The 115,343-nt window shown below is 44.3% G+C and carries 105 protein-coding genes and 1 pseudogene (1 of these 106 only partly in view); 45 read left to right on the forward strand and 61 right to left on the reverse strand.

What is annotated here, in order from left to right; translation table 11 throughout:
• The first annotated feature begins 31 nt into the window (after positions 1 to 31).
• The 3 genes from flgA (at position 32) to sps_RS00570 (ending at position 1,645) form a co-directional block, all read left to right on the forward strand.
• The gene (flgA, locus tag sps_RS00560; RefSeq protein WP_077750694.1) at positions 32 to 778 is read left to right on the forward strand and encodes a flagellar basal body P-ring formation chaperone FlgA; all 747 of its coding nucleotides are present in this window, start codon (positions 32 to 34) and stop codon (positions 776 to 778) included.
• A 122-nt stretch (positions 779 to 900) separates the two neighbouring features.
• Positions 901 to 1,185, forward strand: coding sequence for a flagellar biosynthesis anti-sigma factor FlgM (gene flgM, locus sps_RS00565; RefSeq protein WP_077750695.1), 285 nt, complete (start codon positions 901 to 903; stop codon positions 1,183 to 1,185).
• A 13-nt stretch (positions 1,186 to 1,198) separates the two neighbouring features.
• The gene (locus sps_RS00570) at positions 1,199 to 1,645 is read left to right on the forward strand and encodes a flagellar protein FlgN (RefSeq protein ID WP_077750696.1); all 447 of its coding nucleotides are present in this window, start codon (positions 1,199 to 1,201) and stop codon (positions 1,643 to 1,645) included.
• 24 nt (positions 1,646 to 1,669) lie between these two features.
• Here the strand turns inward: sps_RS00570 and sps_RS00575 are convergent, their stop codons facing one another.
• The 8 genes from sps_RS00575 to sps_RS00610 all read right to left on the reverse strand — a co-directional run bounded on the left by sps_RS00575 (position 1,670) and on the right by sps_RS00610 (position 9,649).
• Positions 1,670 to 2,086: a flagellar FliJ family protein gene (locus sps_RS00575; protein ID WP_077750697.1), complete on the reverse strand. Its 417-nt coding sequence runs from the start codon at positions 2,084 to 2,086 to the stop codon at positions 1,670 to 1,672.
• Positions 2,086 to 3,420 (reverse strand): flagellar protein export ATPase FliI, encoded by a 1,335-nt coding sequence (gene fliI, locus sps_RS00580; RefSeq protein WP_077750698.1) that lies wholly within the window; start codon positions 3,418 to 3,420, stop codon positions 2,086 to 2,088. The genes sps_RS00575 and fliI overlap by 1 nt, the downstream gene beginning before the upstream one ends.
• Positions 3,413 to 4,204: a flagellar assembly protein FliH gene (fliH, locus tag sps_RS00585; RefSeq protein ID WP_077750699.1), complete on the reverse strand. Its 792-nt coding sequence runs from the start codon at positions 4,202 to 4,204 to the stop codon at positions 3,413 to 3,415. The genes fliI and fliH overlap by 8 nt, the downstream gene beginning before the upstream one ends.
• Positions 4,205 to 4,271: 67 nt before the next feature.
• On the reverse strand, positions 4,272 to 5,258 hold the full coding sequence (locus sps_RS00590) for a flagellar motor switch protein FliG (RefSeq protein ID WP_237158082.1): 987 nt from the start codon (positions 5,256 to 5,258) through the stop codon (positions 4,272 to 4,274).
• A gap of 86 nt (positions 5,259 to 5,344) precedes the next feature.
• Positions 5,345 to 7,057: a flagellar basal-body MS-ring/collar protein FliF gene (gene fliF / locus sps_RS00595; RefSeq protein ID WP_077750701.1), complete on the reverse strand. Its 1,713-nt coding sequence runs from the start codon at positions 7,055 to 7,057 to the stop codon at positions 5,345 to 5,347.
• A 90-nt stretch (positions 7,058 to 7,147) separates the two neighbouring features.
• Positions 7,148 to 7,486 carry a flagellar hook-basal body complex protein FliE gene (fliE, locus tag sps_RS00600; RefSeq protein WP_077750702.1) on the reverse strand — a complete coding sequence of 113 codons (339 nt, stop codon included), beginning with the start codon at positions 7,484 to 7,486 and terminating at the stop codon, positions 7,148 to 7,150.
• Between the two features lie 38 nt (positions 7,487 to 7,524).
• A complete protein-coding gene (locus sps_RS00605; protein WP_077750703.1) occupies positions 7,525 to 8,826 on the reverse strand; it encodes a sigma-54 interaction domain-containing protein in 1,302 nt (433 codons plus the stop codon).
• Positions 8,816 to 9,649, reverse strand: a complete 834-nt coding sequence (locus sps_RS00610) for a MotY family protein (protein ID WP_237157968.1) — start codon at positions 9,647 to 9,649, stop codon at positions 8,816 to 8,818. Before sps_RS00610 ends, sps_RS00605 begins: the two co-directional genes overlap by 11 nt.
• A gap of 718 nt (positions 9,650 to 10,367) precedes the next feature.
• Here sps_RS00610 and sps_RS00615 point away from each other — a divergent pair.
• The 8 genes from sps_RS00615 to flhA all read left to right on the forward strand — a co-directional run bounded on the left by sps_RS00615 (position 10,368) and on the right by flhA (position 16,894).
• A complete protein-coding gene (locus tag sps_RS00615) occupies positions 10,368 to 11,246 on the forward strand; it encodes a FliM/FliN family flagellar motor switch protein (RefSeq protein WP_077750705.1) in 879 nt (292 codons plus the stop codon).
• Positions 11,247 to 11,325: 79 nt separating this feature from the next.
• The gene (gene fliN / locus sps_RS00620) at positions 11,326 to 11,682 is read left to right on the forward strand and encodes a flagellar motor switch protein FliN (RefSeq protein WP_077750706.1); all 357 of its coding nucleotides are present in this window, start codon (positions 11,326 to 11,328) and stop codon (positions 11,680 to 11,682) included.
• A 1-nt stretch (position 11,683) separates the two neighbouring features.
• Positions 11,684 to 12,412: a flagellar type III secretion system pore protein FliP gene (gene fliP / locus sps_RS00625; protein ID WP_077755502.1), complete on the forward strand. Its 729-nt coding sequence runs from the start codon at positions 11,684 to 11,686 to the stop codon at positions 12,410 to 12,412.
• A 59-nt stretch (positions 12,413 to 12,471) separates the two neighbouring features.
• On the forward strand, positions 12,472 to 12,615 hold the full coding sequence (locus sps_RS28415; protein ID WP_169915631.1) for a hypothetical protein: 144 nt from the start codon (positions 12,472 to 12,474) through the stop codon (positions 12,613 to 12,615).
• A gap of 4 nt (positions 12,616 to 12,619) precedes the next feature.
• Entirely contained in the window at positions 12,620 to 12,889 is a 270-nt protein-coding gene (locus tag sps_RS00630) for a flagellar biosynthetic protein FliQ (RefSeq protein ID WP_077750707.1), read from the forward strand.
• Positions 12,890 to 12,891: 2 nt separating this feature from the next.
• The gene (fliR, locus tag sps_RS00635) at positions 12,892 to 13,671 is read left to right on the forward strand and encodes a flagellar biosynthetic protein FliR (RefSeq protein WP_077750708.1); all 780 of its coding nucleotides are present in this window, start codon (positions 12,892 to 12,894) and stop codon (positions 13,669 to 13,671) included.
• Positions 13,668 to 14,801, forward strand: coding sequence for a flagellar biosynthesis protein FlhB (gene flhB, locus sps_RS00640; protein ID WP_077750709.1), 1,134 nt, complete (start codon positions 13,668 to 13,670; stop codon positions 14,799 to 14,801). The genes fliR and flhB overlap by 4 nt, the downstream gene beginning before the upstream one ends.
• 11 nt (positions 14,802 to 14,812) lie before the next feature.
• Positions 14,813 to 16,894, forward strand: coding sequence for a flagellar biosynthesis protein FlhA (gene flhA, locus sps_RS00645; RefSeq protein WP_077750710.1), 2,082 nt, complete (start codon positions 14,813 to 14,815; stop codon positions 16,892 to 16,894).
• 89 nt (positions 16,895 to 16,983) lie between these two features.
• Here flhA and sps_RS00650 read toward each other — a convergent pair whose 3' ends face one another.
• From sps_RS00650 to sps_RS00680, 7 genes are all read right to left on the reverse strand, one after another.
• The gene (locus sps_RS00650; protein WP_077755503.1) at positions 16,984 to 17,979 is read right to left on the reverse strand and encodes an alpha/beta fold hydrolase; all 996 of its coding nucleotides are present in this window, start codon (positions 17,977 to 17,979) and stop codon (positions 16,984 to 16,986) included.
• Positions 17,980 to 18,097: 118 nt separating this feature from the next.
• Complete coding sequence (locus sps_RS00655) at positions 18,098 to 19,909, reverse strand: DUF885 domain-containing protein (protein ID WP_077750711.1); 1,812 nt, start codon at positions 19,907 to 19,909, stop codon at positions 18,098 to 18,100.
• Between the two features lie 180 nt (positions 19,910 to 20,089).
• Positions 20,090 to 21,466: an oxygen-independent coproporphyrinogen III oxidase gene (hemN, locus tag sps_RS00660; protein WP_077750712.1), complete on the reverse strand. Its 1,377-nt coding sequence runs from the start codon at positions 21,464 to 21,466 to the stop codon at positions 20,090 to 20,092.
• Between the two features lie 229 nt (positions 21,467 to 21,695).
• The gene (locus sps_RS00665; RefSeq protein WP_077750713.1) at positions 21,696 to 22,163 is read right to left on the reverse strand and encodes a DUF2489 domain-containing protein; all 468 of its coding nucleotides are present in this window, start codon (positions 22,161 to 22,163) and stop codon (positions 21,696 to 21,698) included.
• 61 nt (positions 22,164 to 22,224) lie between these two features.
• Positions 22,225 to 22,770: a Der GTPase-activating protein YihI gene (gene yihI / locus sps_RS00670; protein ID WP_077750714.1), complete on the reverse strand. Its 546-nt coding sequence runs from the start codon at positions 22,768 to 22,770 to the stop codon at positions 22,225 to 22,227.
• 48 nt (positions 22,771 to 22,818) lie between these two features.
• Positions 22,819 to 23,496, reverse strand: coding sequence for a methyltransferase domain-containing protein (locus sps_RS00675; RefSeq protein WP_077750715.1), 678 nt, complete (start codon positions 23,494 to 23,496; stop codon positions 22,819 to 22,821).
• Positions 23,497 to 24,238: 742 nt separating this feature from the next.
• Complete coding sequence (locus sps_RS00680; protein WP_077750716.1) at positions 24,239 to 24,859, reverse strand: c-type cytochrome; 621 nt, start codon at positions 24,857 to 24,859, stop codon at positions 24,239 to 24,241.
• 169 nt (positions 24,860 to 25,028) lie between these two features.
• Here sps_RS00680 and yihA point away from each other — a divergent pair, with 169 nt between their 5' ends.
• The gene (yihA, locus tag sps_RS00685) at positions 25,029 to 25,724 is read left to right on the forward strand and encodes a ribosome biogenesis GTP-binding protein YihA/YsxC (protein ID WP_077750717.1); all 696 of its coding nucleotides are present in this window, start codon (positions 25,029 to 25,031) and stop codon (positions 25,722 to 25,724) included.
• 760 nt (positions 25,725 to 26,484) lie between these two features.
• Here yihA and polA read toward each other — a convergent pair.
• Positions 26,485 to 29,238 carry a DNA polymerase I gene (polA, locus tag sps_RS00690; RefSeq protein ID WP_077750718.1) on the reverse strand — a complete coding sequence of 918 codons (2,754 nt, stop codon included), beginning with the start codon at positions 29,236 to 29,238 and terminating at the stop codon, positions 26,485 to 26,487.
• Between the two features lie 436 nt (positions 29,239 to 29,674).
• Between polA and elbB the strand changes: the two genes are divergently transcribed.
• A complete protein-coding gene (gene elbB, locus sps_RS00695) occupies positions 29,675 to 30,328 on the forward strand; it encodes an isoprenoid biosynthesis glyoxalase ElbB (protein ID WP_077750719.1) in 654 nt (217 codons plus the stop codon).
• Between the two features lie 35 nt (positions 30,329 to 30,363).
• Here elbB and glpG read toward each other — a convergent pair whose 3' ends face one another.
• The 5 genes from glpG to sps_RS00720 all read right to left on the reverse strand — a co-directional run bounded on the left by glpG (position 30,364) and on the right by sps_RS00720 (position 34,780).
• A complete protein-coding gene (gene glpG / locus sps_RS00700) occupies positions 30,364 to 31,203 on the reverse strand; it encodes a rhomboid family intramembrane serine protease GlpG (protein WP_077750720.1) in 840 nt (279 codons plus the stop codon).
• Between the two features lie 18 nt (positions 31,204 to 31,221).
• Positions 31,222 to 31,530 (reverse strand): thiosulfate sulfurtransferase GlpE, encoded by a 309-nt coding sequence (gene glpE, locus sps_RS00705; protein ID WP_077750721.1) that lies wholly within the window; start codon positions 31,528 to 31,530, stop codon positions 31,222 to 31,224.
• 87 nt (positions 31,531 to 31,617) lie between these two features.
• On the reverse strand, positions 31,618 to 32,643 hold the full coding sequence (gene tdh / locus sps_RS00710) for an L-threonine 3-dehydrogenase (protein WP_077750722.1): 1,026 nt from the start codon (positions 32,641 to 32,643) through the stop codon (positions 31,618 to 31,620).
• Positions 32,644 to 33,837, reverse strand: a complete 1,194-nt coding sequence (locus sps_RS00715; protein WP_077750723.1) for a glycine C-acetyltransferase — start codon at positions 33,835 to 33,837, stop codon at positions 32,644 to 32,646.
• Between the two features lie 286 nt (positions 33,838 to 34,123).
• A complete protein-coding gene (locus sps_RS00720; RefSeq protein WP_077750724.1) occupies positions 34,124 to 34,780 on the reverse strand; it encodes a TetR/AcrR family transcriptional regulator in 657 nt (218 codons plus the stop codon).
• 332 nt (positions 34,781 to 35,112) lie between these two features.
• Here sps_RS00720 and waaA point away from each other — a divergent pair, with 332 nt between their 5' ends.
• Positions 35,113 to 36,399, forward strand: a complete 1,287-nt coding sequence (waaA, locus tag sps_RS00725; RefSeq protein WP_077750725.1) for a lipid IV(A) 3-deoxy-D-manno-octulosonic acid transferase — start codon at positions 35,113 to 35,115, stop codon at positions 36,397 to 36,399.
• Between the two features lie 83 nt (positions 36,400 to 36,482).
• On the opposite strand, the gene sps_RS00730 is transcribed toward waaA, so the two are convergent.
• The 5 genes from sps_RS00730 to sps_RS00750 form a co-directional block, all read right to left on the reverse strand.
• Complete coding sequence (locus sps_RS00730) at positions 36,483 to 37,226, reverse strand: 3-deoxy-D-manno-octulosonic acid kinase (protein ID WP_077755504.1); 744 nt, start codon at positions 37,224 to 37,226, stop codon at positions 36,483 to 36,485.
• 121 nt (positions 37,227 to 37,347) lie between these two features.
• Positions 37,348 to 38,214 carry a dTDP-4-dehydrorhamnose reductase gene (rfbD, locus tag sps_RS00735; protein ID WP_077750726.1) on the reverse strand — a complete coding sequence of 289 codons (867 nt, stop codon included), beginning with the start codon at positions 38,212 to 38,214 and terminating at the stop codon, positions 37,348 to 37,350.
• Complete coding sequence (rfbB, locus tag sps_RS00740) at positions 38,211 to 39,281, reverse strand: dTDP-glucose 4,6-dehydratase (protein ID WP_077750727.1); 1,071 nt, start codon at positions 39,279 to 39,281, stop codon at positions 38,211 to 38,213. The genes rfbD and rfbB overlap by 4 nt, the downstream gene beginning before the upstream one ends.
• 2 nt (positions 39,282 to 39,283) lie before the next feature.
• On the reverse strand, positions 39,284 to 39,829 hold the full coding sequence (rfbC, locus tag sps_RS00745) for a dTDP-4-dehydrorhamnose 3,5-epimerase (protein WP_077755505.1): 546 nt from the start codon (positions 39,827 to 39,829) through the stop codon (positions 39,284 to 39,286).
• Between the two features lie 44 nt (positions 39,830 to 39,873).
• Positions 39,874 to 40,674, reverse strand: coding sequence for a glycosyltransferase family 2 protein (locus tag sps_RS00750; protein ID WP_077750728.1), 801 nt, complete (start codon positions 40,672 to 40,674; stop codon positions 39,874 to 39,876).
• A 260-nt stretch (positions 40,675 to 40,934) separates the two neighbouring features.
• Here sps_RS00750 and sps_RS00755 point away from each other — a divergent pair, with 260 nt between their 5' ends.
• Complete coding sequence (locus sps_RS00755) at positions 40,935 to 41,990, forward strand: glycosyltransferase family 9 protein (protein WP_077750729.1); 1,056 nt, start codon at positions 40,935 to 40,937, stop codon at positions 41,988 to 41,990.
• Here the strand turns inward: sps_RS00755 and sps_RS00760 are convergent.
• Both sps_RS00760 and sps_RS29180 read right to left on the reverse strand, forming a co-directional pair.
• Complete coding sequence (locus sps_RS00760; RefSeq protein WP_077750730.1) at positions 41,970 to 42,497, reverse strand: hypothetical protein; 528 nt, start codon at positions 42,495 to 42,497, stop codon at positions 41,970 to 41,972. The two genes, sps_RS00755 and sps_RS00760, sit on opposite strands and share 21 nt — an antisense overlap.
• A complete protein-coding gene (locus sps_RS29180) occupies positions 42,446 to 43,159 on the reverse strand; it encodes a hypothetical protein (protein ID WP_077750731.1) in 714 nt (237 codons plus the stop codon). Before sps_RS29180 ends, sps_RS00760 begins: the two co-directional genes overlap by 52 nt.
• A 311-nt stretch (positions 43,160 to 43,470) precedes the next feature.
• On the opposite strand from sps_RS29180, the gene sps_RS00770 reads away from it, so the two are divergent.
• Together sps_RS00770 and sps_RS00775 are read left to right on the forward strand one after the other, a co-directional pair.
• The gene (locus sps_RS00770; RefSeq protein ID WP_237157970.1) at positions 43,471 to 44,472 is read left to right on the forward strand and encodes a hypothetical protein; all 1,002 of its coding nucleotides are present in this window, start codon (positions 43,471 to 43,473) and stop codon (positions 44,470 to 44,472) included.
• Positions 44,473 to 44,581: 109 nt separating this feature from the next.
• Complete coding sequence (locus tag sps_RS00775; RefSeq protein ID WP_077750733.1) at positions 44,582 to 45,331, forward strand: glycosyltransferase family 25 protein; 750 nt, start codon at positions 44,582 to 44,584, stop codon at positions 45,329 to 45,331.
• 95 nt (positions 45,332 to 45,426) lie between these two features.
• On the opposite strand, the gene sps_RS00780 is transcribed toward sps_RS00775, so the two are convergent.
• Together sps_RS00780 and sps_RS00785 are read right to left on the reverse strand one after the other, a co-directional pair.
• The gene (locus sps_RS00780; protein WP_077750734.1) at positions 45,427 to 46,275 is read right to left on the reverse strand and encodes a glycosyltransferase; all 849 of its coding nucleotides are present in this window, start codon (positions 46,273 to 46,275) and stop codon (positions 45,427 to 45,429) included.
• A gap of 13 nt (positions 46,276 to 46,288) precedes the next feature.
• A complete protein-coding gene (locus tag sps_RS00785) occupies positions 46,289 to 47,404 on the reverse strand; it encodes a glycosyltransferase family 9 protein (RefSeq protein WP_077750735.1) in 1,116 nt (371 codons plus the stop codon).
• A 222-nt stretch (positions 47,405 to 47,626) separates the two neighbouring features.
• Between sps_RS00785 and sps_RS00790 the strand changes: the two genes are divergently transcribed.
• Both sps_RS00790 and sps_RS00795 read left to right on the forward strand, forming a co-directional pair.
• Positions 47,627 to 48,697 carry a CDP-glycerol glycerophosphotransferase family protein gene (locus sps_RS00790; RefSeq protein WP_077750736.1) on the forward strand — a complete coding sequence of 357 codons (1,071 nt, stop codon included), beginning with the start codon at positions 47,627 to 47,629 and terminating at the stop codon, positions 48,695 to 48,697.
• Positions 48,694 to 49,086, forward strand: a complete 393-nt coding sequence (locus sps_RS00795; protein ID WP_077750737.1) for an FAD synthase family protein — start codon at positions 48,694 to 48,696, stop codon at positions 49,084 to 49,086. The genes sps_RS00790 and sps_RS00795 overlap by 4 nt, the downstream gene beginning before the upstream one ends.
• Positions 49,087 to 49,139: 53 nt before the next feature.
• Here sps_RS00795 and rfaD read toward each other — a convergent pair whose 3' ends face one another.
• Positions 49,140 to 50,093, reverse strand: a complete 954-nt coding sequence (rfaD, locus tag sps_RS00800) for an ADP-glyceromanno-heptose 6-epimerase (RefSeq protein WP_077750738.1) — start codon at positions 50,091 to 50,093, stop codon at positions 49,140 to 49,142.
• A gap of 484 nt (positions 50,094 to 50,577) precedes the next feature.
• On the opposite strand from rfaD, the gene hldE reads away from it, so the two are divergent.
• Genes hldE through sps_RS00815 form a run of 3 tightly spaced genes read left to right on the forward strand, consistent with a single transcriptional unit; the run spans position 50,578 to position 53,993 of the window.
• The gene (gene hldE, locus sps_RS00805) at positions 50,578 to 52,008 is read left to right on the forward strand and encodes a bifunctional D-glycero-beta-D-manno-heptose-7-phosphate kinase/D-glycero-beta-D-manno-heptose 1-phosphate adenylyltransferase HldE (RefSeq protein WP_077750739.1); all 1,431 of its coding nucleotides are present in this window, start codon (positions 50,578 to 50,580) and stop codon (positions 52,006 to 52,008) included.
• Between the two features lie 5 nt (positions 52,009 to 52,013).
• On the forward strand, positions 52,014 to 52,496 hold the full coding sequence (coaD, locus tag sps_RS00810) for a pantetheine-phosphate adenylyltransferase (RefSeq protein ID WP_077750740.1): 483 nt from the start codon (positions 52,014 to 52,016) through the stop codon (positions 52,494 to 52,496).
• A 3-nt stretch (positions 52,497 to 52,499) separates the two neighbouring features.
• Positions 52,500 to 53,993, forward strand: coding sequence for a capsule assembly Wzi family protein (locus tag sps_RS00815; RefSeq protein WP_077750741.1), 1,494 nt, complete (start codon positions 52,500 to 52,502; stop codon positions 53,991 to 53,993).
• Between the two features lie 148 nt (positions 53,994 to 54,141).
• On the opposite strand, the gene mutM is transcribed toward sps_RS00815, so the two are convergent.
• The 8 genes from mutM to sps_RS00855 form a co-directional block, all read right to left on the reverse strand.
• Entirely contained in the window at positions 54,142 to 54,957 is an 816-nt protein-coding gene (mutM, locus tag sps_RS00820; RefSeq protein ID WP_077750742.1) for a bifunctional DNA-formamidopyrimidine glycosylase/DNA-(apurinic or apyrimidinic site) lyase, read from the reverse strand.
• Between the two features lie 50 nt (positions 54,958 to 55,007).
• Positions 55,008 to 55,475, reverse strand: a complete 468-nt coding sequence (locus sps_RS00825) for a hypothetical protein (protein WP_077750743.1) — start codon at positions 55,473 to 55,475, stop codon at positions 55,008 to 55,010.
• A 141-nt stretch (positions 55,476 to 55,616) separates the two neighbouring features.
• A complete protein-coding gene (gene moaA / locus sps_RS00830; protein ID WP_077750744.1) occupies positions 55,617 to 56,603 on the reverse strand; it encodes a GTP 3',8-cyclase MoaA in 987 nt (328 codons plus the stop codon).
• A 75-nt stretch (positions 56,604 to 56,678) separates the two neighbouring features.
• Positions 56,679 to 58,478 carry a bifunctional molybdopterin-guanine dinucleotide biosynthesis adaptor protein MobB/molybdopterin molybdotransferase MoeA gene (locus tag sps_RS00835; RefSeq protein WP_077750745.1) on the reverse strand — a complete coding sequence of 600 codons (1,800 nt, stop codon included), beginning with the start codon at positions 58,476 to 58,478 and terminating at the stop codon, positions 56,679 to 56,681.
• Between the two features lie 14 nt (positions 58,479 to 58,492).
• Entirely contained in the window at positions 58,493 to 59,083 is a 591-nt protein-coding gene (gene mobA / locus sps_RS00840; RefSeq protein WP_077750746.1) for a molybdenum cofactor guanylyltransferase MobA, read from the reverse strand.
• Positions 59,067 to 59,786 carry an energy-coupling factor ABC transporter ATP-binding protein gene (locus sps_RS00845; RefSeq protein WP_077750747.1) on the reverse strand — a complete coding sequence of 240 codons (720 nt, stop codon included), beginning with the start codon at positions 59,784 to 59,786 and terminating at the stop codon, positions 59,067 to 59,069. Before sps_RS00845 ends, mobA begins: the two co-directional genes overlap by 17 nt.
• A 3-nt stretch (positions 59,787 to 59,789) precedes the next feature.
• Positions 59,790 to 60,497 (reverse strand): ABC transporter permease, encoded by a 708-nt coding sequence (locus sps_RS00850; protein WP_077750748.1) that lies wholly within the window; start codon positions 60,495 to 60,497, stop codon positions 59,790 to 59,792.
• A 94-nt stretch (positions 60,498 to 60,591) separates the two neighbouring features.
• The gene (locus sps_RS00855; protein WP_077750749.1) at positions 60,592 to 61,404 is read right to left on the reverse strand and encodes an ABC transporter substrate-binding protein; all 813 of its coding nucleotides are present in this window, start codon (positions 61,402 to 61,404) and stop codon (positions 60,592 to 60,594) included.
• Between the two features lie 270 nt (positions 61,405 to 61,674).
• Here sps_RS00855 and sps_RS00860 point away from each other — a divergent pair, with 270 nt between their 5' ends.
• Positions 61,675 to 63,057 carry a sigma-54-dependent transcriptional regulator gene (locus sps_RS00860; RefSeq protein ID WP_077750750.1) on the forward strand — a complete coding sequence of 461 codons (1,383 nt, stop codon included), beginning with the start codon at positions 61,675 to 61,677 and terminating at the stop codon, positions 63,055 to 63,057.
• Between the two features lies 1 nt (position 63,058).
• Complete coding sequence (locus tag sps_RS00865) at positions 63,059 to 65,176, forward strand: sensor histidine kinase (RefSeq protein WP_077750751.1); 2,118 nt, start codon at positions 63,059 to 63,061, stop codon at positions 65,174 to 65,176.
• 1,329 nt (positions 65,177 to 66,505) lie between these two features.
• On the opposite strand, the gene sps_RS00870 is transcribed toward sps_RS00865, so the two are convergent.
• A complete protein-coding gene (locus sps_RS00870; RefSeq protein WP_077750752.1) occupies positions 66,506 to 67,147 on the reverse strand; it encodes a 7-cyano-7-deazaguanine/7-aminomethyl-7-deazaguanine transporter in 642 nt (213 codons plus the stop codon).
• 317 nt (positions 67,148 to 67,464) lie between these two features.
• Here sps_RS00870 and sps_RS00875 point away from each other — a divergent pair, with 317 nt between their 5' ends.
• Positions 67,465 to 68,208, forward strand: a complete 744-nt coding sequence (locus sps_RS00875) for a substrate-binding periplasmic protein (RefSeq protein WP_077750753.1) — start codon at positions 67,465 to 67,467, stop codon at positions 68,206 to 68,208.
• Positions 68,209 to 68,252: 44 nt separating this feature from the next.
• Here the strand turns inward: sps_RS00875 and sps_RS00880 are convergent, their stop codons facing one another.
• The gene (locus sps_RS00880) at positions 68,253 to 69,611 is read right to left on the reverse strand and encodes an isochorismate synthase (protein WP_077750754.1); all 1,359 of its coding nucleotides are present in this window, start codon (positions 69,609 to 69,611) and stop codon (positions 68,253 to 68,255) included.
• A 486-nt stretch (positions 69,612 to 70,097) separates the two neighbouring features.
• Between sps_RS00880 and sps_RS00885 the strand changes: the two genes are divergently transcribed.
• Together sps_RS00885 and sps_RS00890 are read left to right on the forward strand one after the other, a co-directional pair.
• Positions 70,098 to 71,276 carry an HD-GYP domain-containing protein gene (locus sps_RS00885; protein WP_077750755.1) on the forward strand — a complete coding sequence of 393 codons (1,179 nt, stop codon included), beginning with the start codon at positions 70,098 to 70,100 and terminating at the stop codon, positions 71,274 to 71,276.
• 90 nt (positions 71,277 to 71,366) lie between these two features.
• Complete coding sequence (locus sps_RS00890) at positions 71,367 to 72,008, forward strand: paraquat-inducible protein A (protein WP_149027198.1); 642 nt, start codon at positions 71,367 to 71,369, stop codon at positions 72,006 to 72,008.
• Positions 72,009 to 72,449: 441 nt separating this feature from the next.
• Here sps_RS00890 and sps_RS00895 read toward each other — a convergent pair whose 3' ends face one another.
• The 4 genes from sps_RS00895 to sps_RS00910 all read right to left on the reverse strand — a co-directional run bounded on the left by sps_RS00895 (position 72,450) and on the right by sps_RS00910 (position 76,658).
• Entirely contained in the window at positions 72,450 to 73,406 is a 957-nt protein-coding gene (locus tag sps_RS00895; RefSeq protein ID WP_077750757.1) for a YeiH family protein, read from the reverse strand.
• A gap of 223 nt (positions 73,407 to 73,629) precedes the next feature.
• A complete protein-coding gene (gene gorA, locus sps_RS00900) occupies positions 73,630 to 74,985 on the reverse strand; it encodes a glutathione-disulfide reductase (protein ID WP_077750758.1) in 1,356 nt (451 codons plus the stop codon).
• A 146-nt stretch (positions 74,986 to 75,131) separates the two neighbouring features.
• Positions 75,132 to 75,662, reverse strand: a complete 531-nt coding sequence (locus tag sps_RS00905) for a hypothetical protein (RefSeq protein WP_077750759.1) — start codon at positions 75,660 to 75,662, stop codon at positions 75,132 to 75,134.
• 219 nt (positions 75,663 to 75,881) lie between these two features.
• Positions 75,882 to 76,658: a hypothetical protein gene (locus tag sps_RS00910; protein ID WP_077750760.1), complete on the reverse strand. Its 777-nt coding sequence runs from the start codon at positions 76,656 to 76,658 to the stop codon at positions 75,882 to 75,884.
• 271 nt (positions 76,659 to 76,929) lie between these two features.
• Here sps_RS00910 and prlC point away from each other — a divergent pair, with 271 nt between their 5' ends.
• Positions 76,930 to 78,972, forward strand: coding sequence for an oligopeptidase A (gene prlC / locus sps_RS00915; RefSeq protein WP_077750761.1), 2,043 nt, complete (start codon positions 76,930 to 76,932; stop codon positions 78,970 to 78,972).
• Between the two features lie 109 nt (positions 78,973 to 79,081).
• Here the strand turns inward: prlC and sps_RS00920 are convergent, their stop codons facing one another.
• Complete coding sequence (locus sps_RS00920) at positions 79,082 to 79,519, reverse strand: hypothetical protein (protein WP_077750762.1); 438 nt, start codon at positions 79,517 to 79,519, stop codon at positions 79,082 to 79,084.
• Between the two features lie 201 nt (positions 79,520 to 79,720).
• Here sps_RS00920 and sps_RS00925 point away from each other — a divergent pair, with 201 nt between their 5' ends.
• Entirely contained in the window at positions 79,721 to 80,251 is a 531-nt protein-coding gene (locus sps_RS00925; protein WP_077750763.1) for a thioesterase family protein, read from the forward strand.
• A 45-nt stretch (positions 80,252 to 80,296) separates the two neighbouring features.
• Here sps_RS00925 and sps_RS00930 read toward each other — a convergent pair whose 3' ends face one another.
• Both sps_RS00930 and sps_RS00935 read right to left on the reverse strand, forming a co-directional pair.
• A complete protein-coding gene (locus tag sps_RS00930) occupies positions 80,297 to 80,947 on the reverse strand; it encodes a glutathione S-transferase family protein (RefSeq protein WP_077750764.1) in 651 nt (216 codons plus the stop codon).
• Between the two features lie 87 nt (positions 80,948 to 81,034).
• The gene (locus sps_RS00935) at positions 81,035 to 81,949 is read right to left on the reverse strand and encodes a LysR family transcriptional regulator (protein WP_077750765.1); all 915 of its coding nucleotides are present in this window, start codon (positions 81,947 to 81,949) and stop codon (positions 81,035 to 81,037) included.
• Between the two features lie 216 nt (positions 81,950 to 82,165).
• Here sps_RS00935 and sps_RS00940 point away from each other — a divergent pair, with 216 nt between their 5' ends.
• Positions 82,166 to 82,864, forward strand: a complete 699-nt coding sequence (locus tag sps_RS00940) for a DNA-3-methyladenine glycosylase I (protein WP_077750766.1) — start codon at positions 82,166 to 82,168, stop codon at positions 82,862 to 82,864.
• A 55-nt stretch (positions 82,865 to 82,919) separates the two neighbouring features.
• Here the strand turns inward: sps_RS00940 and sps_RS00945 are convergent, their stop codons facing one another.
• The gene (locus tag sps_RS00945; protein ID WP_077750767.1) at positions 82,920 to 83,324 is read right to left on the reverse strand and encodes a hypothetical protein; all 405 of its coding nucleotides are present in this window, start codon (positions 83,322 to 83,324) and stop codon (positions 82,920 to 82,922) included.
• A gap of 9 nt (positions 83,325 to 83,333) precedes the next feature.
• Complete coding sequence (locus sps_RS00950; RefSeq protein WP_077750768.1) at positions 83,334 to 84,674, reverse strand: MFS transporter; 1,341 nt, start codon at positions 84,672 to 84,674, stop codon at positions 83,334 to 83,336.
• A 325-nt stretch (positions 84,675 to 84,999) separates the two neighbouring features.
• On the opposite strand from sps_RS00950, the gene sps_RS00955 reads away from it, so the two are divergent.
• Positions 85,000 to 85,902, forward strand: coding sequence for a LysR family transcriptional regulator (locus sps_RS00955; RefSeq protein ID WP_077750769.1), 903 nt, complete (start codon positions 85,000 to 85,002; stop codon positions 85,900 to 85,902).
• Positions 85,903 to 86,093: 191 nt separating this feature from the next.
• Here sps_RS00955 and sps_RS00960 read toward each other — a convergent pair whose 3' ends face one another.
• Positions 86,094 to 86,852 (reverse strand): TorF family putative porin, encoded by a 759-nt coding sequence (locus sps_RS00960; protein ID WP_418346759.1) that lies wholly within the window; start codon positions 86,850 to 86,852, stop codon positions 86,094 to 86,096.
• 444 nt (positions 86,853 to 87,296) lie between these two features.
• Between sps_RS00960 and sps_RS00965 the strand changes: the two genes are divergently transcribed.
• The 3 genes from sps_RS00965 to sps_RS00975 all read left to right on the forward strand — a co-directional run bounded on the left by sps_RS00965 (position 87,297) and on the right by sps_RS00975 (position 92,169).
• Positions 87,297 to 88,472 (forward strand): efflux RND transporter periplasmic adaptor subunit, encoded by a 1,176-nt coding sequence (locus tag sps_RS00965; protein ID WP_077750770.1) that lies wholly within the window; start codon positions 87,297 to 87,299, stop codon positions 88,470 to 88,472.
• A gap of 14 nt (positions 88,473 to 88,486) precedes the next feature.
• Positions 88,487 to 91,630 carry an efflux RND transporter permease subunit gene (locus sps_RS00970; RefSeq protein WP_077750771.1) on the forward strand — a complete coding sequence of 1,048 codons (3,144 nt, stop codon included), beginning with the start codon at positions 88,487 to 88,489 and terminating at the stop codon, positions 91,628 to 91,630.
• A gap of 329 nt (positions 91,631 to 91,959) precedes the next feature.
• The gene (locus tag sps_RS00975) at positions 91,960 to 92,169 is read left to right on the forward strand and encodes a hypothetical protein (protein WP_077750772.1); all 210 of its coding nucleotides are present in this window, start codon (positions 91,960 to 91,962) and stop codon (positions 92,167 to 92,169) included.
• A gap of 365 nt (positions 92,170 to 92,534) precedes the next feature.
• On the opposite strand, the gene sps_RS00980 is transcribed toward sps_RS00975, so the two are convergent.
• Together sps_RS00980 and sps_RS00985 are read right to left on the reverse strand one after the other, a co-directional pair.
• Positions 92,535 to 94,121 (reverse strand): AbgT family transporter, encoded by a 1,587-nt coding sequence (locus sps_RS00980; RefSeq protein ID WP_179948404.1) that lies wholly within the window; start codon positions 94,119 to 94,121, stop codon positions 92,535 to 92,537.
• A gap of 221 nt (positions 94,122 to 94,342) precedes the next feature.
• Positions 94,343 to 95,545 carry a helix-turn-helix domain-containing protein gene (locus sps_RS00985; protein ID WP_077750774.1) on the reverse strand — a complete coding sequence of 401 codons (1,203 nt, stop codon included), beginning with the start codon at positions 95,543 to 95,545 and terminating at the stop codon, positions 94,343 to 94,345.
• A gap of 263 nt (positions 95,546 to 95,808) precedes the next feature.
• Between sps_RS00985 and sps_RS00990 the strand changes: the two genes are divergently transcribed.
• The 4 genes from sps_RS00990 (at position 95,809) to sps_RS01005 (ending at position 101,752) form a co-directional block, all read left to right on the forward strand.
• Positions 95,809 to 98,190 carry an acylase gene (locus tag sps_RS00990; protein ID WP_077750775.1) on the forward strand — a complete coding sequence of 794 codons (2,382 nt, stop codon included), beginning with the start codon at positions 95,809 to 95,811 and terminating at the stop codon, positions 98,188 to 98,190.
• Between the two features lie 930 nt (positions 98,191 to 99,120).
• Entirely contained in the window at positions 99,121 to 99,690 is a 570-nt protein-coding gene (locus sps_RS00995) for a LemA family protein (protein ID WP_077750776.1), read from the forward strand.
• A gap of 58 nt (positions 99,691 to 99,748) precedes the next feature.
• On the forward strand, positions 99,749 to 100,759 hold the full coding sequence (locus sps_RS01000; RefSeq protein ID WP_077750777.1) for a DUF3137 domain-containing protein: 1,011 nt from the start codon (positions 99,749 to 99,751) through the stop codon (positions 100,757 to 100,759).
• Positions 100,760 to 101,752, forward strand: a complete 993-nt coding sequence (locus sps_RS01005; RefSeq protein ID WP_418346704.1) for a lytic transglycosylase domain-containing protein — start codon at positions 100,760 to 100,762, stop codon at positions 101,750 to 101,752. It abuts the gene before it with no gap.
• On the opposite strand, the gene sps_RS01010 is transcribed toward sps_RS01005, so the two are convergent.
• Positions 101,749 to 103,182 (reverse strand): MATE family efflux transporter, encoded by a 1,434-nt coding sequence (locus sps_RS01010; RefSeq protein WP_077750778.1) that lies wholly within the window; start codon positions 103,180 to 103,182, stop codon positions 101,749 to 101,751. The genes sps_RS01005 and sps_RS01010 overlap by 4 nt on opposite strands.
• A 159-nt stretch (positions 103,183 to 103,341) precedes the next feature.
• Between sps_RS01010 and sps_RS01015 the strand changes: the two genes are divergently transcribed.
• Entirely contained in the window at positions 103,342 to 104,238 is an 897-nt protein-coding gene (locus sps_RS01015; RefSeq protein WP_077750779.1) for a LysR family transcriptional regulator, read from the forward strand.
• Between the two features lie 45 nt (positions 104,239 to 104,283).
• Positions 104,284 to 104,661 (forward strand): nuclear transport factor 2 family protein, encoded by a 378-nt coding sequence (locus sps_RS01020; RefSeq protein ID WP_077750780.1) that lies wholly within the window; start codon positions 104,284 to 104,286, stop codon positions 104,659 to 104,661.
• An 82-nt stretch (positions 104,662 to 104,743) separates the two neighbouring features.
• Here the strand turns inward: sps_RS01020 and sps_RS01025 are convergent, their stop codons facing one another.
• Positions 104,744 to 105,586 (reverse strand): 23S rRNA (adenine(2030)-N(6))-methyltransferase RlmJ, encoded by an 843-nt coding sequence (locus sps_RS01025; protein ID WP_077750781.1) that lies wholly within the window; start codon positions 105,584 to 105,586, stop codon positions 104,744 to 104,746.
• Between the two features lie 694 nt (positions 105,587 to 106,280).
• Between sps_RS01025 and sps_RS01030 the strand changes: the two genes are divergently transcribed.
• From sps_RS01030 to sps_RS01040, 4 genes and pseudogenes are all read left to right on the forward strand, one after another.
• The gene (locus sps_RS01030; RefSeq protein ID WP_077750782.1) at positions 106,281 to 107,057 is read left to right on the forward strand and encodes a class I SAM-dependent methyltransferase; all 777 of its coding nucleotides are present in this window, start codon (positions 106,281 to 106,283) and stop codon (positions 107,055 to 107,057) included.
• 67 nt (positions 107,058 to 107,124) lie between these two features.
• A pseudogene (locus sps_RS27940) lies at positions 107,125 to 107,220 on the forward strand (class I SAM-dependent methyltransferase); the annotation flags it as partial.
• 275 nt (positions 107,221 to 107,495) lie between these two features.
• Positions 107,496 to 107,879: a DUF4260 domain-containing protein gene (locus tag sps_RS01035; protein ID WP_077750783.1), complete on the forward strand. Its 384-nt coding sequence runs from the start codon at positions 107,496 to 107,498 to the stop codon at positions 107,877 to 107,879.
• Positions 107,880 to 108,432: 553 nt separating this feature from the next.
• Positions 108,433 to 109,167: a helix-turn-helix transcriptional regulator gene (locus sps_RS01040; protein WP_077750784.1), complete on the forward strand. Its 735-nt coding sequence runs from the start codon at positions 108,433 to 108,435 to the stop codon at positions 109,165 to 109,167.
• Positions 109,168 to 109,266: 99 nt separating this feature from the next.
• Here sps_RS01040 and sps_RS01045 read toward each other — a convergent pair whose 3' ends face one another.
• Positions 109,267 to 110,217: a hypothetical protein gene (locus sps_RS01045; protein ID WP_149027199.1), complete on the reverse strand. Its 951-nt coding sequence runs from the start codon at positions 110,215 to 110,217 to the stop codon at positions 109,267 to 109,269.
• 370 nt (positions 110,218 to 110,587) lie between these two features.
• Here sps_RS01045 and sps_RS01050 point away from each other — a divergent pair, with 370 nt between their 5' ends.
• Positions 110,588 to 111,175 carry an acyl-homoserine-lactone synthase gene (locus tag sps_RS01050; protein ID WP_077750786.1) on the forward strand — a complete coding sequence of 196 codons (588 nt, stop codon included), beginning with the start codon at positions 110,588 to 110,590 and terminating at the stop codon, positions 111,173 to 111,175.
• 38 nt (positions 111,176 to 111,213) lie between these two features.
• Here sps_RS01050 and sps_RS01055 read toward each other — a convergent pair whose 3' ends face one another.
• The 5 genes in view from sps_RS01055 to sps_RS01075 are tightly spaced (at most 19 nt apart) and all read right to left on the reverse strand, a layout consistent with a single transcriptional unit that may run on beyond the window.
• Positions 111,214 to 112,044 (reverse strand): 4'-phosphopantetheinyl transferase family protein, encoded by an 831-nt coding sequence (locus sps_RS01055; RefSeq protein WP_169915640.1) that lies wholly within the window; start codon positions 112,042 to 112,044, stop codon positions 111,214 to 111,216.
• Positions 112,045 to 112,063: 19 nt separating this feature from the next.
• Positions 112,064 to 112,834, reverse strand: coding sequence for a thioesterase II family protein (locus tag sps_RS01060; protein ID WP_169915642.1), 771 nt, complete (start codon positions 112,832 to 112,834; stop codon positions 112,064 to 112,066).
• A gap of 15 nt (positions 112,835 to 112,849) precedes the next feature.
• Positions 112,850 to 113,965, reverse strand: a complete 1,116-nt coding sequence (locus tag sps_RS01065) for an alpha/beta fold hydrolase (protein ID WP_077750789.1) — start codon at positions 113,963 to 113,965, stop codon at positions 112,850 to 112,852.
• Positions 113,962 to 115,179 (reverse strand): FAD-dependent monooxygenase, encoded by a 1,218-nt coding sequence (locus sps_RS01070; RefSeq protein ID WP_077750790.1) that lies wholly within the window; start codon positions 115,177 to 115,179, stop codon positions 113,962 to 113,964. Before sps_RS01070 ends, sps_RS01065 begins: the two co-directional genes overlap by 4 nt.
• Before the next feature lie 10 nt (positions 115,180 to 115,189).
• Positions 115,190 to 115,343, reverse strand: the end of a protein-coding gene (locus tag sps_RS01075; RefSeq protein ID WP_077750791.1) for a 2-oxo acid dehydrogenase subunit E2. The gene runs 614 nt beyond the window's last position; the window shows 154 of its 768 coding nt (coding positions 615–768); the start codon falls outside the window, past its right edge; its stop codon occupies positions 115,190 to 115,192.

Genomic DNA, 115,343 nt, shown 5'->3' on the forward strand with positions numbered 1-115,343 from the left:
ACGTGCCAATTATGTTTGTTGAGGTTTTTTAATGGCTTGCAGTTGTTTTTATAAGTGGAACGGAACTCTTCTTTCCTGTTTGTTTATCTTGTTGTCGTCTCTGCTTCCGCTATCTTTGTCACTGGGAAGTGTCTTATCGGTCAATGAACAAATCGAGGCTGAATTTACTCAGCTGATTGCCCGGGAGCTTAAGCAGTGGCAGCAGCAGAGTGGAGTGAAAAGCCTGCATCATGAAGTTGCTATTAGGGTGCCTTCCGGAGCGGCAAATTTAGAGGTTTGTTCTGACGCTTTGACGATAGATGGAGCTACTGGGCTTGCTTTTGGCAATATTCAGAGACGTATTGAATGTCGTCCCCAAGGTTGGTCTATGTTTGTACGTGCCAATGTCAAGGTAAGGGTTTCGATCCCTGTTGCTAACCGAGCGATGAAGCGGGGTGAATTGGTGAGTAGGAGTGATCTGGATTGGCTGTCGATCACCCTTCGTTCCTCTGACAGAAATCTAGCGACTCGACTCGATGAGATAGTTGGTCGGCAGGTGATCCGAGGTCTGCGTCGTCACAAGGCGATACAAGTTCAAAGTCTTAGTGCACCACAGTGGGTAAATATTGGGGATAAGGTCATTATCGAGGCTCGAAGCGATGGTTTCTATGCCAACATGAAGGGGGAAGCTCTGGAGTCTGGTGGAGAGGGGCAGGCGATTAGGGTAAAAAACTTAAGTTCTGGCAAGGTCATCACCGCTTATCCAACCGCCAAAGGCCGGGTGGCGACGCAGTTTTAATATTCAATGCTATAGCTGCTATAAAGTCTGCCTTATTTATGAGTATTTGCTTCTTGTTTTTTTAGTCTAGATGCTTTTGGGTCGCTTTAAGGGAGTAACGACCATTACTTTCGGTGAAACAGATGGAAATTCAAAAGATAAACAGTGCTATCAGCACTGAAATTAGTACTAAGAAGGATCAGGTACTGCCCCTGGTGAAGCAAGATAACCCAGAGAAATCGATACAAGCTGAACATAAAGTTGTCAGTGATGATTGGCAATTACTGGCAGGCTCTCAATTGGAACTTGAGATACTTGAAGACGTTGATCAGGCAAGAATTGATGAAATTCGTCAATCATTAAAATCGGGGACATTTAAGCTAGATCTGGATGCGATCTCTGAGGCTATGTTGCAGCAGCACGGTTAAAGCGGGTCTGTTTATGAGTTCTAAAAGAGAGATACTTCAAATACTTGTTCGTGGTATTCGACAGGATATCGAAGGCTATAAGCAGCTAAAGAGCTTGCTCAATCGGCAACGTGAGCTAATGCAGCGACGAGATAATGATGGCCTTAAGCATCATAATCAACATCAGACTCGGCTCTGTGATGAGCTAATGGTGAAAGCTAAAAAACGCAGTGATGCACTAAATCAGTTAGGCTTTAGTGAAGATGCTAATGGTATGAAGAAGCTGATCGATAAGCTACCTAAACAAAGTTCACTGCAGGTTAACTTGCTATGGGAGAATTTGTTAGCGCTGGTCAAAGAAAGCCAGCAGGCCAATGAAGCGAATGGTAAATTATTGGTGTCTCAACAGACTGTGATCAATAATCTGCTGAGTCGCGATACCGAGAAAAATGTCGATTACGGTGCTAGTAAGGGATTATAGGGAGCGTTAGCTTAATTCTTCCTGCTATCCCTGGTTTTGATATCTCGATGAGAGATCATCTAACTGCTTTTGTTCCTGAGCATCGATAGCTTTACGTTGCTCCGATTTACGCTGCTCATAGAGCCAGGATAATCCCTTTTGGCGTCCGAGTTGCCTTCGCCATAGCCCATCCATTCGCTGATGTTCCCGTTGTAGCAGCACCTCTTGCTTATCGAGCTTGTTCTGTAAAGGCTTCAACGTGGAGAGCAAGTTAGCATTATTTTGCAGTAACAGAGGATTAACTCTATGGCTGCTACTGCCATGATATTCATTGAGCATGTTATCGATAGCCTGACGCTGCTTGTGATTCTCTGTAACCCTAGTTTGGGCATCGGCTCTTTGGTTACCCAGTCGGCCGAGCTTTTTTTCTTCTTGCTGACAGAGTATTAATAGTTGCTTCATTAGTCCGCCTTAATAAGGTTGATGAGTTGCTCGAGTTCATTCAGGCTCTGAGTCAATTCAGATTTTTGCTCTATCTCTTGCTGTAGAAACTCAGCCATTTGAGGGTAAGCGTTAACGGCCTGATCCATTTTAGGGTCATGTCCTGCCTGATAACCGCCCAGTGGAAGTAATTCTCTGACGTCGTTATAGCGGCTATTGAGTTGCTTAAATGTATGCCCCCAACTGATCACTTGCTTGGTACTAACTTGTTTAGCTAATCGACTCACCGAGCTGGCAATATCTATGGCGGGGAAGTGACCCTGTTCGGCCAGCTTTCGGCTCAGTACGATATGGCCATCTAAGATAGCTCGAGCAGAGTCGGCGATAGGATCTTGCTGATCATCACCTTCGGTTAATACTGTGTAGAAGGCCGTTAACGTTCCAGTAGGGTGTTTGCCATTACCGGCAAGCTCCACAAGGCTTGGAAGCTGAGCAAATGCCGAGGGTGGATAGCCTTTAGTGGCTGGTGGTTCTCCTAGGCTGAGTGCTATCTCACGTTGTGCCTGGGCAAAGCGGGTCAACGAGTCAACCAGTAGTAGTACCTGTTTACCTTGATCCCGAAAGGCGGCGGCTATGTGGTGGCTAAGACGCATGGCTCTTAAGCGCATTAACGGGGTGGTATCGGCTGGAGCGGCAATCACAACCGCTCGACGACGGCCCTCTTCACCCAGAGATTCTTCGATAAACTCCCTGACTTCACGACCGCGTTCGCCGATTAGGGCTACCACGACCACGTCGGCTTCGGTGAAGCGTGTCATCATGCCAAGCAAGACACTCTTACCTACGCCAGAACCCGCAAAAAGGCCTAAGCGCTGGCCGCGTCCTATGGGCAGTAGAGCATTGATGGCACGAATACCGACATCTAAAGGCTCTCGAATCGGCTTTCGTTGCAGAGGGTTAATAGCGCGATTTGATGGCGTAACTGTTTGGGTGTTATTGAGCTTGCCGAGATGATCTAAAGGCTGACCTAAACCATCGATCACACGACCTAATAAGGCACTTCCAACCGGGATTTGAGCTTGTTCTGCTACAGGCATCACCCGTGAACCCGGCATTAAGCCTGATGTGTGTTCTATTGGCATCAAGCAAAGGGTTTCTTTGTTAAATCCCACGACTTCGGCTTCTACCAAACGTCCATCGCGGCACTCAATATTACACCTGTCTCCCATGCCTAATTGGCAGCCAACGGCTTCTAATAGCAAACCGTTCACTCGTGTTAGGCGGCCATATACTTGTGCTACCGGAATAGTTGGCCAGTCGAGGATCTCGGCGCTATTGGGTTGGGTATTAAGCATTCTCAAGCTCAATTTCAGGCATGCTTTCCGTTGAAGCTAACCCTTGTGATTGCTGGCTATCACTGGAATTAGTATCAGATGTGTAAAGTTTAGCCTCTACCTGATCCATGCAGGCATTTAGGCGAGTTTCAACTGATGCGTCAGCATCTGACTTGTCACTGACAATACGGCAGCCTCCGGGGGAAATACTTGTGTCTTCAACCAGGGTCCAATCTTGAATCTTGTCTGCTGCCAGTTCTCGTAAGCGTTCGACTGCAGTTGGTTCCAGGTGAATCTTTATCTCGGAGCGAGTATCGGGTAGCGAGGCAACCGTTTCTTCGACCAGAGATAATATCTGCTGTGGCTGCAGTGTAAGTTCACAACGAATGACCTGCTGTGCTACACGGCGTACCAAATCTAATATAAGCTGCTGTTGAGCATTTACCTGACTGAGGTGGCCATCTTCCAATAAAGACTTGAGTGCACCAAGAGGAGCAAGAAGACTGTTGAATTGGTCATCTATGGCCTCTTTTCCTTTCAGTTGGCCTTCTATTCGTCCCTGGCTAAAGCCACTCGCGTGGCCGCTTCGACGTCCCTCCTCGGAACCCGATTCGAATCCCTCCTGATGACCCTTAGAGAGGCCATCATCGTAGCCTTTATCAAAGGCGGCTTGGTAATCCTGCCATCCAGGCTCACCATTGTTCTTTGCTGTTTGATCGGGTATTAGAGGGCTAAATCTGTGGCGCCTAGCGAGATCACTTTTCAAGCGCCATTTAGGGTCAACACTTTTTTGTATAGATTTCATTACTCAACCACCTGTTCTTCGAAGTGCTGGGGCTCTATGATTATGAGGTTATTGCTAGTTATTTTCATCACTCTACGACTTGCTCCTCGAACAACTGCAACTCAATTTCACCGTCATCCATCATCTGTTTAGCCAGTTCCATTATCTCTTTACGAGCTGTAATTGCTTGGCTAAGAGGTACAGCGCCGATAGCATCAACTTGTGTCTCAATTGCTGATGACATACGTTTCGGTAGGGCATCCAGTAGTGTGGTTTTAAGCTCAGTCTCTATGCCTTTGAGTGCAAGAGCTAGCATTTCTGGTGGAACAATTGCCATGATCTCCTGCAACGTCTCAGGCTTTTGTCGGCCAAGAATGATGAAGTCGAACATGTTATCGGCCACATTACTGGCTAACTGTCTGTCATGAAGCTTGATCATCTCCATCAACTGCTCCCGATCGCCTTCATAGCGATTAAGGATATCGGCAACCTGGCGGATACCGGCGACTTGAGTGTGGCTTTTCTCCATAGCAATTAACATACAGCGCTCGACCAGCTGTCTGAGCTCATCGACGACATCTCTATCTAATTCGCCCAATTTGGCGATACGCACCAGAACCTCATCTTGGCCAGCTTCAGGTAAGCTAAGTAACACTTGGGCTGCGCTTTCAGGTGGTAATAACCCGAGTAGTACGGCCTGAAGTTGGCTGTGTTCATTGGTGATCTCTCTGGCGAGTAGCTGAGGATCTACCCATTCGAGACGCTTAACTAATGTCTTAATCTCGTCACCATAGATACTATCGATCAAACTTTTTGCTACCCGATCACCGAGTGCAAGATCTAGTGTTTTTTGTAGATATGATCGAGAAGCACGGGCGATGCCGGATTGCTCCTGATAACGCATAAAGAAGCGACCCAATACTGCCTCGGCTTCTTGCTGAGTGATACTCGATAGACGCGCCATTTTATGACTTAAGTGTTGAACATCGTTTCTGTCCAGATGGGACATTACTTGAGCGGCACCTTTCTCACCCATACTCAGCAGCAACATGGCAGCCTGCTCCAGATTGTCCATTTTTATTCCAAGTTCACTCTTGTTCACAGTCTCTATCCTGTCAGTTAATCTGTTATTACACCAAGCTATCGATCTCTGGTTTGTCGCTATTTGTCGTTCTCGTTGTCGCCGATCCAATGGGCTATCACTTCTGCGACTCGCGCCGGTTCCTGATTCGCGAGTAAGCTAAGGTGTTCCATCTTCACCGTTAGCGGAGATTCTGGTGGTGGTAAACCTTGATTGCTGATCCAGTCACTGTTTGACATGTCTCTATCCAGTCCCATCAACTGATCGGCTAGGGCTTGAGAGTCACTAGCTTGTTCCTTATTCGCTAGCTGACTATGAGATGGTGAGTCTAACTCTGGGATACTTGTGGCATCATCTTGCTGAGTCTTAGGTTCGGCTGTTCGAGTTAGGTGAGACACAAGTGGTCTCAATACAAACAGAATTAATCCAAAGCCGAGTAGGCCGCCGATAAAGTATCTTAGATAGGCTTGATAGCCTTCGGTTTGCCACCAAGGCACAGGCTCAAATACTGCTATTTGTACTGGGGCAAAGTCGAAGCTATTGATACTGAACTGATCGCCTCTCATCGCTGTAAAACCAATGGCGTCTTGCACCATAGCCTCAAGCTGAGAAAGCTGAGCCTCACTCCAGCCATTTTCGCCGGCGGCTTGGGTATTCAATAAAACAGAGACTGAGAGGTTTTCTAGCTGCATCTGTTGAAAACGCGTGTGTCTGACCGAGCGGCCAACTTCAAATTGGCGACTCTCTTGTTGGTTTAGATTACGGCGACCGTTTTCGTCACCCTCGGCATTAGCTGTGGGGGCTTGATTACTCAAGGCTCCTGGAATTCCCATGGCCATGCTTGAATTGGTCTCGTTTGTGCTCTGTTTTTCTTGTGAGACTACTGTTTGTGGATCCAGAGATTCGCGGGTTTCTTCGACTTGATTAAAGTTAACTTTAGCCGAAATTTGAACTTGAAAATTTTCCTGGCCCAGCACTGGAGTAAGCATGCTTGATGCGCGGCTGATAAGACTCTGTTCCAGCTCTTGGGTATATTTAAGCTGCCTGTCTCTTGCCTGAGTGATGTCTTGATTCATGGCAAGACCTGAACTGAGGTGGTTGCCTTCCTGATCAACGATTTGAACATGTTCTGGTGTCATGCCTGTGACACTTGCTGCGATTAAGTTAGCTATCGCTTCTATCTGGTTAGGTTGGATATTACTACCAGCATAAAGGTCTAACATCACAGAGGCTGACGGTAGTTCAGGCTGCTGACGGATGAACAGGGTGCGCTTAGGAATGGCTAGATGTACCCGAGCCGTCCGAACCGGTTTGAGTGCCATAATTGTTCTGGATAGTTCACCTTCAAGACTATGGCGATACTTAGCTTGCTCCATAAATTGGCTGGTGCCTATGCTTGAATTATCCAACGACTCCATGCCAGATGGTACTCTTGCTTTCACACCTCTGGCTGCTAACACCATACGTGCCTTTCCTAGCTTATCTTCTTGTACTAAGACGAGTCCGGTGTTTGCCTCTAGTCGATATTTTATGCCTTCAGCTTCGAGAACTTCGATAATTTCAGAGGTTTCAACTTTCTCCTGATGACCATAGAGTGGGCGATATCCTTGACTGGCAGTCCAAAGAAGTAGCACGATGACACAAGCAACAACACTGGCAAGTATTGCCAGAATCAGTACTTGCTTGTCGCCGTTGTTAAACTGTTGCCATTTACTTCTTGCCGTCGAGAGTAAGTCACTCTTCTCTGACACATCTGTAATAGCGGGGCTCGGTTGAGCTAAAGTTGTAGACATTGTTTAATCCTTACAAAAAATCGCATAGGCTTGCGGCTTTTCTAAAACTGATAAACGGGTTGATTCATTATGAATTGATCAACTTAGACGTTAGAGGGGCATTTTCATTACTTCATCAAAGGCCTGAACTAATCGATTTCGGATCTGAATCATGGTTGAAAACGAAAGACTTGCCTTTTGAGATGCGACCATAGCGCCGACTAAGTCATCACTTTCGCCACTATCGACCGCCCTCATTAAAGCTGATGATGCATTTTGATCTGTATTTACCGCCGCGACCTTACTCTCCATTAACTCGGTGAAGGAGGGGGCTTGTATGCCTAAATCTCTCGGGTTTTGAGGGATTTTTATGGCTCCTTTAGCCATCTCAGTGTGAATACTTAGGGTATTCATCATAGATTGAGGGCTGATAATGGTTGAGTTTTGCATCTGTATTTCCTATCTAAAACAAATTTATGAATTGATATTTAGGCTGCTTTACCTAGGGCTAGATCTATATCTATGCCCTCTTCTCGCATTTGCGCTAGTTTGTATCTCAAGGCACGGGTCGTCATACCTAGAGAGTCGGCACTCTGAATTCGGTGACCATTAAACTTTCTGAGGGTGTCCAGAATGTACTGAAACTCAGCTTGGCGTTTAGAGGCTTTTAACCCTTGCTCACTCAGCTCTTTTTGTCCGCAGTTGAGGGAGGAGTCTGCTTCAATACCGAGTTCTGCAGCTTGAAGTGCCTGACCTCTTCTCATTACTAATGCTCGTTGAATGGTGTTTTCCAACTCCCTCACATTTCCAGGCCAGTTATGAGAAGTGAGGCGTTGCTTAGCTGGTTCGCTGAAATAACACTGTTGATCACCTGCAAGGTGCTTGTACCTTTGTAAAAAATGCGCTGCTAATGGAAGAATGTCTGCGCGCCTGTCTCTTAATGGCGTAATTTTTAAGGGTAAAACATCGAGTCGATAAAACAGATCTTCTCTGAAACTGCCAGACTTAACCGCTTTTTTTAGATTTTTATTGGTTGAGGCTATGACTCGGATATTTAGCTTAATCGACTTATGCCCCCCCAGTCGCTCGACCTCCCTTTCTTGTAATACTCTAAGAAGCTTAGCTTGTAGCACTGCAGGCATCTCTCCAATCTCATCGAGTAGCAGGGTGCCGCCATTGGCCAGTTCAAACTTGCCAGGTTGATCGCAAGTAGCTCCGGTAAAAGCTCCCTTGTTATGACCGAAAAGAATCGACTCTAAGATGCTCTCAGGAATAGCTGCACAATTGACCGCGATAAAAGGTTTATCGGCTCGGGCAGAGTGGCGATGAATATAGCGGGCTAATGGCTCCTTGCCTGTGCCACTCTCTCCTGTGAGTAATACTGTCGCTTCAGTTGTCGCTGCTCTGTGAGCTAACATCATGAGTTGACGACTCACAGGTGATGCGACTATCAGTTCTGAATCCGGTTGTTCAAGGCGCCTTAACCTCTGTGCAAGTGCACAAACTTGTGCTATTTCCAGAGGAAGTAACAAGTAGTCTTGAACGCCATGCTGCATTGCTGTGGTTGCAAGCTCTGTCTGTTCTGGATCGAGTAGTGCCACCTGATTTCTAGCAGGATGTTGAGCTAGCTTTATGATGGCTTCTTCTGTTGTACAGTTTGAAATATTTATCATAGACAGCCAGAGGGATTTATCATCCGGTTGCCAAAGGTCGAAACCTTGATATTTCAACTGCGACAGCTCACTCGCTGATAGAGAGGTATCTACGAGCCTTATTTGATTAAGAACCATATTCAACTCCAGCAGTTCTTTTTGTAGCGATCTTGTTGGGGCGCTTTATTAAACGGATCATTACGCGGCGATTAGCGTCTCTGCCATCTTGAGTCTTGTTAGATACTTTTGGTTCCCTGGCACCGTGATGCCTGACTTGGATTAATCCTTTTGGCAAGCCCAGCTCCACTAACCTAGCAGCAACCTCATCGGCTCTCTCTTTACTTAGCACTAAATTTGCTAAGTGCTCTCCGTTATTATCTGCATGGGCATCGACTAACACTTGAGTGATTGAGCTGTCAGCTTTCACATATTGAGTGATCGCGTCGAGATCGGTTTCGTGAGCCATTGTGATTTGACTCGAACCTGAGCTGAAAAGCAGCTCGACACTACGAACATAAGAGAAAGGTTTAGGTAAAAGTTGATGGCGACAAAGTCTAAATTGGTTGGCTACTTGGCCAGTGTTTACCGGACTACTACTGACCAAATATGACGCTGTTTCACGGCCGTCGATAATCGCCTGCCAGGCAAAGCCTTGTTCGAGCGCCTCTAGAAAAGGGTTGATACTGGTATTACTGGTGGCCTTATTACCATGCCATATCAATTGTGTTTCGCCGAGCGCAGTGTGGCTTTTTTTCCAGGCGGGTGGGGTGATCTTAATTGAGCTTTGGGTTTGGTTGAGTGTCAGCCAGTCAGCCGTTAGCTCTAATCTGAGCGTTTCACCTGGAAGCGCTTCCATCTTCATACTACCGAAGCCAGTTATTTTATGCTCTATCTGGCAGCTAAACTGGTCACCATTAAACGTCCATATGGCTTGTTCAAACGGTGTTTGGTAGCGAGTCATATTAGCTGCTGCTGTATTAGAGAGGCTTGTACTAATAAACAGCGAAAAGATTAATATATGAGCTGATGCTTTCAATGTTTTATTTCTCATTTGTTTTTAGAATATAAAACTACAAAGTAACTAACTGTATAAAATATTATCTTTACAGTGGGTAGTTTATTATCAGACTTGTTTTCGGAGTGTAATTAAACATTAATTAATGAATATGTAAAATGTTTTCTCATTAATTTATTTATTTTGTGAGAATAAGCTAGTTGAACTAATTTAATTCAGCTATTATCTTTTTCGAAATTAGAAATGGTATTAGAATATATCCCTTGGTTGATGCTTTAACACGCTATTTATTACTGTGTTGATAAGTTTTGATACAAGGGTATATAATGTAACATCTCTGCATCTTGCTGTTTTTATTGTGTTTTTGCCTTATTTTGATTTCTTTGATGAACTTTGAAAATAAATTAAAAATTAAATAAAAAACAATTAAAGTTATTGGTGCTTTGTGTCGACTTAATAGCTTATTTTATTTTTACATATCGAACTGCACTTATATTAAGTTAGTGTTCGTGTATTTACATTTGTTAATTACAAAACTTAAAATAGCGCCATAAATATGTCGATAGTCATTTTTTAGTTGCGTCATTAATATGGCAGTAGTCATTTTATTTGTTTGTCATATTAATTGATTAATAGACTTACTTAATTACTTGGTTGGGTTTTAATGAAAACAACAGCGAAAGCAAATTTACTGAAGTTGAGTCAGTGTGAGAAAGTAAGGCCAGTGGCGTTAATCCAAGAAAAGCTTGCTAGAAGTCGGTTACTGGTTCAGGTTGAGTCGTGCCAACGTTTAGTGCTAGATGCTGCAAATGGTGTGTTAAATCCAATTATCCGCCAAGGTCATCATGGGTTAACCAATATAACTTTGACCGATGATCAGCCGATAGAGCCAGAAGGAAAACATGCATGGTTTCGTCTTAGTTATCATAGATCCCTACTTGCCTGGTGGCGTATCGACAGATGCACGTTAGATCAACTTGCAAGCGCATATTATGGCAGTACTTCTAGTCCGTTGAAATCTCCTTTAAGAGCACCTAGTCAGTCTGAGTTTAGGCTGGCCAGAAAGCTTATGCTTGCCGCACTGAAAATGCTACCCACTGTTGAGCTAGATGAAGAGGCTTTAGAGCTTGAGCTAGTTGCTAATAATACACCTATTCAAGCGCCAGTAAATTGGGCGCTTAAGTTTCCTGAAGAGTATATGGCACCTCCTATGCTGTTCTGTATGACAGAACACTTGCTAGGCTTGATGTCTGAGCAACCCAGCCAATATCAAGCCACTTCCGATCTGTCAGAAAAGCTAGCGTATCGACTAAAACAGATCCCTTTAAGAGTGCTACTTGAGCTAGGGCGACAAAATACTCCGGTTACTTCCCTCAGTGGTCTCAAACCTGGAGACATTTTGCCTATGAAACTTCATTCCAGATGTCCTGTAACCGTAGGGAAAAGACCGCTTTTTTACGCTGCGATTCATACCCATGAAGGCCAAATGGTTGCCAAGTTAACCCAAGATATATTTCAGCAAGATGATATGAAAACTGTTTAATTTCATTGTGATGCAATGATTTATTTGAATGTATGTGAATTTTTTAAGCTATTGAATAATAAATTTTTAGGAGCTAACTGTGTCAGAACAAACTTTGCTACAAGATGAAGACTTTCTACTTGATGATAATTTATTCGCTGATGAGGACGTTGAGCAGGAGGCCGTTAAAGCTAAGCCTGTAAAAGATATCTCATTTTTTCAGCAGTTACCTGTTCAAGTCACGTTGGAGTTGGCCAGCGCTGAGATGTCATTAGGTGAATTAACTCGTATGGGAGAGGGGGACGTTGTAGCACTGGATCGTATGGTTGGTGAGCCGTTAGATATTCGTGTTAACGGTGCGCTACTAGGGCGGGGCGAAGTCGTTGAGGTTAATGGGCGCTATGGTGTGAGATTGCTAGAGGTAGAGGCGATCAGTCTAACCGGAGCGAATGACTGATATGTGTCGAGTCCTGTTGCTCATCTTATGTCTGTTTGCCCCTAATGTGTTTGCCAATGAAGGTTTAACCTTATTTACGTTCAATGATGGTGATCAATCTCAGTCTGTGAATATCAAGCTTGAGATATTGGCATTAATGACAGTGCTGAGCTTTCTGCCTGCACTGCTGATGATGATGACAAGTTTTACCCGAATCATAGTCGTATTAGCTATTTTACGTCAGGCGTTAGGCTTGCAGCAGAGTCCCCCTAATAAGGTACTTATAGGGATCACTCTGGTGTTGACCATATTTATTATGAGGCCTGTAGGGCAAGATATTTATGATCAAGCTTATCTACCCTATGACCAGGGCGCGATTGAGCTCAATGAGGCTGTTTCTATTGGTGAAGGGCCCCTCAGGAAATTTATGCTGGCTCAAACCAGGGAGACAGATCTCGAGCAGATGTTGAAAATAGCCGATGAGCCAGTGACCTTGACCGCCGATGAGGTGCCTTTCTTTGTGCTGATGCCGGCATTTGTATTGAGTGAGCTGAAGACCGCATTTCAAATAGGTTTTTTACTCTTTCTGCCTTTTTTGGTGATCGATCTCGTCGTGGCCAGTGTCTTGATGTCTATGGGAATGATGATGTTATCGCCGTTAATTATCTCCTTGCCATTTAAGTTGATGGTATTTGTGCTGGTTGATGGTTGGTCTATGACAGTCGGTACCTTAGTGGCGAGCTTTGGTTAGTGCTGTCACTGGCAGAACCAAAGATTATTTGAGCTAGTTATTAACCTAATTAGGTGAACATGATGGAAATTTTGCGAGAGATAGAAAAAGAGTTGAGCCTAGGTGACATGATCTATTTTCTGCTGTGTCTTGGGGTTTGTGGAATTGTCTTGTTCAATGGCTGGGAGTCATTACTTAGCTTGTTAGCATCGGGTCTAAGGTAGATTTATGGACGTAAATGAGCTGACTTCGATGTTCGCCGATGCCATATTTCTTGTGGTTTCTATGGTGGGTGTACTCGTCGTGCCTAGTCTGTTAGTTGGCCTATTAATCGCTGTATTTCAAGCGGCAACTCAGGTGAATGAGCAGACGTTAAGTTTTCTTCCCAGACTGGTTCTCACCTTGTTGATGGTGTTGTTTTCGGGTCCCTGGCTGTTACAACAGATCTCTGATCTCTTTAATCGTCTGTTTATGACGATCCCCCATATTATTGGGTAACTATGCTCTCACTTACTTCAGTTCAAATCAGTGCATTTATAGGAACATTCTGGTGGCCATTTTGTCGAATAATGGGTGCCTTTATTGTAATGCCATTCTTGAGTAGCAGTTATATCCCGCCTATGGTGAGAGTACTATTGGCTGTGCTTATCTCTGCCTTGTTATCACCTATGTTGCCTCCTGTGCCAGCTGTGGATGCTATTTCTATTGGAGCACTATTTCTTGCTATAGAGCAGCTGTTAATCGGCTTCATGTTAGCGCTATTTACATATATTTTGATCCATGTAATGACTCTGTTTGGTGCCATGATGTCGATGCAGATGGGCTTGGCAATGGCGATTATGAATGATCCTGCAAATGGCAGCTCAAATCCTATATTAAGCCAATGGTTTCTCCTCTATGGCACCTTGTTGTTTCTTGCCCTTGATGGTCATTTAGTTGCAATTGGTATTATCGTCGATAGCTTTAGATTATGGCCAATCGGCACTGGTATTTTTGATTTGCCCTTGATGGGATTAGTTGGCCGGTTCGCCTGGTTATTCGCGTCGGCATTTATGTTAGCAATTCCCGCAATACTGGCCATGTTGATGGTTAACCTCACCTTTGGTGTATTGAGCCGCGCCGCACCATCTTTGAACGTTTTCGCTCTCGGTTTCCCTATGTCCATGTTGATGGGCCTGTTATGTGTGTTCTTCTCGTTTAGTGGCTTGCCTAGTCGATACAGTGATCTTTGTCTGGAAGCTTTATCTGCCATGTATCAGTTCATCGGGGGGATCACATGAGTAAAAAAAATACCGGGCAGAGTAAAACTGAGAAGGCGACACCGCAGAAATTAAAGAAAGCCAGAGAGGAGGGCCAAGTTCCGCGCTCTAAAGATCTGGCCTCTACGGCGCTTATTATCGGCTGTTCTATGATGTTATTTCTGAGTGCCGATTGGTTTGCTGCTCGTGTTTCTCAATTGGCGCGGTTTAATATGTCTATCACTAAAGAGGAGTTAGATCGCCCAGGTATGATGCTAGAGCACCTTGGTACGACTCTGGTAGAGATGCTCAATATTCTTGGCCCCTTGTTCATTATGGTGGCAATTATTGCCATGGTTGCAGGTGCTATGCCTGGTGGACCGGTATTTAGCTTTAAGAATGCCCATTTTAAGTACAGTCGTATCGATCCCATTGCCGGTATTGGCCGTATGTGTTCAGTGAAATCTCTGGTTGAGTTGGTTAAGTCTATTCTCAAGATCACCCTGCTTATTGGCATCATGTTTATTTTCTTAGAAAATAATTTACAAGTATTACTCACCTATAACCAACTTCCTATCGACGAAGCGGTGAGCAAGGGCATCAATATGCTGGCGCTTGGGATCTTGTATTTGGGTCTTGGCCTGCTGGTTATCACGTTTATCGATGTGCCATATCAATATTGGCATCATCATAATGAGCTTAAGATGTCGAGGCAGGATGTTAAGGATGAGCAAAAACAACAGGATGGGAAACCTGAGGTCAAGGCTAAAATCCGTCAATTACAGCAACGCATGGGACGATCTAGAGCAGAAATTGCTATCCCACAGTCCGATGTCTTGTTGGTTAATCCGACACATTATGCCGTTGCACTCAAATATGATGTTGAAAAGGCCGATGCACCTTATGTATTGACCAAGGGAACAGATGAAGTCGCCCTCTATATGCGACAAATTGCCAAGCAGCATGATATTGAGGTGATCGAGCTCCCACCACTCACCCGTGCTATCTACTATTCGACGAAAGTTGAGCAACAGATCCCCGCCGCACTTTTTATCGCTATAGCCCATGTATTGAGCTACGTACTGCAGATAAAAGCGGCCAGAGATGGTAAGAAGAAACGCCCAGATCCGTTACCAAACTTTTTTATTCCGAAACACTTAAGACACGATTAAAGGTACTTTCCATGAATTGGTTATCTCGAACATTTGCAGGAAATCGTAGCTATATAGGTATACCTATCATGCTACTGACTATTCTTGCTATGGTGATCCTTCCGCTGCCGCCCTGGTTGTTGGATATTCTCTTTACTTTCAACATAGTCCTGTCTGTGATGGTCTTGTTGGTTGCGGTATCAATAAGGCGGCCGTTGGAGTTCTCTGTTTTTCCGACAGTCTTGCTGCTTGCTACCTTGATGAGACTGACATTGAATGTCGCTTCCACTCGAGTCGTGCTGATTGAGGGGCATCAAGGGGGAGACGCTGCAGGTAGAGTGATCCAGGCCTTCGGTGAAGTGGTCATTGACGGCAATTATGTGGTCGGTGCGGTGATTTTCTTAATCTTGATGATCATAAACTTTGTGGTGATCACTAAAGGTGGTGAGCGCATCTCTGAGGTATCAGCTCGCTTTACCTTAGATGCCTTACCCGGTAAGCAAATGGCTATTGATGCCGATCTTAATGCTGGGGTGTTAAGCCAAGATCAGGCGAGACTTCGTCGTCAGGAAGTTGCCAGAGAGGCAGATTTTTACGGCTCTATGGATGGTGCCTCTAAGTTTGTTCGTGGTGATGCTATTGCCGGAATATTGATCTTAGTGATCAATATTTTGGGCGGTATTGCCATCGGTATGTTTATGCATGACTTAAGTGCAGGTGATGCCTTTAAGACTTATGCCTTGTTGGCGATTGGTGATGGATTGGTCGCTCAGATCCCATCTTTGTTGCTCGCTACCGCCGCAGCGATAATCGTGACTCGAGTTTCAGATGCTGAAGAGATGCCGGCTCAGCTCAGTAAGCAGCTATTGGCGAATCCTAAGACCTTGGCCACAGCATCTGTGATCATGGTCATTTTTGGTATTGTGCCTGGCATGCCAGCCTTGGTGTTTCTTCCATTTGCTGCTGTTTTAGGTTTTTCCGCCTGGAAACTGAGCCAGCGAGTAGAGGTTAGGCCTGAAGAAAAGATTGAAGAGAAACTTGAAAAGAGTCTATCAGAGCCATCATTGCCAAGCTGGGAAGCATTGCCTTTTACCGATCTCATTGAGGTGAGGCTTGGCTATCGTTTGGTACACCTTGTCGAGCGCAGCAAGGGAGCCGAGCTGCAGAAACGCTTAACAGGCATTCGGCGGACCTTGTCCGAGCAAGCTGGATTCTTGTTATCTGAGGTGCGTGTTCGGGATAATTTAGCCTTGGCACCTAATGCTTATCAAATTAATTTAATGGGTAACCCGGTGATCACCGCTGAATTAGAGCCCGAAAAGTTGATGGCAATTAAGAGTGGGCCTGTTTTCGGTGATGTCGATGGCATTATTACAAAAGAGCCCGCTTATCAGATGGATGCCCTTTGGATAGAGCCGGATACTAAGGCTAAAGCCTTGAATTTAGGCTATTCTGTCGTCGATAACGCCACTGTAATAGCGACCCATGTGAGTAAACTTATTCGTGAGTCTCTACCGGAGATGTTACAACACGATGATGTGATAGCACTGAGTGATCGCTTGGCTAAGCAGTCACCTAAATTGGCGGAATCACTCTCTACGGCGTTGACACCGATTTTACAGTTGAAAGTGTATCGACTCTTGCTCAAAGAGCAGGTATCCCTCAAAGATATTCGCACCATAGCCACGACTCTGCTCGATTGCAGTGAGGAAAGTAAAGATCCTGTGTTACTCGCTGCCGACGTACGCTGTGCGCTTCGTAGTAGCATATTGCACACTATTGCTGGTTCGTCGCAGCAGTTGAACGTCTTGACTCTGGCGCCTGAATTGGAACAGACCTTGCTCACGGCGCTTAATCAATCACAACAGCAGGGCAAGGTGTCACTGGACAGTTTCCCGGTGGAACCTCAGCTGCTTGCTCAACTACAGCAGAAGATGCCTCAGTTGCTGGCACAAGCCAAAGAGCAAGGTCACAGTCCTATGTTGCTCGTCTCGCCGCAGCTAAGGCCAATTCTGGCGCGATACGCCTTGGCCTTTGCCCGAGGGCTGCATGTCTTGTCATATAACGAGATCCCTGAGAGTCGTGAGTTGATGGTGGCAGGGCAGTTGGGCTAGCTTTGACTGCAAAGCATATGCTGGATACGTCCAGTTAGAACAAAGGGAGCCTAGCTCCCTTTTTTAATGCTGGTTGTGAGTGCTTGATTTTAGCCCGTGTGGTGTGAGGCTAAGAACTTAAGTAGTTTTTCTATGGCAAAGTTGCGACTTTCATCTTGCTCCATAAAGATTTCATGACGAGCATTGGGAATATTGATCAGTTCGCACAAGCCTCCTACACCATGATACTGAGCAAAGTTATCGACAACCGTGTCCTCATCAGCCTGAAGAATCAAAATTGGCGTCTTAGTTTCTTTGGCTGCTTTTACCGTTTTGGCACCGGCGTCGATAGATTCGACTAGCCAATGGTTGGTTGGCGAGCCAAGTTGTAGCTCTGGATGTTGCTGATAAAGCTTGCGGTAATCTTCATAACGCGCCTGGCTCTTAGTCAGATCATTCTTGGCGAACTCATCGCCGTGGTAGTCCTTACCACCCAATATATAGTTAGGCTCTTCACCCTGTTTGGTGTCTAACAGGTTTGCCAGCCAACGGATAAAACCTTTGCTTATGGGAAGTTTTATGCCGTACATGGGGGCTGAGAAAACGGCCGCCGTGAAAGTATTGGGATGCTTGTCAATATACAGAGTACCGATAGCACCGCCCATGGAGTGACCCACCAGAAAAACTTCTCGATACTGTCTAGGCGTCACCACTGTGTCGACAAATAAAGCAAAATCATCGACGTAGGTACTAAATTTATCGATATGTCCGTGATGGGGGTTGGCTGTGGTACGAGTCGATAAGCCCTGGCCGCGATGATCCAGTGCGAAAATACTGTAGCCTTGATTATAGAGGTCGAAGATAAGCTCTTTATATTTAAGATAAGACTCGATTCGCCCGCTGCTGATCACTATGGCTCGTTCACTGTCTGGGTGCTCAATATACATGTAGGCGAGAGAGATATTGTCATCAGTTTTTACTTCTGACTCTGTCACTCTACCCCAGAAAGCTTGCTGTTCATGGGTATTAAGTATCTGCTCAGAGGAGAGCGGCTTAGCTTGAAGGTTAACTTGATTATTCATTTGTGATTCGACGGCTATCGACATGATATCTACTGGGCTTATGTATGCTACTTGCCAGTGTAGCATAGAGTAAAAAGCCGCCGTGAATCACGAGTACCACTCTTAGGAGACCCAGATACTGGATACTCGTGATTTTGTTGGCTTAGTTATCTATTTTCTCTTTTTCTGAGGAGATAAAGTCAGCGACTTGTTGCTCCAGTACTGACATAGGCACAGAACCATTTTCTAAGAGGGCATCGTGAAAGGCTCTGATATCAAACTTTTCACCTAGTTCCTTTTCAGCCTGAGCACGCAGGCGTTTGATAGTAAGTTCGCCAATCTTGTATGACAGGGCTTGGCCTGGCCATGAGATGTAGCGGTCTATCTCTGTAGTGACGTTATGCATGGACAGAGCCGTGTTACTGGCCATAAAGTCCAGTGCCTGCTGTCGGCTCCAACCTTTCGCGTGCATGCCTGTGTCTACGACCAGACGAGCCGCACGCCACATTTCATAGGTCAGGCGACCAAAGTTACTGTAGGGGTCTTGATAAAAACCAGCCTCTAAACCCAGATACTCGGAGTAGAGTCCCCAGCCTTCACCAAAGGCCGAGATATAGCTATAACGGCGGAAGTTCGGCAGCTTGGTTAACTCTTTATTGAGCGAGATTTGTAGGTGATGACCGGGTACCGCTTCGTGTAAGGTCAGGGCCTCAAGTTCATAGAGAGGACGTTTATCTAAGGCGTAAGTGTTGACCCAGTAATAACCTGGTTCATCGTCTCGGTTAGAACCTGAGTAACGTCCTGTGGTGTATTTAGGTGCTATCTCGGCCGGGACGGCTTGAATGCCATATGGGGTTCTGGGCAACTTACCAAAGTATTTTGGTAGCATGGCATCAGCCTTCTTGGCGATAAAGGCCGCTTCCTTGAGTAATTCTTCGGCTGTTTTAGGATAGAACTGAGGATCGGTACGCAAAAAGTGTAAGAAGTCGGCGAAACTGCCCTCGAAACCGAGATCGTCGATAATGGTCTGCATTTCTGCTCGGATACGTTTTACTTCTTTGAGGCCGAGTTGGTGAACTTCATCGGATGTCATGTCGAGAGTGGTGTAGTAACGGACACGGTTTTCATAGAAGGCGACGCCATCGGGTAGGCTGGCACTGGCAATATCTTTGCGGGCTCCGGGAATGTATTCCTTGGTCATGAAATCATAAAACGCTTGATAAAGTGGCAGCACCTGCTGCTCTATGATTTTGCGGCCTTGCGCTGTCAACTCGTCTTTCTGAGCCTGACTAAAATGTTTTGGATAGTGAGTAAAAGGCTTGAAGTAGCCACTGTCTTCCACTGGAACCATAAAGGCGCTGATGCTGTCTTCGAAACCATCTAGGGTGACTCTTGGTGGTGTGATCCCTGAGTCTAATCCTTGCTTTAGCCAATAGGTCTGCTGAGCGAAGTACTTGGGTAGGTTTGATAACTTGGTAATATAGTGTTCGTAGTCTTGCTCAGTTGTGAATCTAGCCTTGGCAATAGAGGCGATATAAGCATGGAAACCACTCTCGGCTGTGATGGGAAGGTAGTGATCTTTATATTTATAGAGATCGATGCTGTTCTGTAGCTGATCTTGGAGGATCTGGGCATTGATCTTGTCCTCTTTCGAGAGGGTATCTCTGTTTAATCCCTTTAATGTGTTGAGCAGAGTTTGCTTACGGTTATTAATGTTATCTAATTTTTCCGGTGATAAGTCGGCTAGCTTACCCGCTGCGCTGGCATCACCTTCGGAAAATGCCAGTGAAGGACTGCTATCGAGTTGAATTTTCCAGTCGGCCTCAATAATTGATTTAAGCTTTAAATCACTCACTCCCGTTGTTAGTAGGCTTTCAGTAGATGTCGTAGACTGAGTGTGTTCTGTGGAGATAGCATTGATTTGGCAAGCGCTGAGAGAAATGGCGAGTAAACCGGAAAGCAAAAGCTTACGCATTACAGAGACCTTATTATTAATTATTATGCCTTGATTATGCCTCAGACTCGTTATCGAACGAAACTGTATACAAAAAAAGTTACAAAATATATACAGAATAAGGGAACAAAAAAGCCGACTAATTGCCGGCTTCTAAACAGATGATTTCTAGAGAGCCATTGAAACAGCTCTCATTGTCAATTAAATCACCCTTGAAAATTGCTGCTGGCGAGCCTTCTCTCTGTAATAGACATCGAAACAGATACAGATATTACGGATTAACAATCGGCCTGTTGGGCTGATGGTGATCTTTCTGTCTGTGATGTCGACGAGCTTGTCGTCGATGAAGGTTTGTAGCAGCATTAAATCTTCGGCGAAGTAGTCTTCGAAGTTAATCCCTAGTTTCTCATCGATCTGTACCATGTCTAAGTCGAAGTGACAGATAAGCTGTTTAATCACCACGCGGCGAATTTCATCGTCACGGTTTAGGCCACAACCTTTCCATAACGCATGACCATTAGCATCGATAGACTCGAAGTAAGGACGGATATCTTTCTGGTTCTGGGCATAGCAGTCGCCTATCTGGCTAATTGAAGACACACCTAAGCCTAATAGGTCACATTCTTCCTGGGTGGTATAGCCTTGGAAGTTTCTGTGGAGTCTGCCTTCGTTTTGCAAGATAGATAGTTCATCATCTGGCTTAGCGAAGTGATCCATACCGATATATTGGTAACCGGCACCAGTTAAGGTTTCAATTGTCTGATGTAGCATATCTAGTTTCTGTTGTGGTGAGGCTAGATCTTCATCTTTAATCTTACGTTGAGCCGCGAATCGAGAAGGCAGGTGAGCATAGTTAAAGACAGAAAGACGGTCCGGGTCCAGATCTAAGACTCGCTGCATGGTTTCTGCAAAGGTTGCTGGTGTCTGATGAGGCAGACCATAGATAAGGTCTATGTTGGTTGATACGAAGCCCAGCTCTTTGGCTTTTGCCATAAGATCGAAGATGAACTGCTCATCTTGCTCACGGTTGACGGCAATCTGTACCTTCTTGTTGAAATCCTGAACGCCGATAGAGATGCGGTTAAATCCGGCCTCTTTAAGCGTATCTAACATGGTGAGTTCAATTTCACGGGGATCGACTTCAATGGAGTACTCGCCAACTTCGGCGATATTGAAATTGGCCTTGATCAGCTCAGATAGCTTAAGGATTTGATCCGGACGCAGGAAGGTCGGGGTTCCACCGCCCCAATGGATCTGAGTGACGAGATAGTTCTTAAACAGAGGTGCACGTTTGATAATTTCTGCAGCCAGATACTCTAGGTACTGATCTGCTTTATGCTGGTGGCGAGTGATGACCTTATTACAGCCACAGTAATAACAAAGCTTGGCGCAATATGGAATATGTATATAGAGAGAAAGCTTATCACTCTTACTGTTCTTAATCGAAGTCAGCAGTTTGTCTTCGGTGAAGGAGTCATCGAATTCCAGCGCCGTCGGGTAAGAAGTATAACGGGGGCCGCTGTAATTATATTTTTCGATCATTGACTGATCCCAACTAATTTGGGTGGGCTGCTTCAAGGCGTGTCCTCCAGAGTAATAGTTAAGCAATATGTAAAGTATGCATGGTAATGGGTGAAATAACCTTGATCCATGTTGTATAAATTGAAGCTGAATAATTAATTTCAGGTGGGGAATATCCACGAAAGAGGGCGTTTGTCTGCGCTCTTATGAAATTTGGTGCACAGACTCACGGGATAGGACTATTTATACTTATGTAGGCTTTGCTTAGTAGGAGATTTTAACCGAGTTAATGTAGTGGACTTGGAGTAAAACTGGTTAGTTGTTTCGCTTCTTCAAGAATATCGGCTTCGAGTTCGGCTTCGGATCGCATGCGGGCAAAATCCAGCTTCATGCGTTGTTGCTTCTCCAGCTTTTTTCGTTGAGCCATGATGGGGTGGTCTTGGATCACCTCAAAATGTTTGAAAATAGCCGGATATTGAGGTTCTACTTGTTCTGATATAGATAAAATACTGAAAAGTTTAGCTATTCTCATTACGCCTTCTGAAAGTTCGCAGCGTTCTTCTAACATTGCTGTCGCAATGTAGCGGATGCTGTTCAAGTGCTCGTCTAGGCGTGCTTGGTTTATGTCTTTTAATTCTTGCTGATGCTTCTTTCTTTGGATGCTCTGCTTACGAAGCTTAAGCAACAAGACTGTGGCGTAGCCTGTAAGGGCGGTAATGATAATAAAAGCAATGGCTATAAGCGCAGTTGTCATGTCATGCCCTGTCGGTATAGAGGGCACCTAAATAGGTGCCGTTTCAATAGAGAACTAAGCGTTAATCTTTTTTCTGGTAGTCTTTTAACAGGTCTGCACCGGATTCAAACTTGTCCAACAAGTCGTCATCACTCACCGCAGCTGTAGACTGAACAACCTGGTCAAGATCATCTTCCTCTGTGATACCTAAGCGCTCCATGAGTGCTTCTATCTGATTCAGTGTTTTATTGAGCCACTTCTGATCGTCTTGGCTTAGATCTTTACCCTCTTCGAGCATATCGAGTAGTTGGTTTAGTCTTGGATCTTCTTCGAGCTTAAATAGTTTCTGCTCATCGGTCAGTTTTGGACCTTGCTCTTTCTTAGGGGCGATCACTTGGACCTGGCTTGGAAGATCAAGTTTTATTGCCTTCTTGCTGCCATGTCGTGGATCTTTCCTACTGGCTGCCGAACCATCTTTGCCACCGACAATATTTGAATTGTGACGGCTACCTGCCTTGTTTCCTGACTTTTTCTTTTTGCCTTCAAGAACACGCTCACTCTTCTTGGTTCTTGGAGATAACTTAGGCGCATTTTCATTGGCTTTACGGGTTTTCTTAGAGTGTGACATGGCTTTTCTCAATAACTGGTAATACAAATTTAGATATAAATGCGCTGATTACAGATCAATAAGCGAACTTTGGCCGCGTTTTATATCAGATCCTGATGGTTTTTGCACCAAGATGAGATCATTTGCTGCGAATAATAGCTTAAAACCTGCCTGCTCGGCTAGAAACTCGAAGGTGACAGCCTGATAAAAGCTGACATGAGTCAGGTTGTTCTTGTGATGCCACCTTTCGAAAGCGTGGATTTCGGTGAGTAATTTAGTATTTATTGCCAGCCAAGCTCCTGGTTTTAAAAGCTTACATAGCAGTGACCACTCCTTGAATGGGGAGCGGAAATGCTCGAATACCCGATAACAGCAAATAAAGTCATATTCTTGTTTGAGTAGGCTGTGGTCGGGGGAAAAGTAAGGATCATACTGGCGTAAATCATGTCCCTGAGCTTTGATTGTATCGAGTGTCTGATTGTCAGCTAATCGGCCAAAGTTAAGTCCGGTTAATGCTTGATCGGTTTCTTGGGCGATCTGCTGTATTAGGCTGAGTAAAAACTGCTTTAGGGGCTTTTGGTATTTGCTGGCGCTTAGTTGGTACCTTTGTCTCTCTACTTGAGGTGGGAGGTGAGAGTTTGCATCGGAGAATACCAAGTGACAGTGATGACAGGTGTAGATACTGCGTTTTCTGTCTTGATAAAATAGTGAGGTATGTTCGTTGTGACAAAGAGGGCATCTAAGCATATAGGTATGAATCTACTCACTATGGACAGAATAGTAATATTTGCCATAAAAAAAGGCGACAGTACGACTGTCGCCTTCAAAAAGTGTCAAAGACACCAATTCTTATTTCAAGTATCCGTACTTGCTATGCGACTTTCCCGGTCAATTTCCATCTTTTTTTAGTCTGCTTTCCATGCATGCTTATGTAGTTATTGGTCTTCCAGACGCTTTCTTAATATTCCTGAGTCTTCCTGACCACAGCTTCCGTAGATGGTCTTCATGACACATCACAATCCTATCGTCATCTTTGACGCCTAATGTAACCATCCATGTTAAGGTTTACTGTTGGTTTAGTGCTAGTGTTCTAAAACTGATACTAGGTATCGGCGGAACAACTTTCTCTAAACCTGCTAAGGGAGTGCTATTACAGCTAAATGGCCTTCCTAACCAAGTTCCTTACACAAATTATTCTGACCTGGACTTCAATCGAAATCACGACTCTTGTTATTTTTAGTGAGTGGTCTTAATTATATTATTGTTATTTAAAGTATTTATTCTTATATCTTAAATTTTCACTAAATACCGAAAACTGTAAGTTATTATTTAATATTTTATACAAACAGATGGGTTCATCTCGGTACGGGCTTAATTAAACCTAAATCTGTGATCACTGTCAAGTATGTTTTTGCGGTTAGTTTACGTAAAGGTAAACGTGATGATGTTAAAAAAGGTGGAGTGACCACCTTTTTTAACATGCTTAAAGTTACTTAAGGCTTGATATATATTTAGATAATGCTTCGATATCATCGCTGTTAAGTTTGTTAGCGATGTCTTGCATCATGCCATTTAAGTCGTTGTTACGATTTGTATCGCTAAACTTGTTAAGCTGTATTTTGAGGTAGTTGGCATGCTGACCACCGATATCAGGGAAACCTGCTAGCTCAGTACCCGCACCTTCAGGACCGTGACATGCGATACAAGCGGTAATTCCGCGAGTCACGTCGCCACCCTTGTAGAGTTGCTCGCCTAGAGCCGGTATATCTTTTACTTCGACTACAGCTTTAGTCTGTGAAGAGTAGTATGCAGCGACATCTTCGATATCTTGGTCGCTGAGCATGAGAGCCATACCACCCATGATAGGATCGTTACGACCCTCTTTACCGCCTGTTTTAGCCGCACTACGGAAATCATGTAGCTGCTTAATCAGGTAGGTAGCTTGCTGTCCAGCAAGTTTTGGGTACATGTCTATCATGCTGTTACCATCAACACCGTGACAGGCAGAACAAACAATTGCTTTAGTTTTTCCCGCTTCAGCATTGCCTTCAGCCATTGCTGGTGAAGAGATACAGGCTAAGACTGATAGCGCAAGAGCTAACTTTTTCATGGCGTTCCAACTTATTGTTAAATTTTTTTGTCCTGAGCTTACTAGCTGAGCCCGCAAGCGTGATAAAATACTACTTATGTGATCGGGGTAATATTTTACACGAAATTGTGAAAATGTAAGCAACTCTTCGATATTTATAGTGCAAAACCTAATATTTTTGGAGTCAGTAGTGACTGAATCTCGTATTGATTTTCGTAAAGCCAAGTTTTTAATCAGTGCCCCCGATATCGCACACCTTGATGAGTACTTACCTGGAGATGCTGGAATCGAAATAGCCTTTGCAGGGCGTTCGAACGCGGGTAAGTCTAGCGCCTTGAACCTTCTTACAGATCAAAAGAGTCTGGCACGAACCAGTAAGACACCGGGAAGAACTCAATTAATCAATGTGTTTGAATTGGATGAACATCGCAGGCTAGTTGATTTGCCTGGTTACGGTTTCGCTCAAGTGCCACTTGCCCTCAAGAAGAAATGGCAGAAAGCACTGGGTGAATACTTACAGGAGCGTAAATGTCTAGGTGGTATGGTGGTCTTGATGGATATCAGGCATCCATTGAAAGATCTCGATATGCAGATGATCGAATGGGCCGTCGAGAGTGAAATTCCTGTGCTAGCCCTGTTAACTAAAGCCGACAAGATGAAGCAGAGTGAGCGTATGAAGATGGTCAATGAAGTCAGAAAGCATCTGGGTGATTTTGATGATCGGGTTAAGGTGGAGCCATTCTCTTCACTTAAGGGTATAGGTAAGGCCAAGGTTTTAGGTATTTTAGATACTTGGTGTCACCCTCAATGGTTGGTTGATGCATTAGCCGAAGATGAAGTTAATGAATCCGAGGACGAAAGTCCTGCTACTGATTCTGCAATTTAGGATTAAAGCTTACTTTTAAGCCGAAAATCATCAATGAAATAGCGTCTTCCATTTTTATTTTGGTAGGCGTTTTTTTTGGATGTTTTTCTACTGGGAGAGTATTGGTAAGTTGAAAATTAGGCAAAAAAATAGCCGACGGAATAACCATCGGCCCAATTAGCTCTTTTGGGGAGAAGCTAAATTCAACAAGACTCAAGCGTCATTAAGATAGACTCAATGACTCTTAATAACGACAGCATAGCGCGAATCTAATCGGATTTAAAGTAAATGCTCTAAAATTTATTTTGGGCGAAAAAAAGCCCCAGCAAAATACATTGCTGAGGCGCCATAATTTGGCTGTCCATTTAAAAAATGAACTAAAAAGGTTTGAAAGATAGAACATCTTAACCTCTGTACCCTACGCAGGGGATAATACCCCATTGGACGTTATTAGGAAAACAGTTTTTTATAAAAGGCATCAATAATGTGACCTATATCTAACGTTTTCGTAGTGAAAATGTTATTTTATGATCCATAATTATCATTATATTGATTGAAATTGAATCGCTTAGGGGGCTGGGCGTGATAATTCATCATATACTGATCTTTTATCAACATTTCGTGTATTTACTTGAGTGAATTTAGTTGGTTTACTGTTTTTCAAGGCGGACACTCGTTCTTTTTAGTCATGGGACGATGAAAAGATGAGGAGTAGAAAGTAAAAAGCCTTCGATTTATATCAAAGGCTTCCTAGAGAGGGGGTTAATGATGCCAACAAGGACTAATGAGCCTGTTCCCAGTTATCACCTATTCCAGCTTCTGCAAGGAGTTCGACATCCAGGCTGACCGCATCGGCCATTAGCTGACAAATTTTCTCCTGCATTTCAACCGCCTTATCGCTGTCGACTTCGAACACGAGTTCATCGTGCACTTGCATGATCATGTCGATCTCACCTTGAGTCTCGGTAGCAATCCAATGGGCTATGTTGATCATGGCCTTCTTGATGATATCGGCGGCAGTGCCTTGCATAGGCGCATTAATCGCTGCTCGCTCAGCTGCCTGGCGTCTCATGGCATTCCTATCTTTAATCGCTGGTAGATATAGCCTGCGACCATAGAGCGTCGAGACGTAACCAAGATCTGCCGCTTCTGCGCGAGTCTCTTCCATATACTTGAGCACACCCGGGTAACGTTTAAAGTAAGTGTCGATATACTTTTGAGCCTCAGGGCGAGGAATATCTAATTGCTTAGCGAGGCCAAATGCTGACATGCCATAAATGAGTCCGAAGTTTACCGCTTTGGCGCGACGGCGTTGTTCCGTAGTGACTTCATCGAAGTCCACATCGAATACTTCGGCTGCGGTTGCCCTGTGAATATCTTTACCGGCGGCGAAAGCTGTGAGTAATCCCTTATCTTGAGACAAGTGAGCCATGATGCGCAATTCGATTTGTGAGTAATCTGCTGCGAGTACCTTCTTGCCTTCACGTGCGATGAATGCGTGACGGATTCTGCGACCCTCTTCCGTACGAATTGGGATGTTTTGCAGGTTAGGCTCGCTGGAAGAGAGACGCCCAGTAGCCGCATTGGCCTGATGATAACTCGTGTGCACTCGGCCACTCTGAGCATTGACCATGAGGGGTAACTTGTCAGTGTAGGTGCTCTTTAGCTTAGCTAAGCTTCTGTGTTGGAGTATGATCTTGGGTAGCGGATAATCTAAGGCTAATTCGACTAATACTTCTTCGGCAGTGGAGGGGGCACCTTTAGGTGTCTTCTTAATAATGGGATAGCCCAATTTCTCGAAAAATAGTGCTTGAAGCTGCTTAGGTGAACTTAAATTGAATTTCTCATCGGCGATTTCGAAAGCTTGTTGCTCTAACTCATCTATGCTTCTGGCGAGCTCTTCACTCTGTTGCCCTAGCATCATGCTATCTATTAAAACGCCTCTGCGCTCAATATCTGACAGTATTTGAATGAGTGGCAGCTCAATATCGGTAAATACCGAAGCCAGTTCCGGCTCTTTCTCTAATCTTGGCCATAAATGATGATGCAATCTGAGGGTAATATCGGCGTCTTCGGCTGCGTAAGGAGCCGCGGTTTCTAGGTCGATTTGATTGAAGGTCAGCTGTTTGACACCTTTGCCTGCAACCTCTTCGAAGCTGATATTTTTGTGACCTAGGTATTTAAGTGCCAGATCATCCATGTTGTGCTTAGATGCGACTGAATTGAAGACATAGGACTCGAGCATAGTATCGAAGGCTATGCCTTGCAGCTTAATGCCCACATTGGCAAAAATACTGATGTCGTATTTAAGATTTTGTCCTACTTTTTTTAGCTCGGGATTTTCCAGTAGAGGCTTGAGTTTTGCTAAGGCTTCAGCTTGATCCAGTTGTTCTGGTGCATCTAAATAGTCGTGGGCTAATGGAAGATAGGCTGCCTTGCCCGCTTCTATTGCGAAGGAGATACCGACTAATTTGGCTTCCATATAGTTGAGACTGGTGGTCTCAGTGTCTATGGCGATGAGCTCTGCATTGGCGAGTTTATCTATCCAAAGATCCAATTCTTCATGGGTATATATAGTGGTGTATTCGGTTTTTATATCTTGCTTAGAAGTTTCTTCATCGGCTGTATCTTCACCTTTACTCGAGCCAGATTTATTATCGAGTACTTCGGCCAACCAACGTTTAAATTCCATTTCACCGAAACATTTTATCATTTCATCTCGGTCTGCCGGCTTGATATTGAGCTCTTGCCAGTCTTGTTCGAGTTCGACATCTAACTTAATCGTTGCCAGCTCATAGGATAACTTGAGTATATCGCCGTGCTCGGCAAGCTTAGCCGGCATGGTCTTAGCGCCTCTGAAGCCTAGTTCAGGCATCTTTTCCGGAGCGGCTAGGATCTTATCTATGCCGCCAGCACCGGTTAGCATGGCTACGGCTGTTTTCTCGCCTACACCAGGAAGCCCGGGAATATTATCGGCCTTGTCACCCTGTAGGGCTAATAAGTCGATAATGAGCTCGGGTCCGACACCAAATTTTTCGGTGACTTCCTCCGGTCCCATGATGGTATTGGTCATTGTGTTGATCAGCGTGACATTCTCATCGACGAGCTGGGCCATATCTTTATCGCCAGTACTGATAAGTACGGCTCTGCCCTCTTTACTCGCTTGGGTTGAGATTGTGCCGATAACATCGTCCGCCTCGACTCCGGAAATACATACCAGAGGCAATCCCATAGCACGTATTATTCTATGGAGAGGTTCTATCTGAGTGCGAAGATCATCTGGCATAGGCGGCCTCTGGGCCTTGTAATCTTCGTACATGTCGTTACGGAAGGTTTTACCTTTCGCATCGAAAACTACCGCCATTTGAGTCGGTTCATACTGGTTGAGCAGGCTGCGTAACATGTTAATTACGCCATAAACAGCGCCGGTGGCTTCACCCTTAGAATTGGTAAGATGTGGTGGTGCATAATAGGCACGATAAAGATAGGAGGAGCCATCTACTAGAACTAACGGATTTTCGGCAATTTTAGGCATAATTTAGGTTTCGATTTAGGTTTCGATTTAGGTTTCGAGAGCTGTGAATGGCTCTGATTTTGAGTGCATTTTTGATATTGACGCTAGCATGCCACAGAAGGGGAATTTCAGCCACGGCAAATAACACACGACCTGTGGATAAGTCTGTGAGTTAAACTTTTAATCTGTTGAGGAACTTGCTAATACGGTAAAAACGATAGGGTTGTAACCTGTTGATTTTAAGGTGAAACCAAAAAAAGTGTGAACTAGACATTAGTTTCTTGAAAATCATCCTAATTTGTGGACTTAATTATTTCTCTGTCTTTCGAGACTCAACTCTTGGCTAAATATTCAGCGCTTGGTAAAGTCGATGCACTAACTTAGCACGAAAAATAATCGGATCAAGGGCTTTGTTGTATTCCTGTTAAAATAAAAAGATATATGGAGATTAGTTTTAATGAAAAAAATAGCAGTCTTATTGAGTGGCTCCGGTGTATTCGATGGTAGTGAGATACATGAATCTGTTTTAACTATGTTAGCGCTTTCAAAGCTGGGCGTGGAGTACCAGTGTTTTGCGCCTAATATTTTACAGATGCATGTGGTTAATCATCTAACTGGTGAGGTGGAAACTAACCAGAGTAGAAATGTTTTAGTGGAATCTGCTCGTATCGCCAGAGGCGAAATAAAGGCGACCGAAGAGCTTGAACTTAGTGAGTTTGATGCCTTGATCATACCAGGAGGCTTTGGGGCCGCAAAAAATTTATGCAACTTTGCTACTAATGGTAGTGATTGCGTTATTGCCCCGGAAGTCACAAATTTTATTAATCAATTTGCCGATAGTAAGCAGCCGGTTGGTTTTATCTGTATCGCACCGGTAATGATACCCCTCTTATACGGCGAGGGCGCCATAGGCACTATAGGCAATGACAGCGAGACTGCCCAAGCCTTTAACTTGATGGGAGGCGTGCATCAGGAAGCTGTAGTTCAGGATATAATAGTCGATGAGGTCAATAAGGTGGTGAGTACTCCAGCTTATATGCTGGCGGGTAATATCGTCGAAGCGAGTATTGGTATCGAGAAGCTAGTGAAGAAAGTGATAGAGATGGTATAAGGCTCTAGATCCTAGGGACTAGAACCTAGGATCTGCTAACTGTTTATTCTTTTACTATCAATCCAGCCTTGCCCCAGTCCGACGAGTAAGCCGCCGACATGTGCACCATTGGCGATTGAGAGACCGAACATATCGGTAAATCCAAACACTAACCAGATAAGCAGGAAGCCCATGTAGGCCGGGGGCAAGCCGATACCTAATTCCGGGCGTCTAGTGCCCATGATCCAGGTGTAACCGACAACGGCGTAAACTACACCGGATAAACCCCCGAAGTTTGGCCCACCGACGAAGTACTGGATGATATTAGGCAAGGTTCCCGCAACTATGAGTAGAGTGAGTAGCGGAGTCAGGCCTAATTTATTCTCTATTTTTCCTCCCAGAGACCACCACCAGAGCAAGTTAAAAATAATATGCAAGGCGGAGAAGTGCAGTAGACTTGGGGTAAATACTCGCCAAAACTCACTCAGGCTAGATCCGGGAACGGCATTAAAAAATGACAGGTATTGGTATATCGGCTCGGCAAAGCCCAGGTTAAACCCTGCAAACACTAAGATGCAGATGAAAATGATGCCCAAGGTTAATGGGCCTGCACCAGTAATAAATTGTGTGACCAGTTGCAGAGAGGGGGAACCGTAGTCTAGTTTCAGCTTGCTATCACCATTATCCCAAGAAGCCTGCAAATATTTAGGATCGTGAGGGTTGTGGATAAATCGTTCAAATTCTTGTCTGGCACGAATACTGTGGTGGTCGTTGAGCACACAAACACTGACGCCCTGTTCAGTAGGCAAGATCTTACACTCAATCTTCTCGCCTTTAAGGTAATCGATCAGCGCTTGAGCCGCTCGCTCATTGGGGAGCCTACCTATTTCTACCATAGCGTATCCTTTATTGGTTTATGCGTGAGCTTCGTGCCAAGCTTGATAGCCGCCATCTAGACTATAAACATCATCGAACCCTTGCTCGCCTAAGTATTGAGCCGCCCCTTGGCTGCTGATTCCATGATAACAGACAACAATAAGAGGTTGATCCATATCTGCTTCTGCTACAAAACTAGCGAGGTTTTCGTTATTGAGATTGACTGAGCCTTCTACATGACCCGATGCAAAGCTGGCTGCATCGCGAATATCTACGATCTGAATATCTGCATTACTCTCAGAGAGCTGAATCAATTGATTGACGCTAAAATGTTGGAAGTTAGACATAGAACCTTACAGCAAAAAATGAGGATATAGATTAATTGTGCGATAAGGGGCCGCAATAGTACAGCCCCTTAGCACTATGACAAGAAGTTAATCCCAGCTGAGGATAACTTTACCTGATTGGCCCGAACGCATGGCGTCGAAGCCTTGCTGAAAGTCATCGACTTTGTAGTGATGGGTAATGATAGGTGAGATATCCAGACCCGATTGGATCAGGCTCGCCATCTTGTACCAGGTTTCGAACATTTCACGACCGTAGATGCCTTTGATGATCAATCCCTTGAAGATAATCTTGCTCCAATCGATGGCCATGTCATCGCCTGGAATACCTAGCATGGCGACTTTTCCGCCATGATTCATGGTATCTAGCATAGAGTGGAATGCACTCGGTACACCAGACATCTCCAGTCCGACATCGAAGCCTTCTGTCATACCAAGTTCAGCCATGACATCTTCCAGCTTCTCTTTAGCTACATTGACCGTACGAGTCGCGCCCATCTTCATTGCTAGCTCGAGTCTGTATTCGTTTACGTCGGTGATCACCACATGGCGAGCACCAACATGACGACATACTGCGGCGGCCATAATACCTATAGGACCCGCTCCGGTGATCAATACATCTTCACCGACTAAGTCGAAAGAGAGTGCGGTATGGACGGCATTGCCGAAAGGATCGAAGATAGAAGCAAGATCGTCTGAGATATCATCGGGGATTTTAAACGCGTTAAATGCTGGTATAACTAGATATTCTGCGAAAGCACCATCACGATGAACACCGACACCTGAAGTGTTACGGCATAGGTGAGTTCGACCCGCACGGCAGTTACGACAGTGGCCACAGGTGATGTGTCCTTCACCTGAGACGCGATCGCCAATGGTAAAACCACGGACTTCCTGGCCTATTTCGACTATTTCGCCCACATACTCATGTCCAACAATCATAGGTACCGGAATGGTATTTTGCGACCAGGTATCCCAGTTGTAGATATGTACGTCGGTACCGCAGATGGCTGTCTTGCGGATCTTGATCAATAGATCGTTATGCCCCAGCTTTGGTTTAGGTGCATCGACCATCCAGATGCCTTGCTCAGGCTTTAACTTGCTTAATGCTTTCATTTAAATAATACCCATCTCTTTAGCGATGCGAGTAAATGACTCGATAGCCTTATCTAATTGCTCTTTAGTATGAGCTGCAGACATTTGAGTGCGGATACGTGCCTGTCCCTTAGGAACTACAGGGAAAGAAAATCCAACCACATAGATGTTCTCTTCGAGTAGACGATTAGCGAAGTCACCAGCCAGTTTAGCATCACCAATCATTACTGGAATGATTGCGTGATCGGCGCCGCCTAAGTTAAAGCCGGCTTCAGTCATTTTTTCTCGGAAATAACGGCTATTTTCCCAAACTGCTTCACGCAGTGCCTGACCTGATTTTAGCATCTCGAGCACATGGATAGAGGCGGTGACAATAGAAGGAGCTAAAGAGTTAGAGAATAGGTATGGGCGTGAACGCTGGCGTAACCAGTCTACGACCTCTTTCTTCGCCGCAGTGAATCCACCTGACGCACCACCGAGTGCCTTACCTAAGGTGCCCGTGATAATGTCTACGCGGCCCATTACTTCACAGTATTCGTGAGTTCCTCGGCCATTTTGACCGATAAAGCCGACGGCGTGGGAGTCGTCGACCATGACTAGTGCGCCATATTGATCGGCAAGGTCACATACACCTTTAAGGTTGGCGATAACGCCATCCATAGAGAACACACCATCTGTGGCGATCAATATGTTACGTGCACCTGCTTCTTTAGCTGCCTTAAGCTGCTCTTCGAGGGCTGCCATGTCGTTGTTGGCGTAACGGAAACGTTTCGCTTTACAAAGACGCACACCGTCGATAATCGATGCGTGGTTCAGGGCGTCAGAGATGATGGCATCTTCCGCACTAAGCAAGGTCTCAAATAGACCTGCGTTGGCATCGAAACAAGATGAATAAAGAATGGTGTCTTCCATGCCCAAAAATTCGCTGAGGCTAGCCTCAAGTTTCTTGTGTATGTCTTGGGTGCCACAGATAAATCTGACCGAAGCCATACCGAAACCATGATCGTTTAAACCGCCTTGCGCAGCCTTGATCAGTTCAGGGTGATTTGCTAAACCAAGGTAGTTATTTGCACAGAAGTTCATTACTTCTGCATCATTAACCCGGATTTCGGTCTGCTGAGGAGAGACTATTATGCGCTCGCTCTTATATAAGCCTTCGGCTTTCACTTCAGCAAGTTGTTGATTGATCTGGTCGTAGAATGAGGTCGTTGCCACCTGAATTCTCCTTAATTAGCATTATTTTGAGTATTGGAGTGGCGGCATTTTAACCTTAAAGCTGCTCGCCCTACAGCCTTTTTTTTACCCGTGATAGCAAGATGAATTAGTTTAGGGCTAGTGATGTTTTCACATCAACAAAACTAATCCGTAACAAATGAAGGGAGTCTGGCTGTTATATCTATTTAAGCTGTGATTGTAGAAGGGATTGAAAAGCTAAGATGGCGTTATTGTGATTAACATTTTGGAGAGAAATAGCGCCGACAATGAGTCGGCGATATGCGTTTTAGGCTAGTTCTTCGACTGGAGATTGGGCTAATTCTTGGTAATGCTGCTCGAGTCTGACAAATGTTGAGCGTGAATTTGGTGTCGAATAGGCCTTAGATAACATCAATATTCTCAGCAGTCCTTCGTAGAGTGAAGATTTAGTGATTTTTATATCTGGAGAATGGGTCTGTTTGTAACTGATCCAGAAACAGACGATCATTCTGATGGTTTCAGCCAGAGGAGGGATCTCATCTTGCTCGATAGCTATTACACCATCTTGCTCGAGTTTACTCAGGACATGGCTGCTGCGAGCGAGTACTTGTTGCTGAACCTGCAAGTATTGCCTTTTTAGTTCATCATCACGGCTCAATATATCTGTGAGGTTGGCATACATGAACCTAAATTCCCACATGGCATAGAAGATGGCATCGAAGTAGCCTATCAAGAGATCGATATTGACGGGTTCGCCTTCATAAGGTTGAAAGCTAGTCTCAAGGTGACTTTCGTAAAGGGAGAAGATAGAGCGAATAATGTCCTCTTTATTACGGAAGTGGTAATAGAGGTTGCCTGGGCTTATGCCTAGGTGGGCGGCGATATGATTGGTGGTGATAGTCCTTTCACCATGCTCGTTAAACAGCTCCAGGCTGGCATGTATAATTTTATCGCGGGTTTTCATCTTCGTCCTAATGGCATTTTACTTAATAGCTTAGTTGACAAACATACTAGCACTGAGGGAATTCATCAGGCAAAACTCATTTGTTAGATACTGTAATATTGGTTGTAGTAAGTGCGTCAGATGTAAAGGATATTAGGTGAGATGAAAAGAATCGCTGAACCGACCAGTAATTCTAACTGCTCTTTTGTAGCTCCCAGGCTATATAGGGTTAAGTTGTAGGCATCGTGATGGCAGCTTGAGTGCTAGAGACTTGTCCCGTGACATTATCACTGGGTTTAGTGCTGTGATAGCATTGCATATTCAACTGCCAAATATTTTAAGTACCTGATCCTATGAATCGTTTTTGCTATTCCGCCTTGCTATATCTGTTACTACCGTTGTTGGTGTTGTATTTAGCCATACGTGGGATAAAGAGCGTTGATTATCGAGGCCGATGGGGTGAGAGGTTTGGCCTGACATCGCTTAGGCAAAGCGATCTGTTAATTCATTGTGTGTCCATGGGGGAGACATTGGCGGCAGTGCCCTTGATTAAAGCGATTCAGAAAGTATTTCCCCAGTTAACAATCACTGTGACGACCACTAGCCCTACCGGTTCGGCCGAAGTGATAAAAGCCTTTGGTGATAGTGTGCAGCACTGCTACTTACCCTTCGATATCTCAATCTGTGTCAGGCGTTTTCTCAAACAGGTCGCGCCTAAATCTTGCATCATCATGGAGACAGAACTCTGGCCTAATCTGGTTCATCAGGCATCGAAGTCTGGAGTGAAATTGATGTTGGCGAACGCCCGTTTATCTGAAAAATCGGCGAGAAAATATCGAAAACAAACCACACTGACCTTGCCCATGTTACATAGCCTAGATCGAATAGCGGCTCAATCAGAGCTGGCTGCGGCGCGTTTTATCGATTTAGGCGTCAAACCAGAAAATATCAGTGTCTGTGGCAGCCTAAAGTTCGATATCACCATATCGGCAGATAACATTGAGCAAGCAAAAGCATTGCGCCGGGAGTGGCAGAAGATCGATTGTCCTATTTGGGTTGCAGGTAGTGTGCACCCTGGGGAGTTCGAAGCGATCTTGAATGCTCATCGTCAGGTTTTAGCGGATAAGCCTGATACTTTGCTTATCATGGTCCCCCGGCATCCAGAGCAGTTTAATGCCGCCGCAAGTAAGATTTCTGATGCTGGATTAAATTTAGCTCGTCGAAGCTTAAATGAGTCAGTCCAGTCAAATACTCAAGTACTATTAGGCGATACTATGGGGGAGCTACTCACCTTCTATGGCGCCGCGGATCAAGCCTTTGTCGGTGGCACCTTGATCGATAACGGTGGTCATAACCCATTGGAGCCTGCAGCATTGGGCCTACCGGTATTCGTTGGTCCACAGCATTGGGATTTCGCTGAAATAGCAGGTTTGCTCGAAAGTGCCGGAGCATTGAAGGTAATTGCTTCGGGTAGTGAACTCGCCTGTGAGTTGATAGGTAAGTTCAATGATAGCTCGGCCTATGAAGCTGCCAGCGAGGCTGGGCTTAAGGTAGTCACCGCTAATAGAGGCGCGCTGAAGCAGCAGTTTGAGCTGGCGAAACAGTTGATCGACTCACAAGAAGGGAGAAAAATTCATTAGTGATTAGGTTAGTCCAAATGCTACTTTGGTAGCGGTAGGCTCTGCCGAAGGATTAATTAGCTAATACTAATGAATAGTTCGACCTAAGGTTTCGAGTAACCTTTCATCAAGCTTTGCCAGTCAGATTCGGTGAATGCCAAAGAAGGGAGCTTTCCCTTCTCCTTGTTGAACGAGCGCAATAAGCGTTCAAGGTTTGCACCTTGCCATTTAGCATTTGGCGCTCGAACCTCTCCTCTATCGAAATCGATAAGATAGAATTCATCATCTGTGATGAGAATATTCTTGGCATTGAGATCGGCATGATAGACACCGCGTTGGTGAAACTTACTTATGCAGTGGCCTAATTGTTGCCACTGATCGTCCGTCATGACTTCTTTGCTTAGCTTGGCCACCAAATCTTGTGCACCTTCAACTCGCTCGATGATGATATCGGCGCGATAGTACAGGCCGCTACGCTCAACATTGGCAGCGATGGGTCTGGGCACGGCAAAGCCTTCATTAAAGAGTTGGGTCAGTAGAGCAAGCTCAGCTACGGCTCGGGTCTTGTGTAATCCAGTGAACAGATATTTATCTTTGCTTAACTTCTCTATCAGACCGCCGCGATAATAGTGACGTAATACCCATTCACTCTCTTTATCTGCCGGCTCTTCATTCTGAGGCGCTTGGAGAGCTGGTTTCACAAACCAGGTGGTATAGCGCCCTTTCGATGAGCCTGTGACAGCCGATTTTTCTTGCCAGAAACTAACATCGAACCATTCAGTGGTGCTTGCTTGTGCGGCGGTTACGCAATATGCGATAGCGCCTCGGCTGGTCTGCTTTATCTGCATGGTTATCTTGGGTTGATCTGCTTGAACATTAGCTGGCATAAAATCTGACTTAAGTGATTAAAAATAAAGTGAAGCCTTCGGTCTGAGCTCATTCTACATCAAGAAGCATGATTCGAAAAAATTATAGCTGTTTCAGTGCTAGTGATAGATTCTCTTGCCATGGTTTAGCTATCATTATCTGCTGGGAGTTTGTTATATCGAGTAAGCTAAATTTGGGCCGCGATGCTGCACTTGAGAACTGCTTGGATGAAATAGGCTTAATTGGAATACGAGTATCGAGTTTTCCTAAATTCAGTGCTATATCTTGAATGGCCAAGGCGAATTGATACCAGCTTGCCTTGCCTGCATCACTCCAGTGGTAGATAGGGGCTAAGTTTTCTTGTTGGCTCAAAGCCCAGATGAACTGGCCTAGCTCTGAGGCAGAAGTAGGGCAGGATGTCTGGTCATCAATAATCGATAATTCTGACTTTTCTCCCATAAGTCTGAGCATGGTTTTGACGAAATTAGTGCCGAATGGGGAGTAGAGCCAAGAGCTGCGAACTATACTGGCTTCCTCATATTTAGCGGCTAGGACTGCTTGCTCTCCGGCTAGCTTAGAGGTGCCATATACATTGATCGCATTTGGCTTATCGTTTACCGAATAGGCCTTATTCTGCAGACCGTTAAATACGTAATCCGTTGAAAGGTGGATCAAACGTATCTGGCTCTGCTTAGCTGCTAGTGCGATATTGCCTGCGCCATCTCGATTGACTAAAAATGCTTGGCCTCGCTGTGATTCTGCTGCATCGACTTGGGTATAAGCGGCGGTATTGATAATAAGATCGGCGCGGGTCAGTTCAATCGAGGCTAAAATTGAGTCTACAGAGCCGATATCGACATCATCTCGCCCCATGACCGTAGCATCGATGCATCTTGGCTTGCTGGCGATTAAAGCCTGAGCCAGTTGACCATGCTTGCCTATGATGAGTGCGCGTGATATCGACTTCATCGAGTCAGAACATCAGGTTTATCTGAACTTATGAGCTGTTGGTACCATGCGGGGTTATTGATATACCAGTCTAAGGTGCTGGTTAAGCCAGATTCAAAACTTCGCTCTGGCTGCCAGCCCAATTCTTGCTCTATTTTGCTGGCATCTATGGCGTAGCGTTGATCATGACCTGGCCTATCAGTCACAAAAGTGATGAGTTGTTTGAAGTCATAAATACCTTGGGGTTTATCTAAGATGTGTGTGTTTAACAGCTCACATATTTTCGTCACTACTTCCAGATTAGTCCGCTCGTTACCGCCGCCAATATTGTAGGTTTCACCGAGTTTTCCCCTTAAGGCTACAAGGTAGAGTGCCCGCACATGATCTTCCACATGGAGCCAGTCTCTGATCTGTTGACCATCTCCATATATGGGCAGGGGCTCGCCAGCTAAAGCCTTGTGCAGTACCAGAGGGATGAGTTTTTCTGGGTATTGATAAGGGCCATAGTTGTTCGAGCAGTTACTGAGTACGACCGGTAGTTTATAGGTGCGGCTCCAGGCGCGCACAAGATGATCTGCAGCCGCCTTACTTGCCGAATAGGGCGAGCTAGGCTGGTAAGGGCTATTTTCGGTAAACAAACCAGTGTCTCCTAATTCGCCGAAGACTTCATCTGTTGAGACATGGTGAAATCTAAATGTCGCCTGTTTTGCGACATCTAATCGAGCAAAATAATTGCGGCAAGTCTCTAGGAGGCTGTAGGTACCGACAATATTGGTTTGAATGAATTCTGCCGAGCCGTTTATTGATCGATCAACATGGCTTTCGGCGGCGAGATGCATGACTATATTTGGGGTGTATTGGGTCAATAAGCAATCGATAAGCTCACGGTCGCAGATATCACCATGGATAAACTGGTAGCGATGGTTGGCCTCGATACTGGTCAGCGATTTAAGGTTGCCTGCATAGGTCAGCTTATCTAAATTGATGACGGTATTTGACGTTTCATTTATGAGGAAACGTATTAATGCAGAACCGATGAAGCCTGCACCGCCAGTGACTAAAATTGTTTTATTACTATGAGTATCCACAATTACCTGCCCTTGGTCATAGCGTTGAAGGAAAGCCCCTGATTATCTTTGTTTGATAATTTGGGTAATTGCCCCTCTAAAGGCCAGTCTATGGCAAGAGTTTCATCGTTCCAGGCGAGGATTTTCTCGAACTCGGGGGCATAATACGCGGTACACTTGTAGATTATCTCTGCAGCACTTGAGGTGACATAAAATCCGTGGGCAAAGCCTGCAGGAATCCACATCTGGTGACGGTTCTTTGCCGATAAATATGTACCGAACCATTGGCCTAAAGTCGGGCTGTTTTCACGAAGATCGACCGCGACATCGAATATCTCGCCAACGATCACACGTATCAGCTTGCCTTGGCTGCGTGGTGATTGAAAATGTAATCCCCTCAAGCAGCCTTTTATCGACCGACTATGATTTTCCTGTACGAAAGTCACATCGGCTATCTGCTGCTTAAACCAAGCGTCTCGGAAAGTTTCGCAGAAATAGCCGCGTTCGTCTTCATGGACTCGAGGTGAGAGTAGTTTTAGATCTGCAATTGGTGTGTCGGTGATAATCATAGGGTCATTATGTTCTGAGCTGAGTGTCACTGTATTTATCAATATCAGGACTTAGTCTTAGAAAATTCGTTTAATCCATTTTTACACCAGTTAGCTTTTTTAGCCTGACACCGCTTAAAAATATTAGTATTCACTTTTAGCATTCCTTTAGAATTTTCCTTGTGGTGGAGATGGAATGCAATGGCACTAAACTTTATATTTTTTCTTAAAATACCATTATTTAACAATCGTAATGCAAATTCTTGATCCTCTGGGCCCCAACCAATAAAGTCATTGTTAAAACCGTTAATATTGATTGCATCATGCTTCCAGAATGCGATATTGCAGCTTTGTATACTGTTAACTGAATTTATTTGAGTCTTGCTGAATAGCTTGGACACAAATGGTAATCGTATCGAATGTTCCCTTCCTCTCGAAATTCCTTTACTAAATGGTGATATTTCACATGGGAGTGATAATTGCTTACTAGTCATGTTTTCCGATAATCTGACACGTTTCCCTACGGAAAAAAAACCGGATTCTGAATGCGTTATATGATCAGCTATAAAGTGTCGCTCTAGCACCATATCTCCATCGATAAGAATAATGTAATCCATGCTTGATTTAGATATTGCTTTATTTCTACTTCGAGCTGCTCTAAACCCCTTATCTTCCTGCCAACTGTGTATAACTGAAATACAAGTTTGAGCTCTATACTTATCTATGACATGCTTGGTTGTTTCACTCGAACCGTCATCGGCAATGATGATTTCATCAGGTTTAATTGATTGTATTAACGTGCTTTTCAAGACCCTATCTAGTGCTTTAGGCCAATTATAAGTAGTAATAATTAAAGATACTGTCATCTGCTAGGGTCCAGGTGCGAATTTTTCTCATGCTGTACTGTACTGTAAATGAATTATACTTGTTAAGTCTTTTCAAATGAAGCCGTCGAGCCTGTAAATATCTTAGAAAGTAGGCGTGAGTTTGATTTTATTATTAGAATAGATTGTTAGAGCAGATTATTTGTATTTTATTCGTCAGGTAGCGCTGGCTCAAGGAAGTCTTGTTAGTTCACTCCAATTTCAATTAAACTCTGTGGGTTCTTTTCTAACTCTCTGGCCTTATGAGCTTAAATCTAGATAATATCAATTCTCTGTGTTTGTTACGCTTGTCTGCAATCGGCGATGTGTGTCATGCCGTGGCGATGGTACAGGCGATACAGAGGCAATATCCTAAGCTTAAGATCACTTGGATTATCGGCAAGGTCGAATATCAGTTGCTTAAGCATCTGAACGGGATCAAGTTTGTCATTTTTGATAAGTCACTGGGCTGGCGTAGCTATTTCAAGTTACGTGAGGATTTGGCGGGGAAAAAGTTCGATGTGCTGCTGCATATGCAAGTGGCTTTGAGAGCGACCATAGCTTCATTAGCAATATCTGCTAAGGTTCGGGTCGGTTTCGATCGCGCACGAGCGAAAGAGGGCCAATGGCTGGTGACTAATCAGAGTGTCGAGCCTCTTGCCACTCCTCATGTACTCGAAGGCTTCATGGGCTTCGCTAAAGCGATCGGGGTGACAGATCTCACTCCTAGGTGGGATATTCCCGTACCTTTAGCCGATACCGAGTTTGCTAAGAAGATGATCCCCGATGGCGATAAAGCCTTAGTTATCTGCGCCGCCGCCAGTAAGGCGGAACGCAACTGGTTACCTGAACGCTACGCCGCGGTGGCAGAGCATGCGATATCTAAAGGTTTCAGAGTGATACTTTGTGGCGGGCCAGTCCCTTTAGAGCTTGAGTTAGCCAAGAGCATTGAGCAAGTTTGCGCAGTCCCCCTGGAAAACCAAGTTGGTAACACTTCTCTTACTCAATTATTGGCCGTATTAAAACAAGCCTCAATTGTTCTGGCACCCGACACCGGACCAGCGCATATGGCAGTGACTCAAGGCACGGCAGTGATTGGGCTATACGCCCATTCAAACCCTGGGCGTACAGGTCCCTATACAAGTTTGGACAATGTGGTGAGTGCTTATGATGAAGCGATTAAGTCTCAGTATGAAGGGGGTATCCCTTGGGGGAAACGAGCAAAAGGTGAGTCTTTGATGGTCATGATACAGCTCGTAACTGTCATCAATCAGTTTGATATACTCTCAAGCGATTATCTATATCGAACACGTAAATAAGTTACCTGAACTGGTTAGAAAAAAGATTTGTTGAGGTGTTATGACATTGAAGTGCAGTATTATCTGCGCTAGCGCATTTTTCTCGATATCATCAGCGGTTCCCTCAAATACGATATATTCTATTTTATAGTTTTCAGGAAGAGAGAAGTATAGTGAACTCTCCATGCCGCCAATTTTTTGAGGTAAGATTTCAGCCATTATCAGGGTTTCGAATGGAATTTTGGAATCCATTTCTTGCATCTTGTGTGCATCAATAATTTCATGGTTGAAGTCAGCAAAAGGATGCCCTTTAAAAACCAAGTTAATTTTTCCTATTGCAGGAATAACCCCTTTATCCGCAAGAGAATCTGAAATTACCCGTATCTGAAAGTCACTACTTGCAGTCGTTGAGTCCACACCAATAAACATGAAGCTATTTTCTTGGTAGCATTGGACACTTTCAGGTTTGAAGTTGATCAATTTATTAAACAGTAACTTTTGTTCCTGTGTAAACGAGTGGTTTGATATGTAGTCCCATTAATCTGTTTTGTATTACCCATCAAGTGCTTTTTTAACTGTTTGAGTTCAGGCTTTTCCAGATAATCCATACGCAGCATATGATAAGTAGTGGGGAACAATTGATGCCAATTGAAGATGCTCTCTATGGAGCGGGGGAGTTTATTTGACTTGCCGGTTAGGAACCTAACTATTCTGTTACTACTACCAGAAATATAGTTTTGTAGGTTGTTTTGTCCTTGAGTTAGGCTCTTGATTTGAGCGCTTAACCCTAGGCTTTCCCAGGTATACATCTTTTGGTATTCAGACGAACCATCATCGATAAGCTCAAGCTTTTTAATATTTATTCCTGGCAGTTTGCTTATTCTTCTGATGAGTCTCGCTATATCCTTACTCCAATAGGTATTCCCATAGATAGTGACGTGGCAGTTATCATATGAAGATAATAATTCTGTAACTCGGTGATGAATGTTGTCGATAGAGCAGCATGACTCACCGTTGATACATTTCAACAGCTCTCGATCCGTGAGGGGATGACGTGACCAATAAATGAGTTTTTTATGTGGGCTCTTATTGGCTACTATCATGGCTATTTGCTGTATTGTTGGTAAAGTTGCACGATCTATGTAGATCTCTAAGTTAAAACTTGGTTCTATAGCGGTTAAAGGAGGCATAGGTTTTAAGAGAAGAGTGATTTTGTCTGAGTATCATCTATTTTTGAGTAAATGTATTCAATGTACACAAAAATCACTTTGACTATAGTCGTGTTTTTAAGCGGATAGCATACTGGTGAATATCCATTAAATTTTAAGATCATTATTATGGGGTTAATGTCGCGTCGCTAATGGAAATAGTGGTAAAATAATGGATCATAACTGCACTCGCACATTAATAAGATCGCTTTTTCATGAAGGATAAATGGATGTTGTTGGAACCCAAATTTTTATTTGTTCCTGTTTCTACTCCTGAAGGGATTGGGGAGTACATGCGATCTAAAATCATTGCCGATGAGGTGATGAATCGTTGGCCGAATGCCAAAATTGACTTCGTACTCAATCGACATGTTTCTTACGTTCGTGACTGCCCCTACTCAACTCATCTAGTTGACGATACCCCCACTAAAAAAACCCGTGAAGTTAACCAGCTAATAACTGACCTTAAGCCCGATGTGGTTATTTTCGATGCTGCGGGGCGTAAGGCCCAACTTCAGCACGCCCATCGCATGGGGGCAAAGGTTATTTTTATCAGTCAGCATCGTAGGAAGCGGTCTCGTGGTATGAAGGTTGAGCGAGCTTTAGTTACCGATAGTCATTGGGTCGTTCAACCTGAGTTTGCTATTGGTGATATTAGTCGTTTCGATAAATTGAAACTTAACTTGATAAAATGTTCATTCCCGATTTTTACGGGCTCTATTTTTAAGCAGCCGGATGTTGCTGAGCAACAACAGCTTCAAATTAAGTATGGTATACAAGCTGGTCAGTACCTACTCTATAGTGCTGGTTCTGGAGGGCATATGTTGAAGTCTGGTTTGGCGGCAGATCTATTTGCTCAAGTTGCTAAATCTATCTTTACTCAAACAGGTCTTCCTAGCCTCATGGTGCTGGGCCCTAATTACCCTAAGTCTTTACCTGAAATAGAGGGGGTCACAATTATTCCTCAATTGGATCATTGTGAGTTCATTAATTTACTTCAAGGTGCAAAAGCTGCAGTTTTAAGTGGAGGGGATACTCTTCTTCAGGCTATAGCGCTCAATATACCAAGTCTGGTTGTCGCTGTATCAAAAGATCAACCAAGTAGAATAAGTAAGTGCTACAAGGCTGGTCTGATTTCTACAAGTGCAGCAGAAGTTGAGCCTATGTGCATAGCACTTACGGCATTATTGAGTGACAAAAGCAATGAATCTATAGGAAGTCGAACTACTCGTTTAGCTTCGAGTTGTGGGCTCGAAATTGGCATGGCCGAGATTGAGCGTTTATTGCATAACTAAAGAGTGTCTTGAATTTGGTTCTAATGCGCTTAACAGGCGGTCATTTGCAGATGCTGACTAGTGATGGCTATGTTAAAGTGTGAAGTTCTCCTTATTTGAGTCGTAAAGTATGAACTATAAAGTTTTCATTATTAATCTGGATACTAATCCTCAAAGATTAGCTTCAATTGCCGAGCGCTGTCATGAGATAGGCTTACCTTTTGAGCGTGTCTCAGGTGTTATGGGTAATCAACTAACACCAGAGCAGATTAATGAAGTCTATGATACTGAAACTAACTTGAGAAGGTATGATAAAAAATTAAATGAAGGTGAAATTGGCTGTTATATGAGCCATATGAGCTGTTGGAAAAAAATAGTTGATGAGCAATTGGACTTTGCGCTAATTCTTGAAGATGACATCTTACCACGGCCTCAAATAGTGGAATGTTTAAAGCGATTTGAAACAGTTTCGTTAGATTGGGACTATATAAAACTTCATAATAAGAAGTTGAAATATATCTCTGAATCTAAGTCCTTAGGTAGCGATATGCAACTGCATAAGCTTGCTAAGTTATCATCAAGCGGTGCTTGCCAGTTGGTTTCTTATTCCGGTGCCGAGAAGATGTTGGCACATGCGCTGCCTATTTCTCGGCCAATAGATGTGGATGTTCAATACTGGTTTGAGCGAGATTTACGTGCTTTTGCAGTATCCCCATCCATGACCGATTCGACTCAGTTTGAAAGTGACATTGAAAAAGTAAGCCTTACCCATAGAGATTTAGTTAAGCGACGTCCGATAAAGCGTATCTTGCTTCGTACTGTTTATGAAGTGAAAATTATGATGTCGAGGTTTAACTTGCCGAAATTTCCGAAAATTTAGTTAAATGAGCAGAGGTTAGGCGTTATCTTCAGTTGGTTTTCCCGTATTAAAGCCCCTTTGGTGAACATTCATGCTATAGCAAAGGGGTTCGCTTGTTAGTATTTATGGCTAGGGTGAAATAAGCCAAAAATAAAGCTCAGTAAACTTCTAGGTAATTTTGTTTTACGATTTTGCTTTAAGATATACCAATTCCAAGATTCTTGCTTAAATTTCAAGACCTCTGCTTCTGATAATGTTCCTGAATAAAGTTTGCAATAATCAATGATATACTTCAACTCTCTCATTGGAACCTTTTGTCGATATCCTCTGCCAGAGTAATGGATGAAGTCGGCATCTTGATAGTTATCATGACCCAGTAGCTGCATACGGTTAAAGTTAGCTTCTACACCAACACTGTTAATATTGTCTCTTCTGATCAGATAGTTGATATAAGTTTGATCGTAGAATTTAACTTCATTGCAGATAGCCTGCATCTCTTCGATATTGGCATTATCAAACAGCCCCGTCTCTTTTGAGATCAAAAACATACCAGAGTTATAGTAAACAACCTGATTATTTTCCTTTGGCCAGTCAACTTCACCGAGCACAGTATTAATTTGTTGGGCCTGCTGACTACGATCTCTATGAAAGCCTTCATTAAACATGTATACCGTATCGAGATCTGGATACAGTTCAAAAATGTCCCTTGCCTCAGGCGTGACAATAATATCCGCATCTAGATATAGCACTCGATCATATTCTTTAAGGATTTCTTGAATATACAGCTTCTCAGACCAAGCGGGGCTGGCATCAAACTTGGGGTTATTGATATTGATTTTATAGTGTAATTGATCTGATACGATGACATCGGCACCAATCTTCTTGCCATACTCTTTAAAGCTATCTACGGCAGCTCTATACATCGGGTTATCGCCTATGGCGAGAGTGAAAATAGCTTTTTTCATTGGAATACCTTAATTAGTTAACCCTTGTCATCTTTACGTACTGTTGATAAACAGTTTCAACAGAGATATCAGAAATATGTCCTTTCCCCTCAGTGGCATACAAGACGTGTGAGGACGGACTTGCTGGTGGTGCCCAATAGGGCTTCTTTTGTCGCATCATGGAGAGTAGAGGTCTTTTAGCTGCGAAGGCAAAATGCAAAATTGCAGTATCTACTGTGATCACAAAGTCAGCACGTGCAATAAGGGAAGGTAGCTCGAAAAAGTGCTCCTGTACGGTAAACACAGCAACTTGACGTTGGCTGCTTTCAACAAACTCTTTGGTGCTTGACGCTACCTGTTGGTAGTTCTCTTTAGTCACATTGATCACAAAGCGATAGTTCACATCATCTTTTGAAATACGCTCTATTAATTCAAATAGCTGAGATAGTTGCCAATCTTTTTTAGCGTTAGTAGAAAGGTGATTCAAGAAAATTAATGGACCTTGTTTACTTGGATCATCGAACTGTTTTGATAGCCAGATATCGGTAATAGGTTCAACACTTTTGGGAACCACTAGCTCTGGCATCAATTCAAGTTTTGCTAGTTGTAGTCCAGTGATATGGTTGAAAATATTTTCATAGCGATCGGTTATATGGTGATTAATAGGTAGCTCATCGGAGTTGAGGCTGAACACACGATCTGAGTGGCGGTAGAGTATTTTATCGAATATGCCCCAAGCAGAACGTTTAGGCAGACTAGATACAATAAAGGCACTTGGACTAATGGTTCTAGCTATTTCAGAATACTGCTGGCTTTTGCTCACCGAATGACAAATGATCAGATCATATTGCTGAGATTTAGCTTGCTCGATTTGCACCTTGCGCGCCTCAATGGAGTCGGTACAACCATAGCTACGGGTAAAGCAGCCTTCAGTTTCCATCCATTGCTGCAAAATTTTACTGCGTGAAAGGCGCCAACTATCAGAATTACACCTGTTGTCATCCAACCATATATCAAGTTCGATATGAGGGTAACGCTGCTTTAACGCGATAAGAAACGTCTTTAGGTAGAGAAAATCCCCTAAAGCAACTGGCGATATGAATAAAAGGCGTTGGCACTGTTGAAACTGTTCATCGGATACTAGCGACATAAACTGAAGTTGGTAATTTTTGTTGCTGTAAGCATACCTTGAAAAGTAATATTTTAAAAAGATTTGCGTAATTAAGCGGTGTTTCAATTCGTTCTTGAGTTAGTCTCCTGCACCTTCGATTCTGAGATATAGCTTAGATGCATAGGTGTGTTATGATCTACGGAACTTTACTAGATTCGTTAATCTAATTCTTATATGTATTTTCAGTAAAGAAGGTCTATTTTGATTTGCTTTGACATGCTGCATCCCTATTATTTACCGCAATACCTGCCAGTGATGGACGAATTAACAGCTCGTGATGTATTGGTGCACTTTGTTGTTTACCGCAGTGAAGATCAACAAGCCGCATTAGATGCCCTAGTAAAGCAGCATAAATTGACTGTGATTTGGGTAGAAAATGTTGAGCAGGCCTTGGCTTATTATGTTGAGCATAAACCTGAGTGGATCATATTTGGTAATACTTTCGATAACGCGTCAAAGTTAAAAGGAGTTAGTAGGACGGCTTTGATGCAGCATGGGATTGGGCCTAAATCCTGTTATTACACAGTATCAGAATCAGATATTGATGTTCGTTTTGTTGAAGGCGAATACCGCTTAAAACGCTTGCAGTCGATGTTTCCTAGCAAGCAGTTTGTTGATACTGGCTATGCCAAGCTTGATCCTATTATTCAAGGTAAAGAGCAAGGTTTAGATCTACAAGTATTAGGTCTTGATCCTAATAAACCTACCTTATTATACGCGCCGACATTTTATCCTAGTAGCATTGAAAAAATGGGCCGTGATTGGCCTCAGCTGTTTGCTGAGTATAATATTTTACTCAAACCGCACTATTTCTCGCTGAGCAAATCCAATTATAAAAAACAAAAGCAGTTGCTTGAGCATTGGGGTCAATTTGATAATGCCTATCTTGCACCCATTGAGCAGGCTAATCTGCTGCCATTTATGGCTTCTGCAGATCTGCTAATCAGTGATGCGTCCTCTGCACTATTTGAATTCGCAGCGCTCGACAAGCCAGTTGTTTGGTGTGATTTTTATCATCTGCGCTGGAGTTATAGAGGCATATTCAAATTCCGCTTCAATAAGCGTATGGATGAAGACCTTTACAAATATTCTGGGGTTGCTGTGCATGCAGCGTCTTATAAAGAGTTGAAATCTGTAGTGGATCAGCAGATAGCTAATCCCAAGTCATTCGCGACGCAGCGAGCAAATTACAGTTACGAGCTTGCAGGCAAGGTCGATGGTCTATGTAGCCAACGAATTGTCGACTATCTTTTATCTGATGAGGTTTCATGAGAATCATTACATTTGGTACCTTTGATATGTTCCATATTGGCCATCTTAATATTATAGAGAGGGCTCGAGAGCTAGGTGCTCATCTCACTGTTGGTGTTTCATCTGATGCACTGAATTTTTCTAAGAAACAGCGATACCCTATCTGTAATGAAGCTGACAGAATGCGTATAGTGAAAGCTCTTTCATGTGTTGATGAAGTATTTCTTGAAGAGTCGCTTGAGCTAAAAGCGGAATATATTAAAGTTCATCGTGCGGATTGTCTGGTGATGGGAGATGATTGGCTAGGCAAGTTTGATCAACTAAAGCCGCTCTGTGATGTAATTTACCTGCCTCGTACTCCAGCAATCTCCACTACTTTATTAATCGAAGTGGTTCGTGAGATAAAATAATTAGATAGAACGCCAAATAAGCCATAAATTATTTGGCGATTCTCAAAATCAGATTATTGACCGATAAAATGCTGTGACTTAAGCCAGTCCAGATATTCGGGTACTGCTTGTTCTACCGTTTTAAATACCTCAGTGTAACCCGCTTGACGAAGCCGAGTTAAATCAGCTTGGGTGTAATGTTGGTAAGCACCCTTCAACTTCTCCGGAAAGGGAATGTACTCAATTTTGCCTTTGCCGTGATAGTCAATGACGGCATTAGCTACATCGTTAAAGCTCTGAGCGTCACCCGTTCCGCAATTAAATACACCCGATATCTCTGGGTTCTTCCAGAGCCACAAATTTACTTTAACTACGTCTTCGACGTACACAAAATCACGTAACTGTTGACCGTTTTGATAACCCTCAACACCTTCGAATAGTCGACAGACTTCAGTAGCTTTAATTTGATTATTAAAGTGAAATGCAACGCTGGCCATACCACCTTTATGCTGTTCACGAGGGCCGTAAACATTAAAGTAACGTAAGCCTGCAACTTGAGTGGTTAATTCCTGCTGTCTAACATATTGATCGAACAGGAACTTAGAATAAGCATAGACGTTTAAAGGCTTCTCGAATTCGCGCTGTTCAATGAATTTATCGCTACCACCGTAAACCGAGGCCGAAGATGCATAAATAAACTGGCAATTATTCGTCTGACAATAATTGAGCATACTCTTGGAATACTCATAGTTATTTTCCATCATGAATTTTCCATCCCACTCAGTCGTTGATGAGCAAGCACCTTCATGAAATATCACTTCAAATTGACCGTTGAAGTCGCCAGATTTTATCTTGGCAAGAAAATCATCTTTATCAAGATAGTCGGCGATTTCACAGTCTGCTAAATTAAACATCTGTGTACCATCGCTGAGATCGTCAACGGCGATAATGTCGCAGCGCCCCATATCGTTGAGTGCTTTGACTAAGTTACTGCCAATAAATCCTGCGGCACCTGTGACTACAATCATATTTATCTTCCAATTTCCAGGCGAGTTGAGTGGATCTCAAATCGCGATAATTATTCACAACTTGCTTTATTTAAGCACAATTAGTATCTAGGTGACTGATAATCTTATAAATTCAGAGTTGTGGTAAAAATACGCCTATTGCAGGAACAAGGGAACTTCAATGTTAGCTTGTTTTATAACGATTTTTTACAGGGGCAATGTGACCCATAAAGAACGAGAACGCTGCTGTTATCCGCATCTTCGCTAAATATTTAATCTGAAAACGATAAGAATTATCGCAAATGATAACAGTTTTATAGGGTTTAAACTGCACTATTGGCATCAGATAAATAGATTTACAGATTAGATTTCGCTTAATGATAGAGGTGTAACTATTGTCTTACTCTACGATAAGCAGGCTTAATCAGAAATTGACTGCAAAGGTAACAGAGACTGGAAAAATTAGGTACAATCGGAGTCTAATTTTGAAAAAGATAAGAGTGTTATGAAGGTTTCTCTGCCTGCATTTGAAAAAGCTAAGGTCTTGGTCGTCGGTGATGTCATGCTAGATAGATACTGGACAGGGCCAACAGGACGTATATCTCCTGAAGCACCGGTACCTGTGGTGCGTATCAATCACATAGAAGATCGGCCTGGTGGGGCGGCAAACGTTGCACTCAACATTGCTACACTAGGTGGTCAGGTCTCTTTAGCTGGTATTGTCGGTCAAGATGAAACCGCTGATGCATTAACTATAGGCGTACAAGCTCTGGGGGTTGAACCCAAATGGCATATTGTTGCAGATAAACCCACTATCACTAAATTAAGGGTGATGTCTCGTAGTCAGCAACTGATCCGCCTCGATTTTGAAGAGCCGTATCCTGAAGTTGAGAGTCACGCTTTGCTAAATGGTGCGCTGGAACAGCTGTCATCTGTCGATGTAGTAGTGCTATCTGACTATGCTAAAGGTGCCCTTATCGATCCTCAGCCTTTCATTCAACAGGCTAGGGCACAAGGGGTTAAGGTGTTAGTCGATCCCAAAGGGAGTGATTTTTCCCGTTATCGTGGAGCGACCCTGCTTACGCCAAACTTAAGCGAGTTTGAGATGATTGCTGGTGAGGTCAGTAGCGAAGCCGATCTGATTGAGAAAGCCCATAAACTGCTTAAGCAGTTTGAACTCGAAGCTTTACTGGTTACACGTTCAGAGAAAGGCATGACACTGATAACATCAGATGAGTTCGAGCTGCACATACCTACCGTTGCCCGAGAAGTTCATGATGTGACTGGTGCTGGTGATACAGTTATCTCGGCACTCGCAACCGCCATCGCAGCTGGGAGCTCGCTTGCTGAGGCTTGTGCTATAGCCAACACTGCTGCGGGAATCGTGGTGGCAAAACTGGGTACTTCTACGGTTAGTCGAATAGAGTTGAACGAGGCTCTTGCTCTTAGCCATGGGGAGATGGGGTTTGGTGTCGTTTCTGAAGATCAACTCGCTTATGCACTTGAACAGGCGAAATTGCGAGGTGAACGCGTAGTGATGACCAATGGCTGCTTCGATATTCTCCACGCTGGTCACGTGAGCTATCTGCAGGAAGCGAAGGCTCAGGGAGACCGACTCATAGTAGCGGTCAATGATGATGATTCTGTAAAGCGTTTAAAAGGGGATGGAAGGCCGATTAACCCTCTCGATAGGCGTATGGCAGTGCTTGCTGGTCTATCTTCGGTTGACTGGGTGGTACCTTTTAGCGAGGATACTCCCCAACGGATCATCTCTCACCTATTACCCAGCATGCTAGTGAAAGGTGGGGATTATAAGATTGAGGACATAGCCGGTGGCAAAGAAGTGATAGCTGCTGGTGGCATCGTAAAAGTCCTCTGTTTTGAAGATGGTATATCTACCACTAAGATTATCGAAAATATTATGGCGAAAGGCTAGCAGGTATGCACACAAAAGCTATTTACCCTGGGACATTCGATCCCGTGACTAATGGTCATACAGATTTAATCGAGCGAGCGGCTAAGTTATTTAAGCACGTGGTGATCGGTATCGCGGCTAATCCTTCTAAGCAGCCCAAGTTTTCACTGGAGCAACGTGTGGATCTGATTAAACAGGTCACTTCACATTTGCCTAATGTTGAGGTGGTAGGCTTCACAGGATTATTGGTGGATTTTGCCAAGGAACAACAAGCCAGTGTATTGGTTCGAGGATTGAGGGCCGTGTCTGATTTTGAATATGAATTTCAGTTAGCCAATATGAACCGTCGACTTAGTGCAGATCTGGAGAGTGTATTTCTAACACCGGCTGAAGAGAACTCGTTTATCTCGTCAACCTTAGTGAAAGAGGTTGCTTATCACGGTGGTGATGTTAGTCAATTCGTGCATCCTGTAGTCTCTAAGGCACTGTTAAAAAGGTTAAGTAGTTAAGTCATGATAAAAGTTGTTAAGTCTTCTCTTGCCAAGCTGGGATTAGTTTTTAGCCTGGTTCTCTCATCTTCCTTGTTGGCAGCGCCTTGGGTGGATGTCTCCGATATCTATCTCAGAGCTGATATTCAAGCTCTTGCTGATTCAGGTGTTATTACCGTGCCTGTCAATACCTATCCTCTGATGTGGTCAGGTATTGGCGTTGACCTAGCTAAAGTTGAGCCATCGATTTTGACCCCAGACTTGGCCGAGGCGTATGCAAGGGTTAACTATTATTACCGCAGTGCTGTCGGCAACCGAGGTAATACCCGTATCAAGGCGGCCGCGGCAACCGATGCGGCGCGCTTCCAGCATTTTGGTTCGGATTATCGTGAGCAAGGTGATCTTCAGGTTTCCCAAGAATATATGGGCGAACGTTTTGCCTTCAAGGTGTCGGCATCGGCTCATTATAATCCTGCCGATGGTGAAGAGTTCCGCCTAGATGATTCATATATGGCTATGATTTGGGGCAATTGGATCTTTACCGCTGGTGCCATTGAGCAATGGTGGGGGCCTGGGTTTGATTCGGCATTACATAGGTCTAATAATGCACGTCCTTTGCCGTCAGTGATGGTGAGTCGAAACAATGCTGCTGGCTTTGAAACGCCTTGGCTTTCTTGGCTTGGCCCTTGGACATTAACAGCTGGTATAAGTCAATTAGAGGAAGATAGGGCTGTATCTAAGCCATTATTGTGGAGTTTTCGTAGTTCACTTCGCCCTATACAGCAGTTAGAGATTGGCTTTTCCTGGTCAACTCAGTTTTGTGGCGAGGGCGAGGAGTGTAGCTGGGACAGTGCACTAAAATCGATAACGGGTCAGCGTGATTGTCGCGGTGCAGGTGAGGCAGGTTGTACCAATTATGGGAACCAGATGGCGGGCTATGATATCCGTTTCAGCGATACTTGGTTCAATATCCCATTTGGTATCTATTACGAAAAAACCTGTGAAGATGCCAAAGGCTCTGCGCCTTGGGATATCGTCGATTGTGGTCATTTTGGCGGTATAGATACGCGTTTCAATTTCGATAATGCCCAGTATAAGTTGTTCTTCGAGTATACCGATACCATGGTCGCCTGCGGTGAAGATGATAATAGCTTCAACTGTATGTATGAGCATTCAACTTACCAATCAGGCTCGCGCTATTACGGTAAAACCTACGGCAGTACCTATGAAAGTGATGCGATAGTCTATGCCCTAGGCTTAATTGGCCAGTTCAAAGATAGCAAAGGTATCACTTCGATACTTAGATATGCTCAGTTAAATAAAGATGGCTCTAGCCCAGGAAGTGCTTGGGTGGAACAAAGGCCAAAAGAAGACCTGTTGATGTTAGAGCTTAGTTACCGTATGCCTATCTGGAAAGGTATGATGAGTGTTGGTGGTACTGTGTCGCGCTCTGAGTTTGACACTCAGGAGAGTGAGTCCGATGCCAGCTTATTTGGCACTTATGAGTATCGTTTTTAAAAGAAGGTGCTAGGTAGGAGGGACGAGGTGCTAGAGCGGTAAGGTTCGCACCTTGTTCCTAGTTTCAGCGGCTCGCTGCGCTCTTGCGTGAGCCTGCGAACGTCCTCGTAGCCACATAGTGGTGTTCTCGAAGGCGTTTTTCAGCCTTCTACCTCGTCTGGCATATGCCACAAAATACCGTTGCCCGTTGGCCTAATTTTATCTCACTGAGTAGATTGCCACATTGAGTGCAGGTTTTTCCTCCACGGCCATACACGTGCAGTTTCTGAGCAAAGTATCCAGGTTTACCATCAGCATTGGTAAAATCCTTCAAGGTGGTGCCTCCTTGCTTGATGGCATTAGCCAATATCTCTTTTACCTCAGTAACCAAGATTGTTAAACGTTCAATATCAATTTTTCCGGCTTCAGTTTGAGGGTGTATTCCCGCGGAAAACAGGGCCTCGTTAGCATAGATGTTGCCCACGCCAACCACGATATGATTATCCATTAAGCAGAGTTTGACCGCTTTTTTCTTGCCTTTGAGCGAGTCAAACAGGTATTGAGGGTGAAAGTTGGCTTCCAGAGGCTCTGGGCCAAGCTTTGACAGTAATGGGTGAGCTTCTTCAGGGAGCTCACACCAAAGCCAGGCACCGAAGCGTCTAGGGTCGTTATATCTGAGCACCTTGCCGCTGGCGAGTTCCAAATCGATATGATCATGCTTCTCTACAGGTGTAGATTTGGGGACAATTCGAAGGCTGCCTGACATACCTAAATGTACAATAGTGGTTCCTGCATCGGTATCGATTAGCAGGTACTTAGCACGTCTTCGAACGTTACGTATCTCTTGTCCGACAATCTGCTGCGCAATATCAGGTACTGGCCAGCGTAAACTGGGGTTACGCACTGTTAAGCCGATCACTTGCTGCTCAACTAAGTGGGGTGTTATTCCTTGGCGAGTGACTTCAACTTCGGGAAGCTCAGGCATATTGATTCTCTACTTGATATATTTTGTAAATAATAGGCTTAATACCTGCTCTACTGCTCAATGAAAGCTTCCGCTTTGATGATCGGAGTTAAAGCTTCACGTTGACTAGGCGGGATCTGATACCAGTTATTAGCCGGTGATTCGAGTAAACCTGATGTGGCAAAAAACTTCCATAGTTGGGGTTGAGATTTATTGGCTATTTGAATTACCACTTTTTGTGCTAATTCATTATCGGCAGCTCCAAGTGGCTGACCTAATGGTGACAAATGAATATGACTCCAAGCTTCAGCCCAAGACTGACAGTTGAGTACATTGGGGTGGCATTGCCAACTAAAAGTCCCCTTATTGAGCCAAAGCTTATCGAGCTGTAGCTGAGTTAAAGGAGAGTCTTCATCGAAAAGTGGCGAGGCATCGTCGGGGAAATTAGCTGTTTTGTTATCTAATAGAGTCAGAACCGATATCATCATAATAGTTGCAAGGATGATGATATTATTCCACTTTTTCCGTGAGAGTGCCATATTGGTTCAGAACTTGATGCGAAGATAATAGATACTAGCACAAACCATCGGCTGTTGGCTCTGGCACGGACTGCGCCAACAGCGATCCAAATGAAGCTCTTAACGTTTCAGCATTTGAGTCACTATTCTAGTTCTAGGTTGCTAACCACCGGTGGCATTCATGAATCGCAGTATCTGTACTTCGCCTTCCACATCAAATATATGCTCCTTAGGTTTGAGCTTAATCGCGTCTAAGATGGCGGTTTTTAGTTTATTTATGTTACCGGGAAACTCACGGACTATGGCCTTGAGATCCACCGAGTGCTCATTGCCCAGGCAGAGAAGTAAGCGTCCCTCGACAGTGACGCGCACTCGGTTGCATTCATGACAGAAATTATTGCTGTGGGGAGAGATGAAGCCCACATGTATCGAGCTGCCGGACATGGTGTAGTAACGCGCGGGACCACCTGTGCGTTTATTGGAAACGCTGAGTTGATAGCGCTCAGAGATAATGGCCTTGACCTCGTCGCTGCTGCAGTGACGGCTCTTCTTACGTTCATCGATAATGCCCAATGGCATCTCTTCGATGAAGGCGATATCCAGCTCCCGGTCGCGGCAAAACTCGATAAGATCTAACACCTCATCATCATTCTGACCGCGCAGGATCACAGCATTGATCTTGATCCGTTTAAACCCTGCAGCTTTGGCGGCATCGATACCTGCGATTACACGCTCGACCTTGCCATTGCGGGTGAGCTCGGTAAATAGATCTGGCTTGAGGGTATCCAGGCTGATGTTGAGTCTGCTTAAGCCTGAATCGCGCATTTTATCGGCAAACTTAGTTAGACGTGAGCCATTGGTGGTCATCGACAACTCTGACAAGCCAGGCAATGTGCCGAGTTGCTTGACGAGTTTGTCGCAGTCGCTGCGAACCAAAGGCTCGCCACCGGTGAGGCGGATCTTGCTGACACCGAGCTCGGTAAATGCTTGCCCCACCCATGCCAGCTCTTCAAGACTCAGCACCTGCTCTCGTTCCAGAAAGCAAGGATCTTCACTCATGCAGTAAACACAGCGAAAATCACATCTGTCGGTGACAGAGAGGCGCAAGTATTCCACCTTGCGACCAAAGGTATCGACGATCAAACTCATACTAGTTACCTACAACAGGGCTCTAACGGCTGAAGCTTCTGATTGATACAGACAATATGCAGTGCATATTCTAAGTTACAGAAGATCGGCAAAGGGTTGAATATAAACGGTATCACCAGGATTCAACTGATCATCTTGCTCACCTATGATGATAAGACAGTTCCCTTTGACCATAGAGCTCAGCATCCCTGAGCCTTGTGCACCTGTTGTTGTAACGTGTAGCTTGCCATCTTGAGCTAAGTGGTAGACGCCTCGGATAAACTCTGTACGTCCCTCGCGACTACGCATCTTACAATCGGCAACGGCGGGAACCAGGCTCGGCTGCCAGTTTGTTTCTCCGGCGAGTTTGCGTAGTGCTGGTTGAACGAATTGTATAAAGGAGACCATGACCGCAACTGGATTACCCGGTAAACCGAAGAATAGGCTGTCACCAATTTGGCCGAAGGCTAGGGGACGTCCCGGACGCATGTTGATACGCCAGAAGTTAATTTGACCGACTCGATCTAAGGCCAGCTTGATGAAGTCGGCGTCACCGACCGATACGCCTCCAGAGCTTATAACTACATCAGCATCGACGGCGGCCTGTTTTAATGCCTCAGCGAGGGCATCTTCTGAGTCATGAATGATACCTAAATCGATCACCTCACAGCCCAGTTTACGCACCATAGACTTGATGGTGAAACGGTTAGAGTCATAAATACAGTTCTGTTTTAATGGCTCACCGGGTTGGCAGACTTCATCTCCGGTGGAAAAAACGGCGACCTTAGGGCGTCTGAATACCGGAAGTTGACCAAAACCTAAGGATGCCAGCATACCTTGCTCAGAGGCCTGCATACGCTTATGAGCTGCTAGCGCTGTCTTGCCTTTAGCGATATCTTCCCCGGCTAAGCGTACATGTTGGCCTAAGACTATCTCTCCCTGGAAGCTGACTTCTGAGCCTTGCTCGTTAGCAAGCTCCTTCGCCTGTATGGTGTCTGCACCGGCAGGAACTGGAGCACCTGTCATGATGCGCACGGCTTCGCCGTCCTGCAGTGTGCCTTTATATTGATGTCCGGCCATCACGTCGGCGACTACGGTGTAGCGCTCGAGCCTAGGCTCGGAAAGTTTGAATGCATAGCCATCCATAGCCGAATTGGTATTCAGTGGTACATCAACTGGAGATATTGCATCTTCGGCGAGCACTCGGCCGCTAAGATCATCTAATACCAATTGCTCGGTGTCGGTGATCGGTTTTACGAAGGATAGAATATTATCTATGCCTTGTCCTACGGAGAGTGTCTTACTCATCTCGAATTCACAGCCAGAAGAGGCTGCTAACGGTACTGGAGCTGGAGATGCCTGCCACTTGCCGATATATTCGATGACAAAGTCGGCTATCTGAGCGACATTGTTGATATCCAGGCGGTGTAACTCACTAGGGACTTGGGTGTCATCACAACAGGCAATAGCTTGGATATTATCATCTTGAGTGTGAATAAAGGGTTTGCCGTGTGCGGCTCTGTGTAGCTCGATTTTTGGTAGCTCAAGTTTCTTGAAGCCTTCGACCAAAACGATGTCGACCTTGTCTTGTTCTATCTGTTGCAACAGATGTGGTAGCTGAGGATCTCCTTCCACCGCATTTTCAGTCATGAGAGCCCAGCGTACATGGGAGGCGACCAACATCTGGCGAGCACCCGCTTTGCGCATCTCGAAGCTGTCCTTTCCCGGAATATCCACATCGAAGTTATGATGGGCGTGTTTAACCACGGCCAACTTAACACCACGACTGTTTAACTCTGGAATGAGTTTCTTGAGTAAGGTGGTTTTTCCTGTGCCGCTATAGGCACAAAATCCGAGTACCGGGATCGATAGCGGATTGGTAAAAGGAATGCTCATTTATACCTCGAAATTTATTTGGCAATTGCCTCAGCAAGCTGTTGTTTTTGTTCTGGCGTGTTCACGTTAACAAAGGCATTGGGTTGATCTGCAAAATCAGCAACAACACAGTGATGTTTTGCGTACCAAAAATCTATTTTACGTTCACCGGCATCTAAGAAGGCTTTCATAGAATCTCTTAGTCCAGGCTTGAGCAACAAGACCACGGGTTGCTCTCTCTTGCCGTCACTAGCAACTGCTAGCTCGGCACCTTGGCTCTCTATCTTTTCCAGCATGCGTGACACCAGATCGGTCGGTAGCAAGGGACAGTCACAAGGCACGACTAACAAGTAGTCTGCCTGGGTATTCCCCATGGCGGTGATCATTCCCGCTAGTGGGCCCAAATAACCTGTATCTTCATCACTGATAACAGGGTAACCAAACTCAGCATAACTGGTTTGATTACGATTTGCGTTGATCAGGATCTCCTTAACTTGAGGTTTTATCCGATCGATTGCATGTTTTATCATAGGTTGTGCATTTAGCTCGACTAGACCTTTATCGTTTCCACCCATGCGCCTAGCCATTCCGCCGGCTAAGATAACGGCATCAATTTGCAATGACATATTGAGAGTCCTGTATGTTTATTGGAGCTGTCTTCGCTGGATTAATCGCAGCAGACGATGACACAATTGTTCGGTCTTTTATTATCCAGGTCTGATTACATAAGCTGGTCAGCGCACAAGATTGATGACTGCTGATCAGCATGCCTGTGCCAAACTCTTGTAGTTCATTGATCATAGCTAGCACCAGTTGTTGAGAATATTTATCCATGTTAGAGGTGGGCTCATCTAACATCAATAACTTAGGGCGCATTACCCAAGCCCTGGCTATGGCGAGTCTCTGCCTCTCACCGCCTGACAAGCTGGAGGCAGCCTGTTTATGCAAATGAGTCAGTTGAGCCATCTCGATTGCGATCTGAGTGCGTTGATTGAGTTCATTGGTACTCAAATCGCTAAATGGGTGTGGGTAGCGCAGATTATATTCGACGCTACCGTCGAACAGGTAAGGGTGCTGATGCAAATAAACCGCCTTCCCCAACAGAGGATTGGAACGCCACCATGGCAGTGGTGCGAATCCTTCAGCTGTGATAGTTCCACTGCTAGGCTTCAGCAAACCTGCGAGCAACTTCATTAAGGTGGTCTTGCCGCTGCCGTTATCGCCTTGAAGGTGTATGGTTTTACCCTCTGACAGCTGTACTCTGTCAATGGTGAATAGTTGTCTCTCATCGAAGCACATCTCGATATTTTGCGCTATCAAGTTGACCATAAGTTAGTGGCTCCTCGGTTCGGCTTTGCCTCTGAGGATACCTAAGGCGAAGTTAAGCACGAGGGAGAGTATGAGTAACACAAGACCTAAGGCTATCGCTTGGGCAAAATCACCTTTGCTGGTTTCTAGTGCAATAGCTGTGGGGATATTACGAGTCACGTCGGCAATATTCCCCCCCACCATCATGGAGCAACCGACTTCCGTCAAGATACGGCTGAAGCCAGCGACAACGGCCATCAGTAAGGGGACTTTTAACTCTCTGCATAAGGTCCAGATAGCTCTGATCCAGGAGGCGCCTAAGGTACGGGATGTTTCCCATGCTCTGCGGTCAACACTGGTAAAGGCCGCCTGACTCATGGCGACTAAAACCGGAGCACAGATTAACATCTGGCCTAAAATCATGCCTTTTTGCGTAAACAACCACCTAAGATCACCCAGAGGCCCCATACGGGTTAGCATAAGATAGACAAGTAAGCCTATGACCACGGTGGGAATTGATTGCAAGGTTTGAATGAGATTGGTGATAAACCAGCGGCCGGGAAAGCGTCCGAAAGCCAGCACAAATCCTAGTATCATAGAGGGCAGTAAGGTGATCAATAGCGCTGCAAAAGATACAGAAAAAGAGACGGAAACGATGGACCACACTTCGGGATCCAATGAAAACAGCAGGCTCAAGGCCTGCTGTAAAAGGGCTAACCAGCCTTCATTCATCTGTGATAGACCGATTCAAATAACGGCATATGCAGACCTTCAAATGTGTCTGCTGTATCGCATTTTAAAAAGCTGTTTAACCAGAACCTTAGAGTCATTCGCTATAAGTTGCCTTAAATAATTGCTCACCTTTGACCTTATAGCTATTGATCATGCCTTGAGCTTCGGCACCAATCAGCCAATCACTTAGGGCTCTCGCGCCTTCGTGGTTAAGATCTGGGTATTTAACAGGGTTAATTAGCATGATTTGATATGGGTTAGCTAGTGCTTGTCCGCCATCAAAATCAATTGCCATATCCAACTTGGCTTGATAAGCCACAAAAGTACCTCGGTCTGACAGGGTGTAACCTTGTAATTCATTGGCCATAAGTAAGGTCTTACCCATGCCTTGACCTACTGACTTATAACCTGTGAAAGAGGGATCTACCTTGGCATTCTTCCAGATAATCAGCTCTTTCATGTTAGTACCTGAATTATCTCCACGAGAGATAAAGGTTTCACCTGACTTAGCTATTTTAGCAAATGCTTGTTCAACTGTCTTACTGCTACGGATCTTCGCGGGGTCATTTTTAGGGCCCAAGATCACAAAATCGTTCATCATTATACCGCGAGGGAGTAGGCCATAGCCTTCATCGACAAATTTAGCTTCGGCGGCGGGAGCATGAGTCATGATGACATCGACATCACCTTGGCGGGCTAGCTTTAATGCTTTGCCTGTGCCGGTAGCAATGACCTGCACCTTGTAACCTGATTCGGCTTCAAATTTTGGTAGTAAATTTTTCAATAAACCTGAGTTTTCGGTGCTGGTGGTGGTGGCTAGTTTTATTATCTCTTCGGCATGGGCTGGCATGCCCGTTATTAACGTAATGGCTAATGCAATGCTGAAGACGGACTTAAGGTTTAACATGCTTACTCCTTGGCAATTCTAAAGGGAGGACCCATTGCCATATGGTGTCATCCAATAATTTATCTAAACTAGCAATTTCGGTGCCAAGTGAAATATAGATAAATTGGCTTCACAAGATGGCGGAAAGTGCGAGTCGAGTCGCAAATTTAGTAAGCGTTAGGCAGACATATTGTCCTAGGTGTCGCATTCTTTGGTTCACAGTGACCTTTTTGCCTAAACTAGATGCTAGAATCATCAGCAGATGAGTCAAAATGTCCAAAAGTAGACAATATGAGCCAATTAAAGAAAGATTCTAAACCACTTCCCTCAGCGGTTTCTGTGCTTATTGTAGATGATGAGCCGGGAATGCGTAGTTTCCTGAAAAAAGCCTTATCCAAGAAGTTTGCTTTAGTGGAGACGGCTGCGAGCGTCGAAGACGCCGAACAGCTGAGAAGTCGTTGTCACTTTGATCTACTCATTGTCGATATACGTTTACCCGGGCGATCTGGCATAGAATGGCATGAGGCGATCGATGATCAAGAGCGTCGCTCAGATATCATCTTTATGACAGGCTACGCCGATATGGATGTTGCTATTAGGGCTCTACGAGCCGGTGCATCCGATTTTATCATGAAACCATTTCACCTTGAGCAGATGATGAAGGCGGTCGACCGCTGTATAGAGCGCCGCCTACTCAAGCGTGAAAACTTGATGCTGCGTCGGGAAGTTTCTATTGGTCAATCTTCTACCATAATCGGTAGCAGCGATGCCATGCAGGAGGTTAAGCACGTGATTGAGCGCGTCGCACCAACCAATGCGGTGATCTTGATTGAGGGCGAATCTGGTACTGGTAAAGAGCTAGTGGCCAGGCAACTTCATCTACTCAGCGGTAGACAAGGACCCTTCGTGCCAGTTAATTGTGGCGCGATTGCCCCTGACTTGTTGGAGAGCGAACTATTTGGTCATTCAGCCGGTGCTTTTACCGGTGCTAAGGGCAGTCGTGAGGGGTTATTTAGCTTCGCCTCAGGTGGGACATTGTTCCTCGATGAAATTGGTGAGATGCCACTCAAGATGCAGACGGCCCTGTTAAGGGTTCTGGAGCAGAGAACGATACGTCCCGTTGGCAGCGAAAAAGAGATTAAGATCGATGTCAGGGTGCTAGCGGCGACGAACAGAAGGCTGGCGGAAGAGGTCGAGCAAGGTAACTTCAGACGAGATCTTTATTACCGTCTTAATGTATTAGATATTGTGATCCCTCCTCTGCGAGAGCGACCCGAAGATGTGGTCGAACTTACCCATCATTTTACCTTGCAGTTGGCGGCGGAGCTCGGGGTTAAGGAGGTGGTCTGGAGTCATGAAGACATGCTTAAGCTGCAGCAATATAGCTGGCCCGGTAATATCCGTGAGCTGCGCAACATGATCGAGCGTTGCATCTTATTAGGTAAGCCGCCGGCGGAATATTGGAAGCAGCAACCTAAGAGTGAATCGTCAAACGAATCGGGCTATCCACTTGACTGGAGCTTAAAGGAAGTGGAGAAGCATCATGTGATGCAAGTTGTCGATATACATCAAGGCAATAAATCTGCTGCTGCCAGAGACTTAGGCGTATCGCGTAAGACCTTAGATCGCAAATACAAAGAGTGGTTCAGTACACATAAAGAAGAGGAAAATTAACGTGTCTTTTTTCCCTCGGGTATTCGGTGTTAACTGGAAGCAGATGCAAGCTAAGGTACGTTATAGAATTCTTATTCTGACCTTGTTACCTATATTACTGACCTTAGTCAGTTTAGTGTTTATCACCATTTACTGGAATATCAGTTATACGGGTAAGCAGCTGTTTATGAAGGTTAAGGCTGACCTCACAGTTGCTAGTAACACCTTGGTCTCGGTACAGAAGAGTCAAGAGAAACAGCTAGAGTTAGTAATGAATTCCTGGGAGTTCCAGAATGAATTCAGGCAGTTCGACACCAGCCAAGATGACTCCCGCAAGAAGATAGAGGTCTTTCTGGAGGCGCAGAAACAAAAGTTGGATTTGGATTTCCTCAGCTTGGTCAGTATATCTGAAGCCGCCGCGGATCCGGATCTTCGTTTCATGTTACCTAAGGTTGAGGGTCGTGATGCCTATTCAGGCATGATGGTGTTGGGTCCAAATAGGCTTGCCAGAATCGCCCCAGATCTGGTTGCGGCCGCCAATATTCTTCTCGTTGAAACTCCCAGATCTCAGAAACTCACTAAGACGGTTGAAGACAGGGGCTTACTTAGCCGTAGCTTGTTACCTATCCCTGACGCTAGTGGCAATATCGCCTGGTATCTGGATGGTGGCATCCTATTTAACCGCGACACTCGCATCGTCGATCATATTCGTGATCTGGTTTATGACAAAGGCACCTTACCTGAGCGTTCTATAGGCACGGTGACCATCTTCCTCGATAATATTCGAATCAGTACCAATGTTCCTTTACATTTCTTTCCTCAAGATGGTGAAACAGAGGGGCGCGCCTTGGGCAGCCTGGTATCGGAAGAGGTGAAGCAGAAAGTATTGTCCCAGGGTCTGCTCTGGGTTGATCGGGCCTTCGTGTTTAATGATTGGTTCATTTCGGCATATTCGCCATTGGTGGATATTCAGGGTAATCGCATCGGCATGATCTATACCGGTTTCTCCGAGTCGCCATTTATTCACAATTATCTGCTGAATATCATAGAGTTGGGAACCATCTTAATGTTGGTTCTTTTGGTGTCAGGACTCTTAGTCTATCGTGGTGCTTACAGCTTATTGCAGCCGATAGAGCGAATTCATCATGTGGTTAAAGCGGTCCAGTCCGGCCGTAATCTGCGTATCGGCTCTTTAGGCTTAGAGCGGGATAATGAACTATCTAATTTAGCCGAACAGTTTGATCGTATGTTAGATCTGCTGCAGCGTAGAAACTCACAAATCCAGGCGGCATCAGAGCTATTAGAGGATAAAGTCGAAGAGCGTACCCGCAGCCTGCAAGAGAAGACCGAAGAGCTACAGAACAACGTAGCCCTATTAAACGAGACTCGACAGCAGTTGGTTACTAACGAAAAGCTGACCGCTTTAGGCGAACTGACCGCCGGGATAGCACACGAGATCAACAATCCGACAGCGGTGATCTTGGGCAATATGGAGCTGCTTAAGTTTGAACTTGGTGATAATGCAAAAATCGTCGAGGAAGAGATCGATCTGGTTATTCAACAGGTCGGACGTATTAGTACGATTATTCGTAGCCTATTACAGTACAGTCGCCCGGGAGAGTTCAACGCGCCATTAGAGATGCATCAGCTGACTCCTATTATCGAAGAGATGCTGGTGTTGGTGAGGCATTCGATTCAGGAGCAAGAGGTTATCTTGAATCAAGAGCTCAATGCGAGTTATCCCATAGAGGTGAACCGGCCTCAGCTATTGCAAGTTTTGATTAACCTAGTGGTTAATGCTGCTCATGCTATGGATGAGCGGGGGCGGATCTGGATCAGAACCTATGATTGGGTTCATATGGATGAACCTATTGGCGTTAAGATTGAAATAGAAGACGAAGGTAAGGGGATACCTCAAGAGCAGCTGAGTCGGATCTTCGATCCCTTTTATACCACTCGGAAGGATGGTACAGGCTTAGGTTTATCTCTAAGCTATGGCATCATTAAGCGCATAGGAGGTACGATTGAAGTGAGTTCGACTGTCGGTAAGGGTACCTTGTTTACCATAGGTTTATATCATAATGCTAAAGAGGAACGGACTGATACACCTTATGAAGGACTACACTTCAATGGCACTTAATCTAAGTCGGGCATTTATGCTAAACCATCGAAGAGGTTAGCGCACAGCAGACAAAAAAAAGCCTGGAAAATATAATCCAGGCTATAAAGAGTGTGTGAGCAATGTCGTGCTGATGACCCAACTTCATTATGACCTATGCCGTGAAACATAGGCTGAATCACATAAGTAAGTATGAATCCTTGGAACGCATGCAAATAGTAATCATTATCATTTGGTTGTGCAAGTGTTTTGTTTGTTTTTTATGTGAATAGGGCTATGGTTAACGTTTACCACATTTAAAATCAATTGCTTACCTTGTATTTTGCGGACTGAAATTTACAAACAATTGTTTTGCCGTTTTACCAATTTGAATCCCCTACAAGTAGGACATAGACTGATATTGGCCTTTTTTCCTCTCGATACCTATTAACTGATGATGTATGGCTATTGGCTATGTTGATAGGACTATTGCCGCTTGGTAGGAACATACTCACTGGTTGCCTTGTCTCTGAAGCGTTAAATTCTCGTTGAGTGACCACACATTTGTACCAATCGGTAATCGGCTTCAGTCAAAAAATTTTAGGCAAAAAAATACCGGGATAAAGAATATCCCGGCTATAAGAGTGTGTGAGCAATGTCGTGCTATGCGAAACCCGCTTAACTTTCCTATTTAGTTAACTCTTTGAGCAAAAAATTAATTAAATAGTGAGCTAATTAAAACAGAGATGAAGTGTTTACCTTAGCTTGTAGAGTGAGTTCTTGGAACGCACCCAAATAATAATCATTATCATTAAGGTTTGCAAGTTTTATTTGTATGTTTTTTAGGTTTAATTTGTTGTCAGTTTGATTTCGCGATTTAGCTGATTGTTTTTAATGTGTTTTGTTTTTTTGTGATTTTTAACAGAGCAATATGGATTGTTGTTATTTAAATTGAGGTAAAGAGCTGTTTATCAAATATTACTTTTAGGTCATGGCGAGTTCAAGGGGTGAATATATTTGCACAAGGTTGCTAGTCTTGCTTCACGGTAAAAATCAGACAAAAAAATACCGGGATAAAGGATATCCCGGCTATAAGAGTGTGTGAGCAATGTCGTACTATGCAAAACTCGCTTAACTTTCTATTTAGCTAACTCTTGAAAAGTTAATTAGATAGTCAGCTAATGAAAACAGAGATGAAGTGTTTACCTTAGCCTTGTAGAGTGAGTTCTTGGAACGCATGTAAATAGTAATCATTATCATTAAGGTTGGCAAGGCATTTTATTGTAAAGATTTAAAGTCGCGCCATATCACGGGTGAGCGACTTGTATAAACTATTGTAAATAAAGCATATAAAGTGAATTTATATCAATACTATTTTTTAGTGATGATTCTTTGTTCTAGAATTTTTAATAAGATGCCATATGCAGGTAGGAACAGGCACAAGCTTACGATAAGTTTGAAACCATAATCGACACTGGCTATTTCAGGCCAATGTTCTGCCATAAAGCTATCGCTGGAGGCGTAAAAAGCGATCCCAAAGAAGACGATAGTATCGATCAGATTGCCGACTAATGTTGAAGCTGCTGGAGCTACCCACCAGGACTTAGTATCCCTTAATTTTGCAAAAACAGTGATATCCATTAATTGACCAACAAGGTAGGCAGCAAAACTGGCAAATGCAATTCGAAAGACAAAGCTATTAAACTCGCTCAGCGCACCAAACCCTTGAAAACTAGCCTGATGAAACAAGACACCCATTAAATAAGAGATAACTAAGGCGGGAAGCATGGCCTTAAAAATGATTTTTCTTGCATTACTCTGACCGAAAATTCTTACGGTTAAATCTGTAGCAAGATAAACGAATGGAAAGCTGAATGCTCCCCAGGTCGTATGTAAGCCAAAAATCTGAAATGGCATCTGAACTAAATAATTACTCGCGGATATGATCAATATGTGGAAGCCGACGAGCAGAAGTAGCGCGCGACGAATTTGCGTTGCCGATATGGATAACATTTTGCGACCTTTTTATAGATTAAGCTTTGGTGCGGGGTGAGGGAACCCGCCAGTTCTGGGTAACACTGAATTAAGTGGCTAATGGAATAGGCATCTTAGTGAGTATTTTTGATTGTTTTGCCCCTAAGGGCGGCACAGTATATAGGTGTAAAGATTACTGGCAAGTAAAAATCTGCCTGAGCGATCAAATAATAGCTTTAGCATCTAAACTTAAGTCAGGTTCCTCGGACTTAGCCAATTGAGTGTTCGAGTGAATGTTCCTCTCCGTTTAAATCGACTCAACTGCAGGTAATAAGGTCGACACTAGGGCCAAGGCAATGAAACAGCTAATTTGCAGATTGATTTTAATCGTACTGAGCGCTATTCCTATCAATGGCTTAACTGAGCCTACTCGGATTCATATCGTTACCGAAAATTGGGTTGGATATACTAATCATGATGGTAGTGGTTATTACTTCGATATTGTAAGGCGTATTTTCCCCGCTGAAGAGTGGCAGCTTAAAATCGATATAGTGCCTTTCTCTCGGGTTAGGTATTTACTACATTATAATAAGGCCGACATGGCGCTTGGCTTCTACCCTGATGATAAAACTCGCTCTATATACAGCGATATTCCTATTGAAGTCGATACCGTAGATGTGGCTATAACGCCTGAGTTAGCGGCATTGTGGCAGGGCATAGACAGCTTAGCTCAAAAGAAGGTGCAGGCACTGTTAGATTATCGCTTCGATGAATTGATCCCCGTCCCCATGTACTACGAAGAGAGTGTTAACTTGCTGGATCTGTTGAACCGAGTTAATCAAGGGAAAATCGATGCGGTTTTAGATTATAAGCCTGCTATGCTCACTAAAGTGGGCGATCTTAATCAGCCAAAGCAATTTGTTATTTTGGAAGATGTATTTCGCCTCGAAGTCTATTTTGTATTCAGTCAAACAGAAAAAGGTGAGAGCCTGAAAATGCATTTTGATAGAGAGTTACAAAAGTTGATCGACAGTGGCGAGCTAGATCGACTGTTTCGTCATTACGTAGGTGAAGATGCCGAACGGCTTTCAGCTAAATAATGAACCATAAATAAAGGAACTTGAAGTCTCTGTGTCTAAGAATTCTAGAGTTCGGTTAATATTGAGAGTATTGTTGTGAGCTTATTTTCCAGTTCTACCCACTCTGCATCAGCCTCTGACCCTGATACGATTCCAGCCCCAGCAAATAAATTGATTCGACCGGGTTCGATCAGCGCGCTGCGAATAGCGACGGCAAATTCACTTTCATACTTATTAAAGTATCCACAAGCGCCGGCATACCAACCTCTGTTATACCCTTCTCGCTGACGTATAAAGTTCATTGCCGGTTCTTTGGGTAATCCACCCACGGCTGGAGTTGGGTGCAGGGCAAGCAATAGCTGGAAATCATCCACGCCGGGTTTTAATTCGGCGCGAATAGAGCGATGCAGATGCTGAATATGACTTAATTTAAACACCTTAGGTGTCTCTTCAGCACCTACATAGTTACTTAAGGGGGTGAGAACATCGACAATGTGTTGCCTAACAAGCTGGTTTTCATGACTATTTTTACTATCTTTCATTAGCTGGGTTGCTAGTAAGGCATCTTCTTCTTGGTTGAGCCCTCGTGTCGTTGTGCCTGCCAATGCTTCAGTAAATAGTTCTCTTTGTCGGCGGCGAAATAGCCGCTCCGGTGTGCAGGAGATAAATGTACTATCCGGGCTAAATTGAAAACCAAACTGAAAGCTATTTGGGTTACGCCCCTGCCAGCAGGCCAGTAGCATCCAAGGATTAATTTCCTCGTTAATTTCAAGTTGAGTCAGACGAGATAATACTACCTTAGGGGTTTCTTTGATAAATTTGGGGTGAGTTACCTTATTGACTAACTCGGTCCAATGATAACGATCTGGCCTATCATTACGTCCTAACAGGCTGACTTTGTTTGGTGGTGGTAGTGGTTTTGGGGCGGCTAAGCTGGCTAAGCTATCGATGGCATTTCGCCGCTCAGATTCGGTATCCTGGTTTTCACAATTTAAATTGACTAGTAACTTATATTCAGTACCGCTGCGTCTTAGCTCTATTCTGGGCAAAACAAATCTGGCTCTGCCAAATTCAGGCCAAGACTCAGTCGTTCTGTCGAACGCGACACCGCCGTAATAACGAATGTCCTGATTATTGGATAATGCGCGCTGTTCCTGGTACGCCATGGCGAGCTGATTATCGTCTGAGGCTTCCTCATAGAAGAAATCTTTACAGTTACCGATTGCAGATACTTCTTCCTCTGTGTCTCTGCCTTTCCAATAGATCCTCGGATAAATTGGCTGGGCAGATAACCAGGCTATAGCTGGTATGGCTTTAATGCTGACAGACAGTTGAATAATGGGATCGCTAGGGGACTGGAAATTGAATTGTTTCAGCTTGTCAGTAAGAGATGAAATAGCCTGTGACAAGATTAGGGCAGCCAATAAAAACTCCAAATAGATCAGAACAGTGAAAGGTCATGTTGTGGCATGAACTCAGTTGCTAAGACTCATAAACAATCGGTAATAAGAATCTTTACCACAAAGTAAAGGGCGAGCTAAAAACTGTCAAGTTATAGGCCATCAAGCTGTGAGCTTGAACTAAATTTCGGCAGTGTAACGCCCTTATGACTATAGAAGTAAAAGTGAGAGGTGACCCTATTCAGAACATCAGACTTTAAATTAAGCCGTTACTAAACTAAATGAGATGTTCACGGTATGTTTTTAAGTCGAATAGTTATGTTATCGATATTTTAAAGTGGTGATTTATCCTATCTAGGAATAGAATGCTCCCCCTCACGCCAATTAAAAACAAAATGTCGACAAGGCATCTGGCGTACTAGAATACTTATATGAAGATGTATTAAGGTAAAGAGTCTAAATTAGATAAAAAGACTCTAGGCTCATAGGTCATTTGGGGGATGTGAGTACATGGTCGGTTCGACGGATTCTAAAGCATTGGTTAAATTTCCTGTGTCCAAATTGGACATAGGTATGTTTGTGTCGGCCATAGATCAGCAAGGTCAGGTGGCTGTTGCTAATGCAGGTCAGATCCGTAATCAAAATTCGATTATCAAGCTACAGAAAAATGGCATCGAATATGTGTGGATTGATATCGAGCGTTCGGCCGATAGCTGTGGACTTAAACGCGCAATCTCCCCTAAACCCGTAGCCAAGAAAACCAAACCAAGTAGAGAGAAGTCCCAACAACATGCAAAGAAATTGATCGTTGAGGCTAAAGATCTGGTCAAGAAGGTATTGTCAGAGGTCTTCGAGGGCAAGGCCATCGAAGTCGCACCTTTCGAAGCATTGGCCGACAATATGATCGAATCCGCACTACTCGACGATGATGCCCTCAAGTGTGTATCGGCACTGAGAACTAAAGACGCTTACCTGTTAGAACACTCGATCAACGTCGCATTTTTACTGGTGACCTTTGGTAAATATCTGAAGCTGGATAAAGATATCCTTAGGCAGATGGCCGTGGGAGGGATCTTGCATGATATCGGCAAAATTAAGGTCGATAATAAGGTACTTCATAAGCCGGGAAAGTTAACCCCTCAAGAATTTGAGCATATGAAGTTGCATCAGGTTTTTGCCATAGAGATTATGGCAGAGACCAAGGGGTTGTCGGATCTTAGTAAAGATATCTGTTTAATGCATCATGAGAAGTTGGATGGTAAAGGTTATCCAAGAGGTCTTAAGGGAGATGAAATTCCCTTACATGGTCGCATGAGTTGTATTGTCGATATTTTCGATGCATTAACGGCCACTCGATGTTATAAAGAAGCCATGAGCCCTGCAGCGGCCTTTAAAATCCTCCTAAGCCTGACCCCGTTTCATCTGGATGAGACCTTAGTTTATGAGTTTATCCGCTGTGTGGGAGTTTATCCTGTGGGCTCATTAGTGGAGCTATCGGACGGACAAATAGGCATAGTCTGGGAGGCAAAGGAGAGGGATGCGCTGCATCCCATACTCAAATGTTTCTATTCCATCAAACACAAACGATATACGAGTGTGAACATGGTCGATCTGCTTAAGTCAGATCTACATATCGAGCGTGGTGTTTCCCCGAGTAGTCTGGATGTTGATCCTGCTCCATTTTATTAGTCTTTGTCCCTCTTCAAACTAAGCCGTTTTGATCTACCTCTTACATCACGGGTATAATCTGGCATTCGACTTATTCTGATGATGAGAATCATGAAGCGTACATTACCTGTGATCGTTATTTTACTCTCTTTAGCCTTACTAATCCCTGGTGTGACTCTGCCCATTTTGAACATTAGTGGAAGCATAGAGAAATCTGAGCTGGCTCAGGCCGGGATCAGCCATCTGGCTGATGGCAGCGGTAGCGCGCGGGATATGCTGACTATGATGTCGAGCATGTTAGGGTTAGACACGATCCAAGGTGAGGTTCAGGTCTTTCAGAAAACGCGCAGTATCTGGGGGACTGTTGAGGAGCTATATCTGTCCGGGAATATCTTGGTGGCTCTGCTTGTGGGGTTATTCAGTGTCGTCATTCCGGCATTTAAACTTATCTTGATGTTAATCCAGCAAACGCCTATCACACAGAGGGCAAGATTCAGGTTAAGTAAGCTTACCAGCATGATAGCTAAATGGTCGATGGCCGATGTGTTTGTTGTGGCACTTATCGTGAGCTATATGGCGGGCAATGCCTCGGCGGGAATGGGAGAGCTGTTAAAAACCACAGCGAGTTTCGCTGTGGGTTTTTATTATTTCTCTGTTTACTGTGTTTTTTCTATTCTCAGTGGTTACTTGATGCGTCACGAACGAGAAGTCATTGGTACCAAAGATGAGCTAGGGGTTGAGTCTAGGGCCTAGATAATGGCTCTCTTAATTGGGATGAGATTCGAGTAAAAAATCTATTTCATTATTGATAATAAGTTATTTATATTCAGCCTTAGCCGATCTAGCTATTTGTTAGTAAAAACGGGTATTTGGGATTAAATCGCGATTCGATAAATAATAACCACTCTAGGTAGATCTGCTTCGCATTTCTATATTATGCCACTTTGTGGTGTTACTTGGGCTATATCCAGAGTCCAAAGTCAGCCGGAGGTTAGAAGATGAAACAGTGGTTAATTATCTTATGTTGTGCAGTTTTTGTTATCGCCTCATTGCTTACCAGTGGCCTAACAAGGGCGCTTATCGATCTAACAGCCTTCGCGTGCTTGTTATGGATCGTACTCGGATATAAATCCACCCCAGTGAAGCAATCTTAGTTCTGTCTTGAGTCTTACAGCTTAAAACTCGAAACTTTTGTTAAACATACAAAATATACAGCAGCGAACCTGTGCCGATCGACAGCCAGAGTGTTACCCCAAGTATTAAAGGTTTCGCTCCGGCAGCCCGCATCTTACCCACAGTGATCCCAGCCCCTATCAAGAACAGACATAAAACCAATACTCGCTTGGATAACTCAAAAATGGCCTGATAAGCGATTTGTCCCTGAGGGAACCAATGGGCGATAGCGATGGCGAGGCAATAGAAGCCGATGAAATAGGGAATAGTAATCTTTTTCTTGTCACCGCCAAATAGTAGGGCGCTGATAAGTGCGATTGGAATTATCCATAATGCACGAGCGAGTTTGATGGTGGTTGCAGTTGTAAGGGCTTCTTCGCCATAGGCCGAGGCTGCGCCGACGACTGAGGAAGTGTCGTGTATCGCGATTGCACTCCATACACCAAAGTCATATTGGCTCATGGCAAACAGGTGACCTAGGGCTGGAAACAGAAACAGGGCGACAGAGTTAAGAATAAATACCGTAGCCAAAGCAATAGCCGATTGCTCGCTCTTAGCATTGATGGCGGGAGATACTGCTGCGATGGCACTGCCGCCACAAATCGCTGTACCAGCCGATATCAAATGTCCCGTTTTTGTGTCGAACCTCAGCGCCTTAGTAAGTAAGTAACCTAAGGTTAAGGTGAACACTATCGAGCCTAAGATCAGTGGTAGATTATCTAAAGTGGCAGATATTGCGGTCTGCAGATGAATACCGAATCCCAGACCTATGATCGAATATGACAATAATCGCTTAGTCCATGACGCTATATCTAGGTTGGCAGGTATTAAACCAAGACTCGCTAAGCTAAAACCGAGTATTAAGGCGATAGGCGAGGAGATAACCGGGAGCAGGCAGAGGGAAGCGATTAAGAAAAAAGGCAGATACTTTTTAATTATGGGTAACTTTTCCTGCAATGTATGTTTGTCTGCTGCCATAGGATCGAGTTGAAGTAAAACGGCTAGTAATTATAGCCAGAGAAACAGTGTCAATAAATTCAATTAATTTTAGTTGTTGATTCAATAAAATTGAATCACTATAAGAAGGAGATTAGCTTATTGCCTCCATCGTCACCTCAAAAAGCAGTCATAAAAAAGCCCGACGCTATAAATATCTATTGGTATTAGATAGCAGCCGGGCGAATCACTTTTTAATAAGCTGCTATCTCATAGTAACAAATTCTTCCGCGCCAGTCGGGTGGATAGCCACAACTGCATCGAAGTCTTTCTTAGTCGCCCCCATCTTCATGGCAACGCCGAAACCCTGTAAAATCTCATCCATGCCGTAGCCTAGGCCATGTATGCCAACAACTGTCTCATCAGGGCCGGCACAGACAAGCTTCATCTTACAGGCTTGGCGATGGGCTGTAATTGCCGTGTACATTGAGGTGAATCCCGAGCCATAGACTTTGACATTCTCTTCACCATATTCAGCAATGGCCTCAGGCTCGCTGAGTCCCATAGTGCCAATCGCCGGATGACTGAATACTACTGTAGGAATAAGTTTGTAATCCATCTTAGCATCGGTCATGCCATTGAACAGGCGCTCAGACAGTAGGCGACCCGCTTTAACGGCAACTGGCGTTAGTTCTACGCCACCTTGGATAATATCGCCGACACAGTAGATACCTGGGTTGGTGGTATTTTGTTGATCATCAACAATCACATAGCCTTTGTCATTAAGCTGAACTTGGGTATTTTCAAGACCGATATTGCCGGTAGAAGGTTTACGGCCGATAGCCCAGATTAGGGTATCAACTTCATAGCTCTCACCATTTTCAAGCTTAAGGGTCAGACTTCCATCGGCATTCTTTTCTACCGCTTGGGGTGTGCTATTGATATGCAGGCTAGGGCCATCAGTAGCCATAGACTCCATCAAAGCTTCACTCAGCATAGGATCGAAGCTACGAAGGGGCGCGTGTTTACGCACGAATAGGTGAGTCTCGCTACCTAAAGAATGTAATACACCAGCTAGTTCGACGGCAATGTAGCCGGCACCGATAACGGCAACACGCTTAGGTTGCTCCCTAAGCGCGAAGAAACCATCGGAATCGATACCGTGTTCTGCGCCGGGAATAGTTGGGATGGTTGGTGAGCCACCTGTGGCGATAAGAATATTATCGGCGGTGTAGTGCTCGCCATCGACTTCAATGGTGCGCTCGTCGACGAAACGGCCATAGCCGCGGACTAAGGTGACCTTGTTGCTTTCCAATCCACGGTCATAGGCGCCGTGGATGCGATCGATATAGGCCTCGCGGCTGTCGACTAAGGTGTTCCAATCAAACTTATTTACCGTGACATCGAAGCCATAATCTTTGGCGTATAGATGCAGTGCTTCGGCGACTTGTGCGCCATACCACATGACCTTCTTAGGTACACACCCTACATTGACACAAGTTCCGCCGAGAGCCTTTGCCTCGATAAGAAGTACTTTAGCGCCGCGCATAGCTGCACGGTTTGCCGATGCAATACCACCACTACCTGCGCCAAGACAGATATAGTCAAAATGTTGGGCCATCTTTATCTCCAAAAAAGTCTTTAAAAGGTTGCTCGAAAAAGCTTGCCTCATTGTAGAGGGAATTTATGTCTTGAACCAGTGCTCTATCTTTGACCCGAAATCCAGACATTAAATTTCAACTTTCATGTCCAAGCTGAAAGTTGCTGTTAACGCCGATACTGACAAGTATCATATTCTCTCTGATTTGGTCCCTCTGCACCACACTTCATACACAGCCACTCTTTGTGTCTTATTTTTAATTCATTTCTATGAAAAGCATAGCTTGCTTGGTTTCCTGTGTAAGACAGACTCTTCTCTAATTTATCCATACGGCTGTCGAGCCAGCGACAGCTAGGATCGTTGGCAACATCGACTCTACTGGCAAGTTGCTGTTTTCTTGAAAGAGTTTTAGTGTTTTTCTTCTTAGGGTGTTGAATCTTTTTCCTCTTGGCTTGTTTGGGTTTATGGATCGGTGGGGCGTGATATTCAAGGGCGCTTCGAGTCGCGGGGATGGGAATTGGTTTACCTTCACTGTCTAAGGCGATACCGATACCAAGAGGGGGCGCATCGGCATTGGTGAGTAAGCTTTTATCGTTAGCTTGGATAGAGAGGGGAAACAGTAAGAGCAGCATTGCTAACGCTGGCTTGATCAACAAATACTGACGCGCAACTGGCTTCTCGATATAGAAGAGTGACATTCCCTGTTCCTCTTTGCTGGGTACTTTAAATTTTTGATCTGTATTCGATTGGTGTATCAAATATAGATTGTACTAACGGCGTTCCCTGCCATTAGTCTAGATTTTATGAGGTGATGCCTCAAAAAATCATTTCTTGCGATGAAGCTAAAAGTAAATTTAGACGATAAAGGGAGATTTAACCAAGTTTCTCTCACTATGTATTGCCAAGTCGTACTCACTTTAGAAACGATAAGTTAGATGAATGCCTGCATAGGTCTGGTCTAAGCTAGCCTCGTTACCATCTGCTCTGGCCTCAAGCTTGATATCTTCTTGGGCTAATGTATGGCTGAGGTGTCCGGACAAGGCAAGTTGATTATTGATGAGCCACTCAGCTTCTATGCCAAATTGGAAGTGATTAATGCCATCATGATCTTCGGTGACATATTGGAAATCAAATGCCTGAGTAATGTAGGGGGTAAGGGTGAGGCCGTGGAGCAGTTCCCAAGGGCTGTGTATGCTTGCCTCGACGAAATACCCGCCTGCTTCGGTAGAGTAGGTATAAGCCAATGATGGCACTAGCCAGTCTTGGTAATGGTAAGTCAGGGTGCTAAAAAGCTCATTGTCACTGCAGCGCTCAGTCCCATAAAATTCTAGCCTTTGATAACCTAAGCTGACTTCGACAGTATCTGAGAGTAAGATGGCGTATTCCAGACCAAAGTTCCACTCTGTGTAGTCTTGGCTATCTGCTCGACCGCCCGTTACATACCCAGTAAAATCTCCATCTTGGACGGCAACGGTCCCCCAAGTTACGCCACCGTTGTCGAGGTTATTACGGCCTTCAGATACGTACTTAGAGTCCCATCCAATGTCGAGAACAACCTGAATCTTGTCCTGTTCGTTTGATGGTAACTTATTGATGTTATGAGAGTCATCGAAGTTTGAAATATCACCCGCATTGGCGGAAAAAATGGCAATAACTAGGCTGGAAGCAAGCGATAATTTGGCAATGTTGTGCATAATTTAACTGATTTAGGCGAAGGGATGTCTATAGTGGTTATAATATTCCTTACTCCTTGAATGTAAATGAGAACGTGTTTCATTTGTGGGCTGGTTATCAATAGCTAAAATGTAAATTATGAGTAAATCAATATTTTGAACTAGGTCAATGTTTTTTATGGATTTGACTGCTAGGTAAGTATTTTATATAGGGATTTAACGATCTTGCTTGAATATGGCTCACTTCGCCCATATGTCATAGTCAGACTCGTTACTTTGCTGAGGAATAAACATGAGCAACCCTTTGCTTACCAGCACCACGTTACCCCAATTTTCGAAGATTAAGCCTGAACATATTCAAGTGGCTGTAGAGCAAGGTATCGCTAACTGCCGCAGTAAAATAGATCAAGTACTAGCCCAGTCAGTTTCCTTTACCTGGGATACTCTGGTGGCGCCTCTCGAAGAGGTAGATGATGAGCTCGGTAAGATCTGGTCACCAGTTTCTCATATGAATTCGGTTGTCAGTAGTGAAGAGTGGCGTGAGGCACATGATGCCTGTTTGCCTTTGCTATCTGAGTACGGCACCTTTGTAGGTCAGCATCAGCCTCTCTATGAAGCATACAAATCATTGAGGGCCTCCAGTGAATTCGAGCAGATGAGCCAGGCCAAGAAACAAGTTATCGAACACAGTTTGCGTGACTTTGAGCTGTCTGGTATCGGCCTCAGTGATGAAGACAAGCTAAGATATGGTGAGCTGGTCAAGCGTATGTCTGAGCTTACTAGTAGCTTTTCGAATCAACTGCTTGATGCGACTCAGGCCTGGAGCAAGTTGATCACGGATGAGGGCGACTTAGCTGGTCTTCCTGAGTCAGCCATTGCCGCAGCTAAAGCCATGGCTGGAGCAAAGGAGCTGGAAGGTTGGTTATTTACCTTAGATTTTCCATCTTATCTTCCTGTGATGACTTACAGCGAAAATCGTGAGTTACGCGAAGAGTGCTATCGCGCCTTCGTGACTCGTGCATCGGATCAGGGTCCCTTCGCCGGTGAATATGATAACGGTCCCTTAATGGATGAGATTGTTGCTCTGCGTCACGAGCTAGCCTTGCTGCTAGGTTTCGAGAGCTTCGCCCATAAGTCGCTGGCCACTAAAATGGCCGAAAATCCTGAGCAAGTGCTGGCATTCCTTAATGAACTTGCAAGCCGCTCGAAAGATCAAGGTAAAACCGAGCTGGCGGAGTTGACTGAATTTGCCCAGCAAGAGTTCGATGCAAGTGATCTTCAGCCCTGGGATCTCACCTTCTATGCCGAGAAGCTTAAGCATCACAGATACGAGATTTCTCAAGAGTTACTGCGTCCATACTTCCCCGAAGATAAAGTGCTTTCCGGCCTATTCTATACCGTGTCTCGCCTATTTGGTTTGAGCGTAGAAGAGCAAAAAAACTTCGATAGTTGGCATGACGATGTTCGTTTCTTCCATATTAGAGACAGTGACGGTGTACATAGAGGCAGCTTTTACTTGGACCTTTATGCCCGTGAAGGTAAGCGTGGCGGTGCCTGGATGGATGATTGTCGTGGTCGTCGTCAGACATCGAATGGCTTGCAAGATCCTGTGGCTTATTTGACCTGTAACTTCAACGCTCCTGTAGACGGTAAACCTGCCTTGTTTACTCACGATGAAGTGACAACCTTATTCCATGAATTCGGTCATGGTATTCACCATATGTTGACCAAGATAGATGTTGCTGGAGTTTCCGGTATTAATGGTGTGCCTTGGGATGCCGTAGAGTTGCCGAGTCAGTTTATGGAGAATTGGTGCTTTGAGGAGGAGGCATTGTCCGAGATTTCCGGGCACCATGAAACCGGTGAGCCGTTACCGAAAGCTATGTTAGACAAGATGTTAGCGGCAAAGAATTTCCAGTCAGGCATGGTGATGCTGCGTCAACTTGAGTTCTCGCTATTCGATTTTAGACTGCACCTGGAATACACACCGGAGCAGGGGGCTAAGATTCAAGGCAAGCTGGACGAAGTACGTAGGCAAGTTGCCGTGGTCAAGGCCGCTGAATTTAATCGCTTTCAGCATAGTTTCGCCCATATCTTTGCTGGTGGTTACGCCGCAGGATATTATAGCTACAAGTGGGCCGAAGTGCTTTCTGCCGATGCATTTTCTCGCTTCGAAGAGGAGGGGATATTCAACTTAGGAACCGGTCGTAGTTTCCTTGAAAATATCCTACAAATGGGCGGTAGTGAAGAACCGATGGTCTTGTTCAAACGCTTCCGTGGACGTGAGCCTAAGATCGATGCTTTGCTTCGTCACAGTGGCATCGGCGGCGAGTAGAAAGTAAGTCTAGCTTGAGCCTGTCACTCAAATGCCAATCGGTTTTCCGATTGGCATTTTTATTGGCTGATTCACGCCGATTTGAGTATCTATTGGTATTAAATCGAGATCAGTCGAGTCTTTCTAATGTGAAAAAATGTTCGGATTGAGTTTCAGTGATTGTTCCGTCTTCCTGAGTTTCAGTAGACGAGGATTCAACTCCTCCTAAGGTCACTTTTTCATGGGATATAAGTTTCACGTTCGTCATGATTTGATTACTGAATGCAAACTCTGGCTCTGCAGCAGCTGTAGGTTCTGATGGTGACTCTATGGCATGTCGGAAAAATTTAGCATCGACATAAAAAGTGTCTTCCCCCAAATTTCTGATGGTAATGTCATGTGTTTCGTCTTTAAATTTTAGCTCTTCTCCGAATTGACTTGCTGATATTTTGATGTCTATAGATGTCGCTGTTTCATAGAGATATATTTCGGTCTGTCTATCCTGCGCATTAGAATTTAGCGTGATAAACATCATAGATAAAACCATGACTACAAGTTTTGTTTTCATAAAATAATAATCTTATATAGAAAGCTAAGAAGCTCTTGGTTTTTTTGAAGGTATAAATACCATTTAATGCGGATTAATACCAGAATTCAGCTTACCCTTACATTAGCAACTTGTGATCTGGTATGACCTCTGTTAGCCTTTTGGGTTCTTTTTAGTACCATTTTCCAGAACCGTTTTAAGTATTAGTTGTAAGGACTGTTAATGAATCTCTATTTCAGGCTAGTTTGGCTCTTTATTTGGCGGGTACGCCATTGTCGCTCTATTGGTTTCCTCGATACCAGTCGTATCACCTATCGTGCCTTGCCCTTTGATTGTGATATCAATTTACATGTAACCAACTCAAGATATCCGGCATTTCTGGATTTAGCCCGTACTTATATGATGGCTGAGATGGGCTTCTTGAAAAAGTTTATCAAGATGAAATGGATGCCAATCGTCAATGCCGCAGAATTTACCTATATCAGAGACATCAAGCCCTTCACTAAGTTTGAGATTGAGACCAAGCTGGTGGGATGGGATGAGAAGTATTTTTATATAGAGCAAAGGTTTGTCAGTGGTGACACCTTGCACTGCATAGTACATGTACGTGGTGTGTTTGTGTGTCGAGGTAAGCAAGTTCCCATAGAAACGATGATCAAGGAAGTAAACTTCGAAGGTCCGGCTCCTGAGCTTCCCCCGGAAGTCGTTAAGTGGAAGCAGTTTCTGCAATTGAAGAAAGAGCGGAATATATAAGCGTTTCTGGTTACTAGATTCTGTAAATGAAACTGGGAGCTTCTTCTAAGGTATTGGCCTCCTTCCCGAGAGGACTTCTATTTGTGCCAAGTCGACTTCCTCTGTTACTTGCTGGAATGCGCCTCTTAGCTGAGCTTGGTGCCAATATCTGTCCAAGTTGTCATATTCAAAAATCTTAAAGTGGTTCTGTGCGCAATATAAGCATGGGAAAAGTGCGCAGTCTGCCAAGGTTAAACTATCACCACACAACCAATGTTTATCTTCTAGCAAAGTATCTAAGTACTCTAGGAAACGATTAATGTCATTTTCTAATTGTTTGATACGAATCTGATTCTTATCCCCAGATTCGAGTTTTTGATGCTCAAGCTCAAATAATATATTACTGAAATCATTATCGATCAGACGATCTTGTAAGCGCGTATCCAGAGCTAGATTCTGCTCCTTAGGTAATAAGCGAGTGCCTGTGGAGAATTCGTTATCGACATATTCTATGATAATGCTCGATTCGGGGATCAGTTTTCCGGTCTTGGTCTTGAGGAGTGGTACCTTACCCGGAGGATAAAACTGACAGAACTCTTTACGAGAAAAAGGGTCGGTTAGTTCTATGATTCTTGGGTAGAAGTTGGCTTGTTTTTCGTAGAGGGCAACGAGAACTTTCTGTGAGTAGCGGGAAAGTGGATGATAAAACAGCTCCATCAGCGATCGCCCTCAAAGAAAATGTGAGTTATATAGATAATTTTAGTCGCTACAGATTAGAGCGCAAACCCATAAGCTACCTGAGTATTAAGTTAGCATCTGTTGCTTGTCAGCTTTTAGCCTCTCTTGAATAAAGTCGAGAAAAGCCTTCACCTTAGGTGGTATCACATCATTGAAAGGGTGAGTCGCGTAGACGACGCCCTTCTGTAGATGATAATCAGACAAAATGTGCACCAAGTGTTTGCTGGCTATCTGAGGCTGAGCTAAATAGCTTGGTAATATTCCAATACCCAGTCCTTGTTTGATTAGCTTCAATACCCCTAGATTACTATTACAGCTGATAAATGGACTGATATTGAGTTTAAACTTATCGCCATAGCTATTTTGGATCTGGTACTTTTTAGGGAGTTGATTAGGTGCCTGCAACACCCATTGGTGCATCTGTAGCATATCTGGGTGAAGTGGCGAGCCATGTTGTTCAAGATATTCTGGGCTGGCGACAAGGTACTCATCGAATTGAGTGAGTTTGATGGCATCTAGTTGCGGATCTATGTGGGCATCAGCATGAATCGCTATGTCTATCATATTTTCTCGCAGATCCATGTGTCGATCTTCGAGCTGTATAGAAATACGGATCTTAGGATAGAGTCGATGAAATGCTCCCAAATGTTTGAGCAGATCGTGTTCACCGAAGCAAATCGGGGCTAAAACTTTAATACTGCCATGTAGCTCAACGTCATTGGGGCGAGTCGAGAGTTCGGCTTGTTTGGCTAGTTGAAGCAGTTCGGCGCAATAATGATAGAAATTTTGCCCATCTTGGGTGAGTCCCATCTTTCGGGTGGTTCTTTGGAGCAGCTGTGTCTCACACCTAAGCTCTAATTTCTTTAGATGTTGACTGACCATGGAGCGGCTAATGCCCAGTTCTTCCGCCGCTGCAGTGAGGGAGCCCTGTTCGACTACGTTCGCAAAGACTAGCATTCGATAAAGTTGTCCTGCGTCCATAAATTCTCTCCATGGCGACATAACCAATAGTTAAACAGTGATAACCAAATTTGCCTATATATATTGATTGTTTATTAATTGCTCGTTATTAAAACTAGATGTTTGTTTGGTTTTTGTCCAGTAGCTTTGAATCTTCACGGGAAGTGGAAGTCGTTGCTTTCTGTATTAGATTTCTTACTATGTACAGATTATTTAGTTAGGAATCGATATTCCAATATGAGTCGACAAGAATCTTTCTCTGCTATCTACCAAAGAGCAAGTGATCGCAAAGGTGGTGACGAAGGCCTAGAGAGCCTGCTACCTAAAAATAACTCGAATTTAAGCGTCGATGAGATAGGTGAGTATAGCGATGCTCAGCTATTGTCAGAGATTAGTAAGAAGGTATTCCAGTCAGGGTTTGTTTGGCGCATCGTCGAGAATAAATGGCCTGCCTATGAGAAAGCTTTTTTCGGTTTCGAGCCTATGAAGGTGCTGATGCTATCGCCTGAACAGCTACATGAACGGGCCAGCGACGCGACGCTTATCCGACATATGAAGAAGACGATGGCCATCTATGATAATGCGCTTATGGTTCAAGACATTGCCAGAGAGCACGGCAGCTTAGCTGAATTCATCGCTAACTGGCCTAGTGAGGATATTACTGGTTTATGGGCACAGCTTAAACGAAGAGGCACTCGACTTGGGGGGAACACGGGTCCCTATTTTCTGCGAGCCATGGGCAAGGATACCTTTTTGCTAACCGGCGACGTGCAAGCTTATATGAAAGCGCACAAGTTGGTGGACTATGGTTTCAGCTCTAAGAGTGGACTCAAGCAAGTGCAAACCGTATTTAACACCTGGCAACAAGAGTCAGGCCGTAGTCTTGCCGATATTAGCCGCATTCTGGCCTGTGGCGTAGGGGATAATAGGGTTTAAACTTATGGTACAGGCTTGGCGGGATTATTGCCTAAGCCTGCAGGAAAACCAAGTGCTAATTATTGCAGACAGGCGTTTCATGTAGATAAAGCCAGCGTAATTTAACATCTGTAGTGTCAATAATTGCTGTTCCAAGACGCTCTGTAATCTGAGCATATTCATGGTGGATTTCTCGATAGCGGATTGTCACTATGCCATTCTCGTCTAAGATTGGCATAGCATCCTTAATGATTATCTCCAATTCTGGGCGCTTTCCTAAAGCGCTATTGAACAGCTGTGTCACCTCAGGTAAACCGACAAGGGTGCCCTGTTGAGTGATCATGGTAAATTTTGGATCGAAATATGTTAGTAGTTCGGATAAAACGGCTCTTCCTCTCTCCTCTGAATTAGTAAAAACCTGATGGATCAATCGATGGATTGTGTGCACGCTTTCTGTGGCGAGTCTTTTCGTCTTTTTCATGGAGATACCTTATTTTAGCTTGTTGATGTACAAGAGTGGCAGCATGCCAATCAGGGCGGCGATTAAATATGTAAGGTGATAGGCTTGGGTTTTGGAGAGGTGCATGACAACACATATCAGGTTAAAGACCATGGTAAAGAACGCTGCTCCGATGCAGAAAGATACCTGTCGATTGATGTTCCAGATCACGCTTGCTTTTAGCATCTGATGTTCATCAAAATCCATCAATGCTGTTGTCTGTGCACAGTTAGCCCCTAAGCCTCCGCCAATGCCCATCAGTGTGTACGCCAGCATAATAACCGTAAGTGGTGAGCCTGAGTGAACCCAAAGCAGGGTAGAGATCCCCGCGCTGTGTAGTATTAAACTACTGATAAATAACTTATGTGGTCCAAGTTTGTTGTAGCTTTGGGCACATATTATTATGGCAATAATAGCTCCAAAACCGTACAAAATCATAAACATACCGGTTTTATCTGCGCTGAAATTCAATATGTCTTGTAAGAAGAATATATTGAGTAGATTAATACCAGTAAATACTCCTGGAATAGCGTAATAGATGATGATCGACAAGGTCAGCTTGTTATTTTTGAGCAGGCTTAGGTTAATAATAGCGCCTTCATGGTTTTTGTCGTGTTTGACATAAATCAGGGTAAATACCGCCACTGTGAGCAGGGAAAATCCCCCAACTAAGCTATTTTGATCGTTAGCATAAACTGACATTCCCACTAGCAGTGCGGTTAACGCTGCACTTACAAGTAGTAAGCCTCTGATATCTGGCTTTGAGACTGCGGCCTTTTTTTCATTTTGAATCCAGTACCATGCCAGTAGACACACCAGTATGGAGAGCGGAGCGTTGCTGAAAAATACCCAGCGCCAAGAGAGGTGTTCGACAATCATCCCTCCTATCATTGGTGAGATGGCAGGGGCAATTAATGCTACCGCCATCACTAATGTAGAAATTTTGGCTCGCTGATTATTTTGGAATTGGCTGAAAGTCAGTGATTGTCCTATGGGGATCATTAGGCCCGCACCTAATCCCTGAATAAATCGCCAGCTGACGAGTTCATAAAAACTGCTTGAGAAACCACATAAGAGTACTGAAATGGTAAATAAGGCCATAGATAGGCTAATAATATTCCTTGGTCCAAACCGACTGGCTAACCAAGGGCTGATGGGAATGATTAAAGTCATTCCCAGGATATAAGCATTGGCAACCCAAGCTACGGTTGAGGTATCGGTGTGGAATTCACTGGCAATCGAAGGTAGGGCGATTGCCGACATGAAGATATTAATGCAGTCGATAAAGAAACCGAGTAAAAAAACCAGTGTTATTTGGTAGCGATAAGTCATCTTGTATGCCTTTTTTACGTAAGGTTAATGTATAGGACGAATCAGATAATGGATGACCATAAGACCTGAGAGCTTTGAACATTGGGTCTTCGATTTTTCATCGTGCGGCAGACTGGATTAGTGATTTTTAGCTAATCTAGCCCTAAGGTTATGCTTGCCTCATTACTGGCTTGGTCTATCACTCTATTTTCTTCTCCGCTTATGAGCGCCATAAACCATCCTCAATGTTGGATTTATATTGTCGGTAGATTAAATGGTTCATTAAATGTGAGCAATAATCTAAAATTCACAACATTAGTGATTATTTCTGCACAATGAGGGCGTCATGGATCTTCTTAAATCGATATCTACCTTTCAATTAGTGGTTGAATATAAGAGTTTCTCCGGTGCGGCCCAGGCTATGAATTTAGTTCCCTCTGCTGTGAGTCGACAGGTGAGTGAATTAGAAAAGTGGTTGGGAGTACGCTTGCTGCAGCGGACAACACGCAGCATAGGCTTAACTAGCGAAGGGCGAAGTTATTTGGCACAGATGGCGCTGATTAGCCAGAGTGTGGCGGAGCTAAAAGGGGCGATTCCATCCAGTACAGAATTAAAGGGCGACTTAAGAATAACGGCACCATTAATTCTAGGGAAATATGTTTTACCATCTGTGTTATCGGAATTTTCAAACCAGCATCCAGAGGTTAACCTGTCACTTTTTTTGACGAACAGAAACGTAAACTTGGCCGAAGAGGGTTATGATCTGGCACTGCGAGTAGGTAATTTACCTGACTCAGGTTTGATTGCACGTACGCTAGGAGAGTACCGGATCAAAACCCTCGCATCTCCCAGCTATTTGGAGCGTTATGGTGTCATTCTTACCCCACAGGAACTGAAAGATCACCGATGTTTGATTAATAATGCGAGACATACTCCGAGGCGCTGGCTTTATCAAATTGACGATAATCCCATACAAGTAAAAGTGGATGGCGACATTGAGTCGAATGATTCTGAATGCTTACTGGAATTTTGTTTGCAAGGTCAGGGGATCATACAGTTGCCGACTTTCCAAGTTAGGCACTTGATCGAAAAGGGAGAATTGGTTGAACTAATACCTGAGTATAGCGCTCCTCCTCAGCAGGTTTCTTTGCTATTTACCAGCAATAAGCTGATGGGGCCAGTACAAAGAGCCTTAATTGATTTTCTGGTAGGTTTTTTCCATAAAAATCCGGTAGCAAGGGGAAATTAATTGCTCCTCTCAATAAATTCTCTATGAGTTGCATAGTCCTTTTACGGTATCAGGAAGGGGATAGCATAAAAAAGCCAGCCTGAGTAGGCTGGCGAAATTTTGTCAAAGCAAAAGATAGAGATGTGGATCGAACTGTACGTTGAGCTATGTTGCAAGGTAAAACTGTTTCTAAGCACTAATATAAAACTAGCTTAGAAGCTTTTGTTGATGCCGATAACGAATCTGTCATCAAAAATTTCTGTTTGAGTGCCATAGACCTTGTGGGTCTCATCGACTGTACTGCCGTGATATCTAAGGTCGAAATTTAGGCCAAAATAAGCCTTACTGATACCTAAATTCCAGTGCCCCCAGCCCTCGGCGCCTTCACCATCCAGATCTTGATAGCCTACAGAACCAGACACTTTCAGGCCGTTGTTGAATTCATAACTCGGATGGATGGCGTAGTTAACCCCTTGCCAACCTTCGACACCGAACCAATCATCGATTGTAGGGGTGACTTCCAATTGGATATTTGCCTGACCAAATTGCTTGCCCACTTTTAACCATAATTCTGTGTAGTTTGAATATGAAGCACCAGGATAGAGGTAGGAGAATACCATCACGTCATAAGTGAATCCGCTGTCGCCAAACTCACCAGCTTTACCGATGAAAGGAGCTGTGACTATTTCTAGATTGGGATCGGCAAATTTGATATTCGATGCGAATACACCGCCATACCAACCATCATCATTTCCCCATCCTAAAGTTCCTTGCACCACAGGCACGTCGCCATCCATGGTTTCTGACTCACCACGAAATACATAGTCGGAGGCAAAAGTCAGGTTTCCTGTGATAGTGCCACCCAATACTTCTGAATCCGAGTCCGACACTGCTGCTTGAGCAATGGAGGAGGCTGAAAGTAATAATCCGCCTAAGAGTAACGTGCGTTGTAGTTTCATCTGGACTGTCATGTTCATAATCTCACATAGATAGAATTTGTTAGCGCAGTTGCATCATAAGAGGGGGATGTGAATAGAATTGACTAATGGGATGAACCAAAAGCGAAAATATATGAACAAATATGAATGAGTTAGCCGGTTTCGCTAGTTTGATATAACTGTGATGTCGCTAATTATCTTATAATCTTGAGTAGAGAGATGTCACAAGGTGAGTGTGATGAAGATCACGGAATTGTAGTGTTTTAACCTGTTATGCAACATAAGATTATGATTATCATCTAAAATTTGCATTAGCTTACAAATTTACTGTGAGTTCCTCTTGTTGAGCTTGTTTACTTATGAGATAAAGGCACGTTCAAATCTTACACAATAATTTATGCTTCCAAATATACCTGTAATAGTCGTTTCTATTGTTCGGGATACCATGTCTGGGTCGGTTGCTTTATAGGAGTTCTCATGCGGCAAATAGTGAAAGTTGCCTCTTTTTTAAGTGTGGCGTTATGGATAACTGCTTGTGGACAGAATGGAGATGCTAAGCAAGGTCATGCTCCAGGAAGTGCTGAAGTCGGCGTTATCAAGGTTAAGACCCAATCTCAGGATATTCGAGTCGAGTTGCCGGGACGGAGCAAGGCATTCCTCGAGGCCGAAGTTAGACCACAGGCTTCGGGTATCATTACCGAACGGACGTTTGTAGAAGGCAGTGATGTTAAGAAAGGTCAGTCTCTCTATCAGATTGACTCGGCAACTTATAAAGCCGCTGTGATCAGCGCCGAAGCAGACTTGGCAAGTGCTAATGCCAGCCTAGTGTCAGCCAAAGCGAAAGCATTGCGTTTTAAAGAGTTAATCAAGACTAATGCCATCAGTCAGCAGGACTTCGATGAAGCCGATGCCTTGTATAAAGAAGCATTAGCTAATGTGGTCGTTGCTAAAGCAGCTATTAATACTGCCCAGATTAATTTGGTCTATACGGAAGTTAAGGCGCCTATCTCTGGTCGGATCAGTAAGTCCAGCGTCACAGCTGGTGCGTTAGTAACGGCGAATCAGACACAAACCTTGGCAAAGATTCAGCAACTGGATCCCATCAATGTGGATATTGCTCAGTCAAGCGCTCAACTATTGCGCTTAAAGGCCAAGCTTAAGCAAGGAAAGTTGCAAGCTACTGATAACGCGGATGTGCAGCTTATTCTCGAAGACGGCACTACTTACGCTCATGCTGGCGTGCTGCGATTTGCTGAAGTGAGCGTCGATGAAAATACGGGCTCGGTAACCTTAAGGGCCGAGTTCCCTAACCCCGAAGGTCTGTTGTTGCCTGGCATGTATGTACGTGCCGTGCTCAATGCTGGTACCGATCCACAAGCGATTCTAGTACCGCAGAAAGCCATCACCCGTAATACCAAGGGACAGGCCGTTGCTATGTTAGTCAATAGCGAAAATAAGGTTGAATCTCGTGTTGTGACTACTGCTGAGGTGATCGATCATCAATGGCGTATCACAGACGGTCTTGCCGTCGGTGATCAGCTTATTGTCGAAGGATTACAAAAAATTCGTCCTGGCGCTCCAGTTAAGACTGTAGCTGTCACTTCTGATGATTCGGCGAATACACCGGCTAGTCAACCGACTAAGCAGAAATAAGGTAGGGTAGAGTTATGGCACGTTTCTTTATCGATCGCCCTATTTTTGCTTGGGTGATCGCCATTATTGTGATGCTGGCCGGGGTCTTGTCGATCTTCGGGTTACCCGTATCTCAATATCCGAGTATCGCGCCGCCATCGGTTGTGATCAGCGCTGTATACCCTGGTGCATCAGCTAAGACTATGGAAGATTCGGTGACTCAGGTCATCGAGCAGAGAATGACAGGTCTGGATAACCTGCGCTATATATCATCGACTAGTGATAGCTTCGGTAATGCGCAGATCACCTTAACCTTTAATGCAGAAGCAGATCCTGATATTGCTCAGGTACAGGTGCAGAACAAGTTACAGCTTGCTATGCCTCTGCTACCCCAAGAAGTTCAGGCGCAAGGTGTTAACGTCAGTAAGTCGAGCGCAGGCTTCTTGATGGTATTGGGCTTTGTTTCCCAGGATGGTTCTCTGGATAAGAACGATATCTCGGATTATGTGGCGTCTAACATACAAGATCCCATGAGTCGTGTTCCTGGCGTGGGTACCATTCAACTGTTTGGTGCTCAGTATGCGATGCGTATCTGGCTAGATCCTCTCAAGCTGACTCAATATAATCTGACCAGCATAGATATTATGGCCTCAATACGTGAGCAGAATGCTCAAGTATCTGCGGGTCAGTTAGGTGGTGCCCCATCTGTCGGCGGACAGGAGCTTAATGCGACTGTATCGGCTCAGAGTCGACTGCAGACTGTAGATCAGTTCGAACAGATCATCATCAAGTCTGATTCCAGCGGTGCCAATGTTTACCTCAAGGATGTGGCTCGAGTCGAATTAGGTGCAGAAAACTATTCGTCTGAGTCTTTCTACAATGGTAAGCCTGCGGCGGGTATCGGAATTCAATTAGCAACCGGAGCTAACGCACTGGCAACGGCTAACGCGGTACGAGCCAAGATTGACGAGATGGAGACTTTCTTCCCTCAGGGGCTGGAAGTCGTTTATCCTTATGATACGACGCCATTCGTAGAGCAATCCATCGAAGGTGTTGTTCATACCTTACTCGAAGCAATTGTACTCGTTTTCTTGATCATGTTCCTGTTTCTACAAAATATCAGGGCGACACTCATTCCGACCATCGCTGTGCCTGTGGTGTTATTAGGTACCTTCGCCATTTTGTCGGCGCTGGGTTTCTCAATTAATACTTTGACCATGTTTGCCATGGTGTTGGCCATCGGCTTGCTGGTGGATGATGCCATCGTGGTAGTGGAAAACGTCGAACGTGTGATGCAGGAGGAGGGGCTGAGCCCCATCGAGGCCACCAAGAAATCCATGGAGCAGATCACTGGTGCTCTGGTAGGTATCGGTTTGACCTTATCGGCAGTATTCGTGCCCATGGCATTCATGTCGGGCTCGACAGGTGTTATTTATCGTCAATTCTCGGTGACCATTGTTTCGGCCATGGGACTATCGGTGATGGTAGCCTTGATTCTGACTCCGGCCCTATGTGCCACTATGCTTAAACCGATGAAGAAAGGTCAGACGCATATTGATACAGGCTTCTTCGGTTGGTTTAACCGCAGTTTCGACAAGATGACATCGCGCTACACCGACAGTGTTGCCGCTATGATCAAACGAACTGGCCGTGTCATGTTGATTTATCTGGCCTTGGTTGTCGCAGTGGGTTGGATCTTCATGCGTATGCCTACAGCTTTCCTACCCGATGAAGATCAGGGCATCATGTTTACTCAGGCTATCTTGCCAGTGAACTCGACTCTGGAAAGTACTCAGAAGGTGATGGAAAAAGTCAGTGACTTTTACCTTAACGAAGAAAGTGAAAACGTGAAATCTGTATTCAGCGTTTCTGGTTTCAGCTTCGCGGGTAACGGTCAGAACATGGGTATCGCCTTCGTCAGTATGAAGGACTGGGCCGAGCGAGAGGGTGTCGGACAAGATATTCAATCGGTTGCGGGGCGAGCCATGGGCATGTTTATGCAGATGAAGGAAGCTTTCGTGTTTGCATTTGTGCCTCCTGCGGTTATCGAGCTGGGTACTGCAAACGGTTTCGACTTCTATCTACAGGACAGAAATGGCCAAGGTCATGAAAAGCTGGTTGAAGCACGTAATATGTTGTTAGGCTTAGCTTCCCAGAATCCTAATCTGGTAGGGGTACGCCCGAACGGTCAGGAAGATGCACCTATGTACCAGATACATATAGATCAGGCTAAGATCCGTGCCTTGAGTGTCGACATCAACTCGGTGAACAGCGTGCTGGGTACGGCATGGGGTGGCTCATACGTGAATGACTTCATCGATCGTGGACGAGTTAAGAAAGTCTATGTTCAGGGTGAAGCCCAGTACCGTATGCAGCCGGAAGATCTCGATACCTGGTATGTACGTAATAGTAATGGAGAGATGGTACCTTTCTCAGCTTTCGCTACGGGAACATGGGAATATGCTTCGCCTCGACTGGAGCGATTTAACGGTCTACCTGCGATGAACATTCAGGGGGGAACTGCACCTGGCTATAGTACTGGTGCTGCCATGGACGATATCGAACAGATGGTGAAGAAGCTACCACCTGGGTTCGGTGTCGAGTGGAACGGACTATCCTATGAGGAAAGACTATCGGGTAATCAGGCTCCAGCTCTGTATGCCCTGTCTATCGTGGTGGTATTCCTGGTATTGGCGGCATTGTATGAGAGTTGGTCTGTACCTTTCGCGGTTATCTTAGTGGTTCCTTTGGGCATTATCGGTGCACTTATTGCCATGAACACCCGCGGATTGCCAAATGACGTATTTTTCCAGGTTGGGTTATTAACAACGGTGGGACTGGCGACCAAGAATGCTATTTTGATTGTAGAGTTTGCCAAAGAGTTCTATGACAAAGGAGCTACTCTTGTGGATGCGACGCTACATGCTGTACGTGTACGTCTGCGTCCGATCCTGATGACATCATTAGCCTTCGGCTTAGGGGTTGTACCGTTAGCGATAAGCAGCGGCGTAGGCTCTGGTAGCCAAAATGCCATAGGTACAGCTGTACTAGGTGGCATGATGAGTTCGACCTTCATAGGGATATTCTTCATCCCAATTTTCTTCGTCGTTGTGGAGCGTATCTTCAGCAAACGAGAGAAGAAGAAGGCAGCCGAAGCTGAGACCAGCGCTACGTTATAGCATTAGATGATCTCGACGAGATAATGTTTAAAAAACCCGGCAATAACATTGCCGGGTTTTTTTATTGGTTAAAAGGAAAGATGAGAAGACGTGAGGACGCCAACAAGTTGGCTAGGAGGCGCCTATTAGGAAAGAAATAAAGCTAGGTGAATGAAGCTTAAAATTAGCTCAGAGCCATTTTGAAAGACTGTTGAATGTATCTGGGAAGTGTTTTAGATTCACATAGCTAGTGTTTACGGTAAGCTAGCTGCTAGCTTTATTATTCATGCATGCACATTAACAAATAGATGCGAATATGCACTGCACCGAAGTTTATTTCAAGGAAAAAAATGCGAACAATTGTAATGTCAGCCTTGGTGCTATGCTTTGTGTCTGGATGTGCTACAAACCTCAATAAGATAGATTCTAGTCCTGATAAAAGAACTATTATTGCCTACAGCGATTCAGGAGCAAATGTTTTACTGCCTTGGTCTTCTACAAATAGAACAAGAATTGAGAAGGTAGATGGCGAGGATGTCAGTGACTTTTTTACGGAATAAAATGCCTTAGCTGTTTCCCCTGGAACGCATTCTTTGATTATAAGTTGTTATATAATTCAAGGTGGTATACCTGCCAAAAATCGGATGACCTATGAACTTAAAGTTGAACAAGGGAAAAATATATCTTTAAGGCTAGGTTAGATGGAAATTCGGGGTGTAAAACTAGTTATGAAGTAATCTAAACTTCACCAACAGCTAAATTAGGGGCGAAAAAATTACTACCCCTTTTGTTGGTAAAACAACCTATAGGAAATAGTTGAAGTACATAATAGACTAATTTAGCCTTGCCCTAAATCGACGAGGTCGCGCCCTCGCAGGGCTGTCGACCTCGTCTTAGCTTTTCTCGTAAAACCTAATACCTTCTTCTAAGGCGTATAATAGGTCGCGGCCCCAGGTCCCACTGGCATCTCTAATACAAAGACCCAAAGGAAGAAGAACAGCGTCCAACCGATAAAAAATACGATGGAATATGGAAGCATGGTGGCGATGAGCGTACCTATGCCTAAGTTCTTCTTATACTGGGAAGCGACCGCAAGAATTAGTCCGAAGTAACTCATCATAGGGGTGATCAAGTTAGTCACCGAATCCCCGATTCTATAGGCCGCCTGAATGGTTTCCGGTGCATAGCCAATCAGCATCAGCATAGGAACGAAAATGGGTGCAGTTACTGCCCATTGCGCCGAGGCACTGCCTAACATTAGGTTGATGACACCACACATCATGATGAACAACAGGAACACGAGTGGGCCAGTGAGGCCGATGGCGCTGAGTGCATCGGCGCCCGAAACGGCTAATACCGCACCTAAGTTAGTCCACTTGAAGAAGGCGACAAATTGCGAAGCGAAGAAGACCAATACGATATACATGCCCATGGAACTCATACTGTGGGACATGGCATCGATAACATCTTTATCTCGTTTCATGGTGCCGACGACTTTACCGTAAACCAGACCGGGAATAGCGAAACAGATAAAGATAAAGGCAACAATTCCCTTAAGGAAGGGCGAGTCGGCCACTAAGCCGGTTTCTGGATTTCTCAGTGGTCCACTTTCCGGTACTATAGTTAGTGCCAGCAATGCAGAAAGTATGAGTATGGCAATCCCTGCAGCTTTAAGGCCCCGCTTTTCCTGGGCACTGACAGAGTCCATTTTCTGATGACTTAAGTCGACAGCCGCTTCACTAGCATCATATTTACCTAGTTTAGGCTCGACAATTTTCTCGGTGACCAGTGCGCCTAAGACAGTAATTAGGAAGGTTGAGACGAACATGAAATACCAGTTCACCTCGGGACCAACGGTATACTCAGGGTCGATCATCTGAGCTGCAGCTTCAGTGATTCCGGAAAGCAGAGGATCGACAGTACCTAAGAGTAAGTTAGCACTATAACCACCGGATACCCCGGCGAATGCCGCAGCAAGACCTGCAAGTGGGTGACGCCCAAGAGAGTGGAATATCATCGCCGCCATAGGGATTAGAACCACATAACCTAGCTCGGCTGCTGTATTTGATACGATACCTGCGAAGACTATCGTTAGGGTGACTAAGCGTTTCGAAGTCCCCATGACTAATGAACGCATAGCGGCAGAAAGCATGCCGGAACGTTCGGCTATCCCGACACCTAAAAGCGCTACGAGTACGGTACCAAGTGGCGTGAAGCCAGTGAAGTTAGTCACCAGATTGGAGACTATCATCCTTAAACCTTCGGCATTCATCAGGCTGACAACATGAATGAGTCCGTCTTCACTGCGTCCTGATGAGCCTATCGGGCGAGGGTCGGTAATCGAAAGTTCGAAGTAACCAGCGATGCCGCTGATAACGATAACGGCCATACAGAACATGGCGAATAGTGTGATGGGATGAGGGAGCAAGTTACCTAATCGCTCGACAATATTGAGAAAACGCACAAAAGCGCCGCTCTGTCCCCCAGATGGTCCCGATGATTTGAGAGGCATATCTATGCTCTCATCTTTATTTAAACCCATACCCTGTTTCCTTCAATGTTGGCCTCTTTGGACCTTTTTGTCGCCACTTTAATAGTTGGCTTTTTCGGTTTTCATACTCGGGATTTCCGAGTCGACCTGCCATCATGTCTCAGTAGGTTTAAATGAAGCTTAAAATGCTAAGTTAATGCGTTTAATTATTGACTGCTGTTTATGAAAAGTGAAGAGAAGTGTTAACCCCTATGAGATTTCTTGTATTTATGTGGAGTCATCTCAGTGCGGCGCTTGAACTCGGTATAGAAGGAAGACTTGCTGTTATATCCGACCTCATAGGCGATATCTATAACGCTCATTTCACCCTCGAGTAGTAGCCCCTTAGCATCTTGTATGCGGTATTGGTTAATCAAGTCGAAATAGTTACCTTGGGTGTGCTGGTTAATTATCTGGGATAGATGGTGAGTACTTATTTGCAGTTGTGCGGCCAGTTTCCCAAGAGACAGCTTAGAGTCTTTATATACTCCTTCACTCATAATGTGTGCGAGATCCTTGATGACCTCTTCGGCTTGATTAGAGGTCACGGAGGAGCGGTATTGTTTATCGACTAATACTCCTCCGATTGGTATCTGTATGCTACTCAGGAGGGGGCTCGTCTGTTCTGATACTTGCTCTGATCTAGGGGCAAATGGCTGGGAGCGTATTTTATCAAGGGCTTGATGACTGAGGATGTTTTTACCCAGCACAGGTAGATAGTAAAAAATCATGCAGCTTATCGCTGTGACGATTAACACAATACTGGATATCATCCAGGTGAATTTGTGTGGCAGACGAAAGAGGAAGAAACCAAATACGATGGCGAAACTGATGCTGATGCCTATGAAGCCACCCTTGAGGCGATTTATTTCTCTGAGCACATCATTTTTCTTATTGTTCATTTCAACATGCAATTCATGCCAGCTTAAGTATAGGTATACAGAACCTAATCCACTTATTAACAGCAATCTACTGAAACGTATTGGCATCAGGGAAAGTTGCCAGGGAATAGGCTCATTGGCATAAACATGTACAAAAAATTGCTGTTTTGCGGATTCATCGAGCATGTTGTAGGGCATCATCACGATTAAATAGATTAGGGGGAAGGCTAAGTGTTTGATATTTCTCCACTGGAACTCATCGTTTAATCCCATACTGGCTTTGAAGTAGAGGTAGAAGAAAATAGGTACTGACACTGAGAGTGGGCCGGATATCGATATGATATAAAGATAACTCCCACCGTCTTCGAAAATTGCCAGTTCGATCATTAAGCTTATCAGACCTATCAACATCATAGAGAAACAGAGTCTTGCCTTATTGTTTTGATGGGGCGTAGTTGCGACATACCCCATCATGAAGAAAGACATTCCCACTGATATTAGTAACAAGATGGTCATTAACTGCATGGCTTAATCAATCCTTGGTTTAAGCCTGCCTCATAGGGCTATGGCAACACCTGAAAATAACCAAATGAACCCAAATACTCAAACAATCGTTTAAATAATTGATAATTAGTAAGAATAAAAAAGTCCGAACGGGTCGGGGCGGTCGAGTTGTTCTGCATTAGTGAATAAAGTAACAAATGAATAGCAAATCATAAACTTATTTTTGGTAAATCATAGGGTGTCAGCTTGATTTTGGGTCGCATCTACAGGGGATTAAATCGGTAATGAAAAATAATAAATATAAAATATACCTAACTCCAATTGCAGTGGCGTTGACGCTGTCGCTAGTGGGTTGTAATGGCAGCGACGATGATATCAATGAACCAGAGGTTCTACCCAGTACCGCAAAAATTGAATATACCTCATTTGGTGTGCCGCACATTACCGCCTCTGATTATCGGTCATTGGGATATGGGCAAGCGTATGCCCACGCTCAAGAGAATATGTGTACCTTAGCCGAGCAGATTATCGAGGTCAGAGCTCAAAAAGCTATCACTTTCGGTGCCGGCGACTCGAATGAAAATGTGAATACAGATTTTGGCACCTTAGCCCTGAATATTTATAAGGATGCTGAGAATGCGATAGAAGGTATGACACAAGAGCAAACTGAGTTATTGACAGGTTATGCGGCAGGGTTTAATCAGGCCGTATTAGATAAAGTAGGGTCGCAAAATTATCCATCTCCTTGCCGAGGGGCTGACTGGGTTCCCGAGCTGAGTATTGTCGATCTACATGCCTATCATTTAAAACTGGCTCTGTTTGCCAGTGGTGGCGCGTTGACGACTCAAATAGCCACGGCTTCACCAACACCAACGAATAACAGTTTACAGAAGATGTTCAAAGATGTGGCCAGCAAAAACGAAGGTCTGGGCAGTAATGGTTGGGCACTTGGCCGGGATAAGACTGAATCCGGTAGTGGTATGTTACTTTCTAATCCTCATTTCCCTTGGGTTGGTAACCTTAGATTCGTAGAAAATCATCTGCAAATTCCTGGTGAAATCAACGTAACCGGTGTCTCTTTCGTCGGTGTGCCTGGAGTGCTTATTGGTTTTAATGAAAACATTGCCTGGACTCATACGGTTTCTCAATCTAAGCGCTTCACCACTTATCGTTTGACACTGGATGCTGAAAACCCGACTCGCTATCTCTATGACGGTGAATATCTGGATATGACCAGCCAAGAATTTATAGTCTCGGTGAAAAATGATGATGGCACCAGCGCTGAGGTGAGCAAGACACTCTATTCATCTCATTATGGACCTATGCTTGGCTGGTATCCAGATGGAACAGCGGTCAGCTATCGTGATGCTAATGCCAATAACGGTAACATGGTCAGTCAATGGTTGGCCATGGATCGTGCCAAGACTATCGAAGAGTTTGAGGCGGCATTCGAGACCTATCAGGGCATTCCCTGGGTGAATACTATGGCGACAGATGATAAGGGAAATGCCTTCTTTATCGATGGTTCGAGGGCGCCAAATCTGAATGCATTTGCCGCAATTTTAGTTAAAGACTTCGTGAATAATGATCCTGTGGGTAAGGCGCTATGGCAAGGTGGCCGCGGCCAGTTAGTACTGGATGGCAGTATGTCGTTATTTGAATGGGTGGATACTGGCAACACACCGATCCCGGGTGTGGTGCCTTTCGAAAAATCCCCTAAGGTACTTCGCAGCGATTATGTGTTTAATGCTAACAGCAGTCATTGGCTAAATAACGTCGAGGAACCATTGGAAGGTTACTCTATTGTCTATGGTCCAGAGCAGACTATTCGAAGTCCACGGACGCGAATGAATGCGACCATGTTGCAAGAAAAATCGGCTCAGGGTATATCCGGAGAAGATGGTAAATTCAATCTTGACGAGTTAAAGCATGTAGTGACGAGTCAACGTGGCCAACTGTCTGAGATGATCAAAGATCAGTTAGTCGATCGTTGCACCGGAGTCACCAATATCACTCTAGAAAGTCAGGATATCATCGATATCTCAGCGGCCTGTAGTGTGCTCGCAAACTGGGATGGCTTATATGCTAATACCAGCCAAGGTGCTCATCTATTCAGAGAGTTTCTGAAGGTATTTGATGTAGGCGGCGAGCAAGTGTTGAGTGATAGTTTATTCGACCTAGCATTTGATGTTAAAAACCCAGTTTCAACACCGGCGCAGCTGGCCAAGCATACAGGATCAGTCGCTAGCGACCCAGTTTTACAAGCTTTAGCCAGCACGGTCCAGCATCTCGCCAGTGTAAACATTCCATTGGCAGCACCATTGGGGACAATTCAGTACCATATGAAGAATGAAGAGAAGCTAGCCATTCCTGGTGGAGGCACCATAGATGGTGTGTTTAATATCAATACTGGCGGCAGTGCTAAGGTGAAAAGCTATGGTTATCCCGTATTTCATGGTGCGAGTTGGTTGATGGCGTTGGAGTTTACTACTGATGGCCCTAAGGCCGATGCGTTTTTAACTTACGGTCAATCCCATGATCCTGAGTCAGAGCATTTTGTCGATCAGACTCGCTTGTTTTCCAAGGGGAAGTGGCGTCCGGTGCTGTTTACCGAGCAGCAAATTAAGGATGACTTAGTCGACACCATAGAGTTAACTCTGAACTAGCGTTAATTCCAGACAAAAAAATGGACCCAAGTAAGGGTCCAAAAGGGATATTTGATTTGCGCTTGCACTAACAATTAAAAATTAGAGAAGTATAAGCAAGCAGTTCGAACAAATGGGGTAATACTCTCGCTGTTTGCTTGATTACTAATTTAGCAAGGTACTGCTGTACGGAAACTGAATGATAAAGTCATTAAGTTCAGTCTCTTCATTAAATTTCAGGCAAAAAAAAGCCTCTATTCTAAGAGGCAAAAGGGTTCTATGTTTTTATAACAATGAGTTTGGTGCTTAAGAACTCGTTGTTAGGGATCTTTCCGGCAAAGAGGGGTAAATCCAGGGAGAATTGACCTCTTTGCTTACCAACTAATCTACTCCATCTTGTCTGTATGAATGCTGAATCATGATGCAGAGAGAGAGAATAACTCTTATTTTAATATATAAACCTGTCTTTATTGATAAAGGTCGCCTCTAACGTTTTAAACGAGTTTCCCTATTGAAAGTCTTAAAATGTGATTGTCAGCATTGAATGCCTGTCTTAGTGAGTATTATTCAGAGTTAATTACTCATAATAGATAGGAAAATGAGCATGTTTTATGAGTGGTAGGTTATTTTTTACCACTAGAGTTTATCTTTTTTAATAATAAAATCAATAGGTTTAATTTTTGTTTTGAAAGTTTATTCAAATTGTAGTCTATTTTCTCGCTTTAATCTCTATTTAAGCGATAGCCTAAGGTAATTACTAAGTTTAGTAGATTAAAAGTACTGTAAATAGGCAATTTTTCTTAAATTAGTGCAATAAGCACCCTCTAGTGCTTCGTTAGTCTTTTACATAAATGTATGGAAATAGTGGAAAAAATAGGTGAGAGTAAAGGGTTAAAGCTTAATCAAAAAAGCTGAGCAAATAGTCGCTAAAAAGAAGAATAAGGACATGAGATGGAAGGATTGCTGTTAGCTTTGGGATTGGTAGTCATTATCGTCTACCTTTGGTACGTGAGCCTGGTAAAAAAACGCAATGCGGGTCGTGAGGCCTTGTCAGGCATAGATGTGCAGATAAAGAAGCGTTCGAACCTAGTGCCTAATATTTTGAAAATCGCTCAAAAATTTATGGATCATGAGAAGGCCTTACTCACCGATATTACAGAGTTGAGGGCCCAAGCAATTAAGTCCTATGATGCCAATGACGCAGCAGAGATCAGAGAGCATTTAGCCGTTGCTGAACAGCTCAACACTAAGATGGGCCAGCTTATGATCAATGTCGAAGCTTATCCTGAGCTTAAGTCTGACAATACCATGCTACAGGCGATGCAAACCTATAACGAAGTCGAGGCACATATTTCGGCTGCGCGTCGTTTTTATAACGCTGCAGTTACTGAATTGAATAATGCAGTAGAGATCTTTCCTGGATCAATTATTGCCTCAATGGCAAGCATCAAGATTATGCCTTTCTATGAAGCCGACGAGGCCTCGAAAGGGCCTATCGATGCCGCAGATTTTCTCAAATAATCTAATTTTGCGGTCTTTGGGGCCGCATTCCTTTCCTTGTAAACTAGTCTGATAGCAAATGAATATAGTCAGTTTTATCTTAGGTGCTCCCATCAAATCTAAGCGGCAATCACAACGCTTGGTGGCTGTCCGTGGAGAGATAGAAGATCTAAGAGCCCATTATAATGAGCATATCGAGCCGCTCACCCGTAAATTCGAAAACCGCCGAGTCGCTTGCCTGAAAGCTCTTAGGCAACGTATCTATATGAGCATCGGCATCTTTTTGGCGATTGTTTTCGTGGTCTATTTGTTTGATACCCGTCAACGGTTGGATATTCCCTGGTTCCTCTACCTCTTACCTGCTTTACCTTTATTTTGGTGGTCCTCAAGGCCTGTTCAGCGTTACAAGAGTGACGTTAAACAGCGGGTTTTTCCTAAGATATTTAGCTATTTTGGTGATGACTTTATTTTTAGTCCGACCCATAGCATGAGCTTGTCGGTACTCAAGCGATCAAAGCTACTTCCCCATTACGACGATGCAAAATTTGAAGATTATGTTCAGGGTACCTACAAGGGGGTGGAGATCGCGATAAATGAGCTGCAATTGACCAAAGAGGTGAGGCGGGATAAACGCACCGATACTCAGACCGTGTTTACTGGTGTGATGGTTCAACTCAGTAGTCATAAGAAATTTAACGGTCATACTGTAGTGGTTAAAACTCGAGGAGGGTTTATTAATTTCTTATCTGATTCATTTAAGAGTCTTGTAAGAGTGAAGCTTGAAGATCCAAGGTTCGAGAATCAATTCGATGTTTTTTCCTCTGATCAAATTGAAGCAAGATACTTGCTGACAGTGAGTTTTATGGAGCGCCTGCAAGATCTGGCGACTTGTTTCACAGGTAAGATTCAATGTGCTTTTTATGATGATAAGCTGCTCATCATGTTAGCCAGTCGTGATAATCGCTTCGAATTAGGCTCCATATTCAATGGTGCCACTTTTGAATATGAGTTCAGCCAAATAAATAAAGAGATGCAGCAGCTGTTTGCTATGATTGAAGTACTTAAACTCGATGAGTACACAGGACTCTAGATGAGAAGATATAGTGCAGACTCAATTGAAAGGTTACTGGGTCGAGAGTGCTTTATAACATTTTCCCGATTGAGTCTCATATTCGGTATCTTATTGCCTATGAGCCAAGTTCAGGCTGGGTTTGAAGCAGAGTTGCAGTCACAGAAGAAGCCTCATTATAAGGCTAGCTATTCGGAAACTGGCTTGGTAGTAACTCAAAAAGCGAGTGAAGAAACTCGCTTTTCTGAAGTAACTGATACTGAACTTGCTTATGCAAGATCTAGCGATACAGGAGCCACAGATACACAAAATTCGGAGGAGTGGAAAAAAAATGTTGTTTCGACACAGGCCAAAAGCTATAAACCCCATATGTTAGACAACAACAGTTTAGTTCAAGCACCTAGCACTCCTATCCCCGGCTACTTACTGCCAAGCGGAACATCATCGACTGACATATCAGAGAATGGCGAAGAGCAACTTAAGGTATACCAGTATAAACAAGCCAATGGCGTGATGGTTTTTTCGGATCACGCCCCTGGTGGCAGTGATTATCAGGTGCTGCTTTATGACTGTTATGCCTGTCGCCCTGATTCAGAGCTGGATTGGCGTAGAATGCCACTGTTTTCCCATGACTATGACGAGCTTATTGGTCAAGCGGCTAAAAGGCACAAGTTAGATCCGGCACTGATCCGTGCCGTCATTCATGCAGAATCTGCCTTCAATGTGTTTGCACTTTCCCGCACGGGAGCCATGGGTTTGATGCAGTTGATGCCGGAAACCGCCAAAGAGCTGGGCGTAAGCAATGCCTTTCGACCGGATCAGAACATCGATGGCGGTGCAAAATATCTGGCTCAGATGCTAAAGCGCTTCGATGGTGATATAGAGCTTGCCTGCGCCGCCTACAATGCGGGCCCCGCCACTGTGACTAACTATAATGGCATTCCCCCTTACCCCGAGACTCAAGCCTATGTAAAACGAGTGAAAATCCTTCTACAACGTTATCGTAAATCCTAGGCCCTAGACCCTAGGAGCTGATTAACCTCGCGATCCTTATCTGTTTTTAAATGGTGCCAAACCATAGGCGCCACAATTAAAAACATCACTATATTAGAGATAGGCATTGCAAGCCACACGCCAGTGACCCCGAATAGAGGCGGTAAAAAGTAGAGGAATGGAAGCTGGATCAGCATATTACCTATGGATATTCCTAATGCCTTCTTTCCCTGATTCACGGCCATGAAGAACATGATCGCTAACACCAGGTAGCCATCGAGAAACATGGCAAATAGGTGTAGCCGAATTCCTGTGGTCGCTTCTTCTATCAGGGCTGTGTCTTCACTGTTAAACATGCCGATAATGTTACTTGGAAATAGATTCAGGATAAGTAACCAGACAATCCCGGCTGTGATGGTGACTTTAGTCGCCAGCACTAGCACCTTCTTAATGTTTTCAGTCTGTTTAGCACCGAAGAAGTAACTCACCGGCGGCTGCATCCCTTCCCCTAATCCCTCGGCGATAAAGTAATAGAGCACCATCAGGTAGCCGACAATGGCAAAAGCGCCGACTGTAACTGGTGAGCCATACTCCATAAATAGACGATTATGTAGCGCGAACACGAAACTTGTATAGAGGTACATAACGAAGCTAGAAGCACCCAAGAGTAGTATTTGCTTTGCTAGTCTAGAGTCGAATCTCATTGCTGATAATTTTAGTGTTAAGTTACCCACTTTCAATCTTGTGGTCGATGATAAAAAATAGGCTAGTCCACACAACGAGACTGTTACCTGTGCTGCTACCGTTGCCACGCCTGCGCCATGCAGAGCCATATCCATACGTACGATAAAGAGGTAATCGAGTAGGATATTAATACAGGCACCCATAATCATAAGTCCGGTTGCGATATTGGGACTTTCGTCGTTACGGATCAGAATGGGCATTGCGGAAGCCAGAATGGTAAAGACTAAGGTCCAGATAAAAGGGCCTATGTACTGTTGCCCCAGTAGTAAGGTGTTGTCGATACCGCCTTGGATTTGCAATAAATGAGTTCCACTTATCGATAATAAGATTGAACCTAGTATCCCAAAAACTAAGATAAGGAAGATCGCTGTCGTTAAGGTGCGGTTGGTTTTGTTAGAGTGAGTGAGAGCGTCTGATTTGACCGAAGAAGAGACTTGTTCTTCACCTCGGCTTCTGGAGATAAGGCTACCCGACCCCATGCCTATCATGAGGCCAATGCCCGCAAAAACATAGATGATAGGCCAAGCCATATTAATACCAGCCAGTCCCTCGTGGCCTACGTATTGGCCGATAAATATACCATCAATTATTTGATAGAAGCTGTTGACCAGCATGGCTGCAACTGACGGAATCGCATAACGCCAGAAGGTGCGGTTAATGCTTTTATTTGATGAATCGGGTATTGATATCTGGTCGTTGGCTTGCATAGATCACTTCTGAATTTTAAATATGGAATCTGGATATCCCATTAGGTTATCCTTAATTTTCGGATTGATTAAATCAGTTCGTATCCGGAAAGCGGATAGGTCGCTTATTTAGAGGCAATACTAAAATGAGAGTTAGGATAAGAGTAAAGGTGAGATGATATGAACTGGACGCTTTATCAGCTGGAAGCTTTCGTGCTTTCGGTTAATCATGGCTCATTCTCGGCGGCCGCAAGAAAACTGGGTAGGGCACAGTCTAGGATCAGTACGGCTATTGCCAATCTGGAAGTAGATCTGGGCTTTGAGCTATTCGATCGTAGTGCCAAGTTACCTGTGCTTACTAAACATGGTGAAGATATGTTTATTCAGGCTCAGGCCGTGCTCGAACAATGCCAGAGGCTCGAATCTCGTGCGATGACGCTTAATACCGGCCAGGAGATCGCGTTAACAGTTGCCATGGATGAAGCCGTTCCGGTTAATGCTTTTGAGCTGTTATTTGAACAAGTAGCAATACAATTTCCTTTGTTGAAACTGACGATTATCAATGGCTCCAGAGATGATATCGCCTCATGGGTAGATGAAGGCAAGGCTGATATGGGAATTGTTTTTCATGTGAGGGAGTTACCCGGTTCATTAGAATTTATGTCTATAGGCCAATTCAGGCAGTCACTGATAGTGTCACCTAAACACGCGTTAGCAAAAATTCCGTCTCCCAAAATAGCCGATCTCAATCAGTATCGTCAGCTGGTTATCCGTGATCGTGTAGGTGACAGTCAGGCCAAGGCACTGTCACCAAATCATTGGTATATAGATAGTTATTATTATATGACGGCACTGGTGATACGTGGTGTAGGTTGGGCACTCGTGCCTGAGCACGTGGTCAATGCCGAGTGGTATTCTGGCGATGTTGTCGAGCTATCGACAGAATATATTCCCGATCCTCTTTTGGTCGAAATGGGGGTCGTTAATCGCCGTGATAAAGCCTATGGTCCTGTAATGGAGTGGATTTTTATCGAAATAGAGTCCATGTTTAAGTCTAATAAGCTTCAAAATTATTGATTTGTGCTAACTTAAGTTTAAGTGCAGTGAGAAGGGGAGGATTGCATGTTAACTAGTTTAAAGCAAAAACTCGTCGAATTAGAGCTCTACCTGCTTAAGTCTGATGTCCGATCATCACCCGCTGAGTTAGATCTGCTCATTCATAACGACTTTCACGAGTTTGGTGCGTCCGGTGCCAGTTTTGGTAAGCGAGAAGTACTCGAATGTTTACCTAAAGAGAAGTGTCCTGAGTTTTGTGCCACCAGTTTCGAGCTTAGAATGTTATCAAAAGATCTTGCTCAGTTGCTGTATCGAGCCACGATGAAGAAACAGGATGAATTTAACACGCGTTATTCACTGAGAAGCTCGCTGTGGAAACACAATGAAGAGTTAGGTGAGTGGCAGATGATTTTTCATCAGGGAACAACTTGTGAGCGATTTTAATAGTCATTGATTAGTAGATAAAAAAGCCGCAATGAAGCGGCTTTACTGTTTTTATTATGCAGGCTAATAAAATGTTCGTGGCTTATTCGCCGACTTCCCATTTCACTGAGACTTTGCCGCCGCCTTGATTAAGCAATGGAGAAAGATAATCAAGCATCTCTGAAGCTGTCTCATCTAACTGCCAAGGTGGGTTGATGACCCAAAGACCAGCTGCGGTCATACCAAACTCATCACTGTCAGACTTTATCGCCTGCTCAATTCTAAGCTGACGCTTGATGCCGCTGTCGGTGAGCAGCTTAAGCATCTCTTCAGTCTGGGCACGTTTTACCACTGGATACCAGAGGATATAGATGCCGGTAGAGAAGCGTTTATGGGCTTTGATTATTGTCTTGGCAACATCCTGATAATCGGTTTTCATCTCATAACTAGGGTCTATCAGCACAACGCCGCGACGCTCAAGAGGTGGTACTGCTCCAAGTAAGCCTTTTAAGCCATCGCCTTTAATGACCCGTACTTGCTTGTCACTACCGAGTTGCTCGTCAAGCAAAGCATGGTCGGCGCCGTGTAGTTCATGAAGTACCATGCGATCTTTTTCGCGCATATTCATGTCGACGAACGCTGGAGAACCTGGGTAATAGGTTAGCTCAGATTCACCTTGGTTGAAGTGCTTAACGTCTTCAATATATTGTTGCAGTGATTCTGGGAGGTCGTTCTTATCCCAGAGTTTTGCCACACCATCGAGGTATTCCCCAGTTTTTTGTGCAAACTCATCGGTGAGAGCGTAACCACCGGCACCGGCATGGGTATCTATATAGGCCAGTGGCTTATTTTTCTTATGCAGTGATTTCAGCACTTGTAGCAAGATCGAGTGCTTTAACACATCGGCATAATTTCCGGCATGGTAGCCGTGGCGATAACTAAGCATGAAAATTCCAAGAAAATTGAATGTATCAGTGTAAATTCCTGCGCTATATTAACACAATTATTTCCATGAGAGTCTGGATATTGGGTTGTAGGAATGTAGAGCTTACAGTGATATTTGTATATCAACTGATAGGCATAAATCGATATATCAAAAACTTATATTATTATAATAATATAAGTTTTTGATATTTTTACGCTAGTTATTATTATCGATTAACTAATTCCTATCAATTTAATAGTCCGTCATATAAATTTAATATTACTCAGATCGGATGTTTAACTCGTTTTAAATTTTTTAAAAAACAAATAACTAAAATTAGTCGTTGTGTTTAATCGGTTTTATCGCAGGTGATTGTCAATCACTTATGTATTATAAAAACAAGAGGGTAACAAATGTTAACCTTGTTTAATCTTTGTCCGGTTGACAAATATTTTATTAAAGAGTAAAAATTTAAATATCTAGTTTATTTGTTAATCTTATTGTTTTTAATAGCAAGTAGAGTAATAAATTGAACTTGTTAGAATCAAGCTTTGTATAAAAGAGTGGGTTAACCTGAAGCTATTAACAGTCGCCAATCCAATGTGGGCCTAGCGGGACACAATAGCGGAAAGACTTTACTTGGCCGAAAGCTCTTGTATTCACTGAGCTGAGCTTTTGGCATAATGTAGAGATAATCGTCCAAATTCGAGTTAACGTGACTAAAGATAAACAAGAAAAATCGGTTCCAGGCATTTTTTTCAATGCTCAATATCCTTCACTGGAGGCTATCTGTCAGCGTTGGGGACTGGTTTTTGACAAAGAAGCCGATTTTGAACTGGTTTTTGAAAATAATACGTTGATCCTTAACAAGCGTGATGAGCCAAAACTTAAAGGTATTTGTGTGGACTTCGTCTCTGGTGCCGTGGCTCATCGTCGAAAATTCGGTGGTGGACGTGGTCAATCCATTGCTAAGGCGGTTGGGCTCAAACAAGGCGTAAATCCTTCAGTGGTCGATGGTACTGCGGGTCTTGGTCGAGATGCTTTCGTGTTGGCTAGCTTGGGCTGCACCGTGATTATGGTTGAGCGTCATCCTGTGGTTGCCGCCTTGCTAGAAGATGGTCTAAGACGTGCCTACGAAGATGTGGATATCGGTGAATGGATGCGTGAGCGAATGAGTCTGGTCCCCGGTTCTAGCCTTGAATCTGTTATAGAGCTAGGTAAAGAGGTCGATGTTGTTTATCTGGATCCCATGTACCCCCACAGAGAGAAGTCGGCTCTGGTTAAGAAGGAAATGCGGGTCTTTCAATCTCTGGTGGGAGCCGACATGGATGCCGATGGCTTACTTGAACCCGCCATGACACTCGCGACGAAACGAGTGGTAGTCAAGAGGCCTGACTATGCTGAAGACCTAGATGGCGTGAAGCCGTCGATGGTGATAGCAACGAAGAAAAACCGCTTCGATGTCTATGTAAAGGCTGCGATGACGAGCTAGCTATATTGAAGTTATTGGTGAGCGTAGGGGCTAGCAGGTCGGGTCAGATCAAGAGACCTCAATTAAATACACTGAAGACCTAGATGGCGTGAAGCCGTCGATGGTGATAGCAACGAAGAAAAACCGCTTCGATGTCTATGTAAAGGCTGCGATGACGAGCTAGCTATATTGAAGTTATTGGTGAGCGTAGGGGGCTAGCAGGTCGGGTCAGGTCAAGAGACCTCAATTAAATACACTGAAGACTTAGATGGCGTGAAGCCGTCGATGGTGATAGCAACGAAGAAAAATCGCTTCGATGTCTATGCAAAGGCTGCGATGACGAGCTAGCTTGTTATGGTTTACGGCCTGATTACGACTAATTTGAACAAGAGGTTTATGCTTTTCTATTTAAGCGTAAATACTGAGACATTCTATCTAGTAACTCGAAAGGAAACTCAAATGTCAGAAGTAACAGGTAAAATCCGCACTACGTTAAGAGTTGAGGGATTGGTGATATTGCTAGCCTCATTACTGATCTACCACAAGTTTTCTTTTAGTTGGTCAGAATTCGCATGGTTTTTTCTGGCTCCAGATCTTGCACTATTAGCCTATATTCATAGTGCTAAACTCGGTTCCCTTGCCTATAACCTATCCCATTCGTTTATTGGCCCCTTAGTCACCTTGTTATTTGGCGTACTGGGGGATTCACAAGTTGCAATTCAAATTTCATTAATCTGGTGTGGACATATAGGCTTCGATAGAGCCTTGGGTTATGGCCTGAAGTATTCAAAAGGCTTCTCCTACACTCACTTAGGTCAAATTGGTAAGAGTCAAAAGACATAGTAAATATGGGGAGCTGCTAGGTGGCAACTTGTTGCTTATAAGTCTTAAATGAGACTTATAAGCACTGTATTAGATGTTTTATCTGGTCCGTTAGCCTAGGCTATGTTCATAACCGAGATCATATTTTTAATCGGCAATCTTATTATTGCGCTCAATAATATTTAGTTCCCACTAGTACTTATATACTACTTAACTAACTCAGCTCTATTTGTTTTTTAATATGTGGGATTGAGTGTTCTACTCTAAGAACTATTATTGCTGGTAATGTTTTATATGGGTTGGATAACATTGGTGCAGCCGCACCAATATTGACCGCGTATAGAGTAAGGTTACTTGTCATTGTGAATATAATTGATCATGAATAAAAATTTAACATTCATTAATTAACTAATCACCATTTTAAATATATAATCATTATTATGTTTTACTCCTTGTATTAATTCGTGGCGTTCGTAAGTAGTTAAAGCGATGTTGTTATATACCACTGCAATGAGTTTGACACTGGGGTTATACCCAGAAAGCGTAGTGTTGAATAACTTGGAAGGATAGGTCCATGAACATTGATAAACTCTACTCGCTAGTTGAATCTCTTTCACACTGTCATACCCCTGAAGAAATTGAGAAAGTCTGCTTAAAGTTTTGCCAATTATGCGAGCTGGAATTTTTTCTGTTTGCTGTCTGTAATGCAACGTCTCTTAGTGCGCCTAAAATCTTTACTCTCACCAACTACCCCAGTGAGTGGTTAGACGTTTATTATAAAAATAACTTTCAAAAAAGTGATGCCGTTGTGAGGTATTGCTTTGGTAATTCGGTACCCATCACCTGGAATAAGTTGATGAAAATTGATGAGTACAGTGAGCCTAATGCTGTTAAAGTAATGAATGAGGCGCATTCAAAAGGTCTGATCGATGGCTTATCTGTTCCAATTAAGGCTCCAACCGGTGAAATTGCCATTTTAAGCTTAACGACTAAAATAGAACCTGATGTTCAGCAACGTCTCGCCAATGTGCTCCCCTTTGTACAGTATTTTGGTTATTCGTTATTAGAAACCCACCTGAAAATGAATTTAGGAAAATCACCATCGGCTTCACTCACCCCCAGAGAAAAAGAAAGCTTATTTTGGGCATGTGAGGGTAAGACTGCCTGGGAGATGTCACAAATAATGAGTGTGGCCGAACGTACAGCAATATTTCATTTGAGCAGTGCCACTAAAAAATTGGGTGCGGCCAATCGGCAACATGCGGTTGCCAAAGCTGTGATGTATGGACTCATAAAACCACAGCCCTAATGATTGGCTGATGCCAGCAGAACCTTTAAAAACAAACATAGAGCCATCGGCCCTATGTTTAAGAAGGTTTACTCATTATCTCGCTACCATAATAAGGGGTTAATGAGACTGCATCGGAGTATGGGCGTCCTGACTTTTCTCTGGCATTAAGATTAAGCGACTACAAGCGCCTATATCAGTATTTGAATTTAGCTGCCAACCCTCAGTGGGGAGCGAAGCCAATTCTGTGAGCTTACTTACTGGTTTGTCATGAATCGGTAAGTGACAAATCACTTCGTCTGTTAATTTATTTTCCATTAATGCTGACTGCATCTTGTCCTCTGTGAGGACCAATACACTACAGCGGTGCTCGCTAGCAAAATACTTAAGCAAAGTGCGCATACCTTCTATGGATGTGGCTTCATAAAATTCTTGGTATTCATTTGCATAATTTCTATCTGATAACTGCTCAATAAAGCCTTTTTGAGACGGCGAATACACCACGGCGCGGGATTGTTTCGCAATTTCATCTATATAGGCAACAAACCCAAATTCGCCTCGAAAATCTTCCAGACGCAATGACTTATCTTGGTTATCGGCTATGGATACGCTGGATACCCAGGGGCGATGACTCGATAGCACCATGTTAAGCCCTGAGCCAATTCTGCGTGTTGCATGTAAAAAGTCGACACTCTCGATCTCACCTTGCCATCGCCCTAGTGGCGATGCTCGAAAGCTCTGCATATCAAAGTCCATGACTGGCACTATGATTTTTTGGCAAGATGATTCGACGAGACTGCTGGCAAGCTCTTCACAGTCGAACAGTGATTCTAATGGCCATAGAGTCACAATTAATGTGTGCACCACATGGGCATAGCGATTTATGGACGCGGTCAAACTCAGATAGTTTGTGCCGGCAATGATAGCCTCGGAATGAATATGCAGGCTATTTTCATCGAGCAAGACCCAACCGATACCGGCTCTTTTAGATACCTTTTCAGCCGAAGTGATGGCTAAACTCATCGACACTTCGAGGGCTGCTCGTTGTTTTTGTTGTGTGTCTAGTTCCAAAATTTGATACATCCTGATCATGTAGGTAAGGGAACATTATGTGTTTCTTCGGGTGAACATTTTCCAAAGTAAACGGCACTATTGTTCCGTTAATATAACCAAGTTTTCTTGGTTCGAATACTGTAAATAGTGTCAGGTACTCAAACGGGATATTTTGGCAATGCGTGCATCAAAAATCTAAGGGGGGACTATTTAGTGAGCGGTTATAAATCTAGCTGTTATAAGTGACAGTATAGGGAAAGAAGCTATTTTTATCACATCTAAAACAAGGGTATAGGTTTGTTTTTTTTAGATTGTAATTTCTGACAGATACGCTGAAGAAACAAAATAAATATATTGGATCTCGTAATCAACTTCCGGCGAGATAACTATGAATAACACAGTATTTACTCAACATAATCTGCAAACTTCTGCTTCAGAACTTATTCTCGATGGCATCATGAGATTACGTTACGAAACGTTCATCAAACGACTGGACTGGGATATTGCTTCTACAGATGGTCGCGAACAAGATTGCTTCGATGACAACGAAGCGCATTACATCGCCGTTCTTGAGGATGATAAAGATGTTATTGGCTGTTGGCGAGCCAGGAGTACCTTGCAAGATTATATGCTCAAGTCGGTGTTTCCCGAACTGTTACAGGGGGAGTCGGCACCTGTGCAAGATGATATCTGGGAGATCAGCCGTTTTGCCGTGAAAAAAGGCTCAGCTGAAACCCAGAAAGGATATTTTGGCGATGTCACCATAGATCTTGTTAAGTCGTTTTATGATTTTGCGAAACAAAATGGAATAAAAAGCTATGTTACGGTAACCACAGTTGCCTGCGAAAGATTATTGCGTCAGTTAGGGGTGAATTTAAGGCGCATGGGCGATGGCAAGGTTAAGCAGATTGGTGTCGAGCGAACCGTAGCCCTGTGGATCCAAGTGGATGAAGATTTAAATATCATTTCCCATTAACATGTCAGGTTCAGTGTAAACGTTTGCACTTTCAACGGCTAAGATAGGTGAAAGGTTGCGACAGCTAATCGCTCAGCTACTCCAGGTCTAAGGTGAGAAATCAAATCATAGCTGACCCTCAAGAGTTTATTTGCATCTGCCTGCAAGCGTTTATGATTGGGGGTGAACAATAGCTGTCGATTGTCTACGTCTATGGCAACTAAACGTGCAAGGGTAAAACTCAGGTTATCTCCAGGTTCGCTGAGGGCCTTGAATAAACTTTCTTTGGCCGAAAACACCAGTGTAATGGCCAGCTCAAAACTGAGTTCGCTCTCCTCGACGCAGACTCGTTCTTGGTTCGACAAAATATACCGTGCTATTCCCTCGGCTTGTTTTTCATTGACTGTAAACTCAATATCCACGCCCACGCGACATGGATGAGGGGATGCTAGTGTCATGGCTAAGGCAAATTCACCACTGTGACTTATTGAGCCATAAAGCCCATCTTCCCATGAAGGTTTGCCACAGGGCGAGGTGCCGATCTTGATAGGCTGGAGCTGTGCCGGTTCCATTTCAGCAATATTCAGGATATTTTCCTGAGCCAGGCTGCTAACCGCGACAGCGGCGCAAAGTCGCCCAGCAAGAAAGTCTTGTTGACGCTTCTTACCCCAGGTCTTATAAAAATCTGTGTTTGGAAACCATAGTGCCATGTCATTGGAGGAAAAGTTTTCGCGGTTAAAATGACCTAAAGTGATCACACAAGGGGACGATTCTATTTGCTGACCAAGATGACTCACCTGGATGAAATCATCTTTAAAACAGCTGCAGAGTCTAGGGGACACTCGTGTCGTCTCATGGCTAACATGTTTATTTATCACTAAATTAGTCAAGTTGTGATCTCCTTTAGGTTTATGCGTTTGCCTCGATGGCTCGCTCATGTGCATGCTGGATCTGCTCGGCAACCCAAGCGCTGTGACTGCGAATAAAGAAATGACCCGCTTTAATTGTCTTTAATGGGGTGCTTGGCGGTAAGTGTTGTCGCCAAGCTTGCAATGATGTCTCTTCAATAAAGGTGTCTTCTGTCGCGCCTAATACCAGAGCCGGATGAGGATAGTATTGCTGACAGGCATTATGGGTCTCACACAGGGCCAAATCTGCGCGGATCACAGGTAAAATCCACTGTTTGAGTATCGACATTGACACCTTCATTCCGGCGAAACTTTCGAAACGATTGAGATAATTGATCATCTCTCTATCATCCATCAGTGCATTGGGCTTAAATGGATACAGCTCCGAAGGCGCACGCTGCGCCCCTATAGCCAATAGCTCTGGGGGACAGGCCTCTTTTGCCAGTTGCTTGGCGATATACCATGCAAACCAAGCCCCCATACTGTGACCATATAGCATTATCCTGTGCTGTTTTATGGCGGGTAAAATAGCTTGGCTCATGGCATTCGCAGCGGTCTTAAAGTCAGTATAAAAGGCTTCATGTCGGCGGCTATCCCGGCCAGGGAATTCCAGTGGCACCAAGTGGTAAGCATCACCAAAGAGTCCACTCAATCCGGCAAAGCTGGCACTATTTCCTCCGGCAAATGGAAAACATATTATATTCACTTTATCTGGCTTTATGACCTGTCCTAACCAGTCACTCGCCATAGCGTCGTCATGAGCTGTACACATATTCATCTCCACTGGTTAGCTGTGATTCAGGGATGTATCTGCAGATCCATAGTATTTCGCTCCTACTTTACGAACCTGGCGTTTAAGTAAGCGCTGGGTGAGTCCACGTAGCCAGTTTATCCGTGAGCCAGCTATCAGATCCGAGAAAATCCAGATCACTGTCAGCGGTAGATGATTCGGCGCCCCATGAATATCATCGACTTGTAAAATTTGATTGTGTGGAACGTTCGAACGAACCGCTTGCATATCATCAAGGGGAATAATCTCATCGCGGCTACTGGCAAGATAATGGATATTGGCGGAGATTCTTTCCAGAGATTCAGCCGAGAGGCCCCAATCGGAGATATGGGATTTAACCTCTGTGTTATCGCAGTCGAATATATGGGCTAAGGTATTGTAGGTAATATCCGGGATTGCTAATTTATTGCTACCATCACCAAAAAAGTCTGCAATAGGAGCGCCTACCGTGGTAATGGTATGAATATTACTGTTTTCGAGCGAGGCGTTCATGGCTAAATGGCCACCAAAGCTAAAGCCTATGACGTGCACATCTTGGGTATTAGCACGCCCCTGTAAACGTTTCAGTATACGACGAAATAACTGACTGTCGTGGGCATCGTATGGCAAGGTATTTTCTCCCACGCCGGGTAATTCCGTCAGCACCACACAATAACCAAGTTTTTTTGCCATGACTAACAAGCGGTGCCATTGCTCCTTGATTGATACTATGCCGCCAAGTACCACAACCACAGGTTTGTTCTTGTCCAGACCTGCGGTATAGCAGCCAAAATCAGGGTCAGAAAAGCGCCAGTATTCAACATCGGGTAGTGTGTTCGCCAGCCATTGGCGGTATAACTGTTGGCATTTATTGAGCGCTTTTTTACGAGCAGGGTCACCTACATAGGGGAAGCGCGCCAAGTTATACAATTGAATAGAGTCTTGAATATCTCCCGAAGATTCGGCCCGTTCGGCTAAGGATGACAGCACATAAGCCCAACTTCTCGGATCGCCGTGAATATCATTTTCTATGTTGTGTAAGGCAAAATCTAATACGCTTTCATCTAATTTCTGCGCCCGACTATGAAGGCGCGCAAACGCCTTCAGCTCAGCGACATCATGTTGCTTTATCATGATATTTTCCCCATGGCTAATGAGCGTTGACGCTTGTATGAGATCTGATTGAGGATGCGATTCTGTATAAATGGCATGCGATTTAAAATGAAATAAAAGGCTTTACGCATACTCAGCATGAGTTTCGAGTCGCTACAGAGCATTTTTTCCTGGCGTTGTTGCATTTGAGTCACAAAATCGACTTGTGGTTGGCGCTCGCTTTGATAGCTTCTTAAAAATTGAGTATCGACGGCTTTATCTGATTGCACCTGTTGAGCCAGCATAGGTGCCAAAGTCATGGCGTCCTGAATGGCAATATTTACGCCTTGACCCAGTAATGGGGTAAGTGTGTGCGCCGCATCGCCAATCATGATCAGGCCATCTTTACCCCACAGAGGCGCATGAGTGGTAAAGATGTCTAGTACATGGAGATCTTTCCAGCTGGTTATGTGCTTGCGAACATGTTGACCGAGTTCTGCGTTCACCTCATCAATCAGATTATAGAAACCATCTAGGCCTTCTTTCTTGAGAGCCGCGAATCCACCCTTGGGAATGTTCACTCCTGTACGGTATAGATCTGGGTAGGATGGCAGCAAGATGATGTGTTGAGCGCCATTGAGCAAGATATAGTATTTATGTTTATCCCAACCTTCAGGAATAGGCATCTTGCACCAAAGTACATCGCGCTCTTGTGGTGTTTTTGTGTAAGGAATGGCCGCTTTTTCACGGACTCTGGAATAACGACCGTCGGCGGCGATGATGGCTTTGGCATGGATGGACTTTTTCTCACCGGCTTCGCGATAAGTCACACCTATTACGGTATCGTCTTTTTCGATGACACCGTCGAAGGCTGCGCCTCTGATCAATTTGGCATTTGGATATTGTGCCAGCTTCTCGGCAAGGGCATTGAGGAAGACCGGCTGAGGCACATCGATCATGAATTTATGCTGATAGGGCATTTTAGTGTAATTCATGTTGAGTCGTTTGGAGTCCCTCTCCCAAACCTCCAGTTCTTTAAATATCATATAACCATGTTCATTTATCGCATCTGCGATACCCAATTCGTGAAAGATGCCAACGGTATCAGGCTGAATGGACTCACCGCGAAATGAACGCTCATAACTTTTGTTGGCCTCCAGCACTGTGACATCGACGCCACTCTTTGCCAATTTAAGCGCTAAAACCAGGCCAGCTGGGCCACCGCCTACTATGCATATTTGACTAGTCTGTTCCATAATCTTACTCCTAAGTGTCTGCTTTTATGGACTCTAGGCCCAGTTTTAACTCTTCTAGTAAATCGGCTGCTTCGGCACCATCGATGACGCGATGGTCGAAGGCCAAAGTGAGGGGTAACATATCGCGGATCACCACCTCGCCCTTTACTACCAGAGCCTTGGCT

The organism is Shewanella psychrophila (assembly GCF_002005305.1).
GTDB lineage: Bacteria > Pseudomonadota > Gammaproteobacteria > Enterobacterales > Shewanellaceae > Shewanella > Shewanella psychrophila.

Excerpts from the sequence above, each read along its gene's own strand:
- flgA (WP_077750694.1), top strand. The coding sequence starts at position 32 with ATGGCTTGCAGTTGTTTTTATAAGTGGAACGGAACTCTTCTTTCCTGT.
- flgM (WP_077750695.1), top strand. The coding sequence starts at position 901 with ATGGAAATTCAAAAGATAAACAGTGCTATCAGCACTGAAATTAGTACT.
- sps_RS00570 (WP_077750696.1), top strand. The coding sequence starts at position 1,199 with ATGAGTTCTAAAAGAGAGATACTTCAAATACTTGTTCGTGGTATTCGA.
- sps_RS00575 (WP_077750697.1), bottom strand. The coding sequence starts at position 2,086 with ATGAAGCAACTATTAATACTCTGTCAGCAAGAAGAAAAAAAGCTCGGC.
- fliI (WP_077750698.1), bottom strand. The coding sequence starts at position 3,420 with ATGCTTAATACCCAACCCAATAGCGCCGAGATCCTCGACTGGCCAACT.
- fliH (WP_077750699.1), bottom strand. The coding sequence starts at position 4,204 with ATGAAATCTATACAAAAAAGTGTTGACCCTAAATGGCGCTTGAAAAGT.
- sps_RS00590 (WP_237158082.1), bottom strand. The coding sequence starts at position 5,258 with ATGGACAATCTGGAGCAGGCTGCCATGTTGCTGCTGAGTATGGGTGAG.
- fliF (WP_077750701.1), bottom strand. The coding sequence starts at position 7,057 with ATGTCTACAACTTTAGCTCAACCGAGCCCCGCTATTACAGATGTGTCA.
- fliE (WP_077750702.1), bottom strand. The coding sequence starts at position 7,486 with ATGCAAAACTCAACCATTATCAGCCCTCAATCTATGATGAATACCCTA.
- sps_RS00605 (WP_077750703.1), bottom strand. The coding sequence starts at position 8,826 with ATGGTTCTTAATCAAATAAGGCTCGTAGATACCTCTCTATCAGCGAGT.
- sps_RS00610 (WP_237157968.1), bottom strand. The coding sequence starts at position 9,649 with ATGACTCGCTACCAAACACCGTTTGAACAAGCCATATGGACGTTTAAT.
- sps_RS00615 (WP_077750705.1), top strand. The coding sequence starts at position 10,368 with ATGAAAACAACAGCGAAAGCAAATTTACTGAAGTTGAGTCAGTGTGAG.
- fliP (WP_077755502.1), top strand. The coding sequence starts at position 11,684 with ATGTGTCGAGTCCTGTTGCTCATCTTATGTCTGTTTGCCCCTAATGTG.
- sps_RS28415 (WP_169915631.1), top strand. The coding sequence starts at position 12,472 with ATGATGGAAATTTTGCGAGAGATAGAAAAAGAGTTGAGCCTAGGTGAC.
- sps_RS00630 (WP_077750707.1), top strand. The coding sequence starts at position 12,620 with ATGGACGTAAATGAGCTGACTTCGATGTTCGCCGATGCCATATTTCTT.
- fliR (WP_077750708.1), top strand. The coding sequence starts at position 12,892 with ATGCTCTCACTTACTTCAGTTCAAATCAGTGCATTTATAGGAACATTC.
- flhB (WP_077750709.1), top strand. The coding sequence starts at position 13,668 with ATGAGTAAAAAAAATACCGGGCAGAGTAAAACTGAGAAGGCGACACCG.
- flhA (WP_077750710.1), top strand. The coding sequence starts at position 14,813 with ATGAATTGGTTATCTCGAACATTTGCAGGAAATCGTAGCTATATAGGT.
- sps_RS00650 (WP_077755503.1), bottom strand. The coding sequence starts at position 17,979 with ATGTCGATAGCCGTCGAATCACAAATGAATAATCAAGTTAACCTTCAA.
- sps_RS00655 (WP_077750711.1), bottom strand. The coding sequence starts at position 19,909 with ATGCGTAAGCTTTTGCTTTCCGGTTTACTCGCCATTTCTCTCAGCGCT.
- sps_RS00665 (WP_077750713.1), bottom strand. The coding sequence starts at position 22,163 with ATGACAACTGCGCTTATAGCCATTGCTTTTATTATCATTACCGCCCTT.
- yihI (WP_077750714.1), bottom strand. The coding sequence starts at position 22,770 with ATGTCACACTCTAAGAAAACCCGTAAAGCCAATGAAAATGCGCCTAAG.
- sps_RS00675 (WP_077750715.1), bottom strand. The coding sequence starts at position 23,496 with ATGCTTAGATGCCCTCTTTGTCACAACGAACATACCTCACTATTTTAT.
- sps_RS00680 (WP_077750716.1), bottom strand. The coding sequence starts at position 24,859 with ATGAAAAAGTTAGCTCTTGCGCTATCAGTCTTAGCCTGTATCTCTTCA.
- polA (WP_077750718.1), bottom strand. The coding sequence starts at position 29,238 with ATGCCTAAAATTGCCGAAAATCCGTTAGTTCTAGTAGATGGCTCCTCC.
- elbB (WP_077750719.1), top strand. The coding sequence starts at position 29,675 with ATGAAAAAAATAGCAGTCTTATTGAGTGGCTCCGGTGTATTCGATGGT.
- glpG (WP_077750720.1), bottom strand. The coding sequence starts at position 31,203 with ATGGTAGAAATAGGTAGGCTCCCCAATGAGCGAGCGGCTCAAGCGCTG.
- glpE (WP_077750721.1), bottom strand. The coding sequence starts at position 31,530 with ATGTCTAACTTCCAACATTTTAGCGTCAATCAATTGATTCAGCTCTCT.
- tdh (WP_077750722.1), bottom strand. The coding sequence starts at position 32,643 with ATGAAAGCATTAAGCAAGTTAAAGCCTGAGCAAGGCATCTGGATGGTC.
- sps_RS00720 (WP_077750724.1), bottom strand. The coding sequence starts at position 34,780 with ATGAAAACCCGCGATAAAATTATACATGCCAGCCTGGAGCTGTTTAAC.
- waaA (WP_077750725.1), top strand. The coding sequence starts at position 35,113 with ATGAATCGTTTTTGCTATTCCGCCTTGCTATATCTGTTACTACCGTTG.
- sps_RS00730 (WP_077755504.1), bottom strand. The coding sequence starts at position 37,226 with ATGCAGATAAAGCAGACCAGCCGAGGCGCTATCGCATATTGCGTAACC.
- rfbD (WP_077750726.1), bottom strand. The coding sequence starts at position 38,214 with ATGAAGTCGATATCACGCGCACTCATCATAGGCAAGCATGGTCAACTG.
- rfbC (WP_077755505.1), bottom strand. The coding sequence starts at position 39,829 with ATGATTATCACCGACACACCAATTGCAGATCTAAAACTACTCTCACCT.
- sps_RS00750 (WP_077750728.1), bottom strand. The coding sequence starts at position 40,674 with ATGACAGTATCTTTAATTATTACTACTTATAATTGGCCTAAAGCACTA.
- sps_RS00755 (WP_077750729.1), top strand. The coding sequence starts at position 40,935 with ATGAGCTTAAATCTAGATAATATCAATTCTCTGTGTTTGTTACGCTTG.
- sps_RS29180 (WP_077750731.1), bottom strand. The coding sequence starts at position 43,159 with ATGCCTCCTTTAACCGCTATAGAACCAAGTTTTAACTTAGAGATCTAC.
- sps_RS00770 (WP_237157970.1), top strand. The coding sequence starts at position 43,471 with ATGCGATCTAAAATCATTGCCGATGAGGTGATGAATCGTTGGCCGAAT.
- sps_RS00775 (WP_077750733.1), top strand. The coding sequence starts at position 44,582 with ATGAACTATAAAGTTTTCATTATTAATCTGGATACTAATCCTCAAAGA.
- sps_RS00780 (WP_077750734.1), bottom strand. The coding sequence starts at position 46,275 with ATGAAAAAAGCTATTTTCACTCTCGCCATAGGCGATAACCCGATGTAT.
- sps_RS00785 (WP_077750735.1), bottom strand. The coding sequence starts at position 47,404 with ATGTCGCTAGTATCCGATGAACAGTTTCAACAGTGCCAACGCCTTTTA.
- sps_RS00795 (WP_077750737.1), top strand. The coding sequence starts at position 48,694 with ATGAGAATCATTACATTTGGTACCTTTGATATGTTCCATATTGGCCAT.
- rfaD (WP_077750738.1), bottom strand. The coding sequence starts at position 50,093 with ATGATTGTAGTCACAGGTGCCGCAGGATTTATTGGCAGTAACTTAGTC.
- hldE (WP_077750739.1), top strand. The coding sequence starts at position 50,578 with ATGAAGGTTTCTCTGCCTGCATTTGAAAAAGCTAAGGTCTTGGTCGTC.
- coaD (WP_077750740.1), top strand. The coding sequence starts at position 52,014 with ATGCACACAAAAGCTATTTACCCTGGGACATTCGATCCCGTGACTAAT.
- sps_RS00815 (WP_077750741.1), top strand. The coding sequence starts at position 52,500 with ATGATAAAAGTTGTTAAGTCTTCTCTTGCCAAGCTGGGATTAGTTTTT.
- mutM (WP_077750742.1), bottom strand. The coding sequence starts at position 54,957 with ATGCCTGAGCTTCCCGAAGTTGAAGTCACTCGCCAAGGAATAACACCC.
- sps_RS00825 (WP_077750743.1), bottom strand. The coding sequence starts at position 55,475 with ATGGCACTCTCACGGAAAAAGTGGAATAATATCATCATCCTTGCAACT.
- moaA (WP_077750744.1), bottom strand. The coding sequence starts at position 56,603 with ATGAGTTTGATCGTCGATACCTTTGGTCGCAAGGTGGAATACTTGCGC.
- sps_RS00835 (WP_077750745.1), bottom strand. The coding sequence starts at position 58,478 with ATGAGCATTCCTTTTACCAATCCGCTATCGATCCCGGTACTCGGATTT.
- mobA (WP_077750746.1), bottom strand. The coding sequence starts at position 59,083 with ATGTCATTGCAAATTGATGCCGTTATCTTAGCCGGCGGAATGGCTAGG.
- sps_RS00845 (WP_077750747.1), bottom strand. The coding sequence starts at position 59,786 with ATGGTCAACTTGATAGCGCAAAATATCGAGATGTGCTTCGATGAGAGA.
- sps_RS00850 (WP_077750748.1), bottom strand. The coding sequence starts at position 60,497 with ATGAATGAAGGCTGGTTAGCCCTTTTACAGCAGGCCTTGAGCCTGCTG.
- sps_RS00855 (WP_077750749.1), bottom strand. The coding sequence starts at position 61,404 with ATGTTAAACCTTAAGTCCGTCTTCAGCATTGCATTAGCCATTACGTTA.
- sps_RS00860 (WP_077750750.1), top strand. The coding sequence starts at position 61,675 with ATGAGCCAATTAAAGAAAGATTCTAAACCACTTCCCTCAGCGGTTTCT.
- sps_RS00870 (WP_077750752.1), bottom strand. The coding sequence starts at position 67,147 with ATGTTATCCATATCGGCAACGCAAATTCGTCGCGCGCTACTTCTGCTC.
- sps_RS00875 (WP_077750753.1), top strand. The coding sequence starts at position 67,465 with ATGAAACAGCTAATTTGCAGATTGATTTTAATCGTACTGAGCGCTATT.
- sps_RS00885 (WP_077750755.1), top strand. The coding sequence starts at position 70,098 with ATGGTCGGTTCGACGGATTCTAAAGCATTGGTTAAATTTCCTGTGTCC.
- sps_RS00890 (WP_149027198.1), top strand. The coding sequence starts at position 71,367 with ATGAAGCGTACATTACCTGTGATCGTTATTTTACTCTCTTTAGCCTTA.
- sps_RS00895 (WP_077750757.1), bottom strand. The coding sequence starts at position 73,406 with ATGGCAGCAGACAAACATACATTGCAGGAAAAGTTACCCATAATTAAA.
- gorA (WP_077750758.1), bottom strand. The coding sequence starts at position 74,985 with ATGGCCCAACATTTTGACTATATCTGTCTTGGCGCAGGTAGTGGTGGT.
- sps_RS00905 (WP_077750759.1), bottom strand. The coding sequence starts at position 75,662 with ATGTCACTCTTCTATATCGAGAAGCCAGTTGCGCGTCAGTATTTGTTG.
- sps_RS00910 (WP_077750760.1), bottom strand. The coding sequence starts at position 76,658 with ATGCACAACATTGCCAAATTATCGCTTGCTTCCAGCCTAGTTATTGCC.
- prlC (WP_077750761.1), top strand. The coding sequence starts at position 76,930 with ATGAGCAACCCTTTGCTTACCAGCACCACGTTACCCCAATTTTCGAAG.
- sps_RS00920 (WP_077750762.1), bottom strand. The coding sequence starts at position 79,519 with ATGAAAACAAAACTTGTAGTCATGGTTTTATCTATGATGTTTATCACG.
- sps_RS00925 (WP_077750763.1), top strand. The coding sequence starts at position 79,721 with ATGAATCTCTATTTCAGGCTAGTTTGGCTCTTTATTTGGCGGGTACGC.
- sps_RS00930 (WP_077750764.1), bottom strand. The coding sequence starts at position 80,947 with ATGGAGCTGTTTTATCATCCACTTTCCCGCTACTCACAGAAAGTTCTC.
- sps_RS00935 (WP_077750765.1), bottom strand. The coding sequence starts at position 81,949 with ATGGACGCAGGACAACTTTATCGAATGCTAGTCTTTGCGAACGTAGTC.
- sps_RS00940 (WP_077750766.1), top strand. The coding sequence starts at position 82,166 with ATGAGTCGACAAGAATCTTTCTCTGCTATCTACCAAAGAGCAAGTGAT.
- sps_RS00945 (WP_077750767.1), bottom strand. The coding sequence starts at position 83,324 with ATGAAAAAGACGAAAAGACTCGCCACAGAAAGCGTGCACACAATCCAT.
- sps_RS00950 (WP_077750768.1), bottom strand. The coding sequence starts at position 84,674 with ATGACTTATCGCTACCAAATAACACTGGTTTTTTTACTCGGTTTCTTT.
- sps_RS00955 (WP_077750769.1), top strand. The coding sequence starts at position 85,000 with ATGGATCTTCTTAAATCGATATCTACCTTTCAATTAGTGGTTGAATAT.
- sps_RS00960 (WP_418346759.1), bottom strand. The coding sequence starts at position 86,852 with ATGACAGTCCAGATGAAACTACAACGCACGTTACTCTTAGGCGGATTA.
- sps_RS00965 (WP_077750770.1), top strand. The coding sequence starts at position 87,297 with ATGCGGCAAATAGTGAAAGTTGCCTCTTTTTTAAGTGTGGCGTTATGG.
- sps_RS00970 (WP_077750771.1), top strand. The coding sequence starts at position 88,487 with ATGGCACGTTTCTTTATCGATCGCCCTATTTTTGCTTGGGTGATCGCC.
- sps_RS00975 (WP_077750772.1), top strand. The coding sequence starts at position 91,960 with ATGCGAACAATTGTAATGTCAGCCTTGGTGCTATGCTTTGTGTCTGGA.
- sps_RS00980 (WP_179948404.1), bottom strand. The coding sequence starts at position 94,121 with ATGCCTCTCAAATCATCGGGACCATCTGGGGGACAGAGCGGCGCTTTT.
- sps_RS00985 (WP_077750774.1), bottom strand. The coding sequence starts at position 95,545 with ATGCAGTTAATGACCATCTTGTTACTAATATCAGTGGGAATGTCTTTC.
- sps_RS00990 (WP_077750775.1), top strand. The coding sequence starts at position 95,809 with ATGAAAAATAATAAATATAAAATATACCTAACTCCAATTGCAGTGGCG.
- sps_RS00995 (WP_077750776.1), top strand. The coding sequence starts at position 99,121 with ATGGAAGGATTGCTGTTAGCTTTGGGATTGGTAGTCATTATCGTCTAC.
- sps_RS01000 (WP_077750777.1), top strand. The coding sequence starts at position 99,749 with ATGAATATAGTCAGTTTTATCTTAGGTGCTCCCATCAAATCTAAGCGG.
- sps_RS01005 (WP_418346704.1), top strand. The coding sequence starts at position 100,760 with ATGAGAAGATATAGTGCAGACTCAATTGAAAGGTTACTGGGTCGAGAG.
- sps_RS01010 (WP_077750778.1), bottom strand. The coding sequence starts at position 103,182 with ATGCAAGCCAACGACCAGATATCAATACCCGATTCATCAAATAAAAGC.
- sps_RS01015 (WP_077750779.1), top strand. The coding sequence starts at position 103,342 with ATGAACTGGACGCTTTATCAGCTGGAAGCTTTCGTGCTTTCGGTTAAT.
- sps_RS01020 (WP_077750780.1), top strand. The coding sequence starts at position 104,284 with ATGTTAACTAGTTTAAAGCAAAAACTCGTCGAATTAGAGCTCTACCTG.
- sps_RS01025 (WP_077750781.1), bottom strand. The coding sequence starts at position 105,586 with ATGCTTAGTTATCGCCACGGCTACCATGCCGGAAATTATGCCGATGTG.
- sps_RS01035 (WP_077750783.1), top strand. The coding sequence starts at position 107,496 with ATGTCAGAAGTAACAGGTAAAATCCGCACTACGTTAAGAGTTGAGGGA.
- sps_RS01040 (WP_077750784.1), top strand. The coding sequence starts at position 108,433 with ATGAACATTGATAAACTCTACTCGCTAGTTGAATCTCTTTCACACTGT.
- sps_RS01050 (WP_077750786.1), top strand. The coding sequence starts at position 110,588 with ATGAATAACACAGTATTTACTCAACATAATCTGCAAACTTCTGCTTCA.
- sps_RS01060 (WP_169915642.1), bottom strand. The coding sequence starts at position 112,834 with ATGTGTACAGCTCATGACGACGCTATGGCGAGTGACTGGTTAGGACAG.
- sps_RS01065 (WP_077750789.1), bottom strand. The coding sequence starts at position 113,965 with ATGATAAAGCAACATGATGTCGCTGAGCTGAAGGCGTTTGCGCGCCTT.
- sps_RS01070 (WP_077750790.1), bottom strand. The coding sequence starts at position 115,179 with ATGGAACAGACTAGTCAAATATGCATAGTAGGCGGTGGCCCAGCTGGC.